Origin of the sequence: Archangium sp., assembly GCF_036277355.1 — a bacterium.
Classification (GTDB): Bacteria; Myxococcota; Myxococcia; order Myxococcales; family Myxococcaceae; genus Archangium.
Window position 1 is genome coordinate 1 of the sequence record NZ_DASUNC010000147.1, and the last position, 93,279, is coordinate 93,279.

At 69.1% G+C, this 93,279-nt stretch carries 75 protein-coding genes and 1 pseudogene; 30 read left to right on the forward strand and 46 right to left on the reverse strand.

From position 1 onward, the window contains the following. Positions 1 to 505: 505 nt before the first annotated feature. The 11 genes from VFZ09_RS36190 to sppA all read right to left on the reverse strand — a co-directional run bounded on the left by VFZ09_RS36190 (position 506) and on the right by sppA (position 12,262). Positions 506 to 2,215 (reverse strand): 30S ribosomal protein S1, encoded by a 1,710-nt coding sequence (locus VFZ09_RS36190; RefSeq protein ID WP_043390918.1) that lies wholly within the window; start codon positions 2,213 to 2,215, stop codon positions 506 to 508. Between the two features lie 362 nt (positions 2,216 to 2,577). Then, on the reverse strand, positions 2,578 to 3,723 hold the full coding sequence (locus VFZ09_RS36195; protein ID WP_329732323.1) for an acyl-CoA dehydrogenase family protein: 1,146 nt from the start codon (positions 3,721 to 3,723) through the stop codon (positions 2,578 to 2,580). A gap of 13 nt (positions 3,724 to 3,736) precedes the next feature. After that, positions 3,737 to 4,222, reverse strand: coding sequence for an AgmX/PglI C-terminal domain-containing protein (locus VFZ09_RS36200; protein WP_329732324.1), 486 nt, complete (start codon positions 4,220 to 4,222; stop codon positions 3,737 to 3,739). Positions 4,223 to 4,236: 14 nt separating this feature from the next. Continuing rightward, positions 4,237 to 5,379, reverse strand: a complete 1,143-nt coding sequence (locus VFZ09_RS36205) for an acyl-CoA dehydrogenase (RefSeq protein WP_329732325.1) — start codon at positions 5,377 to 5,379, stop codon at positions 4,237 to 4,239. Between the two features lie 158 nt (positions 5,380 to 5,537). Further along, positions 5,538 to 6,314, reverse strand: coding sequence for an enoyl-CoA hydratase/isomerase family protein (locus VFZ09_RS36210; RefSeq protein WP_329732326.1), 777 nt, complete (start codon positions 6,312 to 6,314; stop codon positions 5,538 to 5,540). A gap of 15 nt (positions 6,315 to 6,329) precedes the next feature. Beyond that, positions 6,330 to 7,178: a 3-hydroxybutyryl-CoA dehydrogenase gene (locus tag VFZ09_RS36215; protein WP_329732327.1), complete on the reverse strand. Its 849-nt coding sequence runs from the start codon at positions 7,176 to 7,178 to the stop codon at positions 6,330 to 6,332. Positions 7,179 to 7,245: 67 nt separating this feature from the next. Beyond that, positions 7,246 to 7,650, reverse strand: coding sequence for a hypothetical protein (locus VFZ09_RS36220; protein ID WP_329732328.1), 405 nt, complete (start codon positions 7,648 to 7,650; stop codon positions 7,246 to 7,248). A 4-nt stretch (positions 7,651 to 7,654) separates the two neighbouring features. Then, complete coding sequence (locus VFZ09_RS36225) at positions 7,655 to 8,134, reverse strand: hypothetical protein (RefSeq protein WP_329732329.1); 480 nt, start codon at positions 8,132 to 8,134, stop codon at positions 7,655 to 7,657. A gap of 27 nt (positions 8,135 to 8,161) precedes the next feature. Next, positions 8,162 to 9,238, reverse strand: coding sequence for an Mrp/NBP35 family ATP-binding protein (locus VFZ09_RS36230; protein ID WP_329732330.1), 1,077 nt, complete (start codon positions 9,236 to 9,238; stop codon positions 8,162 to 8,164). A 104-nt stretch (positions 9,239 to 9,342) separates the two neighbouring features. Then, positions 9,343 to 10,542: a zf-TFIIB domain-containing protein gene (locus VFZ09_RS36235; protein ID WP_329732331.1), complete on the reverse strand. Its 1,200-nt coding sequence runs from the start codon at positions 10,540 to 10,542 to the stop codon at positions 9,343 to 9,345. 13 nt (positions 10,543 to 10,555) lie between these two features. Further along, the gene (gene sppA / locus VFZ09_RS36240) at positions 10,556 to 12,262 is read right to left on the reverse strand and encodes a signal peptide peptidase SppA (protein ID WP_329732332.1); all 1,707 of its coding nucleotides are present in this window, start codon (positions 12,260 to 12,262) and stop codon (positions 10,556 to 10,558) included. A gap of 81 nt (positions 12,263 to 12,343) precedes the next feature. Here sppA and VFZ09_RS36245 point away from each other — a divergent pair, with 81 nt between their 5' ends. Then, entirely contained in the window at positions 12,344 to 12,697 is a 354-nt protein-coding gene (locus VFZ09_RS36245) for a hypothetical protein (protein ID WP_329732333.1), read from the forward strand. Between the two features lie 19 nt (positions 12,698 to 12,716). After that, positions 12,717 to 13,208: a hypothetical protein gene (locus VFZ09_RS36250; protein ID WP_329732334.1), complete on the forward strand. Its 492-nt coding sequence runs from the start codon at positions 12,717 to 12,719 to the stop codon at positions 13,206 to 13,208. Positions 13,209 to 13,420: 212 nt separating this feature from the next. Here the strand turns inward: VFZ09_RS36250 and VFZ09_RS36255 are convergent, their stop codons facing one another. Both VFZ09_RS36255 and VFZ09_RS36260 read right to left on the reverse strand, forming a co-directional pair. Then, positions 13,421 to 13,630: a hypothetical protein gene (locus VFZ09_RS36255; protein ID WP_329732335.1), complete on the reverse strand. Its 210-nt coding sequence runs from the start codon at positions 13,628 to 13,630 to the stop codon at positions 13,421 to 13,423. 277 nt (positions 13,631 to 13,907) lie between these two features. Continuing rightward, on the reverse strand, positions 13,908 to 15,674 hold the full coding sequence (locus VFZ09_RS36260) for a DUF262 domain-containing HNH endonuclease family protein (RefSeq protein WP_329732336.1): 1,767 nt from the start codon (positions 15,672 to 15,674) through the stop codon (positions 13,908 to 13,910). A gap of 77 nt (positions 15,675 to 15,751) precedes the next feature. Between VFZ09_RS36260 and VFZ09_RS36265 the strand changes: the two genes are divergently transcribed. The 6 genes from VFZ09_RS36265 (at position 15,752) to VFZ09_RS36290 (ending at position 20,239) form a co-directional block, all read left to right on the forward strand. After that, positions 15,752 to 15,892, forward strand: coding sequence for a hypothetical protein (locus VFZ09_RS36265; RefSeq protein WP_329732337.1), 141 nt, complete (start codon positions 15,752 to 15,754; stop codon positions 15,890 to 15,892). 147 nt (positions 15,893 to 16,039) lie between these two features. After that, positions 16,040 to 16,852 carry a hypothetical protein gene (locus tag VFZ09_RS36270; protein ID WP_329732338.1) on the forward strand — a complete coding sequence of 271 codons (813 nt, stop codon included), beginning with the start codon at positions 16,040 to 16,042 and terminating at the stop codon, positions 16,850 to 16,852. A 116-nt stretch (positions 16,853 to 16,968) separates the two neighbouring features. After that, positions 16,969 to 18,138: a fatty acid desaturase family protein gene (locus tag VFZ09_RS36275; protein ID WP_329732339.1), complete on the forward strand. Its 1,170-nt coding sequence runs from the start codon at positions 16,969 to 16,971 to the stop codon at positions 18,136 to 18,138. Continuing rightward, on the forward strand, positions 18,135 to 18,899 hold the full coding sequence (locus VFZ09_RS36280; protein ID WP_329732340.1) for a hypothetical protein: 765 nt from the start codon (positions 18,135 to 18,137) through the stop codon (positions 18,897 to 18,899). The genes VFZ09_RS36275 and VFZ09_RS36280 overlap by 4 nt, the downstream gene beginning before the upstream one ends. After that, complete coding sequence (locus VFZ09_RS36285) at positions 18,892 to 19,893, forward strand: type VI immunity family protein (RefSeq protein WP_329732341.1); 1,002 nt, start codon at positions 18,892 to 18,894, stop codon at positions 19,891 to 19,893. The genes VFZ09_RS36280 and VFZ09_RS36285 overlap by 8 nt, the downstream gene beginning before the upstream one ends. Positions 19,894 to 19,939: 46 nt before the next feature. Beyond that, positions 19,940 to 20,239: a hypothetical protein gene (locus VFZ09_RS36290; RefSeq protein ID WP_329732342.1), complete on the forward strand. Its 300-nt coding sequence runs from the start codon at positions 19,940 to 19,942 to the stop codon at positions 20,237 to 20,239. Positions 20,240 to 20,268: 29 nt separating this feature from the next. Here the strand turns inward: VFZ09_RS36290 and VFZ09_RS36295 are convergent, their stop codons facing one another. Genes VFZ09_RS36295 through VFZ09_RS36305 form a run of 3 tightly spaced genes read right to left on the reverse strand, consistent with a single transcriptional unit; the run spans position 20,269 to position 23,980 of the window. After that, positions 20,269 to 21,492, reverse strand: a complete 1,224-nt coding sequence (locus tag VFZ09_RS36295; RefSeq protein WP_329732343.1) for an antibiotic biosynthesis monooxygenase — start codon at positions 21,490 to 21,492, stop codon at positions 20,269 to 20,271. Further along, positions 21,489 to 23,213 carry a putative ABC exporter domain-containing protein gene (locus VFZ09_RS36300; RefSeq protein WP_329732344.1) on the reverse strand — a complete coding sequence of 575 codons (1,725 nt, stop codon included), beginning with the start codon at positions 23,211 to 23,213 and terminating at the stop codon, positions 21,489 to 21,491. The genes VFZ09_RS36295 and VFZ09_RS36300 overlap by 4 nt, the downstream gene beginning before the upstream one ends. After that, on the reverse strand, positions 23,210 to 23,980 hold the full coding sequence (locus VFZ09_RS36305; RefSeq protein WP_414640783.1) for an ABC transporter ATP-binding protein: 771 nt from the start codon (positions 23,978 to 23,980) through the stop codon (positions 23,210 to 23,212). The genes VFZ09_RS36300 and VFZ09_RS36305 overlap by 4 nt, the downstream gene beginning before the upstream one ends. A gap of 108 nt (positions 23,981 to 24,088) precedes the next feature. Here VFZ09_RS36305 and VFZ09_RS36310 point away from each other — a divergent pair, with 108 nt between their 5' ends. The 6 genes from VFZ09_RS36310 (at position 24,089) to VFZ09_RS36335 (ending at position 31,967) form a co-directional block, all read left to right on the forward strand. Next, the gene (locus VFZ09_RS36310; RefSeq protein WP_329732345.1) at positions 24,089 to 25,525 is read left to right on the forward strand and encodes a GuaB1 family IMP dehydrogenase-related protein; all 1,437 of its coding nucleotides are present in this window, start codon (positions 24,089 to 24,091) and stop codon (positions 25,523 to 25,525) included. Positions 25,526 to 25,669: 144 nt separating this feature from the next. Then, entirely contained in the window at positions 25,670 to 27,790 is a 2,121-nt protein-coding gene (locus tag VFZ09_RS36315; protein WP_329732346.1) for a hypothetical protein, read from the forward strand. A gap of 207 nt (positions 27,791 to 27,997) precedes the next feature. Further along, positions 27,998 to 28,348 carry an HU family DNA-binding protein gene (locus VFZ09_RS36320; protein WP_329732347.1) on the forward strand — a complete coding sequence of 117 codons (351 nt, stop codon included), beginning with the start codon at positions 27,998 to 28,000 and terminating at the stop codon, positions 28,346 to 28,348. A gap of 253 nt (positions 28,349 to 28,601) precedes the next feature. After that, on the forward strand, positions 28,602 to 29,201 hold the full coding sequence (locus tag VFZ09_RS36325) for an Isoquinoline 1-oxidoreductase subunit (protein ID WP_329732396.1): 600 nt from the start codon (positions 28,602 to 28,604) through the stop codon (positions 29,199 to 29,201). Continuing rightward, entirely contained in the window at positions 29,198 to 29,659 is a 462-nt protein-coding gene (locus VFZ09_RS36330; protein WP_329732348.1) for a (2Fe-2S)-binding protein, read from the forward strand. The genes VFZ09_RS36325 and VFZ09_RS36330 overlap by 4 nt, the downstream gene beginning before the upstream one ends. A 10-nt stretch (positions 29,660 to 29,669) precedes the next feature. After that, positions 29,670 to 31,967 (forward strand): xanthine dehydrogenase family protein molybdopterin-binding subunit, encoded by a 2,298-nt coding sequence (locus tag VFZ09_RS36335; RefSeq protein ID WP_329732349.1) that lies wholly within the window; start codon positions 29,670 to 29,672, stop codon positions 31,965 to 31,967. Between the two features lie 100 nt (positions 31,968 to 32,067). On the opposite strand, the gene VFZ09_RS36340 is transcribed toward VFZ09_RS36335, so the two are convergent. The 7 genes from VFZ09_RS36340 to VFZ09_RS36370 form a co-directional block, all read right to left on the reverse strand. Continuing rightward, complete coding sequence (locus VFZ09_RS36340; protein ID WP_329732350.1) at positions 32,068 to 32,862, reverse strand: Imm49 family immunity protein; 795 nt, start codon at positions 32,860 to 32,862, stop codon at positions 32,068 to 32,070. A 15-nt stretch (positions 32,863 to 32,877) separates the two neighbouring features. Further along, positions 32,878 to 33,462: an imm11 family protein gene (locus tag VFZ09_RS36345; protein WP_329732351.1), complete on the reverse strand. Its 585-nt coding sequence runs from the start codon at positions 33,460 to 33,462 to the stop codon at positions 32,878 to 32,880. A gap of 44 nt (positions 33,463 to 33,506) precedes the next feature. After that, complete coding sequence (locus tag VFZ09_RS36350; RefSeq protein ID WP_329732352.1) at positions 33,507 to 34,157, reverse strand: AHH domain-containing protein; 651 nt, start codon at positions 34,155 to 34,157, stop codon at positions 33,507 to 33,509. A gap of 35 nt (positions 34,158 to 34,192) precedes the next feature. After that, positions 34,193 to 35,503 carry a TIGR02270 family protein gene (locus tag VFZ09_RS36355; protein WP_329732353.1) on the reverse strand — a complete coding sequence of 437 codons (1,311 nt, stop codon included), beginning with the start codon at positions 35,501 to 35,503 and terminating at the stop codon, positions 34,193 to 34,195. 101 nt (positions 35,504 to 35,604) lie between these two features. Next, on the reverse strand, positions 35,605 to 36,078 hold the full coding sequence (locus VFZ09_RS36360) for a DUF4150 domain-containing protein (RefSeq protein ID WP_329732354.1): 474 nt from the start codon (positions 36,076 to 36,078) through the stop codon (positions 35,605 to 35,607). Between the two features lie 37 nt (positions 36,079 to 36,115). Beyond that, complete coding sequence (locus VFZ09_RS36365; protein ID WP_329732355.1) at positions 36,116 to 37,144, reverse strand: DUF2169 domain-containing protein; 1,029 nt, start codon at positions 37,142 to 37,144, stop codon at positions 36,116 to 36,118. 1 nt (position 37,145) lies between these two features. Continuing rightward, complete coding sequence (locus VFZ09_RS36370; RefSeq protein WP_329732356.1) at positions 37,146 to 38,204, reverse strand: hypothetical protein; 1,059 nt, start codon at positions 38,202 to 38,204, stop codon at positions 37,146 to 37,148. 331 nt (positions 38,205 to 38,535) lie between these two features. Here VFZ09_RS36370 and VFZ09_RS36375 point away from each other — a divergent pair, with 331 nt between their 5' ends. Next, entirely contained in the window at positions 38,536 to 39,615 is a 1,080-nt protein-coding gene (locus tag VFZ09_RS36375; protein ID WP_329732357.1) for an AraC family transcriptional regulator, read from the forward strand. On the opposite strand, the gene VFZ09_RS36380 is transcribed toward VFZ09_RS36375, so the two are convergent. The 3 genes from VFZ09_RS36380 to VFZ09_RS36390 all read right to left on the reverse strand — a co-directional run bounded on the left by VFZ09_RS36380 (position 39,543) and on the right by VFZ09_RS36390 (position 42,973). After that, entirely contained in the window at positions 39,543 to 40,136 is a 594-nt protein-coding gene (locus tag VFZ09_RS36380; protein ID WP_329732358.1) for a hypothetical protein, read from the reverse strand. The genes VFZ09_RS36375 and VFZ09_RS36380 overlap by 73 nt on opposite strands. Beyond that, the gene (locus VFZ09_RS36385) at positions 40,133 to 41,278 is read right to left on the reverse strand and encodes an Acg family FMN-binding oxidoreductase (protein ID WP_329732359.1); all 1,146 of its coding nucleotides are present in this window, start codon (positions 41,276 to 41,278) and stop codon (positions 40,133 to 40,135) included. The genes VFZ09_RS36380 and VFZ09_RS36385 overlap by 4 nt, the downstream gene beginning before the upstream one ends. Positions 41,279 to 41,383: 105 nt before the next feature. Continuing rightward, positions 41,384 to 42,973: a hypothetical protein gene (locus VFZ09_RS36390; protein ID WP_329732360.1), complete on the reverse strand. Its 1,590-nt coding sequence runs from the start codon at positions 42,971 to 42,973 to the stop codon at positions 41,384 to 41,386. Between the two features lie 137 nt (positions 42,974 to 43,110). Between VFZ09_RS36390 and VFZ09_RS36395 the strand changes: the two genes are divergently transcribed. Both VFZ09_RS36395 and VFZ09_RS36400 read left to right on the forward strand, forming a co-directional pair. Next, positions 43,111 to 43,767 (forward strand): hypothetical protein, encoded by a 657-nt coding sequence (locus VFZ09_RS36395; RefSeq protein ID WP_329732361.1) that lies wholly within the window; start codon positions 43,111 to 43,113, stop codon positions 43,765 to 43,767. Between the two features lie 93 nt (positions 43,768 to 43,860). After that, entirely contained in the window at positions 43,861 to 45,081 is a 1,221-nt protein-coding gene (locus VFZ09_RS36400; protein ID WP_329732362.1) for a cytochrome P450, read from the forward strand. A 15-nt stretch (positions 45,082 to 45,096) separates the two neighbouring features. Here the strand turns inward: VFZ09_RS36400 and VFZ09_RS36405 are convergent, their stop codons facing one another. The 5 genes from VFZ09_RS36405 to VFZ09_RS36425 all read right to left on the reverse strand — a co-directional run bounded on the left by VFZ09_RS36405 (position 45,097) and on the right by VFZ09_RS36425 (position 50,722). Next, a complete protein-coding gene (locus VFZ09_RS36405) occupies positions 45,097 to 45,687 on the reverse strand; it encodes a TetR family transcriptional regulator (RefSeq protein ID WP_329732363.1) in 591 nt (196 codons plus the stop codon). Between the two features lie 135 nt (positions 45,688 to 45,822). After that, the gene (locus VFZ09_RS36410) at positions 45,823 to 47,313 is read right to left on the reverse strand and encodes a DUF4340 domain-containing protein (protein ID WP_329732364.1); all 1,491 of its coding nucleotides are present in this window, start codon (positions 47,311 to 47,313) and stop codon (positions 45,823 to 45,825) included. A gap of 20 nt (positions 47,314 to 47,333) precedes the next feature. Then, positions 47,334 to 48,968, reverse strand: coding sequence for a GldG family protein (locus tag VFZ09_RS36415; RefSeq protein WP_329732365.1), 1,635 nt, complete (start codon positions 48,966 to 48,968; stop codon positions 47,334 to 47,336). Positions 48,969 to 48,976: 8 nt separating this feature from the next. Beyond that, positions 48,977 to 49,696, reverse strand: coding sequence for an ABC transporter permease subunit (locus VFZ09_RS36420; RefSeq protein WP_329732366.1), 720 nt, complete (start codon positions 49,694 to 49,696; stop codon positions 48,977 to 48,979). Between the two features lie 36 nt (positions 49,697 to 49,732). Then, positions 49,733 to 50,722, reverse strand: a complete 990-nt coding sequence (locus VFZ09_RS36425) for an ATP-binding cassette domain-containing protein (protein WP_329732367.1) — start codon at positions 50,720 to 50,722, stop codon at positions 49,733 to 49,735. Positions 50,723 to 50,886: 164 nt separating this feature from the next. Here VFZ09_RS36425 and VFZ09_RS36430 point away from each other — a divergent pair. Next, positions 50,887 to 51,093: pseudogene (locus VFZ09_RS36430) on the forward strand (pentapeptide repeat-containing protein); the annotation flags it as partial. A gap of 3 nt (positions 51,094 to 51,096) precedes the next feature. Here VFZ09_RS36430 and VFZ09_RS36435 read toward each other — a convergent pair. The 6 genes from VFZ09_RS36435 to VFZ09_RS36460 all read right to left on the reverse strand — a co-directional run bounded on the left by VFZ09_RS36435 (position 51,097) and on the right by VFZ09_RS36460 (position 58,506). Beyond that, positions 51,097 to 51,900 carry a hypothetical protein gene (locus VFZ09_RS36435; protein WP_329732368.1) on the reverse strand — a complete coding sequence of 268 codons (804 nt, stop codon included), beginning with the start codon at positions 51,898 to 51,900 and terminating at the stop codon, positions 51,097 to 51,099. Between the two features lie 27 nt (positions 51,901 to 51,927). Further along, the gene (locus tag VFZ09_RS36440; protein WP_329732369.1) at positions 51,928 to 55,029 is read right to left on the reverse strand and encodes an efflux RND transporter permease subunit; all 3,102 of its coding nucleotides are present in this window, start codon (positions 55,027 to 55,029) and stop codon (positions 51,928 to 51,930) included. Between the two features lie 12 nt (positions 55,030 to 55,041). Continuing rightward, complete coding sequence (locus tag VFZ09_RS36445) at positions 55,042 to 56,232, reverse strand: efflux RND transporter periplasmic adaptor subunit (protein ID WP_329732370.1); 1,191 nt, start codon at positions 56,230 to 56,232, stop codon at positions 55,042 to 55,044. Continuing rightward, the gene (locus VFZ09_RS36450; protein ID WP_329732371.1) at positions 56,229 to 57,458 is read right to left on the reverse strand and encodes a TolC family protein; all 1,230 of its coding nucleotides are present in this window, start codon (positions 57,456 to 57,458) and stop codon (positions 56,229 to 56,231) included. Before VFZ09_RS36450 ends, VFZ09_RS36445 begins: the two co-directional genes overlap by 4 nt. A gap of 106 nt (positions 57,459 to 57,564) precedes the next feature. Beyond that, the gene (locus tag VFZ09_RS36455) at positions 57,565 to 57,873 is read right to left on the reverse strand and encodes a hypothetical protein (RefSeq protein ID WP_329732372.1); all 309 of its coding nucleotides are present in this window, start codon (positions 57,871 to 57,873) and stop codon (positions 57,565 to 57,567) included. Positions 57,874 to 57,978: 105 nt separating this feature from the next. After that, complete coding sequence (locus VFZ09_RS36460; RefSeq protein WP_329732373.1) at positions 57,979 to 58,506, reverse strand: DUF1801 domain-containing protein; 528 nt, start codon at positions 58,504 to 58,506, stop codon at positions 57,979 to 57,981. A gap of 404 nt (positions 58,507 to 58,910) precedes the next feature. On the opposite strand from VFZ09_RS36460, the gene VFZ09_RS36465 reads away from it, so the two are divergent. After that, a complete protein-coding gene (locus VFZ09_RS36465) occupies positions 58,911 to 60,797 on the forward strand; it encodes a M4 family metallopeptidase (RefSeq protein ID WP_329732374.1) in 1,887 nt (628 codons plus the stop codon). A gap of 136 nt (positions 60,798 to 60,933) precedes the next feature. Here VFZ09_RS36465 and VFZ09_RS36470 read toward each other — a convergent pair whose 3' ends face one another. Continuing rightward, positions 60,934 to 61,656 carry a hypothetical protein gene (locus tag VFZ09_RS36470; protein WP_329732375.1) on the reverse strand — a complete coding sequence of 241 codons (723 nt, stop codon included), beginning with the start codon at positions 61,654 to 61,656 and terminating at the stop codon, positions 60,934 to 60,936. After that, positions 61,595 to 61,852 carry a hypothetical protein gene (locus VFZ09_RS36475; protein WP_329732376.1) on the reverse strand — a complete coding sequence of 86 codons (258 nt, stop codon included), beginning with the start codon at positions 61,850 to 61,852 and terminating at the stop codon, positions 61,595 to 61,597. Before VFZ09_RS36475 ends, VFZ09_RS36470 begins: the two co-directional genes overlap by 62 nt. 142 nt (positions 61,853 to 61,994) lie before the next feature. On the opposite strand from VFZ09_RS36475, the gene VFZ09_RS36480 reads away from it, so the two are divergent. Next, positions 61,995 to 63,878, forward strand: coding sequence for a sulfatase-like hydrolase/transferase (locus VFZ09_RS36480; RefSeq protein ID WP_329732377.1), 1,884 nt, complete (start codon positions 61,995 to 61,997; stop codon positions 63,876 to 63,878). Beyond that, the gene (locus VFZ09_RS36485; RefSeq protein WP_329732378.1) at positions 63,875 to 65,608 is read left to right on the forward strand and encodes a hypothetical protein; all 1,734 of its coding nucleotides are present in this window, start codon (positions 63,875 to 63,877) and stop codon (positions 65,606 to 65,608) included. The genes VFZ09_RS36480 and VFZ09_RS36485 overlap by 4 nt, the downstream gene beginning before the upstream one ends. A gap of 256 nt (positions 65,609 to 65,864) precedes the next feature. Here VFZ09_RS36485 and VFZ09_RS36490 read toward each other — a convergent pair whose 3' ends face one another. Then, the gene (locus tag VFZ09_RS36490) at positions 65,865 to 66,422 is read right to left on the reverse strand and encodes a hypothetical protein (protein ID WP_329732379.1); all 558 of its coding nucleotides are present in this window, start codon (positions 66,420 to 66,422) and stop codon (positions 65,865 to 65,867) included. A 208-nt stretch (positions 66,423 to 66,630) separates the two neighbouring features. On the opposite strand from VFZ09_RS36490, the gene VFZ09_RS36495 reads away from it, so the two are divergent. The 3 genes from VFZ09_RS36495 to VFZ09_RS36505 all read left to right on the forward strand — a co-directional run bounded on the left by VFZ09_RS36495 (position 66,631) and on the right by VFZ09_RS36505 (position 68,975). After that, complete coding sequence (locus VFZ09_RS36495) at positions 66,631 to 68,055, forward strand: MATE family efflux transporter (protein ID WP_329732380.1); 1,425 nt, start codon at positions 66,631 to 66,633, stop codon at positions 68,053 to 68,055. A 46-nt stretch (positions 68,056 to 68,101) separates the two neighbouring features. Continuing rightward, positions 68,102 to 68,566, forward strand: coding sequence for an FBP domain-containing protein (locus VFZ09_RS36500; protein WP_329732381.1), 465 nt, complete (start codon positions 68,102 to 68,104; stop codon positions 68,564 to 68,566). A 154-nt stretch (positions 68,567 to 68,720) separates the two neighbouring features. Continuing rightward, positions 68,721 to 68,975, forward strand: coding sequence for a hypothetical protein (locus VFZ09_RS36505; RefSeq protein ID WP_329732382.1), 255 nt, complete (start codon positions 68,721 to 68,723; stop codon positions 68,973 to 68,975). 10 nt (positions 68,976 to 68,985) lie between these two features. Here VFZ09_RS36505 and VFZ09_RS36510 read toward each other — a convergent pair whose 3' ends face one another. Further along, positions 68,986 to 69,612 (reverse strand): TetR/AcrR family transcriptional regulator, encoded by a 627-nt coding sequence (locus VFZ09_RS36510; protein WP_329732383.1) that lies wholly within the window; start codon positions 69,610 to 69,612, stop codon positions 68,986 to 68,988. 48 nt (positions 69,613 to 69,660) lie between these two features. On the opposite strand from VFZ09_RS36510, the gene VFZ09_RS36515 reads away from it, so the two are divergent. Further along, entirely contained in the window at positions 69,661 to 70,506 is an 846-nt protein-coding gene (locus VFZ09_RS36515) for an SDR family NAD(P)-dependent oxidoreductase (protein ID WP_329732384.1), read from the forward strand. Here the strand turns inward: VFZ09_RS36515 and VFZ09_RS36520 are convergent, their stop codons facing one another. After that, complete coding sequence (locus VFZ09_RS36520) at positions 70,507 to 71,853, reverse strand: ammonium transporter (RefSeq protein WP_329732385.1); 1,347 nt, start codon at positions 71,851 to 71,853, stop codon at positions 70,507 to 70,509. It abuts the gene before it with no gap. Between the two features lie 429 nt (positions 71,854 to 72,282). On the opposite strand from VFZ09_RS36520, the gene VFZ09_RS36525 reads away from it, so the two are divergent. Together VFZ09_RS36525 and VFZ09_RS36530 are read left to right on the forward strand one after the other, a co-directional pair. Next, the gene (locus VFZ09_RS36525; protein ID WP_329732386.1) at positions 72,283 to 73,503 is read left to right on the forward strand and encodes a pyridoxal phosphate-dependent aminotransferase; all 1,221 of its coding nucleotides are present in this window, start codon (positions 72,283 to 72,285) and stop codon (positions 73,501 to 73,503) included. Further along, positions 73,500 to 74,285, forward strand: coding sequence for a nitrilase-related carbon-nitrogen hydrolase (locus VFZ09_RS36530; RefSeq protein ID WP_329732387.1), 786 nt, complete (start codon positions 73,500 to 73,502; stop codon positions 74,283 to 74,285). The genes VFZ09_RS36525 and VFZ09_RS36530 overlap by 4 nt, the downstream gene beginning before the upstream one ends. Before the next feature lie 56 nt (positions 74,286 to 74,341). On the opposite strand, the gene VFZ09_RS36535 is transcribed toward VFZ09_RS36530, so the two are convergent. Further along, positions 74,342 to 75,331, reverse strand: a complete 990-nt coding sequence (locus VFZ09_RS36535; protein ID WP_329732388.1) for an SDR family oxidoreductase — start codon at positions 75,329 to 75,331, stop codon at positions 74,342 to 74,344. Positions 75,332 to 75,458: 127 nt separating this feature from the next. Here VFZ09_RS36535 and VFZ09_RS36540 point away from each other — a divergent pair, with 127 nt between their 5' ends. Further along, on the forward strand, positions 75,459 to 76,385 hold the full coding sequence (locus tag VFZ09_RS36540; protein ID WP_329732389.1) for a YafY family protein: 927 nt from the start codon (positions 75,459 to 75,461) through the stop codon (positions 76,383 to 76,385). Between the two features lie 221 nt (positions 76,386 to 76,606). After that, the gene (locus VFZ09_RS36545; RefSeq protein WP_329732390.1) at positions 76,607 to 77,965 is read left to right on the forward strand and encodes a glycosyltransferase; all 1,359 of its coding nucleotides are present in this window, start codon (positions 76,607 to 76,609) and stop codon (positions 77,963 to 77,965) included. A gap of 16 nt (positions 77,966 to 77,981) precedes the next feature. Here the strand turns inward: VFZ09_RS36545 and VFZ09_RS36550 are convergent, their stop codons facing one another. From VFZ09_RS36550 to VFZ09_RS36560, 3 genes are read right to left on the reverse strand one after another with little or no spacing between them, the layout of a single operon-like run. Next, the gene (locus VFZ09_RS36550; protein WP_329732391.1) at positions 77,982 to 78,560 is read right to left on the reverse strand and encodes a hypothetical protein; all 579 of its coding nucleotides are present in this window, start codon (positions 78,558 to 78,560) and stop codon (positions 77,982 to 77,984) included. Then, positions 78,557 to 79,567 carry a M28 family metallopeptidase gene (locus VFZ09_RS36555; RefSeq protein WP_329732392.1) on the reverse strand — a complete coding sequence of 337 codons (1,011 nt, stop codon included), beginning with the start codon at positions 79,565 to 79,567 and terminating at the stop codon, positions 78,557 to 78,559. Before VFZ09_RS36555 ends, VFZ09_RS36550 begins: the two co-directional genes overlap by 4 nt. Then, on the reverse strand, positions 79,564 to 79,977 hold the full coding sequence (locus VFZ09_RS36560) for a hypothetical protein (protein WP_329732393.1): 414 nt from the start codon (positions 79,975 to 79,977) through the stop codon (positions 79,564 to 79,566). Before VFZ09_RS36560 ends, VFZ09_RS36555 begins: the two co-directional genes overlap by 4 nt. A 365-nt stretch (positions 79,978 to 80,342) precedes the next feature. Here VFZ09_RS36560 and VFZ09_RS36565 point away from each other — a divergent pair. Beyond that, a partial coding sequence (locus VFZ09_RS36565) for a non-ribosomal peptide synthetase (RefSeq protein WP_329732394.1) occupies positions 80,343 to 93,279 on the forward strand: 12,937 nt, incomplete at its 3' end.

Consider the following 93,279-nt stretch of genomic DNA (forward strand, 5'->3'; position numbering starts at 1 on the left):
CACTCTCTCCGGCCGGCGAGGCGTTACCCCCGCCTTTGGATACGGCGCTCCTCATCCGAGCGCCGGAGGGACTTCAACCCTCCTGACCAGTGCGCTGCCCAGCGCACACTACGGCCTCTGCTGACTGCTCGCTCCGCCTCTCGGCGTCGCCCTTTCAGGCACGAGGCGAGCTCTCCCCGGGTAAGAACATCGACCTTCACCGCACGAGCGCCGGCTCTACGTCACCTCGCCTTGGTCACCGGAGCTTCGCGGTCTTTGGCCCGCTCGCTCCGCTCGGTGCCGCCTCACAGCCGGTTCCTGTTCGTCGCCCCGCGGCTTCGTTTCCCGCTTCCTTCACACCGGCCTCACGGTCCGATGCTCTGCGGTTCCCTTCGTTCGCGGTGACCTGCTCTCGGGAGGACTTTCACCTCCAAGTCGATGCCCATGCCGGGCGCACCAAAACAAACGGCCGGGCCCCCGAAGGAAGCCCGGCCGCCTTGTGTCCCTCGCGTGAGGGGCGAACTGCCTACTTCTTCAGCTTGCTCGCCATCACGTCGCCGAGGCGGGCCTTGGAGCCCTCGGCCTGGCGGCGGAGGTACTCGCGGTAGTCCTCGCCCTCGCCGATCAGGGCCTTCATCGACAGAGCGACCTTCCGGTCCTGGGTGTTGATGTCGATGATCTTGACCTCGACCTCCTGGCCCTCCTGCACCACGTCACGCGGGTTCTCGACGCGCTCCTCCTTCAGCTCGGAGACGTGCACGAGGCCCTCGATGCCGGGCTCGATCTCCACGAAGGCGCCGAAGTCCGTCACCTTGGTGACCTTGCCCTTCACGCGGCTGCCCACCGGGGTGCGCTCGGACAGGGTGTCCCAGGGATCCGGCTGGAGCTGCTTGATGCCCAGGCTGAAGCGCTCGTTCTCGACGTCGATGTTGAGCACCACCGCCTCGACCTCGTCGCCCTTCTTGAACATCTCGCCCGGGTGCTTGATGCGCTGGGTCCAGGAGATGTCGGACACGTGCACCAGGCCGTCCACGCCCTCCTCGACGCCGACGAACACGCCGAAGTCGGTGACGTTGCGGATCTGACCCTTGATGACGGAGCCGATCGGGTACTTGTCCTCGAGCAGCGTCCAGGGGTTCTGCTCGATCTGCTTCATGCCCAGGGCAATCCGCTTGGCCTTCGGATCGATGTCGAGAACCACGGCCTCGACCTCCTGGCCGACCTCGAGCATCTTGCTGGGGTGCTTGAGGCGCTTGGTCCAGGACATCTCGGACACGTGCACCAGACCCTCGACGCCCTGCTCGATCTCGATGAACGCGCCGTAGTCGGTGATGGAGACCGTCTTGCCGCGCACGCGGGTGCCGACCGGGTACTTCTCGTCGGCGCGGTGCCACGGATCCTCCTGGATCTGCTTGAGGCCCAGGCTGACGCGCTCCTGCGTCGGGTCGAACTTGAGGACGACGACGCGAACCTCGTCACCCACGTTGAACATCTCGCTGGGGTGACCGATGCGGCCCCAGGACATGTCGGTGATGTGGAGGAGGCCGTCGATGCCGCCGAGGTCGATGAAGGCGCCGTAGTCGGTGAGGTTCTTGACCACGCCCTTGAGGACCGCACCCTCCTTGAGGTTCTTGAGGGTCTCCTTCTTCATCTCCTCGCGCTGCTTCTCGAGCAGCACGCGGCGGGAGAGCACGATGTTGCCGCGCTTCTTGTTGAACTTGATGACCTTGAACTCGAATTCCTTCGAGATGTACTGGTCGAGGTTGCGCACCGGGCGGATATCCACCTGGCTGCCGGGGAGGAACGCCTTCACGCCGATGTCGACGGAGAGGCCACCCTTCACGCGGCCCACGATGGTGCCCTTGACGATCTCATCGCGCTCGCAGGCGGCGCTGATCTCGTCCCAGATGCGCATCTTGTCGGCCTTCTCCTTGGAGAGGACGACCATGCCGGTATCGTTCTCGCGGCTCTCCAGGAGGACCTCGACAGGGTCGCCCGCCTTGACGGAGACCTCGCCGCGAGGGCTGGTGAACTCGGAGATCGGAACCTGGCCCTCGGACTTGTAGCCGATGTCGACGATGGCGTAGTCCTTGGTCACCTGCACCACGGTGCCCTTGACGATCTCGCCCTCCTTGAGGATGCCCTCGCCGCCACGCTCCTTGAGCGAGGCCTCGAACATCGCGGCAAAATCCTCGTCGCCAACATCTCCGATCTGCTGGTTCACATTCTGCTGCATGAGATTGGGAGTCCTTCGAAACTGGTACAGCTGCCCCCGGTGGTTGACGGCAGCCACTCGCGGGGAGCTACGAGTGGCCCGCGAGCCCACTCCACAACGGAGTTGACTCGAAGGCGCGCACCCTAGACACCGGTTACACCGGCAGTCAAGCGAGCACGCGGTACTTGTTCACAGTCTTGATAATCCGGCCCGGGTGGGACGGGCACCCCCACCCCACCCGAAACCTCGTCCCGCGGGCCAGGTCGCCAGGCCTGCTGGCGCCTGTCCCCGAGGAGAAGGTGCTACCCCATGGGTAGTCGCGCCATCACCCCACGGCACGGGGTCCCCCGGCAGCGGGGGCCCTCGGCCCGGGGGGCGGGCGTTCAGTCGAGCAGCTTGAACGTCTCGCGGGCGATCACCAGGCGCTGCACCTCGCTGGTGCCCTCGTAGATGGTCTGCACGCGGGCGTCGCGGAAGTAGCGCTCCACGGGGAACTCGTCGATGTAGCCGTAGCCGCCGTGGATCTGCACCGCCTTGTCCACCGCCCGGTTGGACATCTCGCTGGCGTACAGCTTCGCCATGGAGGCCTCGCGGGTGAACGGCTGGCCCTCGTCCTTGAGGAACGCGGCCCGGTACGTCAGCAGCTCGGCCGCCTGGAGCTCCGTGGCCATGTTGGCCAGCATGAAGCGCAGGCCCTGGAACTCGCCAATGGGCTGGCCAAAGGCCTTGCGGTCCTTCGCGTAGCGGATGGAGGCCTCGAGCGCCGCCCGCGCCACGCCGCACGCCTGCGAGGCGATGCCGATGCGCCCACCATCCAGCGCGATCATCGCCAGCTTGAAACCATCCCCCTCCTTGCCCAGGAGGTTCTCCGCGGGGATCTCCATGTCCTCGAAGGTGAGGCTCACGGTGTTGGACGCACGCAGGCCCATCTTGTCCTCGTGCTTGCCGACGATGAGGCCCTTGGTCCCGCCCTCCACGATGAACGCGGAGATGCCCTTGTTCCCCTGCCCGCCCGTGAGGGCCCACACCACCATCACCCCCGCGTAGGCGCCGGAGGTGATCCACTGCTTGCTGCCGTTGATGACCCACTTGTCCCCGCGCCGCACCGCCGTGGTGCGCATGGCGCGCGGATCCGAGCCGGCGTGGGGCTCGGAGAGCGCGAACGAGCCCACCACCGCCTCGCCCGAGGTGATCCGCGTGACGTACTTCTCGCGCTGGGCCTCGGTGCCGAACTTGTGGATGAGCTCGCCACACATGTTGGTGACGGCCATGGCCACCGAGGTGGAGGCGCATGCGGCCGCCATCTCCATCATCGCCAGGGCATAGGAGGTGGTCCCCGCCTCGGCGCCGCCGTACTGGCCGGGGATGTTCACCCCCATGAGCCCCAGGGAGGCCAGCTCCTTGAAGAGCTCGACGGAGAAGAACTCCTCCCTGTCGAACTTGCGGGCCTGGGGCGCTACGCGCTCGCGGGCGAACTTGCGGGCGGTGTCGCGAATGAGCGTCTGCGTCTCGGTGAGCTCGAGGTTCACGGGAGCGGGTGTCCTACTTGATGGCCTTGAGGTTGAACGGGTACTCGATGGGGTACTCGCGCCCATCCGGCGGCGCCGGGAAGTTGATGCCGGTGAGCACACTCACCACGCACTCGTGCAGCCGCGCGTCCTTGATGGTCGTGCCGCTCCTGGCCACCTTGGCGTTGCGCACGAAGCCATCGGGCGAGATGGTGAAGGTCGTCATGATGCGGCCCTCCTCCACCTTGTTGCCCTTGGCCGCGAGCAGCTCCTCGTAGCAGTCCTGCACGTCACGCGCGTAGTACTGCATCACCTCGCGGATGGAGTCCGGGGTGAAGGGCAGCCGGCTGATGTCCGGAGGCGGAGGCCGCACCGGCTCCGCCTTCTTCTTCTCCTGTGCGGGGGCGGCCGCCTCGGGAGCGGTGTCCTTGGCGGACGCGCCCTTCTTCGCGGGCGAGCCCTGCGCGAACGCCAGGCCCGACCCGAGCACCACCACCATCAACAGGGAACGGTTCATCATGAACGGTTGGACTCCTAGTCCTTCAGCAGGTTGGCCGAGATGACGATGCGCTGGATCTCGCTCGTCCCCTCGTAGATTTCCGTGATGCGCGCGTCGCGCACGTGGCGCTCGGCGTCCATCTCCTTGGAGTAACCCATGCCGCCATGCACCTGCAGGGCCTTGTTGGCCACGCGGCTGGCCATCTCGCTGGCGTACAGCTTGGCCATGGCACTCTCGGCCGAGTGGCGCACGCCCTTGTCCTTGAGCAGCGCCGCCCGCAGCACGAGCATCCGGGCCGCGTCGATCTCCGTGGCCATGTCGGCGATCATGAACTGGATGGCCTGGTGCTCGCGGATGGCCTTGCCGAACGTCTTGCGCTCGCCCGAGTAGCGCACCGCCTCCTCGAAGGCCGCGCGGGCGATGCCCAACGCCTGCGACGCGATGCCGATGCGGCCACCGTCCAGCGTGCTCATGGCGATCTTGAAGCCGTCGCCCTCCTTGCCGAGCATGTTCCTGGCCGGCACGCGCATGTCCTCGAAGAACATGCTGCAGGAGTGCGCCGCGCTGATGCCCATCTTCTTGTCCGGCTCGGCGCGGATGAAGCCCGGGGTGTTGGTGGGCACGAGGAACGCGGTGATGCCCTTGTTGCCCGCCTCCTTGTTCGTCATCGTGAAGAGCACGATGGCGTCGGCCTTGGGGCCGTTGGTGATCCAGTTCTTCGAGCCGTTGATGACGTACTCGTCACCCTTGCGCACCGCGACGGTCTTCTGCGAGGCCGCGTCGCTGCCCGCCTCGGGCTCGGTGAGGCCGAAGCAACCCAGCTTCTCGCCCCGGGCGAACGGCGTGAGGAACTCGGCCTTCTGCTCCTCGGTGCCGTACTTCATCACCGGATCGCAGTAGAGCGAGTTGTTCACGCTCATGATGACGCCGTTGGAGGCGCAGCCACGGCTGATCTCCTCCATGGCCACCGCGTAGCAGACGTTGTCCAGGCCCGCGCCGCCGTACTGCTCCGGCACCGCCACGCCCAGCAGCGACAGCTCGGCCAGCTTCTTCACCGAGTCGGCGGGCCACTGGTGCGTCTCGTCCCACTTGCGGGCGTTGGGGATCAGCTCGCGCGCGGCGAACTCGCGGCACATCCGCTGGATCTCGCGCTGGACATCGGTCAGCTCGAAGTTCATGGCACTCCTGGTCGGGAAAGAAGGGCGCGGGGGTACATATACGGGGCCGCGCGCCTGGGAACAGCGATTGCAAGAGGGGCAGGCAAGCACGAGTTGCCGCGCCCATTAGTCTGCCCGAAGGCTCCCCAGAGCAGCCCGGGGAGCCGTCCGCTACCGGACTACTTGCCGGTGAAGCCGGCCGGACGCTTCTCCAGGAAGGCCTTCATGCCCTCCTTCTGGTCCTCCGAGCCGAAGAGCACCGCGAAGCCCTGGCGCTCCAGCTCGTTGGCCGCCCGGAGATCCTGGTCCGCGCCGAACTCGATGACGCGCTTGGCCTGGGAGATGGCCAGTGGGCCGTTCTTGAGCATCTTCCCCGCCACCGCCTTGCAGTGGGCCAGGAGCTGATCCGCCGGGAGCACGTCGAGCACCAGGCCGATCTCCTTGGCCTTGGCCGCGTCCAGGCGCTCACCCGTGAAGACGAGCTCCTTCGCGCGCATCTTGCCCACCACGCGGGTGAGCCGCTGCGTGCCGCCGAAGCCCGGGATGACGCCGAGGCTCACCTCGGGCAGGCCCAGCTTCGCCTTCTCCGAGGCGTAGATGAGATCGCACGCGAGGGCCAGCTCACACCCGCCGCCGAGCGCGAAGCCGTTCACCGCGGCGATGGTGGGGATGGGCAGCTGCTCGAGCGTCTGGAAGGCACGGTGACCCAGGGCGGCGAACTCCCGCGCCTGCGCCGCGCTGATGGACGCCATCTCCGCGATGTCCGCACCGGCCACGAAGGCCTTGTCGCCGCCACCCGTGATGATGAGCGCACGGGCCGTGGCGGGCAGGGACAGGAGCGCGGACTCGAGCTCCTGGAGCGTCTTGCTGTTGAGGGCGTTGAGCGCCTTGGGACGATCGATGGTGAGGATCGCGATCGCGTCCTCGGTCTCCAGCCGGATGTTCTCGTAGGCCATGGGGAAGTCCTCGTCCTAGTACTTGTAGAAACCGCGGCCGCTCTTCTTGCCGTACCAGCCGGCGTCCACGTACTGCCGCAGCAGCGGGCTCGGGCGGTACTTGTCGTCACCCAGGCCCTTGTGGAGCACCTCGGCGATGTAGAGCACCGTGTCCAGGCCGATGAAGTCCGCCAGCTGCAGCGGGCCCATGGGCTGGTTGGTGCCCAGCTTCATCGCCGTGTCGATGTCCTCCGCCGTCCCCAGCCCCTCCTGCAGCGCGAAGCAGGCCTCGTTCAGCATCGGAATCAGGATGCGGTTCACGATGAAGCCCGGGAAGTCCTTGGAGACCACCGTGGTCTTCCCCATCTTCTCCGCCAGCGCCTTCGTCGTCTGGTACGTCGCGTCCGACGTCGCCGCGCCCCGGATCAGCTCCACCAGCTGCATCACCGGCACCGGGTTCATGAAGTGCATGCCGATCACGTTCTCGGGGCGCTTCGTCGCCGCGGCGATCCGCGTGATGGGGATGGACGAGGTGTTCGTGGCCAGGATGCCGCCCGGCTTCACCACGCCGTCCAGCTCCAAGAAGATGCGGCGCTTGAGGTCCTCGTTCTCCGTCACCGCCTCGATGGCGAAGTCCACGTCCTTCACCTCGGTGGCGCTCGTGGCGGTGGCGAGGTTCGTGTTCGCCGCCTCGAGCCGGGCCGCGTCCAGCTTGCCCTTCTCCACCAGCTTCTTCAGGCCCGCCTTGATGCGCTCGGCACCCTTGGCGAGGCCCTCCTTCGAGACATCCACCAGGGTGACCCGCAGGCCAGCCTGCAGCGCCACCTGGGCGATGCCCGACCCCATCTGACCTGCCCCGACGACGATGATGTGCTCCGATGCCATGGCGTTCGAGACCCCTTGCTCGGTAAACGAGGAACCGGGCGCGCTATAGCCCTCGCTCCCCCACCGGTCAACGACTCACGGGGAACCGAAGTGTCCGCTCGGCGCGCTCCTCCTCGTCTCCGAGTGTCAGGCGCTCCACAAGCGGCGGCCTCGAGGGTCCGCTCTCACCTCGGGCGAACACCCACACCTCGTACGTCCCCGCGGGCAACCGCGCCTCCAGGGTGACCAGGCCCGGTGGACCGGACTGGAACGAGCGCGTCTCGCGCTTCACCAGCTCGCCGTCCGCGTTCTTCACCTGGAAGTCGAGCGCCCGGATCTCACTCCAGCCCGGGCCCTCCAACCGCCACGCCAGCTCGCGCTCGGGAGTGTCCGCGCCCTTCCACAGCCACAGGCCCAGCGCCACCAGCAACAGGAGGGGCAGCCGCCTCAGCAGCGGGTGTTGTCTCCAGTTCCGCCGCTCGCCGCCCTCCACGCGCTCACTCCTTCTTCGTCGCGGCCTTCTTGCCGCCTCGGCGCGTGTGCAGCTCGCTGACGGTCACCTTGGCCCGGCCCGGCGTGCCCGTCTCGCCCTGCTCCTGCTCCTCGTGAGGCACCAGGCGGATCTGCGCCTTCACCTCGATGGTCATCCCCGAGACCACCTTGAGCAGCTCGTCGCGCAGCTTCTCCGACTGGAGGAAGCGCCGCAGCTCCTCGGAGACGACCCGGCCCACCTCGTCCTTCGTCTTCTCCGCCTGCCCGAGGATGTAGCCGAGCACTTCCTTGGGCAGCTTCAGCTGGCCAGCCAGCGAGCGGATGCCCTCCTCCGTCATGAAGAGGGCCCCCAGTCCCGCCACCGCCACCTTGCGCACGAACTCGGGCACGAAGCCCGCGCGAGAACCCTCCCGCTCCGGCTCGTCTCCGAGCAACGGATCGAAGTCGTCGTTGTCGTCTTCGGGGGCCTTGCTGCCGGGCGCCATAGGGTCCTCGGGGTTCGCGGGGAGTGACTAGCGTATCACCGGCAGCTTCACCGCCACCCGCATGTTCTCGGTGGACACGCGGCCCGCGATGTTGCGCGCCATCGCCACGAAGGCCTGGGCCTCGGCGCTCTCCGGGTGGCTGATCACCACCGGCACGCCCGCGTCACCCGCCTCGCGGATCTTCAGCTCCAGGGGAATCTCCCCCAGGAACGGGATGCCGAACATCTCCGCCGCCTTGCGGCCGCCGCCCCGGTTGAAGATGGCCGTGGCCTTCGAGCAGTGCGGGCACACGAACTGGCTCATGTTCTCCACGATGCCCAGCACCGGGATGTGCACCTTGTCGAACATCTGCTTGGCGCGCACCACGTCCGCCAGCGCCACGTCCTGCGGCGTCGTCACCAGCACCGCGCCCGACGCCTTCACCGACTGCGACAGCGACAGCGCCACGTCACCCGTGCCCGGCGGCAAGTCCAGCACCAGGTAGTCCAGCTCGCCCCAGCGCACGTCGCGCACCAGCTGCATCAGCGCCCCGTGCAGCATGGGCCCGCGCCAGATGAGCGCCTGATCCGCCTCCACCAGGAAGCCGATCGACATGACCTTCAGGCCGTGCTTCTCCAGCGGCAGCAGCGTCTTGCCATCCGGGCTCACCGGCTTCTCCGTGATGCCCGTCATCAGCGGCACCGAGGGGCCGTAGAAGTCCGCGTCCAGCAGGCCCACCTTCGCGCCCTCGCGCGCCAGCGCCGCCGCCAGGTTCACCGACACCGTGCTCTTGCCCACGCCACCCTTGCCGGCGCCCACCAGGATCACGTTCTTCACCTGCGGGAGGATCGCCTGCCCCCCGGCGTTCGGCGCCGAGCGCACCTGCGCGCCCCACTCGATGTCGAACGTCTTCAGCCCCGGCACCTGCTTGAGCGCCGCCTCGGCGTCCGCCTGGATCTTCCCCTTCATCGGGCAGGCCGGCGTGGTCAGCTCGATCTTGAGCTTCGCCTTGTCTCCGTCCACGCGGACGTCCTTCACCATCCCGGCCTTCACGAGGTCGATGTGCAGCTCGGGATCCATCACCTTCGACATCGCCGCGAGGATGTCGCGCTCGGAAACACTCATCTGTGTACCTGAATCCTTTGAATCCGGGGGGCGCGCCGAAATAGCCAGCGGCCCCCCCGGTGTCAACCTCGTCTAATCCAGCGTCTCCCCGGCCGCACCTCTTCTCATTCGATCGCGGCCACCCGGTACTCGCCTGCCTCCCGGACCAGCCGTACGGCCCGGTCCGTCCCCAGGGGGAACTCCGCCCCCGACGCCGTCACCCGCACGTCCCCCTCCAGGGCGAGCCGCGCCCGGCGTACCCGCTCGGCCGACAGGGGCTCGCGCTTGAAGTCCTCGCGCAGGCGCTCGGGGGTGTAGCGGGCACGCAGGGGATCGCTCAGCAGCGACCAGGCCTTGTTCCAGTGGCCCGCCTCCACCGCGTCCAGGAAGCCCTTCAGGGCCGCCCGGGGCGCGTCCTCGGGTTTCTCCTCGACGACCCGCCAGCCTTCCTTCGCCTGGACCAGCGTGAGGGCCGCGGCTCGCGCCTGGAGCTCCGGGAGGGCCTCGCGCACCTCCTTCGCCCGGGCCTGACGGACCGAGGCGTCCGCGTAGTGCTCCAGGAACGCGGGCCGGGCCTCGGCGGGGGCGCTCGTCAACGCGTAGGCCTCCGCCAGCCGGTTCTCCTCCAACGCCCGGGCGTAGGACGCCGCCACCTCCGAGGGCCCCGGTGTGTGGACACAGCCCGTGGCCGCCCCGGACACGGCCAGGGACAGCGTGGACAGCGCTCCCAGGACCCTGCGCAGCGGGCCTCCCGGTGTGCCCTTCTTCATCGCCGCCCCCGAGACCGAGCCCGGTGGCCGGCACGCACCGCAATACACCTCACCCTCGTACGCATAGGCCTCCGAGACCTGGAGCCCCACCCCGCAGCGCGAGCACTCCATGGCCGCCGTCGCCGGAGCGGAGGGCCGCGCCTGGGGCACCACCCCCGTGGGCGGCGGCCGGGTCTCCGTCACGCCCGCCAGCGCCTCGAAGGCGCCCGCGTCCAACCACACCCCCTCGCACGAGGGGCACACGTCCACGGGACTGGCGCTCGTCACCACCCGCCGCAGGCGCTCGGAGCAGGCCGGGCAACGCACGGGCTCGCTCCGGCACGTGGGGCACACCGCCTCCGCCCGGCCCACCGGGTGCCCCGACCTCCGGCACCTCGAGAAGGTCTGCCCCTTCATGGCCAGGAAGCTCCGCGCCGGGGGCCGATCCGGGAAACGCTCCAGCTCGCCCCGATCGAACCACAGCCCGTGACAGCGCGGGCAGGTGTCGATTTCCACATGGGAGACGCGCAAGGGCCGCAGCGGCTGGTTCTCACAGAGGGGACAGGGGCGCGCCATGCGGGCCGGGAGGTTACTCGAAACGCTCCCCTCCCTTGAACCCCAGCAGGCTCCAGGCCGTTGGACAGAAGGCATAAACCCCCGCCCACGCGTTCCCCAGCAACAGCTTCAGCAGCGAGAAGCCCCGATCCCCTCCCCCATACGTCCGCAGCTCGAAGCGCCCCGCCGGCACCTTCGCCAGCGCCATCGCGTGACGGCACGCCTCCTCGAAGCCCCCCACCTTGTCCACCAGCCCCACCCCCAACGCCCGCGTGCCGCTGTACACCCGCCCCTCTCCCAGCGCGTGGATCTCCGCCGTCGTCCGGCCCCGCGCCTTCGCCACGTGCTCGAGGAAGGCCTGGTACGTCTCCTCCATCTCGAGCTCCATCAGGGCCCGCTCGTGCTCGGTGAAGCCCCGCGAGCTCGAGTAGATGCCCGCCGTCTCTCCCCGCGTTATCAGCGTGCGGTGCACCCCCAGCTTCTCCATCAGCTCCGAGGTGTCGAACTTCCCCGAGAACACACCGATGGAGCCCACCACCGAGTGCTGCGTGGCCCAGATCTCCCTGGCGCCCAGCGCGGCCATGTAGCCGCCGCTCGCCGCCACCTGATCCACGAAGGCGATGACCGGCTTCTTCTTGGCCACCCGCTGCACCGCCTCCAGCATGATCTCCGAGGCCACCGCCGAGCCTCCCGGGCTCGCCACGTACAGCACCACCGCCTTCACCCTCCGGTTGCGCCCCGCCGCGCGCAGCGCCTTCACCACCGTGTCCGAGCCCGCCGTCCGCCCCGGCGTTCCCTTGCCCGGGACGATCATCCCCGACACGGGCACCACCCCCAGCCGCGGCCTCGGACGCAGCGGACGCCACCGCACCGGCGGCCACGGCAGCCGCGCCCGGTACATCGGCATCGGCTCCACGCCCTCGTCGTCCTCGTCCTCCTCCTCCTGCTTCCCGCCCCCGAGCCGCGCGGGCAGATCCGCCTCGTCACACGTCCCGTCGATGAGGCCTCCCGCCATCGCGCGCTTCGCGCTGTAGGGGCCCGCGTCGATCCACGCCCTCACCTCCTCCGGCGTGCGCCGCCTCCCCCGCGCCACGCCGTCCACCAGGTCCACGTACCGCTCGTCCAGGAAGGACTCGAGCGTCTGCCGCTGGATGTCCGACACGTGCGCGTGCGTGAAGAGCTCCGGCGCCGTCTTGTACGCGCCCCGCCGCAAGAAGTGCGCCTTGATGCCAATCCGGCCCAGGCCCTCGCCCAGCGCGGTGGCCTCCGCGGCGAAGCCCACCAGATCCAACCGGCCCGCCGGGGACAGCAGCACCTCGTCCGCCGCGCACATCACCTGGTAGCCCACGTTGTCCACGCTCACCGCCCACGCCACCACCCGCTTGCCCGCCGCCCGGAAGTCCCCGAGCAGCTTCTCCAGCACCTCCCGCTTGGCCGGCGGCACCTCCAGGTCCTCCAGCACCAGGAGGATGCCCTTCACCTTCTCATCCTTCGCCAGCAGCTCCAGCGCCTCGCGGAAGGACTCCAGCGACGTCACCGTGGCGGGCTCGGGACGGCCCTGCCCTCCCAGGCCCAGGGGCAGGCGGGAACGCCGGGGCCGCTCCCGGTAGGGGGGATCCCCCGCCAGCCGGAAGCGCACATAGGCCGGCCGGCTCCGGGCCCCCAACAGGCGGAACGGGAGACCCAACAGCACCCTCAACAGCACCAGCAGGTTGATCAGGGGAATGACGAGGAAGCGCACGGGTCTGGCGCCTAATGGAGCGCCGGGGGGGAAGCAAGCCCTGTTCTACGCACCTGTCAGGTCGTGGTAGGCTGCGCCGCCATGCGCCTCCCCCTCTTCTCGCGTCTGCTGGCCGTCCTCGTGCTCGTCACTGGCGGCGCCGCCCTCGCCCAGCGGCGGCAGCTGCAGAGCTTCCAGGGCGAAGAAATGACCCAGGAGGAGCGTGACACCGCCCGCTCCCGCCCCAAGTACAACATCAACTCGTACAACCGGGACATCCAGATCAAGGAAGAGCCCATCCCCTGGAAGGCCATCGGCCTGGGCGTCATCGCGATGCTCGTGGCCGCGCCCTTCGCGTATCGCGCGTACCGGGGCACCACCAAGGAGATGTCCGAGGCCAACACGTTCGGCGTCGCCAGCTCCCGCGGCGAGGTCGCCGAAGACGAGCAGGCGTAGCCTCCCGCGAGGGCCTTCCATGAAGCGTGCCCCGTCCCCCCTGTCCCTGGTGCTCGCCGGCTGCCTGTCCCTGGGAGCCCTCCTGAGCGCCTCCGCCGCGTCCAAGCCCAAGGCGAAGGCCGCCGAGGCCAAGGGTGGCCCTGGCCTGCCCGCGCCGGACTACCTCCCCGAGGATGCCCGCGCCCTGCTGCGCAAGAAGATGGCCCGCCACGGGCAGGACGCGCGCGATCTGATGTTCAGCGTGACGCTGCTCCGCTACGACGTGGCGCGCGCCACCGCCGAGCGCATCGCCGCCGAGCCCCGGATCGATCGTCCCCAGGCAGGCTCCGAGGACGAGCCCGCCGCCTTCCTGCCCGAGCGCTTCTTCGTCCTCCAGGACGAGGTGCGCAGGCGGGCCCAGGCCGTCGCCGCCGCCGCCGGGAAGAAGGACGACGCGGCGCTCTCCGAGAGCTACGGCCTGCTCGTGCAGACGTGCGTCTCCTGTCACTCGGTGTACCTGAAGCGCGAGTAGGTACGCACTGCGCGGTACCCTATGACCAGCCCGCCGCCCCGCTGGAGAGCCCCATTCCGCCTATACTTTCCTCAACTAGCACCAAACGCGTCGAGGGCCCTTTTCTGGTGGAGATGGTGGTTCCGCTGCCCCCGAGCGGAGGTGACCTGGCCTCCCTCTGGGCGAGCGGAACTTTTCAGGTCACCCGTTTCGACCCTTTTGCGCGTTTGGTGCTAGCGCTCAACGTGCGCTTCAATGGCTCGCTCGATCTGCTCGGCAATATCTTCGCCAGTTTGAATGGCTAGTTCATGCCCTTCAGGAGTGTAGTCAAGCGGTGTCCTCACGTCCGCAAGAGGCATGAGTTTGCGAATAATGCCTTTCAGAACGCTCGCCTTACGGCCATGGGGGATGTGGTCTGGGATCGTGATCGTGATCTTCGTCATGTCTTTTACTTTGCGGCGTTCGATGGCCTGCCGAGTGGCACGCTGCTAGACATTTTAAAGTGCCTGTTCCGGTAGAGACCGTCCCTGCCCGATTGCTCCTCGGGCGAGGATGCAGGTCTGCCTACTACCGGAACAGACACTTAGCCCATATGCGCACAAACAAGGCTATGGCCAACACTCGGTGTCCTGCGTCTGCATTACATGAACCATTGGAAACGCGAGTACCCGCGAGTACCACGGTGCTATGGCCTCTCGCGATCATCGCCATGGGGACTCTTCAGTTGGTGTTTCCTGCAGATGGCTGCATTGGTGTCAGACGCCAGAGAGAGGTGAGCTTCGCGAGCAACCTCTTCTGCCGTGCCTCCACTACAGCAGGCGTCCAGGTAGATTCATGGAGAACCTCACTGGTCAACACGAATGGCGATCCACCGCTTTTCGCGGTTGCCAGATATTTGGCCTTTTTGGGCGTGAACTCCAAGTTGGATGCTTCGCTGTTCTTCCTGCGTGAGAGCAGCGCGAGATTGCCGAGCCGGTGCACAAACGCCGAACGCTGAGCGTCGTTGAACAACGTTCTCCACTGACTATTCGACGGTGGATTTCGTGGGAGCACATGCTCGACAGTGATCACCGGGTAGTCGTATGAGGCCGAGCCGTCGGACAGCGTTTGATCAAGCCGAAGGAGTACATAGAGCCGGATCCGCTGTTCTTCATACAAGTTACCATCGAGGATACTTAATATCCTGGTCTGCTCATCCGCAGTGAATTGCAGAGGAGAGGTATCGGCGTACAGATCGTCACCGCGCTCCATTGCCTCAAGCAGTTGACCATAGCGTCGGATGCGATCGTTGATGTTGTTCCGAAGGAACATCATCCCAGCGGCGAGGCGCTCAAGGTCACGTAGGAAGCGAAGTACTGCAGCAGATTCCTTGAAAGGCGACGGCTCAGCCCGGCGGTATGCGGCGAGACATCGGAGCGCCGGAGGAATCCAGTCGACGTTTTCGATACCTACTCGCTCACCATTCCCCAGCATCCAGCTCAGCAGTTGGTTGATCTCGTCAGCGTGCTCGCTGCTCGTGAAGCTGGCTGTCAACAGGTCCTCGTACGCTTCGGCCATTGGCAGCAACTCGCTGTCGATGAGCTTGGCTGGATCTGGGTACTTAGTGACAACAACCTCGCGAAATTCCTTGAGCACGGTGCCCTTGAGCTTTGTTCGTGCATGGATCATTCGGATGTGGGCAAACAGATCGTTGAACGCAGTGCGCCCCAGGCGGTTTTCGTGCGCCTCCCACTTCTTCGCGAACGTCGGCCTGTCATCGGTCGGGATGCCGCCAACAATCTCGGCTTTGAGAATGTCTGCGTGCGAAAGATCCAGCCCGCGATCGTTAAGCACCGAGAAGATCCGGTAAGCAGCATCGAGGTCTGGTGTGGACACCACGACGAGGAAGCACCGGGTCAGGAGGTAACGAGTCAGCCGCAGCCGGGCATCGTCGCTGAGCTTCTTGGCTGAATCATAGAGCGCGAGTGTGTTAGCGCGGATCCTTCGTTGCGTCTCAAGCTTGAGGACTTTTGGGTCGAGGGATGCAACTTTGTCGATACCCCCAGGGCGTTGAACATACTCCTGAAAGAAATCTCGATCATCGTCCCGTACACGAAGCCGGAAGCTCTCAGCGAGCCCGGTAAATTCATCACCAGGCTGATACAAGAAGCGATCGAGCTTTGATGCTTGGCTCTGTGGAAAAAGGGAACGAAGAACAGACAGTAGGATCGTTAGCGTGGTAAGCCGCTGCTGACCATCAACCACGTAGGACGCAGGACGCTCATCCTTGATGAGCACGATGCTACCAAGAAAGTAAGGTGCGATGTAGTCGAGTTGTTCGGTGCCCTCGCCAAGTGCAGCGCGCAGGTCTTCGAACAATGCGACCGCATGCTCAAGTTCCCAGGAATAGGGGCGCTGGTACTCTGGAATCTGAAACAGAAACTTTTCGTTGAAAACATCCTCGATGGGTAACTGGCGCCCCTCGATGGTGATCCTGAACTTCTGCATAACAGGCTCTCCCAAGAAACGAAAATTGGTCGCACTCCGTCCCGAATCTTAGCACTTGTGATGAACAGAGTCGCCTGTTGGACGTTGTAAAACGCGCCCGTCTCTTCCTGCAGCGCTTCTACGAGCGCGCCTTCCGATTCCTCGCCGGAGCCAAGGCCCTCGAGTCCACCCGGGACGCACACGAGTTGGGGCGCACCGCCCTCGGCCTGTCACCCTGAAGGCGGACCGCGCTGTCGGGTGCTCGACGCGGCCGGGCCGGAGTGTGCTCTGGAGCGCACGCACCGGCCCTTCCGGGTGGGTGTCCTCCCTGGCACCAGCTGCTGATCGTGCCGAGCCTGGGTTGGCCGCTCTCTCGTGGAGGCACCATGGGCACCCGGTCCGCGCTTCTCGCTTCATCCACTCCTGGAGCTCCTGGCACCCCGTGGACACCGCCCCTGCTGCTCGCCGGTCTCGTGAGCGCGGGGCTCGGGGTGCTGCGGAACCTGTGGTGGGCCGTGAAGTGCTTCGCGCGGGGGCTCGGCGGGCTCCTCACGGGCAGGTTCTCCACGGGCGGCCACGCGCTGCGCCGGGGCGTGTTGAAGCTGCTCGTCCAGATTCCCCTCGACGTCCTGCTGAGCCTGGGAGGCCGGGTGCTGAGCGGCATCCAGACGCTCCTCGGCCTCGAGCCCGTGGGCGGCCGGCTCGCTCCGAGGCAGATCGCCGAGCTGCGCAAGGTGTTCGGGGACAGCATCGACTACGAGCGGGTCCGCCTCAAGGTGGGCAGGCTCGGGCTGCTCTCGCTGGCCGGCCGCCCCTTCGTGCTCGGCCATACCCTCTACGTGCCTCGGGACGTGCCCCGGACGGACTCCGCCGCGCTCCAGCTCCCCATGCATCTGCTCGTCCAGGAGATGGGCCACGTCTGGCAGTACCAGGCGGGGGGCACCGACCACGTCTGCGAGACGCTCTGGAGCCAGTGGTTCGGCGAGGGCTCGGACTGGCGCACGGCCCTGGACGCGGGCCAGAGCTGGGGCGAGCTGGATCCCGAGCAGCAGGTCCGGCTCCTCAAGGTGGCCTACGCCCGCTCGGGCTACTTCGAGGCCCCCGGCCAGCGGTTCGTCGACGAGGACACGGGCGTGGACTACACCGGGCAGCTCGCGCGGGCCCTCGAGCAACTGCGGATGAGGAAGGGAGCGCCCTGACGGCTCGCCTCCCCGCCCGGACGCCGGGCGAACCCGTGAGATTGTTGCTTCGGCTCCGTACCCTGCGATGCTAGACGGCCCACCGGGCACGTCTCTCCAGGAGCCAGCAAGACCTCATGAATACGGCACTCGCCATGCGCGTGGAGGAACCTCCGCGCTCCGCCTTCCCGGGCCTCGACATCGATGAAGAGGCCTTCGCGCGGGACCTGCAGGCCCTGCGCACGGAGATGGAGTCCTCCCTCGGTCCCGAGGACCTCGCGCACTTCCGGAAGATCGAGCGCTGGGGCCGGGTGTGCTCGGCGCTCGGTTATGCGACGGCGTGGCTGGCACCCAATCCCCTCTCGGCGCTGCTGATCGCGCAGGGCAACACGGCGCGCTGGACGATGATGGCGCACCACGTGACGCACCGGGGTTACGACCGGGTGCCCGGCATGCCCGAGCACCGCACCGGGCGTGCGTTCGCCTCGGGGTGGCGCCGCTTCCTGGACTGGCCGGATTGGATCCACCCCGACGCGTGGCGGCACGAGCACAACGCGCTGCACCACGGGCGCACGGGCGAGACGGCGGATCCGGATCTGGTGGAGGAGAACACCGGGTTCCTGCGGAGCTCCTCCATGCCCCTGCTGGCGAAGTACGCGGTCGTGGCCTTCTTCGCCTGCACCTGGAAGCTGACGTACTACGCGCCCAACACCTTCCTGGAGTGGCGGCGGGCCGAGCGGCGGCGCGCGGGCGAGAAGGACGATGGGAGCACCCCGCGCCTGATCACGGCCTTCAACCCGCTCACCGCGGATGGCCGGGCGTTCTGGTGGACGTGCATCCTGCCCTACGTGGGCCTGCGCTTCGTGCTGCTGCCCGCCCTGTTCGCGCCGCTCGGGGCGTGGGCCGCGCTCAGCGTGCTGGCCAACAGCGTGCTCGCCGAGCTGCTCACGAACATCCAGAGCTTCGTGCTGATCGCGCCCAACCACGCGGGCGATGACCTCTACCGGTTCCACGATAAAGCGAAGAACAACGCGGAGTTCTGCGTCCGGCAGGTGATCGGCTCGGTGAACTACGCCACCGGGAGCGATGGGGTCGACTTCCTCCACGGCTGGCTCAACTACCAGATCGAGCACCACATCTGGCCCAGCCTGCCCATGAGCAAGTACCAGCAGGTGCAGCCCCGGGTGAAGGCGCTCTGCGAGAAGCACGGCGTGCCCTACGTGCAGGAGAGCGTCTTCCGCCGCGTGAAGAAGCTCGTGGACATCATGGTGGGACGTAACTCGATGCGCACGGTGCCCACCCGGTGACACCGGGACGGAGCCTGGGCCTCGTGGTGTGGGCCGTGCTGCTGGCCGGATGTGCCACGCAACGTTCCATGGGGCCGCCTCCGCGAGGCGCCTACGCTCAATCCGTGGACTCGGCGACACGGGGCTGCTTGAACAATCCGGCCTGCTACACCACCGCGCCGGGTGAAGAGGCCCTCATCCCGTGGCTGTCTCGCGCCCTGGAAGCGGCCCGGCTTCTCGTCACCCTCAAGGAGGTCCTCGACGAGGCCGATCTGCGCCTCATCGAGACAATCCTCGTCGAGTGCGCGAAGGAGGCGGACTTCCAGGTCAACGAGCGGGAGTATGGCGAGGGCAAATACCCGGACGACGCCGAGTGCGACAGGGTGGTCGGCCATGACGAGAAGCAGAACAAGATAACGCGGGCCATGGAGCTCGGGACGATGAAGCACGAGGTCGCCTTCGCCTGCGTACGGTTGCGGCTCCTCACCCGGTTCCCGGAAAACATCTCGATAGAACCCCGCTATGTGCCTGGCCCGTCACCAGGGCAATACGTGCTGACCGACCACGGGACGGGCTCGCTCAGACCAGACATCGTCCTGCACTTCGCGCGCAACCCCACCAGGGTTCAATGCGTCTACGACTTCAAGTTTCCCTGCACGCTCACCAGCAAGAGCAATCCCTTCTCTGGCAAGGTACGTACACAACTCGAATCGTACGATGCACTGGGCGGTAACTGCCCCTCAGCCATCGTGACGCCCCAGCTTGGACTCAACCATGAATGAGCACTATCCCCGCATCCGCCGATACGGACCCACGCGGCAGGGGGAGCGATTGCTCATCCGCGAGGTTGTTCAATTCACCTTCTACCTTCCTCACGACCACCACGACCTGGCCGTGGGGGTCGCGCGTGCCCTCGATGCCTACCAACGTGCGGTCGGCGTAGGTCCTGAGGCCATCAGCTACTGGGAGGACACTTCTAGCGAAACCTCCCATTCCATCGTGGAGAAGGGATGGCAGGCCATCCACGAATGTCTGCACCCCGGAACCCGCCGCATCTTCTTGGATGACTTCGGAGAGGAGACAGAGTTCTTCCGAAGAAATACCAAGCAAGGCTACGAGGTTTTCTTCAATCTGACCGGCGCCCCTTCGTTCGAGTACAACGGATACGGCTTCACGTATTGCGCCCGCCTGCCGTGGCGTTCTCCTCCGGAAGGCAGCGTCAGCGTGCTGCGGGCCACTCTTCCCACGGAGTACCTCGAGCAGCACGGCCCGGGACGGGTGAGGGAACTGGTCCTGGAAATGGCCTCTTCCCTGCGCTTCTCCACCGGCCATGCCGGCCTCGCTTTCGAACTCCTGGGCTCGCGCCGCCGCCTCCTGCCCGAAATCCGCACCGAGCTCTTCCGCTACCCGGGGGTGGACGCGTCCCACGTCGGAGTCCTCCTCTGCCGGCAGGGCACGCACGTGGAGGGTGTGCACTGGCTCAACTTCCTGGGCCAGCCCGTGCTCGGCGCGCTGGAGGGCGTGGCGGGCCTGCGTACCCGGCTCCACTCTCCTGGAACCACCGTGCAGGAGATGGAAGGCGAGCGCGCGCTGGTGACGCTCGGGCAGTGGCCAGAAGCCGGGGACATGGAACAGGGCCGCGACCTCCCCGCCTACCGCGAGCTCGCGCGCGTGCTGGAACCCTGGTCGGTCCCGTTCTCCCCGGGCTTCGTCAACTCCTGGAGGGGCTACACGGAAGAGGAAGTCCGGCGGTGGTGGCGCCGATTCCTCGACTGAGCCACACGGACGGGCTCCCGGCCTCGCTTCCGGTTACTGTCCCCTCATGTCCGGCCCCCGACCGAAGACGTGCGCCGCATGCGTCCGTGTTATCGTCGCCAACGAGGTGTACTACCGCTTCTCCCTCGTCCTGCAGGGTGAGCAGGACGTGCTCGGCCCCTCCGGTGGCGGCAGCTCCGAGGACGAGCTCGCCGCGCTCGTGAAGCAGCTCGAGGAGGGCCAGGAGTCCGCCCAGGAGCTGGAGGAACAGGTCCACTGGGAGCGCAGCGGCGTCGTGTGCTCGGCATGCCGCTCGGTGGTGGTGCGCACCCTGTCCGCGCCCCCCGAGGCCGCCGGGCCGCATTGAACGGCAGCCCGTGAGCCCTGGCGCTCAGCTCATCGCGGAGTGCCCTTGCGAGCCCTGGCCCTTCCCGTCTTCTGGGTGCCCTGCGGCCCCGTGCTGGAGGTGAAGGGCTCGATCAGCCCGACGATGTTTCCCTCCGGGTCCTTCATCATGGCGAAGTTGTAGCCGTCGACGGTGACGGGCTCCACGTAGGTGCTGCCGCCAAGCTTCCCGGCCTGCTCGAGCGTGGCCTTCAGGTCCTCCACGAGCAGGTAGAAGTTGCGGCCCGGCTCGAAGCCCGGCACCGACGGGTCCGCCTGCCCGATGCCTCCGAGCAGCGGCTGGGGCTCCCCGGGGAAGCGGATGTAGGCGAAGTTGCCGGTGCCGAACTGGTAGTTCCACCCGAAGAGCGAGCGGTAGAAGTCGAGCAGCGGCCCCTGCTTGTTGGCGATGATCTCGAACATCACCGAGGGGTGCTTGTTGGTGGGCGCCTGCTGGACCGCCGCCCGCGTGGGCCCGGCGGGCGGCACCTGGTTCCAGTAGCTCACCGTGAGCTGATCCGAGTCCTTCCGGCGCAGGCCCAGGCCCTCGTAGGCCTCGGGGCTGTCCGGCCGGGTCCAGGTGAGCGCGTAGCTCTCCATCCGAGGATCCGTCCCGTCCGGCAGGGGCTTGATGGTGAGCGTGCCCGTGAAGAAGGGCGGTTGCGAGATGGGCGTGCCCGGATTCCAGATGCGCACGTCGTACTGGCCGGGCAGGCCGCTCCGGTTCCTCCCCTTCTTCTCGGCGATCTCGATGCCCGTCTTGCCGTTGATGCCGTGCCCCGACACGCTCCAGCTGCCCTCGAGCCGGCCGGGCTCGATGCGATAGAGGGCCACTCCGTTCACCCGCGGCGGCTCGCGGGTGAAGCCCGCCTGGAGCTCCAGGAACTGGACCTGGATGAAGGGCTTGCCCGGGGTGTTCGATGGCCCGAGGAACAGAGCGCCGTGCTCCTTCACGAAGCGGGTGAAGCGAGGGCCATTCACGTGATCCAGGAAGGCCTGCGTGTTCGCATAGGTCTCGACGAACACCACCTCCTGGGGAACGGAGGCCGGCAGCGAGGGGGGCAGCCCCCGCTCATCCACGACGGGAGTGTGGACGCGGTACATGAGCGTCCCGGGCTCGTTCGCGCGCACCTCCTCGGCGAGTCTCTCGAGGGCACGCACGCCCTCCTTCTCGCGGCCCTTCCGGAAGATCCACTTCGAGATCAGATGCACGGGAGCGTCTTGGGACGTCTTCATGAGTTCTTCCCCTCCGTCGAGACATCGAGCCTATCGAAGGCGTATCCCAGGCCCACCACGCCAAATGCCACCTCGGCCACGAGCACCGCCGCCGCGGAGGCCCCCGCGAAGGGCAGTGCCCACACGCCCAGGTCCAGCAGCCACTCCAGACCGAAACCCACCCCGGCCGCGAGCAATGCCGCGGGCAACATTCCCACCAGCAGCACCAGCAGGGTCCCCCCCAGCGTCAGCAACCGCTGCCCGAGTGCCTCCAGGCCCCGCACCCGCTCGCCCTCGGGCGGCAGCCACGCCGGAAACAGCACCACCGTCGCGTTCTGCACGAACAGCCCCCCGAGCGACACCGCCGGCAGCACCCACAGCGCCCCCAGTCCCGCCGCCACCCACAGCGCCGTGTACGTACCTCCCTGCCACACCGCCATCGCCATCGCCAGCACGACGAGCCCCGCCTGCGCCACCCCGAGCAGCAGCGCCGGCGCGGCGAGCTCCGCCGCCACCACCTGCCTCCCCGTGAGCGGCAACGCCCGGAGCTGCTCCAGCCTCGGCAGATCCATCCGCAGATCGAACCGCAGCGCGGACGGCCCGAAGAAGCACAGCACCCCCGCCAGCCCCGCGCACAGCGGCGCCATGAACAGGCGCACGTTGTCGAGCGCCTCGGACAGGCCCCGGCCCGAGGCCACCGCCGCCACCAGGCCGCCCACCAGCCCCGCGGCGAGCAGCCGCCCCGCCCCACCCAGCCGCCGCCCGGCGATGAGGTTCTTCCAGAGGATCGCCACCTCCGGCCGGCCCGTGGGCGCGAGCTCGAAGTACGCGGGGCGCATCCGCGGGAGCGTGGCATGGCCGCCCCCCCGCGAGAGCTGCTCCCGGAGCCGGGCCCGCTCCTCGGCCCTCACCACCGCCGCCTCCTCGAAGGCCACCGCCGCCCGCATCACCCACACGTAGTGCACGGCGAACAGGCCCAGCCCGAGCGGCAGTGTCCTCAGGAAGCTCCCCACGTCCGGCGCGAGCGGCAGGGCCACCAGCAACCGTCCCGGCCCCAGGGCCGGCGAGTCCATCAACGAGGCCAGCAACGCATGGAGCTCCCGGGCGTTCTTCAGCTCGGTGGGCAACGGGTGCTCGCGCAGCGCGGACAGCGCGGCGATGAACATCAACGCGCTCGCGGCGGTGAGGGCCGCCCAGCGCAGCGCCGTCCCCGCCCCTCCATACCGGGCGAGCCGCGTCCGCACGAAGGAAGCCGCCGTCACGTGCAGGTGCACCGTGGACAGCGTCACGGTGGCGCCCAGGAAGAAGAGGACGGGGTGCCCGTTCATCACGCGGCTCACGAAGAGGGTGGCCACGAAGGCGCCCATGGCCGCGCCCACCAGGCCTCGCGCGAGCTTGTAGTGCAGCAGCCCCCGCCGCGACACGGGCGCGGGGAAGAACTGCTGCACCTCCGTCTCGTTGAAGGACAGCGAGGGCCGGTCCGGTCCCAGCGCCCAGGCGGACAGCACCGTGCTCAGCATCGCGACCGCGAGCATGAACTGGCTGAAGAGCTGCGCCCCGGGAGGCACCGGGTCCTCCTGTCCCGCGAAGCTCAACCGCCGCAGGAACACGGAGTACACGTACAGCCCGCCCACCACCGCGCCCACCAGGTACTTCGGCTGGCGCAGGCGCTGCAACTGGCGCAGCACCCGGTTGCGTGCCGAGGCCACCCACAGGAACGTCACCGCACGCGGAAAGCTCACGGCGCCTCCCGATCCGGCCGCGGCTCGGGGGACGCGCTCGTGATCCGGATGAAGAGCTCCTCCAGCGACGCCGCCGAGCCATCCGGCCCACTGAGCTGCGCGCGGATGTCCGCCAGCGTCCCGAGCGCCACCGCGCGCCCCCCGGCGATGACGAGGATGCGGTGGCACAGCTCCTCCACCAGCGGCAGCAGGTGCGAGGAGAGCACCAGCGCCGTCCCCGCCTCCGCCCGCTGGCGCAGAGACGCCTTCATGCGCCGGATGGCCAGGGGATCCAGGCCCGTGAGCGGCTCGTCGAGGATGATGAGCCGCGGCGAGTGCAGGAAGCCGCAGGCGATGGACAGCTTCTGCTTCATCCCGCGCGACAGCTCCCCGGGCAGGGCCTTCTCCTTGCCGGCCAGCTCCATCTCGTCCAGCAGCGCCCGCGCCCGCTCCTCCCAGTCCGCCACCCCGTACAGCCGGGCCACGAAGTTCAGGTGCTCCCAGACGGTGAGGTACTCGAAGAGGCGCGGCTCGTCCGGAAGGAACGCCAGGGCGTGCTTGGCCTGGACCGGCTCGCCCGCCAGGTCATGCCCCGCCACCCGCACGCGCCCGCTGGAGGGCGGCAGGATGCCCGCCAGGCAGCGCAGCGTGGTCGTCTTCCCCGCCCCGTTGGGTCCCACCAGCCCGAGCACCTCGCCCGGAGCGACCTGGAAGGTCAGCCCCTGCACGGCCCTCACGTCGCCGTAGGTCTTCTCCAGCCCTTCCACATCCAGCACCGGCGCCCTCATCCCGGCATCGCTCATGTGCGCCAAAATACGCGGCTCTCCGGGTGGATTCCAATCCATGGGGCATCCCCCGCTCACGAGCGCTAGGGTACGCCCCTCCTGGAGGGTGTGATGCGCTTCCTCGATGACCAGAAGCCTCCCTACGATCTCACGTACAACGACTGCTTCATGGTGCCGGGCCGCTCGGAGGTGGGCTCGCGGCTGGACGTGGACCTGACACCGGCCGATGGCCTGGGCACCACCCTCCCCATCGTCGTGGCCAACATGACGGCCGTCTCCGGCAAGCGCATGGCCGAGACCGTGGCCCGCCGCGGGGCCATCGCCGTGCTGCCCCAGGACATCCCGCTCGACATCGTCGAGAGCAACATCGCCTACGTGAAGTCGCGCCACACCGTCTACGAGACGCCCATCACCCTGCGGCCCGGCGACACCATCCAGCAGGCCCTCAACCTCATCCACAAGCGCGCCCACGGCGCCGTCGTCGTCGTCAACGAGAACGAGGAGCCCGTCGGCATCTTCACCGAGAACGATGCCGCCGGCTTCGACCGCTTCACCCAGCTGCAGCGCGTCATGTCCACCGACCTCGTCACCATCGACGAGGGCACGCCGCTCGAGACCATCTTCGATCGCCTCTCCAGCCGACGGCTCACCTCCGCGCCGGTGGTCCGCGGGCGCCGGCTCATCGGCGTGGTGACGCGCAAGGGCGCGCTGCGCTCGACGCTCTACAAGCCGGCGCTGGACGCCAAGGGCAAGCTGCTGATCGCCACGGCCATCGGCATCAACGGCGACGTGAAGGGCAAGGCCGAGGCCCTGTTGCGTGCCGGGACGGATCTGCTCGTCATCGACGTGGCGCACGGCCACCAGCGCCGGATGCTCGAGGCGGTGGAGATCGTCCGCTCGCTCGCTCCCTCGGTGCCCATCATGGCGGGCAACGTCGTCACGCGCGAGGGCACGCGCGACCTCATCTCGGCCGGCGCGGACCAGGTCAAGGTGGGCGTGGGGCCCGGGGCCATGTGCACCACGCGCATGATGACGGGCGTGGGCCGGCCCCAGTTCTCCGCGGTGCTCGACTGCGCCGAGGAGGCCCGGAAGCTCGGCAAGCACGCGTGCGCGGATGGCGGAGTCCGGCACCCGCGCGACGTGGCGCTGGCGCTCGCGGCGGGCGCGGCCAACGTGATGATCGGCTCCTGGTTCGCTGGCACCTACGAGAGCCCCGCGGACGTGCTGCGCGACAGCGATGGCCGCTTCTACAAGGAGAACTTCGGCATGGCCTCGCAGCGCGCCGTGAAGGCCCGCACGCGTGGCGAGTCCCTCTTCGAGCGCGCCCGCAAGGAGCTCTTCGAGGAGGGCATCAGCTCCTCGCGCATGTACCTGGACTCCGAGCACCCCGGGGTCGAGGACATCATCGATCAGATCATCGCGGGCGTGCGCAGCTCCTGCACCTACGCGGGCGCGCGGACGGTGGAGGAGTTCCACCAGCGGGCCGTGGTGGGCGTGCAGAGCCAGGCCGGCTACGAGGAGGGCCGTCCCGTCCGCACGAGCTGGTGAGCTCCCCTGCCCTCTCCCCCTCACGAAGCCGGTGGAAGCGTCAGCGGGTCGCGCTTTCCCCGGCCTCCGAGCCCGGATTGACACCCCGGACGCCCAAGACAACCTTGCGCGCCAGGGGTGGGTTGGAGCGTGGAGGGGGGAGCGATGGGTATCGGCCGATTCGTGACGGCAGTGGTGTGTTCCTCGTGGGTCATCTCGGGCACGGGAGGGTGCGGGGCCACGGAGGACTCCTGGGACACGGAGGAGAATTCCCTCGCGCGGACCGAAGCGCCGCTCGCCCAGGAGGCCCTGCAACCCGTCGTCAGCGCCGAGTACAAGCTCCCGGCCTCCGTGGATCCGGACATCCTGCCGGATCGCTTCACCGAGCTGTGGGCGCGCGTCTACCGCCCGGCCACGTTGAAGAAGGGCAAGCGCTACCCCGTCATCGTCTTCCTGCACGGCAATCACGCCACGTGCGGAACGGGCGCCAACCCGCGCGTCGACGACAACGCGGAGTACACCGAGACGGGCACGTGCCCGCCGGACTACGTGGTGGTCCCCAGCCACGCCGGCTATGGCTACATCGCCGAGCCGCTCGCGGCCCGGGGCTACATCGTCGTCTCCATCAACGCCAACCGCGGCATCAACGCGGCCCGGGGCATCCGCGGGGATCCGGGCCTGAACCTGGCCCGGGGACGCCTCATCCTCGAGCACCTCGTCCAGCTCAGCCGGTGGAACCGCGGCCTCGAGCCCACTCCCACCTCCCTGGGGGTGAGCCTGAGGGGGCAACTGGACTTCCAGCAGCTGGGGCTGATGGGGCACTCGCGCGGCGGCGAGGGCGCCCGGGCGGCCTACGCCCAGTATCGCGATCCCGGCAGCCCCTGGAAGCAGCGCATCCCCGACTCCCTGCGCTTCCACGCCATCTTCGAGATCGGCCCCGTGGACGGACAGACCTCGCGCGTGCTCGATGCGAACGGCACGCGGTGGAACGTCCTGCTGCCCATGTGTGACGGCGATGTGTTCAATCTCCAGGGCGTCCGCCCCTTCGATCGCATGCTGTTCACCGAGAACGAGCATCCGGAGCGGATGAAGTCCACCTTCACCGTGTGGGGCGCGAACCACAACTACTACAACACCGAGTGGCAGGAATCGGACTCGCCGGGGTGCACCGGCCATGAGCCCCTGTTCTCGACCGAGCCGGGTGTATCGGGCTCCGCGGCCCAGCGGGAGACGGGCCGCATCCCCATGCTCGCCTTCTTCCTCGCCAACGTGGGTCAGGCCCGGGAGCAGGTCTGGGACCGGATCTTCGATCCGCAGTTTCCCGTGCCGCCGAGCCTGGCCGCCATCACCCGCGTGGACCGCGGCATGACGCCCAGCCCGGACGACGACATCACCCTGCGGCTGGAGGACTTCCTGGGCCCGACCGGCATGGGCTCGTCCGGCGTGCCCAACGACGCGAGCCACATCTCCATCGAGCACGGACCCCTCCCCGAGCATGATCCGCGGCTCCACGGGGCACGGATCTCCTGGACGTCCGCCGGACGGAGCACCTGGTTCCAGGCGAACTTCGCCCCACCCGGCGAGGGGCTGTCCCTGGAGCACTACGCCACGCTGGACTTCCGCATCGACCGGGCCCCGAGCGGCCTCAACAGCTTCCTCGAGCCGACCCACTTCTCCGTGCAGCTCGTCGACGCGAAGGGCCACCTCTCGGAGCCGCTCGACATCGCCGACTTCGTGGACCTGCGGGGGCCCGTGGGCGGGCCCTTCGGGGACTTCCACTCCATGCTCCAGACGGCCCGGCTGCCCCTCCAGGCGTTCCGGACGGACGGCCTCGAGGAGATCCGCGGCGTGCGGTTCACCTTCGACCAGACGCCGAGCGGGGAGCTCTTCCTCGCCAATCTCCGCGCCTCGACGCAGGGCGCCACCACGCACTACCCGCTGGCCGCGCGGCCCGCTCCCGGAGGGGTGGCGGCCCTCGCCGCGCCGTTCGCCCGGAGGCAGGTGCCCGGCCGGATCGTCCGCTTCTTGATGCGCCAGGACGGGCTCCTCGAGCTGGAGCTGCGCGGTGACGAGCCCTTCGCCGTCCGCGACGAGCTGCTGACGCTGGTGGTGGGAGGGCTCACGTCCACCTCGAGCCACTACCCGGACCCGAGCGACCTGCGGCGCGTGGTGTTCACGCTCACGCCCCAGGAGCTCGCCCGGGTGAAGACGGGAGAGCCGCTCCGGGTGCGGTATGGGGCGGGCCCATCGAACCCCGAGTGGACATTCGGTCCGCTGATCCAGTAGCGCGGGGCCACTCGCCCGGGTGGTGGCCTTCCAGCACGCGAGCCTCCTGACGTAAGGTCCGCATCAGGAGCCCGGAGGCCTCATCTGGAGGCTGATCGTCGGCTCCGGAGCGGATCCGTCAGATCCTTGCGTTTGATCCGTTGCCGATTTCCCGCTGAATAGATAGAGGCAGTTGTAGCTTCCTTCCTTTCCACAAGGAGAATCACAATGGCCGCGAAGACGAAGACCGCTACCGCGAAGAAGGCTGGCTCCTCCGACAGGGGCCCGACGAAGTCCGAGCTGCTGGTGTCGATCGCCGAGGAGACCGGGCTGAGCAAGAAGCAGGTGTCCTCGGTGTTCGAGGCGCTCAGCGGCGCGATCCAGAAGAGCATGGGCAGCCGCGGTCCCGGCAAGTTCGTGGTGCCGGGCCTGATGAAGATGAAGGTCGTGAAGAAGCCGGCCACCAAGGCGCGCAAGGGCATCAACCCGTTCACCGGCCAGGAGACGACGTTCAAGGCCAAGCCGGCCCGCAAGGTCGTGAAGATCCAGGCCCTCAAGGCCCTGAAGGACATGCTCTAAGCCGCTGAATCGCTGAAGAGCCAGACGGGGGCCGGGGCCTGAGGGGCTCGGCCCCCGTCTCGTTGCGGGGTGGCGCGGTGCTGGGGCTCGCGGGCAGCTTCTAGGCCCGGCGGCCCCTCAGGGGTTCGCGGTGGCGAGGCTCTTCACACAACTCCTCCCTGGAGGGCTGACATTTGGAGTACCTTGCAAGGGCTTGAGAACGACCACGAAGCCGTACGTCCGTCTCTGTGCGTCCGCCCTCGTCCTCCTGGCGATGGGTTGTGGCCGGCGGCAGCCCTCTCCGTCGCCGTCCGAGATGCTTCCCCAGGTTGGCCCCTCCGAGCTGCGCGCCCCCGAGGCGTTCGGCGTCATCACCGACAAGGCCGATCGCTCTCGCGCGCTGTTCCTGGAGGCCAGCCGGGTGCTGCTGCACCCGCGGTGCGCGAACTGCCATCCGGATGGGAGCTCGCCCTACCAGCGGACCGGGTTGCAGCTGCACGATCCGCCCGTCCAGCGAGGCCCCGAGGATCGCGGCATCCCCGGCATGGAGTGCACGAGCTGCCACCCGGATCGCAACGCGGAGCTCGCCCGGGTGCCCGGGGCGCCGGACTGGCACCTCGCGCCCCTGTCGATGGCCTGGGTGGGCCGGACGCCCCGCCAGGTGTGCGAGCAGTTGAAGGATCCGGCGCGCAATGGCGGCAAGTCGCTGGCGCAGCTCGTCGAGCACAACGCGCACGACGAGCTGGTGGGCTGGGGCTGGAAGCCGGGCGCGGATCGCGAGCCGGCACCGGGAACGCAGGAGCGCTTCGGCGCCATCGTGGCGGCATGGGTGGAAACGGGCGCGGAGTGCCCGAGCGAGGAGGCACGGCCATGAGCATTCGAGTCCGTATCAATGGCGTCGAGAAGGAGCTCGACGTGGATCCCGAGATGCCGCTGCTCTGGGCGCTGCGTGACGTGCTCGGCCTGACCGGCACGAAGTACGGCTGCGGCCAGGCGCTGTGCGGCGCGTGCACCGTGCACCTGGACGGCCAGACGGTGCGCGCGTGCGTGACGCCCATCCGCCGCGCGGACGGACACTCGGTGACGACCATCGAGGGCCTGTCGCCAGACGGCAACCACCCGCTGCAGCGCGCCTGGGTGGACCTGGGCGTTCCGCAGTGCGGGTTCTGCCAGTCGGGACAGCTCATGTGCGCGGCGGCCCTGCTCGCGAAGAAGCCGAAGCCCACCGATGCCGAGATCGACCACTCGCTCGCGGGCAACCTGTGCCGGTGTGGCACGTACACGCGCATCCGCGCGGCCGTGAAGAAGGCCGCGGGAATGTCCGAGGAATAGGGAGGACGCGATGAGCAAGCACTCGTTGATTGCCCGGCGGACCTTCCTGGCGGGGATGAACCTGGCGGTGGGCGGACTCGCCATCGGCTTCTTCTCCAGCGACAGCCTCGCGGACGAGCCCACCGGGAAGCGCTCGGGCCCCAAGCCGCCAACGAGCTCCCAGGCCGAGGAGAACTCCGCCCCGGGGCTGAACCCGAACGTCTTCGTGCACGTGGCTCCGGATGGACTGGTGACGATCGTCTGCCACCGCTCGGAGATGGGCCAGGGCATCCGCAGCTCGCTGCCGGTGCTGATCGCCGATGAGCTGGGCGCGGACATGGCGCGGGTGAAGATCGTCCAGGCGGACGGAGATCCGGCGTACGGAGACCAGAACACGGACGGCTCCAACAGCGTGCGCGGCATCTACGAGGACATGCGCCGTGCGGGAGCCACCGCGCGCACGATGCTGGTGGCGGCCGCGGCGAAGCGCTGGAAGGTGTCTCCGGACACCTGCGAGGCCAGCAACCACGTGGTGCTCCACCGCCCGACTCAGCGCAAGCTGGGCTTCGGAGAGCTGGCGCTCGAGGCGGGCAAGCTGGCGGTGCCCAAGCCGGCGGACGTCAAGCTGCGGCCGAAGAACGAGCTGCGCAACGTGGGCAAGCCGCTGCCGCTGCTCGACGGGCCGGCCTACGTGAACGGGAGCGCGGTGTTCGGAGCGGACGTGCGGCTGCCGGGCATGCTCACGGCGGTGATCGCCCGGCCGCCGATCGTCGGGGCCAGGGTGGTGAAGTACGACGCCAGCCGAGCGCTCGCGGTGCCCGGGGTGAAGCGCGTCATCGAGCTGCCGGCGCCGAAGGCCCCGTACCTGTTCCAGACCTGGGGCGGCATCGCCGTCCTGGCGGAGAACACCTGGGCGGCGATGAAGGGCCGCGCCGCGCTGGAGATCATCTGGGACGAGGGCGAGAACGCGACGTACGACTCGGAGCAGTACCGCAAGACGCTGAGCGCGTCCGTGGCGGCGCCGGGCACGGTGGTGCGCAGCGTGGGAGACGCCGAGGCGGCCCTGGCCAAGGCGGCGAAGGTGATCGAGGCCGAGTACCACGTGCCGCACCTGTCGCACGCGCCGATGGAGCCGCCGGTCGCGGTGGCGCGGGTGGAGGGAGGCACGTGTGAGATCTGGGCCCCCACGCAGCACCCGCAGGCGGCGCGCGGGACGGCGGCGCAGGTGCTGGGACTGCCCCCCGAGAAGGTCACGGTGCACGTGACGTTCCTGGGAGGCGGCTTCGGACGGAAGTCCAAGGCGGACTTCATCTCCGAGGTGGTGCTGCTGGCGAAGGAGGCGGGCGTGCCGGTGCGCGTGCAGTGGACGCGCGAGGACGACATCCGCAACGACTACTACCACTCCGTGAGCGCGCAGCGCCTGACGGCGGGCCTGGACGAGAACGGCAAGGTGGTGGCCTGGAGGCACCGCACCGCGTTCCCGCCGATCGGATCGACGTTCGCGCCGGTCAACCGGCCCTCGGCGGGGGATCTGCAGCAGGGCGTGCTGGACTTGGGAATCGGGGTGCCCAACATCCGCGCGGAGGCGTGCGAGGCCAATGCCCACGTGCGCATCGGCTGGCTGCGATCCGTGTACAACATCTTCCACGCGTTCTCGGTCAACTCGTTCATCGACGAGATCGCCCACGCCCGGGGCGAGGATCCGCGAGACGTGTTGCTCGAGGTGCTCGGACCGCCGCGGGTGATGAAGACGGTGCAGGAGCTGGGCGTGGAGAAGCTCGCCAACTACGGCCAGCCGCTGGAGAAGCATCCGGTGAACGTGGCCCGGCTGAGGGGCGTCATCGAGCGGGTGACGGAGCTGTCACGCTGGAGCGACCGGAAGAAGGACGGCCGGGCGCTGGGCCTGGCGGCGCACCGGAGCTTCCTGTCCTACGTGGCGGTGGTCGCGTCGGTGGTGCGCAACCCGGAGGGCAAGATCGCGGTGGACGAGGCGTGGATCGTGGTGGATGCCGGCACGGTCATCAATCCGGATCGCGTGAAGTCCCAGATGGAAGGCTCGATCATCTTCGGCACGAGCATCGCGCTCTACAGTGGCATCACGATGAAGGGAGGCGCGGTCGAGCAGTCGAACTTCCGTGACTACCGGCTCACGCGCATCGGTGAGGCGCCGCGCAAGATCCACGTGGAGATCGTTGCCAGCGACGAGGCACCGGGAGGCATTGGCGAGCCGGGTGTGCCGCCGGTGGCGCCGGCCATCGCGAACGCCGTCTTCGCGCTCACGGGAACGCGCGTGCGCGAGCTGCCGATCGCCAAGGCGCTCAAGGCCTGACGCCGGGCCCCCTGCCCTTTCCCGACGGGTTCGAACCCCCGTCGGGGACACCGAAACTGGGGCCGGAAGCACGGCGAGTTTGCCTCTTTGCCAGGGACGCCTACTCGCTCCTGCCGCCCGCGCCTGGATACCCGTTTCGCGGGAAGGGTTGCTCCATCGAGATCCGCGCCAGCGCGGGGCAGAAGCGATACTCGCCCCCAGTTGGAATCGAAAACCGATCCGCAAGCTTCAGGAGCGCGAGCCCCTCGATGAAGACGGACTGCCCGGCCACCGTGGGAGCGTCCGTCATGAAGCGCCGCTGCTGCCGCGCGACTTCCTGGGCTTGGTCCTCAAGGAGTGCCTCGAAGGCGCTTTCGAAGCGAGCTGTATTCCGGGAGCACAGGGCCTGACAGAGCTCAAGCCGCGCCGGGGAATGACCATCTATCGCCTCGTACCGGGCGAGCAGGGCCTCCAGGGCATCGCTGGCACGACCATCCGCCAGGCAGAAGTCGAGCAGAAATCGGGCGTAGGCAAAGTCCTCCGGGTACTCATCCCCCTGCCGGAGCGTGGTGGGCGACAGCTCCGCGATGCGGTTCGCGCACGCGAAGTCACCTGCGGTGAGCGCATCGAGGAACGGCTCGAACCGGCTGGCGGCCCCGTGGAAGTCCGCGTACCCCTCGCTCCGACAGCGCTCCAGGTAGTACCGGCGCGTGTACGCGCTCCGGAGGAGTTCGTGGTGGAAGCCGTCGGTGTCCGCGTGCAGCAGCAGCTTGGCAATCCCCAGTGCCCGGCGCCAAGCCGTCACCTGGTCGCAGAAACGCCCCGCCAGCTGGAGCGAGCACGCGGGATGCTCCAGGTTGCGCAGCCCGTGCTCGATTTCGTCCGTGAATATGACAAAGTCCGGAAGAGGTTCCATGGGTGGACTGGCTGGCTACTTGTCGAACCTGTTCAGCTCGATGAATACCGGACCGACAAAGCCCGCTTGGGAGATCTCCGCAGCCAACTCACGGTGGACGATGAGTGGCTTGCCGAATCCCACTAGCCGGAACAGCCCCACGCCCGGGGCGATCTTCGACTCGTCGATGACGAGATCCTGCACCTGGGAGATCAGGGTCGGGTCGATCTTGTTGTAGCGCGGGTTACTCGCCTTCAGGTCGAGGCAGTCCTGTGGATGGACGGGATGCACGAGGAAGTACTCACTACTGGCCACCCGCCCCTTGTGGTCGAGGATCGACACTGGGTGGTACTCAAGGTTGGGCAACTTCCTGGCTTCGAGGAACTCCTTCAGACGCTTCGAGGCGACCAGCAGGTCGTCCAGATTTGCCAAGCAGTCGGTCAGCCCGATGTTCCTTGGATAGTCCGCGCTCATCCGGAAGAGTGCGTTGCTCGAAAACCGGCCGGCCCGGGGAACCCCCTTGAGCAGTTCGTAGGATCGGTCCAGGCCCTCGATGGGGTCAAGCATGCATGCGTTTCCGACCGCAACCGACTCCCAGCACTGATAATTCGGCACCGTCATTCTCTCTCTCCCGTGATTGAGTCTGTCCACCCGGCCGCACCGGTCTACAGCGTCGGGAGCGGGTTCGCCATGGCGACCGCATCGGCAGCCATCGAGAACGCAAGCCACCAGCCATTCGTAAGGCTCCCCTGATTGGCCCAGGCGATCAGTGTTCCTCCCGAGCGAAGGCCCCGGGAGTGCAGCTTCGCTCGGAAGGACTTCTCCAGGGACTGCAATTCCGACAGCACGTCGGCGGGCGTGAAGTGCGTATTACTGTTGGCCGCATTGTCCACCGCAGCCTTGATGGGATTCCAGATGTCCTTGATGAAGGCCTTGGTTACCTCATCCCGGTAGCCACCGATTGCCAGATTGTGGTGCACGTCGTGGCAAGGCAGGTTGAGGCCCCGTGCCGCAGGGAAGTTGCGGTAGACGGGTTTTCGCGGAAGCGCAACCATGTTCGGCGGCTGGTTGAGGCACCAATCCGTCAGCTTGTAACAGTCGTTGATTTCGTCCAGGACGTCCTTGTATTGCTGCTTCTCGCCGTACGCGTTGACGCTCTGGTAGCAGAGGATGTGGTGCGCCTCCCAGGGCTCCCAGCCGCTCGGCAGTGGGACCGTGTTGTTCCGGTATTCGCTGCATGTAGTGCCCTTGCCGCAATTTCCTACTTTCGTCGTGTGAATCTTGGTGTTGGCTTCGCTGCCGTTGAAGTGAGGCATGATTCAGTCCTTCTCGATTGATCCAGGAGAGGAACTCAGCCCGCCCGCCACGTGCGGCCCAGGAGGCTCCGGAAAGGCATCGTTCCCGATGGCGGGGGCTTGACCCGGGCCTGCTTCAGGGCGCGAACCTGCGCTCCGGTGAAGGCACGCACCGGAAGCCAGTGCTCGCCCCGGCTCCGGATGGCCAGTTCCAGCGCGAGCGAGGCGCGGCGCCGCATGGGACCGGTCTCCAGTTCGCTGATGAGCCGCTCCATCGTGAAGGGGTGGCCCCGGAGGTAGCGCAGTTGTGGATCGAACCCCGGCCGGGTCCGGCTCCACCACCGCTCGACAGCGTCGGGGTTGGGGATCGGCAGCGCGTCTTCGGGGCGAAGCTGGAGATCCGTGTCCAGGTCTTCCTCCAGAGGGGGGAGCGTATCCTGCTCCGGGCGGCGCTCGGCAACGAGGTCCTTCTCCAGGACCAGCCCGGTGATGGCCGAGAAGGCTTCTCCTGCCAGCGGGGCCAACGCCTCGTCCCGCATGAGCGGGAGACAGGCATCCGCCAGCGCGCGTCGGCCGGAGAAGGCCGCCGCCTCAAGTGCGTCCCGGCGGAGCCCGGGTCTCTGGAGCGCCTCCACCAACCACGCCTCGTTGTCCGGCTCTCCACTCATCGCGCACAGGAGGCGAGCCCGCCCGGCGGTCGGCTCATGAGCACGGGCCAGCGCCTGGCACAGGGACCACGCCTCATGGACGCCTAGCACGAGCCCCGCCTCAAGAGCCGCATCGCGCACTGTAGGGCTGGGGCTGCCCAGGCCCCTTTTCACCAGGTCGGAGCCAGACGGCACCGGGACGCGGGCTACTGCGCGCAGCACAGAGGCCTGAGCCGCAGTGTCTCCACTTGCGAACAACGGCTCCAACACGTCCCCTGGGTGCGCCCTCCGGAAGGCAAGAACCTCGACGAGGGAGGCTTGTACGGAGGGCGGGCGTGCCTTTACCAGTGCGGTCAGCCGCGCCGACAGCTCCGGTCGCTCACATACCTCGAGGGCTCGCCGCATCGCGGGGGCGAGGGTCTCCGCATCCTCGGGAATCCACGCGGACGGAGCCTCGAGTTCGGGATCGTTCTCCTCCGCGAGAAGGCAGAAGGCAGCCGATTCGGCGCACCCCAACTCATCGCTCCCGATCGCGGGCTGAAGCAGGCGGCGGGCCACCTCCGGTCCTCCGAGTACCAGCCCGTCGAGGTGGGCCAGCAGTCGCTCCTCCAGTCCTGCCACCTCCTGGAGCGAATAGTGCGGCGCCAGCAGCACCCGCTCCCACTGGGTCCAGAGGAAGCTCGCTTCGTTCAGATGATCTTCCAGGATGTCCCAACGCATGGCTCGACCTTCTTACCGGCTCTTCGTGGGATTGCGCTCGAAAGGGCCTGCCAGGACGGCTGGGATCCTGGGTACCGCTTCTGAAGCGAGACTCCCAGCCCTCAGTCAAATTCGTGTTTGCAGACAGTGCAGAGTATCGACACCGGCTCCTCGCTCTTGCCCATTGCCACCACTGGAGGTTGCATCAGAGGGGCCGGAGGCGTGTTCTTGTCGTTGTGAAGCATGAGGTCCAGGCTTCGTGGGACGTTCTTGCCCTCGAACTTCACGTCGAAGGAAAAGTTAACGAACTCTGCCTTGCCCTTGGTCTTGCTCGAAGCGACTCCGCCACCGGCGGTGCCCGCCTCGTCGCCGGTGCTGGTGCTGAAATTGGAGTCCTTCACGCAGACGGGATTGCCCTCGACCGAGACATCCTTGGTCGCGGCGGCGGTGTCCGAGGAGCGGGCGATGTTGGGGTAGGGAATGGGGACCGGGCCGCCCGGACTCGGCGTCTTGCAGACATCGGGCATGGCCACCGTGACGCCGTTGGTGTCCTTGTGCACCACCGACAGCTTGTTCACTCCTACACTGGTTCCCATCAGGCGCCTCCCCTGTGTCCTAATAGCCCGGTGGATTCTACTGGAATGCCGTCTTGACCTCCACGCTGGCCACGTCAAGGGGGCCCGTCCGCAGAGGCAGCATCGCGCGCCAGAGGAGGAACACCTTCGCCGCATCGGTGTCCACAATAACGGTGTCCAGGAAAAGGGAGCCCTGCGCGGTGCGGCGGCCCTTCAGGGCCACCTTGAAGGAAGGCGGCGGGACGCCGGGGAGTCGGAATTCGAGCCGCCCGCCCGGGCTGCAGTTGATGACGCAAACGGACTCGTCCCCCCGGAGGTAGCCCGCCGCCACCAGCCCTGGCGAGGCGGCGTTGAGGAAGCGTCGGTCGAAGTCCCTGGGGAGCAATGGCATCCTCTCGCGCGACCACGCATCGTCGTAGGTGCCCGCGTACGAGGCGCGGGGCTGCCAGTGCGGAGCCAGGAACCCGAAGCCCGCAGGAGGGGGCGCTTGGCGGAACGCCGTGATGGGATGGTTGGGGTCCTCCAGGTTGGGCAGGCGCAGCCCTTCCTCGAAAGCCCCGGAGCGCCCGCGGAAGCCCAACCCCACCGGATTGCGCGGCTCGAAAGTATGGTGCCTCGCGTCTGGGGCGCTGAGGTCCCAGCCGCCGAACGCGCGTTCGTAGCACAGCGGGATGCGCTGCACCGGGAGAGGCGAACTCATCGAGATCGAGCCGAGGCTCTTGTACCAGACGCGGTCGCCCACCACCCGCACCGTCTTGTGCAGCGGGCCCACCTGGAAGGTGACCGGGAACTCCTTCAGCCCCGCCTGCGGCGGGTGGCCATGGCCCACCAGCACGACGTCAGTGGATGGCTTGAAGAAGGCGCACTCGGGTTCGAAACGGTAGCTGGACTTCGAGGTGTTCTCGCCAGTGAACAGGCCCTCGAGCAGCAGCGGAGCCTGCTCCTCCGCGAGTGTCAGGCGCCCCGTCTCTTGGATGGTGAAGGTGGCCTTGGCCACCAGGGTCACTACCGGCTGGCCGTGCTCGTCTGCGAGGTAGAGCGGTTCCACCGTATATGGCGTGCAGTTGTCGAGCTTGGGGTGGCTCATGTCACCTCGCAAGACGCTCCAGCCTGATCACTCCCCGCTCCGGTCCATCCGAGGAGCAGAGGATCAGCGCCGCGTCAGTTGGAGCGTAGCCCCGGGCGAAAGCGCGCACTGCAGCACAGATGCCGATGGCGCCACTCACCGCCCCCGTGTTACCGAGGGATGTGGCCGGGTACCACACGGGTGCGTCGCGAAGCGCGGGGTGGGTGGCGGCAAGCCGGACCAGCAGGTTGCCCCACTCCATCGAGCGTCCGGGCTCGCCATTCAGGTCGGAGATGATCCACACGCGTTCGCCTGGCTCGTGATTCAGCGCGGATGCCACCGCGCCCCCCAGCACCACCCCGGGCGCAGACGCGTCTTGCTTCTTCTCGTGCCCGGCGACGACCACGTGGGAGATGACCCCCTGGACCTGCGCTCCCCGGCGCTGGGCCGCCTTCACGGGCTCCAGCAGCAGGAAGGAAGCGGCCTCGCCGGGCTGGAAACCATCCGGAGCGTCGTAGCTCTTCAGGCGCCGCTCCTTATGGAGCGTTTGGAGTGTCTCGCCGTCGAGATAGCTGTCGACCGCCCCGACGATGCATCGGTCGATCTGGCCGGAGGCCAGTCGCAGGGCGGCGGAGTTGATTGCCAATGCAACTGAGGCATGGCCGAAGCGGAACTCGGCCTGATACTTCGATTGGATTGTCAGGCGAACCCGTTTCAGTAGAGGCGCACAGAGGCCCGGCTCAGGCCATGGCGGCTTCGCGGACTCGCGCGGCGCGGGCAGTGCCAGGAAGAAGCCGAGTCGTTCAGGAGGTCCGGGGTCGCGCAGCTTCGCGCGGGAGCTCAGTTCCTCTAGCGCCGGGTAGGCGAGGGCGAGCAGCCGGGCCATGCCTTGGAAACCCTGGACTGTCTCGACTGGGTGGCCGATGGGGTGCTCCGGGGAGCCGTCCTCGTTGATGACCGTGCAGTGGATAAGTTCGCGTGGTCGGACCAGTCCTGCCCGAAGCGCCGCACAGGCGCCGACCGCATCATCACCCAGCGATGAACGCATGCTGATCCCGGTGATGGCGATAGCTGAGTACATGGTAGCCCGGTAGTATCCCGGACGACTCAATACAGGGCAATCGCCTTTCCGGGCACACTCCCCGAATCGGGGCAGTAGTGGATGCGAATCCGGGCAGGGACCTATTCCGGATGGAATGCCCGAGGTTCATGGCGTCTCCAAGTCCGAGGTTCAACGGTGACTTCATCGTTCGAAGGTTCGAAGCCTTCGACACCCTGGCCGCGCTGGATCTCCACTCCAACCTTCGATCTCCGTCGAAGCCCATCGCGAACCATGTTGCAATCCGGCCAGGTGTTGTCGAGATTCGACCAAGCGAGCGTAGTGCCGATGGACACCCTCGCTCCCCGCCGCCATGTCCTCCCCTCGCAAGCTGCGCACCCTCATCGGCACGAGCACGCTCATCCAGGTGGAGGCCGGCGTGGCCTTCGGCGTGAGCCTGGAGGAAGCAGCGGCCGTGGGCCTCGATGTGCAGGCCCTCCGGGTGCCCGAGGCACGCGCCTCCGCCGAGGCCGTCTACACGCACCTGGAGCTCGTCGCCTCGCGCGGCCCGATCGAGCCCTACGTGGTCGAGCAGGCCCGGCGACATGGCTCCTCGGCCAGCCTGGGGCTCATGAGCCTGCTCATCAAGACCTGCTCCACGGCGCGCCACGCCATGAACAACTTCCTGCGCTACGAGCGGCTCGCCAACGAGCTGGTCACCTCGGAGCTCACCGAGCAGGACTCCCGGGCCATCCTCACCGAGCACCGCCACGGCCCGGATCGCCCGGGGGCACAGGTGGCCTCCGAGGTGTGGGCACTCTGCTCGGTGGCCATCTGCCGCAGGATCCTGGGCGAGCAGCTGTGCCCAATCGCCCTGGAGGTACGGCGCTCGGGGGTACAGCTCGGCCCCTATCAGGACTTCCTGCGGTGCGAGGTGAGGGAGGGAGCCCCGCGCGCGCGCCTCATCTATGACTCCCACTGGCTCGATCTGCCCCTGCCGGGTGCGGACCCCGAGCTGGCCACCTACCTCGAGCAGCAGGCGCGCGCCCGGTTCGAGGCGACCGCCGCGCGGGGCACACTGGTGCTCGAGGTACGGCGCTTGCTGCGCGAGCAGCTCACGCAGGGCTCGCCCTCCATGGCCTCCGTGGCGCGCCGCCTGGCCCTGAGCACCCGCAGCCTCCAGCGCCGGCTCGGCGAGGAGGGCACCTCCTACGAGCAGGTGCTGGATGAGCTGCGTGCGGAGGTCGCCCGCGCCTACCTGACTCGGGAGGATCTCTCCGTGGCCGAGGTGGGCTTCCTCCTCGGCTTCCAGGACAGCTCCTCGTTCCATCGCGCGTGCCGGCGCTGGTTCGGCACCACGCCCACCCGGCTGCGCGCGCCTCAGGAGCCCGAGCCGCCCAGCCGCCAGCGCAGCACCAGGCGCCCGGGAGCAAGGCCTGGCGAGAGCTCCTGACGGCTCTCCCCGCCGAGCACCGCCTGCTGCCGCGCGCCTATCGGGAGCACGAAGGCCGGCACATAGAGCAGCTCGGTGACGCCGAGGCGCAGCCCCAGGGGCACGCCCACCTCGAACAGGCCGTGCCCGCTGCGAGTGCTCAGCTGCAGCGCTCCGGCGAGCCCGAGTTGCAGGCTGAACGCGGGGGACAGGTGCCACTCGGTGAGCAGTTGCTGCTCCGCTCCCAGCACCAGCTCACCGGTGGCCGGCAGCAGGCCGAGTGCCCCCTGGGTCTGCGAGCGCAGTTCCGCGGGGCCGAGCCGCCAGGGCAGGCGCATCGACAGGCCCGCCTCGAGGCCGACATCCAGGCGCTGGCGCGAGGTCTCCACGTCCAGTGGCGCGGAGCGCACCCGCAGGCGCTCCGAGCGCAGCCCCACGGCGAGCCCCACCGTGGGCGAGAGTCGCAGGGGCTCGGCCCGGGCGGGCACGGCCGCCAGCAGCGAGAGGCCGAACAGGGAGGAAACCACGGAGGTCCGCTTCATCGGGTCACCCACTCGAGAGGCCGCCGGGGGCTGAGGAGGGGCTCGTCCCAGGACACGCCCATGCGAAAGGCCATCTGTACGCCCCAGCCCGGGCCCGTGAGCTCGCCGAGGACGTGGCCGAAGTCCGAGGCGAGGCCGAGCTGCTCCTCGCGATCCTGCCGCTCCGGGAGCTGACAGAGCGGCTGCATGGAGAGGCCCACGCTGGTGGCATAGAGGTGGAGCCGCTGGTACACCCGGCCGCCGCGCATCTGCTGGATGCGGTCATTGCGCTCGCGGGTGGCGAGAATCCCGAAGGCGGAGCCCGTGAGCTGACGCGCCTCGGTGCCCTGGATCCAGTACTGCCCGGAGGTCTTCGGATCAGGGCGGGCCAGGAGCTTGCTGGCCGAGCGCGTCGTCCAGTCGAGGCCGGTGGCGTCGATCGTGGCGCCATCCCGGTTGCGCTCGAGCTCCTCCTTGAAGTAGCGCACCCAGGCATCCCCCGCGTCGTGCATCTCCGTGTCCTCCACGATGGCCCGGGTGGCACGCACGGTCTCCGTGCGGAAGCGCTCCATGTCACCGCTGGAGGTGAGCAGGAAGAGACGCACGTCCGGCTCGTCCACGAGCACCTGGAGCTGCTGCTCGACGCCCGCGGGGAGAGGCCCGTTCACATAGACGCCGCGATGGGTGTGCCGCCGGGCAAGGGCGTCATACAGCGGATCCTGCCGCGGCGCGGCGGGCTGGAGCGTGACGCGGGCCACATGGGTGGCGTCCGCTGGCTCGGGCATCCAGGCCACGGTGGCCTCACGGCCGTTGGCGCGAGCGGCGCGCACCAGGTTCTCCACCGCGCAGCCCAGACCGATGTGCAGCTCCCGCCGCAGCGAGTCCATGGGCCCGAGGTTGCGCTCGAGGGCGGCGAAGACATCCACCGCCTGGGGGGAGACGGAGAACAGCCAGGGCTGGGTGTTATGGGGGCTGGCGGCGAGGAGGGCGGCCCGCACCGCGAGCCACTCGGGCCGCGTCTCTCCGTCGGGGAACTTCCACGGAGCATACGCCTCGCCAGAACCCTCGGCGTAGTAGCCACAACCGTCGACCATGAGCAGGAGGGCCGCGCCACCCCCGGCGCGCAGCAGGGCCCTCCGGCTGAGAGGAGCTGTCGTTTTCATGGCCTCGTTCATGCCGTACCGCGGGCCTCTGGCACAGTGGCGCCAGGCGCCAATCCCATGGCCCTGCGCGCCGGCTCCGCCCGGTGGCTCGACACCTGCTCCAGCTCAGTACGTGGACGGGCACGCGGTGGACAGCGCCGTCCCCTTCTGCCAGCACTTGTTGGTGCTCGAAGTGCAGGCGTACCAGGCGCACGAGGCGCTGTGCGCGTTGCAGGTGGTCACGTCCGTGTAGCTGCGGCAGGGATCACACGCGATCGTGGTCGAGGTGCCCTTGGGCCAGCAGGTGTTCGTGCAGAGGTACCAGCCGCAGGACGTGCCGTACTGCTCGCACGAGGACTGCGAGGTCTGCAGCGCGCACGGCCCGCAGGCCACGCCCAGCGGCGTGCCCGGAGACCAGCAGGAGTTGGAGCAGGCGTACCAGGCGCACCCGGCCGCGTCGCAGGCCGACACGCTGGTGTTCTGGCCACACCAGGAGTCGCCCGGGCACGCCACCTTGATGTCCGTGCCCCGGGGCCAGCAGGAGCTGGAGCAGGCGTACCAGGCGCACCCGGCCGCGTCGCAGGCCGTCACGGTGGAGTTGGCGCCGCAGGTGCTCGGCAGCGCGGGGGCCACGGTGTCATCCAGGTGCACCAGGTGCCGCCACCAGTTGGGCCCGTTCTTCTGGCCATAGGGCATGTGGTGGAACCACCACTTCATGAACCCCTCGTGCGAGCAGCCCCACTCGCCGCAGTTCATGCTGCGGCGGGCCACCGAGTCCGGGTTCACCAGGGGGTTGCGCAGGAAGGTGTCCGCGCTCGAGGGCACGTACGTGGTGTTGCCGTAGTCGTAGTCCGAGCCCACCGCCGCGTTGGGAGGATGGTGCACCCAGCCCACTCCGGCCAGGTTCGGCTTCTCCCGGTGGATGTCGTTGAACTTGTCCCAGAGGTTGCCGGTGGCCTGCCCGCGGTACGCCCGGTCGAGGATGGACTCGGCGCGGTGTCCGTACGAGTGCAGGGCCTCGGCGACGCCGCGCTCGTAGTTGTAGCCCATCACCACGAAGTTGCGCCAGGAGGCCACCCGCGTCTCGGCGGGCGCGTTGCACCAGTAGGCGTTGGTGCCCAGCATGCGGGACTCGTACATCTGCGTCCACGGCGGCGCCATCACCCAGACCTCGTCCAGCTCGTTGCTCTCCATCCGGGCCTTGAGGTTGAACTCATTGGCGAACGCCACGTAATCGAAGCGCGGGCAGGTGCTCTCCACGCCGGGCGTGGTGCACTTGCGCAGCACGTCGCGCTGATAGGCATTGGGCTCGTTGATGATGTTCAGCAGCTCGGTGGGCGTGTAACGCCAGCCACCTTCGAACAACGGCAGCCGATCCGAGATCACCCGCACGTCCGTGATCTGATAGTCCACCGTCGAGTGCGAGCCGTACTGCAGCCCCGCGCGCAGCTGGTTCGTCAGCGCCTTGGGCTCGTTCCACCCCTTGAGGGTGTGCAGCGGCGTGCCCGAGTAGAGCGGATTGTAGATGACCAGCATCACCCGGGGCCGGAAGATGTACGTGCCGGCGTACGAGTAGTTCAGTCCGCTCTCCTGCTCCTCCACTTCCGCGATGGGCGTGGACGAGACGGTCTCGTCCTCCTCGCTCATGGGCGCGCAGCCCACACCGCACAGCACCGCGAGCAGCAGCGCTCGCATCCGATATGACACGTTGTTCATGATTTACGGTCCTTTCCCCGAGCGGAAGTTAGGAGCAATCCATGAGCCTCCTCAAGTGACGGTCACGTCACGTGGGCCGGTGTGACCCGGGGCGCGAGGCTCGACGCCAACCCCAGACGTTGGGTACGATCGAGCCCGTGGAGGAAACGCACCGCGAGAGCGCCGAGTGGATCCGCTCCCTGCTCTCGAACGCGCAGGTCACCCCGGCCGTGTTCCGCACGGCCCTGACGAGCGTGCCTCCCTCCGAGCGGGATGCCTGGCTCGATCAGGTGCTGGGGCTCGACTCGCTCGCCGAAGATGGCCCCGAGCTTCCGACTGGCTGCGTTCCCTACCTCCCCTGCCCGGTCGATGTGCTCCTTCGCATCGTGGAGTGCGCGGGGGTGCAGGCGTCCGACGTGTTCGTCGACGTGGGCTCGGGCGTGGGGCGCGCCGCCGCGCTGGTGCACCTGTTGACCGGGGCCTCGGCCATTGGCATCGAGATCCAACCCGCGCTCGTCCACACCTCGCGTGAGCTCGCGGCGCGCTGGAGCGCGTTGCGCTTCTCGCCGATCCAGGGCGATGCGGCGGTGCTCACCGGCCACATCACCCTCGGGTCCATCTTCTTCCTGTATTGCCCATTCAGTGGCGAGCGATTGGAGACAGTGCTGGACGGCCTCGAGGCCATCGCACGCACGAGACCGATTCGCGTCTGCTGCGTCGATCTGCCCCTGCCGCCCCGCCCGTGGCTCACGTTCGTGTCGCCCCCCTCCGGGGACCTCACGGTCTACCGCAGCACCCTGCTCGACCCGGGGTAGCCCCGCCTGATCGCCCTGCGAGGGAGCAGGGGTCTCGTCACAAGCGGAACGCGCGCCTTCCACAAGGACACCGACCCTTTGTGAGGAGGACCCATGCCGTCAACCGCGCAGCCCACGCTCCTGAGTCCCGAAACCCTGAGCCATCCCTGGCCCGTGTACCGGCAACTGCAGGAGGAGGATCCGGTCCACTGGTCGGAGTCGCTCCAGGCGTGGGTCGTCACCCGCCACGAGGATGTCACCGGCTGTTTCCGCGACCCGCGCCTGAGCGCCAACCGCACCCAGCTCTTCGCCGAGCACCAACTCGGGGGACTCGGGCCGGAGCTGGTGAAGGACTACCTGCACGTGGCTCGGGGAATGATGCTCATGAAGGACGGCGCCGAGCACACCCGCCTGCGCCGGCAGGCCAACACGGGCTTCACCTCGCAGGTGCTCGACGGGTGGCGTCCCACCATCCAGCGCATCATCGATTCGCTGCTCGACCGCGTCCAGGCGCGGCGGCGGATGGACGTGGCCGTGGAGCTCTCCGAGCCCCTGCCCGCGCTCGTGATGACCGAGCTGTTCGACATTCCCGCCGAGGACCACGAGCGCTTCCAGCGGTGGTCCAACGACACCGCCACCTTCTTTGGCGCCGCGGCGGGGGACGTGAGGAGCATCGCGATCCGGGCCAACGAGGGCTCGGCCCAGCTCTCGCGCTACCTGACGGCGGCCATCGAGGCGCGCCGCGAGCGCCCTGGCGATGACCTGCTCAGCCTGCTGCTCCGCTACGCGGAGCAGGGCCGGATGAGTACCCAGGAGCTGGTCTCCAACGCCGTCCTCATCCTCTCCGCCGGGCACGTCACCACCATCGACCAGCTCAGCAATGGCGTATACGAGCTGCTGACGCACCCCGAGCAGTTCGAGCAGCTGAAGCGGCAGCCGGAGCTGTGCAAGGAGGCCGTCGAGGAGCTGCTGCGCTACACCCCCGCGGTGCCCTTCATGCACCGCGTGGTGGCGGAGGACCTCGAGCTGCGCGGGCGCACCCTGCGCAAGGGCCAGCTGGTGTTCCTCGGCCTCGCCGCCGCCAACCGGGACCCGGACGTGTTCGCCGACCCGGATCGCTTCGACATCACCCGGCGGAACAACAAGGGCGTGTCCTTCGCCTTCGGGCCGCACCTGTGCCTCGGAGCCGGGCTCGCCCGCCGCGAGCTGGAGCTGGCCCTGCGGACCCTGGTGCACCGCATGCCGGACCTCCGGCTCGACGAGCAGCGGCCGCCGCGCCTCAAGTGCAACAGCCTGCTGTTCCGCGGGTTCGACTCGCTGCCCGTCCGCTGGTGAGGGCCCCAGGCCCGCTCAGCTGGCCGAGCCCTCGTCGACGATGGCCTGGGTCGCGTCCTCCATCCAGCGGCGGATGGAGGCGAGGCGCGCCCCGGTGAGCGGCTGGAGGGGCAACAGCTTCCAACTGATGAGGAAGCCGTTCCAGAGGATGCTGAGCCGCACCGCGCGCCCCTTGCCATCCGGAGCTCCCAGCCACCGGGCCAGCGGCGTGAGCACCTTCGTCTCGAGAAACTCCATGCTCACGGCGTGCGCCGCGGGATCCGTCGCCGAGAGGATCATCATCGCCAGCGGGCTCGAGGCGTCCGGGCTGTCGCAGAGGGCCGCCATCATGTCCGCGCCGAAGCGGCGCCGATCCCCTTGCAGCAGGGGAGAGATGCCGCTCACCCGCTCCATCGCCGCCCGGAACAGCCCCTCCTTCGAGCCGAAGTAACGGCCGACGAGCGCGGAGTTCACCCCGGCGAGATCCGCCACGTCCCGCACGCCGGTATTGGAGAACCCTCGCGTCGAGAACAGCGTCTGCGCCGCGTCGAGGATCGCGGTGCGGGTGCGCTCCGAGTCGCGCTGGCGCATCGCCTTCTTGGAGTCTGGAGAATCCGATCTGTCCACGGCGGTTGACCTAGGACAGCGGCCGGATGATGTCCAGCAGCGTGCCGCTCACGCCCGGTGTGCACGTACATTGCTGGGGAAGTCATCCATTGCAAAGACACCGCCGAAGTTTCGGAACCACAGCAGTGGCGCGACTCAGGGGTGTCCGGTGTTCGCGCGCAGCTGGGCCTCCAGCTGCCGCCTCACTTCGGGCGGGAGCGACTCGAGCCCCTGCATCTGCCCGCCCCCGGCGAAGCCCGGCTGCGGGTGGCGCTTGAAGAGCTCCACCCCCTGGGCCAGCCGGTTGCGCACGCCCTCCCCCACCGCGTAGGTGAGCGAGTCGAGCGTCGTCCGGGCGTACAGCTCCTTCGCGCCATTCGCCGCGCCCGGCGCCTCCTTGCCCAGCCGCAGCGTCTGGACAGCCCCGCCCTCCACGGTCACCTCCACGAGCACGGCCGGCGAGGCAACCCCCGCCTGCGCCTCCGTGACCTGGCCCTCGATGAGGCGGTTTCCGCGCAGGCTCCGCAACCAGGTGAGCTGCGTGTCCACCTGCGAGGGATCGAACTCGAAGCCGTCCGGGAGCTTCGCGGGCTCGGTGAGCTTCCAACTCGCGCCCTCCTTCACGGCCACGGCCGTCTTGCCACCCGCCTGGACCTTCAGCTTCGTCACCTTCAGGGGCTCGAAACCGAAGAGGCTCGTGTCCCGGAAGTCCACGAGGCGCTTGCGCAGCTGAGACGCAGTGTACCGCGGCAACTGGTACACCTGCGCGTCTCCCTCGACGCGGGCCGCCACGGTGGCCGCGCCCTCCTTCGACTCGGGCTGCCGGCCCAGGTGCACCACCACCTTCTTGCCGTCCTCCCGTTGCGCCTCCACGCTGTCGTGCGCCTCACCGAGCCCCGTGGCCGAGTCCGCCGCGGCCTCTCCCTCGAGGAAGTCCTGCGCGGTCAGGCTCGCCAGCTGCTGGGCGAGCTGCTGAGCCGCCTGCGAGCTGAACCGGAAGCCCGCGGGCGTCTGCGTCCCCTCCGCGAGGCTCCACTCGCCCGAGGCCTTCTTCAGGGTCAGGCTCTCCCCCTCCTTCGAACGGAGGATGAGCTGGGAGATCTTCTCCGCCTCGAGCGTCACGAGCTGACGCCTGCGCCAGTCCTCGAGCTCCTTGCGCACGGTCCAGTCCAGCCGGCCCCGGTGCGCGAAGACGTCGTCGCTGCCCGCCTTGCGCAGGTACACGCCGCCATTCCGGGCGCTCTTGCCGAGCACCAGCTCCACGGCCGTACCGCCGCCCTGGGTGACCTTGAGCTTCAACCCCTTCGCGTCATCCAGCTCGAACTCCGCCTGCTTCCCGGCGCGGTCGGTGACGAAGTCCGGGTTCTTCACCTCTCCGAGTGCCTCGATGACACTCGTCACCAGGCGCTCGTCCGCCGGGTACTTCGTGTCCGGCTTGCCCGGGTCCACCACAGTCCAGCCCTCGCCCTCCTTGCGGAGGGTGACATTGCGGGCCCCCGTGAGCTCGAGCGCCGTGACCTGGGCCTTGTCCAGCTTCGGCAGCTCCAGCTTGCGGACTCCCACGCTGACCTGCCGCTCGCGGGTGGCGAGCACCAGCACGAGCAGTACGACGAACGCGCCAAGGGCGATGAGGGTTCCTTTCTTCATGGCTCTTCCTCAGCTCCGCTTCAAACGGTGACAGTGGCCCGACGCGACTCCCGCATCCGCCAGCGGACGAGCCCGAAGGCGGCGAGCGCGAGGGGGATCCCGAAGGCATTGCCAAACTTCGCGGTGTTGCGCGTGGTGGCGCTCAGCTCCGGCTGGAGGGGCGCCTCGGCCATGCCGCGGGTGCGCATGGCCAGGAGCGCGGGATCCAGCAGCAGCCAGTCCGCGACGTTCAGGAGCAGCGCCTGGTTGGGCCGGCCCATGAAGTCGTCCCACAGCGCCGCCGAGCCGCCCGCCACGATGACCCGCGGCTCCCCCTTGCTCTCGGCGAGCACGGGCGTCCCGCTGGAGGAGCTCGTTTGCGCCTCCGCCGCGAAGTGGCTCTTGAGCTTCCCGCTCACCTGCACCATGAGCGGGTGCGGACCGTCCGGCGTGAGGGTCTCGTTGCGCCAGTCGCGCCGGGGATCCACGTTGTAGGGCTTGTTCTCCAGCCAGCTCTTGCGCGAGGACTTCGCGAGCACCGTGGCCTGGGCGCCCTCGGGCGCGGTGGCGGTGACGGCCGTGCTGAACGGCAGCGACACGCCCGCGAGCCCCTGGGTGACGGGGCTGTCCCCCTCGAAGCGCTCGAGCAGCGGGATGAACGGGTACGGCACCGGCATGGAGACGACCATGAAACCGCGGCGCTCCTGGACGCTCAGCTGAGCGGACTCGACATCCGCCACCAGCTTGTCTCCGACCTTGATGCCCCACGTCTCCAGCAGGGGCCCGAGCCCATGCGTGGCCTCGCTCGGCGCGAAGGTCTTCAGGTCCACCTGGAGGGCGTCGAGGAAGAACGCCACGCTCTTGCCCTCCATCACGAACTGATCGATCGCCTTCAGCTCGTTGTTCTGGAACGCCGTCTTCGGGCCGATGACGAGCAGCGCGTCCACGTCCGCGTCCACGCGCTCCTTGCCGGACAGGTCCACCGGGCGGACCTCGTACATCTGGCTGAGCAGCGCCTGCAGCCGCGTGAGCTTCTCGTGCAGCGAGGGCGCGTCGTGCCCCTGCACCACTCCGAGCACCGGCGTCTTCGGGCGCGTCAGCTTGCGCACCAGCGTGGTGAGATCGTACTCGAGCGTCCGGACGTCCTGGACGACGGGGATGACCTCCTTCTTCTCCTGATGCTTGATGACGATGCCCATGTAGGCGCGCTTCGTCTGCATCTGGTCATCCTCGATGACGCGGATCTCCACGGGCTGGACGCCCTCCTGCGCCAGCTCGCGCTCCACGGAGGTCGGCTCGCGGAAGACGCGGCCGAAGATGTCGCGCTTCGTCTCGCGCTTGGCTTCCTGGTCCTCGGCCGTCTCCTGGCTCATGGGGTCCAGGAACTCGAAGGAGAGCCGACCCTTGGAGGCGGCGCGGAACTCCTCGAGCAGATCGCGCACGTAGCGCGCGTTGCCCGAGTACGGAGGCGGCAGGTCCTCGGTGAAGTACGCCGTGACGGTGACGGGATCCTCGAGCCCCGCCAGGGTGTCCTGGGAGGCCTGGGACAGGGTGTAGAGCCCGTCGCGGGTCGCATCGAAGCGGCCGAACGTGCGCACGGCCAGGATGTTGAGGAGCACCAGGCAGCCGACGATCGCCGCCAGGAAGATGTTCGCGTTGGAGGAACCGGGTTTCATCGTCAACCTCACTGACGGACGTTGCCCAGGGTGCGCGTGGTCAGCGCCAGCCCCACGCCCGTGAGCGACAGGTAGAAGAGGAGATCGCGCGTATCCAGCACGCCCCGCGCGATGTTGGCGAAGTGGTAGTCGGCCGAGAGGTACTGGAGCAGCTCACCGATCGACTCCGGCAGCACCATCGCGAACTTGTCGATGAAGTAGAAGGCGAAGCACAGCAGCAGCCCGATGATGAAGCCGACGATCTGGTTGCGGCTGAGGGCGCTCGCCCAGAGCCCCAGCGCCAGGAAGCTGGAGGCCATGAGCAGCAGCCCCAGGTAGCCCATCACCACGGGGCCCCAGTCGAACCGGGCGCCCTCGGCGGTGAGGCCCGCCACGGTGAGCGGATAGGGCAGCGTCCACAGCAGGCCCACCGCCACCATGCCCAGCGCCGCGACGAACTTGCCCGCCACCAGCTCCCAGTCCCGCATGGGCATGCTGAGGAGCAGCTCCAGCGTGCCGCTCTTGCGCTCCTCGGCCAGCAGCCGCATCGTCACCGCCGGAGCGAAGACGACGAACAGCACCGGGGCGATGCCGAAGAACGCCCGCAGCGAGGCCTGCCCGGCGACGAAGACGGTACTGAAATACAACCATCCCGCCACCACCAGGAACACGCCGATGACGATGTACGCGACGGGAGAGTTGAAGAAACTCCTGAACTCACGCCTGGCGACGGCCAGTGTCGTTCCCATTCTCTACCTCGTGATGTCTGATGTCTGGGATGGGGCTCAGGCCGCCAGCGGCGGCACGTGAGGCTCCTGAGGGCCCCGCGGACCCTCGCCACCCGTGAGCTTGCGGAACGTCTCTTCCAGACTGACGTGCTGCCGCTTCACCTCGAGCAGGCAGAGGTCATGGCGCACGGCGGCCTCGAAGAGCGAGCGGCGGATGTCCTCGGCGCCGTACCGCAGCCGGAAGCCCAGGGTTCCGCTCCCCTCCCCCTCGGCCAGCTCCACGCCCGTGACTCCGGCCACGCCCGCCAGCATCGTGCGGATGGCCTCCGGGTGCAGCGAGGCCCCGGACCGGGACGCGAGCACGACGGTGACCGTGCCCCCCTCGCGCTCCCCCAGCCGCTCCGGCGCGTCGTCCGCGACCAGCCGCCCATCGTTGATGATGAGGACCCGGCTGCACGTGCTCTGCACCTCGCTGAGGATGTGCGTGCTGAGGATGACTGTCTTTTCCTTCCCCAGCTCCTTGATGAGGCTCCGGATCTCCACGATCTGGTTGGGATCCAGGCCCGTGGTCGGCTCGTCCAGGATGAGCAGATCCGGATCGTGCACGATGGCCTGTGCGAGGCCCACGCGCTGCCGGTAGCCCTTGGAGAGCTGGTGGATGTCCTTGCCCAGCACCGCGCGAAGGCCACAGCGCTCCACGGCACTGCGGATCTTCTCGGCGCGCTTGGACCTGGGGATGCCCCGTACCTCGGCGACGAAGTCCAGGAAGTCCCGGACCATCATCTCCTCGTAGAGGGGGTTGTTCTCCGGCAGGTACCCGATCAATCGCCGGGACGCGACCGGGTCGACAGTGACGTCGATGCCATTGACACTCGCCGTGCCGGAGGTCGGCGTGACGAAACCGGCGAGTATCTTCATCGTGGTGGACTTGCCGGCCCCATTGGGCCCGAGGAATCCCACCACCTGTCCTCGGGGGACGTCGAAGCTGACCCCGCGCAGCGCCTGCGTGGCTCCGTAGCTCTTGGTCAGTCCTTCGATCCGGATCATTGGTTGAGTCACGACCTCACCCCATGAAACGAACGGTTTGTTCCAGATGCCGTCTGCACTTAAGGCAGCGAGCGGCACTGTCAACCCGACCCGCGCGGATTTATTTCCGCCCCCCCGGTGACCGTGGATTTCACCAGAGGTGAAACGAGGCCTCATGGGCAAGGCTCAAGTCCTGCATCCTCCAGGAGGCCCAGCTGGACGAGGCCGCGCTGGATGGAGCCCGGGTGCGCGGGGCGGACCTGCGCGGCGCTCAGGGCTTGCCGCCCCTCAAGGTGGCGTGGCTCGACCTCGGCAGCCGCGAGGCGCCAATCCGGCCCGAGGGTGAGGCGCTGAAGCAATGGCTGGTGGAGGCCGCGAGCGAGGCCCCCTGAGGGCTACGGATGGAGTGACTGCGGCTGGCGAGGCTTCCTTGATCGCGCCGAGATCGGCAGGTAGCACTTGCCCTCGTACTCCGCCTGATTCTTGGAGCAGGGCGGACGTCTGGCCAGTTCCACCCAACAACCACCATTGATTTGTACCTCGTCGTCCTCACACGGTGCCTTCGCCTGATCGCTGAACGGCTTGCCCGGCAGGGGATAGGCGATGATTGATGCGCCTTCATCGATCGTGTCTGCCAGCGTGGGCGCCCGGTTCTCCACCACTGCCTGCACCGCCACCCCGGCGGCCACGGGCTGCGTCCCCTTCGGCGCTCCCGTTTTCGCCCTCCAGGAATCTACTCCTACGAAGAGCACCAGCGTCGCGATGCCAACCGCGAGCCCATAGGCCACCACCGGCCACCCCCTCCTCCGTGCTGCCGCCTTCCGCTTCGGCGGCCTCGCCCCGCTCGTCAGGTGGCGCTGCACCGGCGCCATGTACTTCATCCGCAAGGAAGCCAGGGTGAGCAGGTCCAGTAACTTGCTCAGGTCCTTCAGTTGGCTCCGTGAGGGCCCTTGTTCCACCTCCAGCGCCACGTAGGACGAGGAAGCGCTGCAGGTGGCTCGCACCGTCCAGTCCTCCGTGGGTTTCCAGCCGACGTGCGGCCCGGGTACCAACACCACCGCCGCCGCCCCCGTGCGCTCGTTGCGCGCCTCGTAGATCGGACCCAGCCTCGTGAACTCCAACACATCAACGTTCTCGTGCACCCTGCCGAGCCGAAAGGGCCCCAGCCTCCGCACCTTCCCGCGCTTCGTATCCGCCATGGAACCGCCCTCCTTTCCTCCCCTCTTCTACACCACTCTCCGAGCCGCGATGCGCTGGCCCACCCTCTCCTGCACTCCGTGGACGAGCGCGTAGAAGGTGGGCAGAGCCAGCAGCGTGAACAGTGTCGAGGTCAACAGGCCTCCCACCATCACCACGGCCAGCGGACGCTCGATCTCCGTCCCATGGAGCGGCAGCACCAGCAGGGGCAGCAGGCCGAGGATCGCCGTTCCCGCCGTCATCAACTTGGGCCGCACGCGGCCGATGCTGGCCTCTCGTACGGCCTCGGCGAAGGGTTTGCCCTCCGCCATGAGCCCCTTCGTCTGCGCCACCAGCACCAGGCCATTCTGCACCGCGATGCCGAACAGGCCGATGAGCCCCACGAGGCTCGACACGTTCCACGTCTCCCCGGCCAGCAGCAGCGCGAGGATTCCTCCCACGAAAGCGTCCGGCAGCGTGGCGAGGATGACGAGCGCCTCGGCCAATGAGCCCAGCGCCAGGTACAGCAACAGGAAGACGGCGAGCAGCGCCACCGAGATGGCCACCAGCAGGGACTGCTGCGCCCGCTCCTGGCTCTCCACCCGGCCTCCCACGTCGAGGAAGTAACCCGTGGGCAGCTTCAGCTCGGACGCCAGCCGCTCGCGGATCTCCGCCGCCGTGCTCCCCAGGTCTCGTCCCGCCACGCTCGCCTCCACGGCGATGCGGCGGCTCCCCGCCTCGCGGCGCACGCTCCCCGCCCCCGTCGTCTCCTCGATGCTCGCCAGCTGGCTGAGCGGAATCCGCGAGCCGTCATGTCCGTCCACCAACAGCTCGCGGATGGCGTTGATGTCCCCCCGATGGTGATCCGCCAGGCGCAGCACCAGCTCGAACCGGCGCTGGCCCTGCCAGATCTGCGACTCCTCCTCGCCCACGAGGCCCACGCGCACCGCCCGGATGACGTCGCCCGGCGTGAGCCCCACCCGGGCCACCGCGGCGCGGTTCACGTCGATGCGCAGCTGCGGCAGCCCACTGAGCTTCTCCACCCGCAGGTCCTCCACCCCCTTCACCCGTGCCATGACGGCACGCGCCCGCTCCCCGAGCTCCGCGAGCCGCTCCAGATCCGGGCCGAAGATGCGCACCGACACATCCGCGGGGCTGCCTCCCAGGCCCTCGTCGATGCGCATGCCCAGGGGCGTGGTGAAGAGCACGGACACGCCCGGTACCTTGGCCACCGCCCGGCGCATGTCCGCCTCCAGTGCCTCGGGACCACGTCCCCGCTCCTTCTTCAACACCACCAGCACGTCCGAGACGGTGTGCGGCATGGGATCCTCCGTCCGCTCGGCGCGTCCCGTGCGGCGCACCACGTCCTCCACCTCGGGGAACTGGCGCAGCACGTCCTCCACCCGGTGGTTGAGCCGATCCACCTCTTCCAGCGACGCCTCGGGCGGCAGCATCGTCTGGAGGAGCAGCGCGCCCTCGTCGAGCTTGGGCATGAAGTCGCTGCCCACCGCGAAGGCGAGCCCCAGGGCGGGAATCGTGATGGCCAGCGCCACCACGCGCACCAGGCCCGCCCTCCGCATGCAGGCATCCAGCAGCGGGGCATACACGGCCTTCACCCGGCGGATGAGTCCCACGTCTTCCGCCTGCCCCTCCTTGTGGGGCCGCAGGAAGAGCGCCGAGGCCACCGGCACCAGCGTCAGGGCGAGCAGCAACGAGGCCGCCAGACACGCCACCACCGCCGCCGCGAGCGGCCGGTACATGCGCCCCTCGATGCCCGACATGGCGAAGAGTGGAATGAAGACGGAGACGACGATGAGCGTCGCGAAGGTGATGGGCCGGCCCACCTCGCGCGCCGCCGCCAGCGCCTGGGCCTTCCGGGCGGCCTTGTCGCTCCCGGCCCGGAGCCGGTGGACGATGTTCTCGGTGACGATGATGGCCGCGTCCACCAGCAGGCCCACGGCGATGGCCAACCCACCGAGCGTCATGGTGTTGATGCCCACGCCGGCCACCTTCAGCAGCAGGCCCGCCAGCGCGAGCGAGAGCGGCAGCGTGAGCGTGACGATGGCCGCCGCGCGAATGTCCCCCAGCAGCCCGAAGAGGACGAGCACCACCAGGAAGGCACCAATCAGGATGGCCCGGCTCACCCCGCCCAGCGACGAGGACACCAGCTCCGATTGATCGTACACGACGCGCAGGCTGACTCCCGGCGGGAGGCTCGCCCGGACGTCGGCGAGGGCCCGGCGCACGCCCTCCGCCACCTTCATCGTGTCCGCGCCGAACTGCTTGCTGATGCGGCAGCTCACCACCTCGCCATCGAGCCGGTGGGCCATGCCGCGGCGGATGGCCGGCGCCTCCCGCACGTCGGCCACGTCCCCGAGCAGCACCGGTATCCCCCCGCGCAGCGCCACCACCGTGCCGCGCAGATCCTCCAGCGTCTCGGCCCGCCCCACCGCCCGCACCGTCCACTCCAGCGGCCCCTGCACCACGAAGCCTCCCGAGGCGTTGAGGTTGGCGCCCTCCAGGGCGTGGGACACCTCGTCCAGGGTGATGCCCCGGGCCACCATCTGCTCCGTGTCGAGCTGCACCTGGAACTGGCGCAGATAGCCACCCAGCCGCTCCACGCCCGCCACTCCTGGCACGGCGAGCAGCCGGTTCTTCACCTCGAACTCGGCCAGATCCCTCAGCGCCATCAGGTCCACCGTCCCCGGCTCGGCCTCCAGGGTGAACTCGAACACCTCGTTGAGCCGCCCGGTGAGGCTGGAGACGAGCGGCGCATCCGTGCCGGGAGGCAGCTCGCTGGTGGCCGCCGCCACGCGCTCGGCGACGAACTGGCGGCTGCGGTAGTAGTCCGCGTCCGGCTCGAACTCCACCGTCACCTGGGTGACGCCCAGCTGCGAGGTGGAGCGGATGCGGCGCACCTCCGGCAGGCCCGCGAGCGCCACCTCCATGGGAATGGCCACGGCCGTCTCGAGCTCCTCCGCGCCCATGGCCGGGTTCTGCACGATGACGTTGAAGATGGGCGCCGACAGGTCCGGGAACACATCCCGGCGCAGGCCCTGGAAGGCCACCACGCCGAACGCCGAGAGCGCCAGGGCCAGCACCACCGTGAGGCCCGGACGCGAGAAGGACGCCTCGAGGATTCGCGCGATCATGCCCGGCTCCGCTCAGTGCTCATGGTGCTCGCCTCCGCCCCGGGACTTCTCCACCTCGGCCCGGAGGAGGAAGGCTCCGTCCACCACCACCTGCTCGCCGGGCGCGAGTCCCGAGAGCACCTCCACGTCTCCCCCGAGCGTGCGGCCACGCCCCACCTGGCGCCGCTCGAAGATGCCCTGCTCCTTGGGGATGAAGGCGAACCAGCCATTCTCCAGCCGCTGGAGCGCCGCCGCCGGCACGGTGGTGACGGTGGCGCCCCGCTCGCCCAACGGAATGAAGGCCGAGGCGGACATGCCCGGCCTCAGCACGCCGTCCGGGTTGTCCAGCTCCAGCCGCACGGGGATGGTGCGCGAGGCCGGATCCACCCGCTGGCCCACGAAGCCCACCTTCGCGGTGAAGTCCTTGCCGGGAATCGCGGCGAAGGTGATGCGCGCCGGGGCCCCGGGTTGGATGCGCACCGCGTCCCGCTCGAAGGCATGCACGGTGAGCCACAGGCGCGACAGGTCTCCCACGTGGAAGAGGCTCTGGGAGGGCTCGGCCATCTGCCCCATCACCGCGTGGCGCTCGATGACCGTGCCCTCCACGGGCGAGCGCAGGGTGAAGCCCGACGTCCCTCGCGCACCGCCCGCATCCTGCGCATCCACTCCGAGCGCCTGGAGCTCCGAGCGTGCCGCCGCCAGATCGGCCTCGGCCGTGGCTGCTTCGGCTTCGGCGGCCTGCACGTCCTTCTGGGCCACGATGCGCTCGGCCCCCAGGGTGCGCTTGCGCTCCGCCGCCTGTCGAGCCGCGTCGGCCCGGGCCTGCGCTGACTGGAGGGACGCGCGGGCCTTGCCCAGCTCGGGGCTCTGCAGCTCCACCAGCGGCTGGCCCTTCTTCACCTGCTGGCCCGGTGTGGCCCGGAGGGTGAGCACCCGCGCCGGAACGGGCGAGGCCACTTCCGCATAGGCGTCCTCGTTCACGCCCAGCTCGCCCAGGGCCGTCACCCCTTCGCCACCGGGGCGCTGCTGCACCGGGGCCGTGGTGACGCGCAGGTCTCGCAGCATCTCCGGATCGATGTGGACGAAGGTCTCGTCCTCGTCCTCACCGTGGGCGTGCTTGCCGGCTTCCTGTTCGCGGGCATGGTCCTCCTCGTGCGGAGGCGCCTCCCGCTTGCAGGCGCCAAGTCCGAGGAGGAAGGCCAGGAGGAGGTGTTGGGGCTTCATCGAAGGACTCCGGACTGCACGGTGAGTTGGACCCGGGAGAGGGCCGCCTGCAGGAGACGGGTGAGGTAATCCGCGCGGCCGTCGAGCACGTCCCGGCGCACGAGGAGGAACGCGGCGAGGCCCATCTCCCCGGCCTCGTAGGACTTGCGGGCCAGCAGCTCGTTGTCCGCGAGCAACGGGAGGGCCTCGCGCTCCAGCAGCTCCACCGCCTCGCGGTCCTTGCGGTACTGGACGAGGGCGGCCTGTAACTGGACGGCCTGGGCCCGGCGAGCGGCCTCCAGTGCCACCTGCAGACGCCGAACCCGGGCCTCGCCCGTTACCCGGGCGGACTGGCCCCGCGAGAAGAGTGGCAGCGACACGCCCAGGGCTCCGACGAGGGCACGCTCATCGCCCTCGTTCTCATAACGGATCCCCACGTTGAGATCGGGCCACGCGGAGCCCTCGCCCAGGCGCTGCTCGGCCCGGGCCTCCTCGAGTTCCGACACCAGGGCGGTGACGTCCGGGCGCTCGGGTGGCGTGGCCGGAAGCTCCACGGGCCGCGCGGCCAGGGCACTCAAGTCGCCCAGGGGCGAGAGCTGCGCGTCCGCCGGCAGGCCGAGCCATTCGCGAAGCGCCCCGAGCTGGACCGCCTCCGCCCCCTCGGCGCTCGCCACGTCGGCCCGGGCGCGCGCCAGGGCCACGCGCGCCACGTTGACGTCCACCACGGGCACGTCCCCGGCCTCGAATCGCCGCTGGGTGGAGTGAGCGAAGTCCCGGGCGGCCTCCTCCGCCGCTCGCGCCAGGCGCAGCCGCTCCCGGGCATGCAACGCCCGCAGGAAGGTGGCCGCCACCTCGCCGAGCACCCGGCGCTCCGTGTCCCGCTGGAGGGCCGTCTCACGGGCGAGGCCGGCGCGGGCCGCATCGAGGCGGGAGCCCCGCTTGCCACCCAGCTCGACGGGTTGGGAGAGCCCCACGACGACATTCGGTGCCTGCTCTCCGGTGGCCAGGGTGCGCGGGCCCGCTTCGAGCGACAGCGTGGGGTTGTTGTGCAACAGCGGAGAGGCACCCGCCACGGGCCCCCGTGCTTCGGCCACACGGCCCGCGGCCTCGAGCAAGGCCGGGGCACGCTGGCGGGCCAGGGACAGGGCCTCTTCCAGGGTGAGCTCGGAGGGTTGGGCCGCACCCGGGCGCGGCCAGAGCAGCACGGTGACGAGCCCGAAGGCCGCCACCGTCAGACGGTGGAACACGAGACACCTCGCGGAGGTGAACGGGCGTCAGGAGCGAGGCGCTCCCCGGGCAGCCGGGGCACACCCCTCCCGATGACGCTCGAGAGACGATGGAACGAACAGGGTCCTACGCGAGGGGCACTATTGGGACGTGCAGGATGTCCCCCACGTCGGCCGAGGCGGGCTCGTCCTCTTCGTACCCGGCGACCGGAGGAGGCCTCGGGGCCAGGAGGACCGTCGAGGGGGCGGGGACCGCGACCACCAGGCGCACGTGGGCGCAGCAGACGCAGTCGGTGCAGTCCGGGGCACACTGCCCATGCTCGTCATCATCCGGGCAGCTCTGCATGCACACGTCACCCGAGCTGGCAGTCGACACCAGGCCACTGCCGGCCGGGGTGAACAGCAACAGGCTGAGCAGGAAGAAGATGCGAAGCACCGGAGGCAGTCCTAACACATCGGCGAAGGGGTTGTCCGGGGTCGTTGTCCAGCGAGTGTTGAGCAGGTGGTCCAACACTCTCGGACTCCGAGAAGGGCGACAGGCCTACGCGCGCTTCCTGGCCACCGTCTTCTTCGCCGCGGGCTTGCTCTTCTTGGCGGCCGGCGCCTTCTTCTTGTCCGGGGGCCGGATCACGGACTCGTACTGTTGGATGTATGCCTTGGCGGGCACGCGGCGGATGGCCTCGCCGAGCACATCGAGCGCGACGTCCTCGAGCTTCTTGAAGCGCACGCACGACTTGCCCATGTCCAGCTTCCTGCCCGTCTTCGTCCACGCGTCGCGGAACCACTTCTCCAGCTGGGGCTGGCCGTAGACGCCCATCAGGTAGACGGCCATGTGGTTCTTCTGCGAGGCCAGCGCGGCGAAGGGCAGCGGCTGCTTCGGATCGACGTGGTAGCCCGCGGGGAACACCTCGTGCGGGACGTAGTAGCCGAGCATCCCGTACTGGATGCCCTCCTCGTAGTCCTCGTCGAGGTTCTCGAGGATGACCTCACGCACGGCGGAGACGGCCGCGCGGCGGTCCTCCGGAAGCGAGGCGAGGTACTGCTCGACAGTGGTGGCTTTGCTCTGCATGCCCACGACTGTAGCGCGTCCCGAACTTGACGGTTCCAGGACGCGCGGGAAGCCTTGCGGTGCGGCCATTCGCCCGTCACATTCCTTGATGCTTTTGGCCCAAACGCTTGCGGCGCCAAGCGAGAAACCCTTGGGGCAATTCATCCAGGCACCCGAGGGCATGGGGCAAAAAGGGCCTCCTCCCGCCGTGAGGCGAATCCGGCGGAGATCAACCGGTTGCATGGAGCGGATGTAAAGCCGCGCTACGTTCGGGGCCGCGCTCGCTGTGACATGCATGCTCCACCGGGTTGTCGAGGGCTGTGCGGTCTCACGGGGATTCCATCGGGTCCATGAGTTGGCCCGATATCTGCTCCAGGGATTCCACGTCCGGCGACATCTCGTCGCAGACCGAAGGAGTGCCCCCCTTGCGTACGCGTTTCCTTGCTGTTGCGCTGCTCGCCCTTCCCCTCGCCGCGTGCGAGGTCGACAACACCCAGCTGCCCGAGGGTGCCCAGAAGTTCGACCAGGCCGCTGACTCGCTCGGCGATGTCCAGGCGGCGCTGGCCGCGCTGCCGTCCGCCAGGGTCGCGGGCGCGGACGAGAGCAACTTCCCCTACATGCTCACCGGCAACCTGGGCTCGGCCAGCTCGAGCCTCACCGGTGACATGCACAGCCGCGTGAGCCCGGCGCTGCCCGCCATCGCCGCCGCGTTCCGCCTGAATGCCTCGGATCTGGTGCACACGCGCAGCCGCGTGGACGAGCAGGGCGTCACCCACCTGCGCTATGCCCAGACGAAGAACGGCCTGCCGGTGGTGAACGAGGAGCTCGTGCTCCACGTGGCCGCCGACGGCACCATCACCGCCGTCAACGGCACCGCACGCGACGGTGAGATCGTCTCCTCCAAGGCGACCATCTCCCCCGAGGCCGCCCGGATCGCCGCGCTGGACTCCACCTCCGGCCGCCACCTGGCCTCCGAGGGCACCCGGCTGGTGTACGTGCGCTCCACCCAGGACGGCAAGCTGAAGCTGGCCTACGAGGTCCTGGTGTCCGGCGAGGGCGTGGACATGCCCATCCGCGATCTCGTCTACGTGAGCGCCAAGGATGGCTCGCTGGTGCAGCGCAACTCGAAGATCCACTCCGCGCTCAACCGCAAGGTATACAGCGCCAACAACGGCTCCAGCACCCCGGGCACGCTCAAGCGCACCGAGGGCCAGGCGGCCACGGGTGACGCCCACGTCGACGGCAACTACGACAAGCTGGGTGGCACGTACAACTGCTACAAGAACAACTTCGGCCGTGACTCGTTCGACAACCTGGGTGGCGCGCTCATCAGCACGGTGCACTACAGCACCAACTACGTGAACGCCTACTGGAACGGCACCCAGATGGTGTACGGCGATGGTGACGGCGTGAACTCGGGCATGCTGGGCCTGTCCGCGGACGTGACCACGCACGAGCTCACCCACGCGGTGACCGAGCGCGAGTCCAACCTCACCTACTCGGGTGAGTCCGGCGGCCTCAACGAGGCGATGAGCGACATCTTCGGCGCCTACTGCGAGAGCTACGCCTCGGGCACCTGGGCCACCACCAACGCGGTGTTCATGGTCGGCGACGACATCTGGACGCCCGCCACCCCCGGTGACGCGCTCCGCTACATGTACGATCCGGCCAAGGACGGCGTCTCGCTCGACTACTGGACGAGCAGCGCCGGCAGCGTGGACGTGCACTACAGCTCGGGCATCGCGAACCTGGCCTTCACCCTGCTGTCCAAGGGTGGCACGCACCCGCGCGGCAAGAGCACCGTCACGGTGACGGGCGTGGGCGTGCAGCAGGCCGGCGCCATCTTCTACAAGGCCAACGTGGACTACATGACGGCCTCCACCACCTTCGCCCAGGCGAAGACGTACACGGAGCAGGCCGCGACGGCGCTCGGCTACTCGGCGACGTCCGTGACGCAGGCCTGGAACGCGGTGGGCGTGGGCGTGACGACGCCTCCCCCGGCCGCCACGGCGCTGAGCAACGGCGTGGCCGTCACCGGCATCTCGGGCGCCACGGGCTCGTCGAAGTACTACTACCTGGATGTGCTGGCCGGCCGCGCCTCGTCCTTCGTGATGAGCGGTGGCACGGGTGACGCGGACATGTACGTGAAGATCGGCTCCGCGCCGACCACCTCCTCGTACAACTGCCGTCCGTACCTGACGGGCAACAACGAGACGTGCAACATCGCCGCGCAGAGCACCAACCAGCGCATCTACGTGATGCTGTACGGCTACAGCTCGTACTCCAGCACCTCGCTCAAGGGCACGTACTGAGCCCGGGTTCGCTGAAGTCAGCTTGAGATGAACGGCCCCTGGGAGGCATGCCTCCCGGGGGCTTCGTCTTTGGGCTCATGGACCGGGCACGCCGAGCGCCGTGCGGGTTTCGACGGCCGAGTGGTTGGTGCACGGCTCAAGGAGGCGCGTCGAGATCGATGCGAATCTCCTGGGTCTGATCCTTCTGGTCCCGGCAACCGAGCACGAGTTGCTGGCCCTTCCAACCGAGGTCATCCACCACCCAGAAGGTGCCGTCACTCGCGGCCCTTCGTGCCACCTTCTGTCCGGTGGACAGGTCGTAGACCTCGATGACGGGCGGCGCCGCGAAGAGGGTCGGGAAGGTGGCGAGGTACCGCATCGAGGGCGACAGCTCCATCGCCGGGCCCGACACCTGGAGCAAGGTCTTCCCATCCGTGCCGTAGACGATGCCGCTGGCGGCGTCGCTCCCGGCGGTCCAGGTCAGCAGGATGTGGTTGCCCGTGGTCCACCGGACCCGGGCGTTCGTCGAGCGCACCACGGTGGACTTGTCGAGGGTGATGCGCGTGAGCCGCCGCGAATCGGACGCATCGTGGACATCGATGTGACGAATCCGCTCCCCTTCGGGCACGAGCAGGGCGAAGCGCTTGTCGGGTGAAAGAACGGATCCGGGGAGACCGGGAGCCTCGGTGGGGCCCGGGTCCGGGTCGGGCACCGGGGCGGGAACGGAGGCGGCGCCCGCGTCGGAGGTGACCGCGGCCACCGGCGGGCTGCTCTCGATACGCGGTGGCGTCCGAGGGGCCTCGGGAGGCTTGCGCTCCTCACACCCTCCCATCAGCACCAACACCACGAGCCCGGTGCGCCACAAGCAGGTGTTTCCCATGGGTGTGCCCTACGGTGAGGATGGAGGAGTGGATCGCGCTGATCTCATCGATCCGGCGGTTGAAGTCGCTCACCGCCTTTTCGCTCCAGGCCCACTTCTTCTTCAGGTACTCGCCCTTCCGCTTCTCGATCGCCTCCTGGAAGAGCCGCACCTGGGCGTCGAGCCACTCCATGATGAGTGCCTGGATGTTCTTCACCGCAGCCTCCCCTTGGAGCACGGTAGGCCGCCGGGCAACCACCGTCAAACCCGCCTGCCCGCCCCTCACTCTCGGTGGAGAAGAGGGCATGCGACTTTGCTAGGCTCCGCGCCGCGATTCCCGGCTGAACGAAGAGGAGGAGATGGTGCGCGGTGCGGCTGTGGCGGTGTGGCAGGTCATCTCGGCCTGTTACGTGTTCGTCTTGCTGGAGTGGCTCTTCCTCGTCACCCAGCAGGGCTTCATGGTCTCGTTGCCGCACTCGGTGTGGTTCAGTGCCCTCGCGTGCATCCCCCTGGCGCTCGTGGTCCCGGCGCTCGCCGCGCTCCCGCCACTGCTCGGAGTCGAAGCGCTGCTCGCGCGCCTTCCCGAGGGCTCCCGGGCCCGGACGCTGGCCGTCGCCTCCGCCGTCCCGGCGCTGGTGCTGACGGGCCTGTGCTTCCTGCTGATCGACAACTTCACCTACACCGTCTTCGGCTTCGGGGTGGTGAGCATCCCGAAGTCCCTGCTGTTCCTGTACGTGCTGCTGTGGATCGCGCTCTTCGCCGTCATCGTGAGGCAGGTCGCCCTCGCGCGCCAGGAGGCACTGGCCGGGGACGGGTGGCGCTGGCGGCTCGTGGTGGCCGGGGGGCTCGTCGCCGTCTCGCTCGGGGTCCTGGCCTTCCGGCTCGGGAGCGCGCGCGGGACGGAGCCCCAGGAGGCCCCCATCGCCAGGGCCGCGGCCGGGTCCCCCCACGTCATCTTCGTCGCCACGGACGGGCTGGAAGCGCGGCGGATGTCCGCCTACGGCTACGAGCGCCCGAACACGCCGTTCCTGGAGCGCTTCAAGGAGCGCACCCTCTTCTTCGAGAACGCCTTCTCCAATGCCGGGCGCACCACGGGCTCGACCACGTCGATGCTCACCTCGCGGCTGCCCACGAGCACGAAGGTCATCTTCCCGCCGCACATCCTCTCCGGCGAGGCGTCGTTCCTGCACCTGCCAGGGCTGCTGCGGCGCGCCGGCTACGAGACGCACCAGTTCACCGTCCGCTACTACGCGGACGGGCCCGACCTGAACATGCTGGGAGGCTTCGAGCACGCCAACGGCCGGAACGTGTCCGTGGAGGTGCCCACGGGGCCCTGGCGGGCCCTCATGCAGGAGCGCTACGTGGCCGAGCGCATGGCCGAGCGCCTCACCGAGCGTGTGCTCTACGTGCTCGGCATCCGGCCGATGGTGAATCACTTCAAGCTCGTGCAGTTGCCCACGCGCATCGCGGGCTGGGACACGGATGAGGATCGCATCCAGGGAGCGCTCACCGCGGCCGAGAAGGCCCAGCGGCCCTTCTTCATGCACATCCACCTGATGGGCACGCACTGCTGCAGCTACCCGGAGAGCCCCCACCCGGTCTTCACGCGCGGCTCCAAGTCGCGGGACAACCAGCTCGACGACGCCATCCTCGACTCGGATCGCCTCCTCGAGCGCTTCATCACCCGGCTCGAGGAGCGTGGGTTGCTGGAGAACACGATGGTGGTCATCAGCTCGGACCACAATCACGAGTGGAACACGCTCGATCGGGTGCCGCTGATGATCCACTTCCCCAGCGGCCGGCACCGGGGCGTGGTGAAGGAGAACGCCCAGCTGCTCGACGTGGCGCCCACGGTGCTCGAGACCGTGGGGCTGCCCATCCCGGGCTGGATGGAGGGCCGCTCGATGCTCTCGGCCCGGCGCTCTCCCACGGAGCCCATCCTGGGCACGGGCGAGGTCAACGCGAGACTCGCCCATGCGGATTGGGAGTACATCTCCCAGCTGCGCAACGCGGGGCCGCCGCTCTATGGCATGAGCACCGTCTCCGCGATCGTCTGCGACCGGTGGTGGACCTTCCAACTCAAGACCGGGGAGCTCCAGACGGGCCGGGTGTCCGGGCACACGGCGCCGTGCGCGGAGGGGTCGCTTCCCAAGGCCGAGGACCTCCGGCATCAGTTCCTCTCGCACCTGCGGGAGCGGGGCTTCGAGCTCGCCCACTTGCAGGAACAGAAGCAAGGACGATGATGGACTCCTCTCCCTCCCTGCTCCCCACCTCGCGTGCAACCGGCCTCCTGCGCTGGGGAGTCCTGCTCCTGCTCGCCGTGGCGGCCTATGTGGGCTGGCGCGAGTTCTGGTTCCTGACCGACGACGCGTTCATCACCTTCCGCTACATCAGCAACAGCCTGCGCGGGTACGGGCACACGTGGAATCCGCCGCCCTTCCAGCCGGTGGAGGGCTACTCCAACTTCCTGTGGATGGTGTTGCTGGAGGGGGTGTGGCGGGTGTCCGGCGTGGAGCCTCCGGAGGCGGCCAACGCGGTGTCGCTCGCCTTCAGCTACGGCACGCTCGCGCTCGGCTTCTTCTGGGTATGGCGCATGGCGCTGCCGGCGGGGCTGGCCCGCTATCGCTTCGCGCTCGCCGTGGCGGTGCTGGCCGGAGTCCTCTCCAACCGCACCTTCCTCGCCTGGATGAGCTCCGGGCTGGAGACGGCGCTCTTCATCTTCTGCACCACGCTGTGGTGCGTGGCCATGGTGGAGCAGGACCGCGAGCACAGCCCGAGGGCGGTCACGGTGGCGTGCACGGCCGCGGCGCTCTCGGCGCTCACCCGGCCGGATGGGATGCTGCTGGTGGCCGCGTGTGGGGTGCTCCTCCTCATGAAGCTCGTGCAGGCGCCACCGCGTGGGAGATGGGTGCTCGCGGCGCTGCCCCTGCTGGCCGTGCCGCTGCACATCGGCTGGCGGCGGCTGTACTACGGGGAGTGGCTCCCCAACACGTACTACGCCAAGCACGTGCAGTCCTGGCCCGAGAGTGGCCTGCGCTATGCCCTGTGCTTCCTCATCGAGTACGGGCTGTGGGTGTGGCTCGCGGTGGGGATTGCCGCCGCCGTGCGGTTGCTCCGGGGCATGGGGTGGCGCGAGGTGGCGGAGCGGTTGTGGAAGCAGCCGGGGCACGTGGCGGTGGTGGGGGTGCTGCTCGCCCACTTCGCCTACTACACGCTGATCATCGGCGGAGACCACTTCGAGTACCGCGTCTACGCGCACCTGATGCTGCCGCTGATGGTGGCCTTCGTCGCCTTCCTCGGGTGGCTGCGCGTGGAGCGCACCGGCGCGCTCGCGCTGATGGGGACCTTCCTGCTGCTGAGCCTGCCGGTGCAGTGGGTGCACTACGCGAAGACGCGGGAGCTCACCACGCGCAAGCAGACGTACCGCCTCCGCCAGCCCATCGCCGACGCCTTCCCGGCGCCGGTGCGCCCGGTGGTGGAGCTGTTCGACGCCCAGCAGGACTGGCTCATCTCGCACTTCGTGGGGATGCGTCACCAGGAGCACAAGGTCTTCTTCGAGACCTGGAGCCACGAGTACCCCACGCGCGAGGAGGGGCAGAAGCTGGCCCTGCCGGAGCGGCCCTTGCTGGTGACGCGGTCGGTGGGCGTCCCGGGGTGGGTGCTGCCGGACGTGATCATCATCGACTACCACGGCCTCAACGATCGGGTGGTGGCCCGCACGCCGGTGAAGGAGCAGAAGCTGAAGGAGCGCATCATGGCCCATGACCGGACGCCTCCTCCCGGCTACCTCGAGTGCTTCGAGCCCAACCTGCAGATCAAGCGCCGGCAGATGCGGACGGGCACGCGGAAGACGCCGTTGACGGACGAGCGCATCCGCGAGTGCGAGGCCCGCTTCGATCCCAGCAAGTCCCCTGCCCCCACGGATGCTCCCGCCCCGGACGCACCAGGGCTCACGGGAGCGGGCGAGGAGTAGGCCGCAGGAGGTCACGAAGCGCGACGCCACGCCTCATCGAACCCTCATTGCCCGGGCCCCGGTGTTGGGGTCAAGGTGCGCTCCTCGGAGGAGACGATGGACAGGACAACACGGCCGTACATCATCTGCCACATGGTGCCCTCGAAAGTACAAGGCACCCTCCGGTCGCGCGGCAAGCCAACTGGTCCGACCATCGGACCAGTTGCTCCCCATCGCGACCGGAACCTCCCCCCAGACAGGACTTCCTCCTCCTGGCTTAGTTCTTGATGATGTTCAAACGGGCGTAGTCGCCGTAGTCACCAGCGTAGCCCTCGACGATGATCAACAACTTCACGCCCTTGACGAGGCCCGAGAGGGTGACCTTCGACTGGAGGCCGCTTCCGTAATCGTCGTTGCAGCCCATGATCGACGAGGTGTTGCTGAGGTGGCGGATCTGGAGGACGGTATCGAAGTTCGAGCCGCCGGTGCCGAAGCTGTACGAGCCCGTTTCAGGCACCGTCCACACCCAGGAGATGTCCCGCGACGACCCGCCGTTGCAGCTGACCGACCACTGGTTGGAGGCCGTGCTGATGGCGGCGTAGGTGTCGACAGGGGAGCCGATTCGAGTGCCCAGGTCCCCCACGAGGGTCTGCGCATGCACCGTCCCGGCCGCGAGTTCGGACGCGGCCAGATCGACAGAGTCAGACGTGGTGGGCTTCGCGACGGCGGGCGCCGCGCCTTCGAGCGGCTCACCTTCCTCGATGGCAGGGCCACACGCACCCAGGAGAGAAGCACAAGCAGCCGCACAGACGACAGACGTGACAAGATTCTTCATGTTTCAATTTGTGAGATTGGTATTGGTCAGCCGCGAAATGCGGCGTGAGCCCGCTCTCGTTCAAAAAGAGACCCCTCGCGGCCGAGCTATGCATTTTCGTTATTTCCTTCATCACCGCCGGAGCCATGAACGTCTCCTCGAAAAGCGAGGGAGCGAGCACCCGCGCGGTTAAGCTCGGGCCGGGGCGGAACCCGCCACCCAGGAACGCATGAAACCCAACTTCGGACGCGACCTCACGACCGGCAGCATCCCCAAGCACATGGTCGCCTTCTCCATCCCGATGCTGATGGGGAGCTTCCTGCAGACGGCCTACAGCTTCATCAACGCCATCTGGGTCGGAAAGTTCCTGGGCCACGAGGCGCTCGCGGCCGTGACGGTGAGCTTCCCCGTCATCTTCGTGCTCTTCGCCATCGGCATGGGGCTCACCCTCGCGACGAACATCCTCGTGTCGCGGAACTACGGCGCCCGGAACATGGAGGAGCTGCGCAAGGTCGTCGACAGCTCCACCGTGCTGACGTACGCGCTGGGACTCGCGCTCACCGTCCTGGGCGAGCTCTTCGCGCCCGCCATCCTCCGCGCCATGGACACCCCGCCGCAGGTCTTCGCCGCGTCCGTCAGCTACCTGCGCATCTTCCTGCTCTCGCTGCCCTTCAGCTTCGGCCTCTTCCTGATCCGGAGCATGCTGCAGGGGGTGGGCGACTCCAAGACGCCGCTCTACTTCCAGTTCGGCTCGGTGCTCTTCACCACGGCCCTGGATCCCCTCCTCATCTTCGGGTGGATGGGGCTGCCGAAGCTCGGGCTGAATGGCACCGCCTGGGCCACCTTGATCTCCCAGGCGGTGGCCCTCACCGCGCTGATCAGCTTCCTCCGCTGGAAGAAGGTCCCCGTCGCGCCCTCCTGGCCGCGCCTGAGCCACCTGGGGCCCGTCACCCGGCAGACGCTGCGCATCGGACTGCCCTCGGCCGTCCAGCAGTCGCTCGTCTCCATCGGCATGGTGCTGGTGACGGGCATCGTCAACGGCTTCGGGGAGATCGCCACGGCCGCCTTCGGCGCCGCCTCCCGCATCGATCAGCTCGCCTTCATGCCGGCCATGACCTTTGGCATGGCCATCTCGACGCTCACCGCGCAGAACCTCGGGGCGGGCCACCACCACCGCGTGCGCGAGGTCTTCTTCTGGGGCTGTCTGTTCAGCGGAGGGATCACCCTGGTCATCTCCGCCCTGGCCGTGGCGTTCCCGGAGGCGCTCCTGCGCATCTTCATCTCGGATCCCGCCGTCATCGCGCCCGGCATCTCCTACCTGCACATCGTGGGAAGCACCTACGTCCTCTTCGCCCTCATCTTCGTCAGCAACGGCATCATCAACGGGGCGGGACACACCTTGACGACGACGGTGTTCACGCTGGTCAGCCTCTGGGTGGTGCGCGTCCCCGTGGCCTGGTGGCTGTCGCGGCGCATGGAGAGCGTGACGGGCGTGTGGTACGCCATCTCCCTGAGCTTCGTCGTTTCGCTCGTCGTGAGCATGACGTATTACGCCTCGGGCCGTTGGGCGCGCTCGCTCGTCAAGAAGCCCGCCGAGGGGCCAGCGGCGCCGAACCCGGGGGAGATCTTCGGCCACGAAACGGGGGAAGCGTAGTCAGTCACCGGCGCCATCGCGCGTCACGGTGGTGGGGGAGGAGTCCATGTTCCGTATCGAGACAGAGAAAGAGCTGCTGAGCGCGTTCCGTTCACGGGATCGCAAGTACGTGGAGTTGCCCAAGGGCACCCAGTTGCCCCTCTTCGTCCGTGACTACCTGGCGTGGGTGGATCCGTACGGGGTGCGCGTGTTCCTGGTGTTCACCGCGCCGGGCGGCAAGCGGCCCACGGGTATCGCCTTCCGCCGGGATCAGCAGGGAGACAAGGCCCTGGCGGTCCGGGTGTGTGATTGGTGCCGGACGGCTGGCTCGGCGGATCAGATCGGCCTGCTCACCACGGACGTCGATTCCAAGCGCCGCGTGGGTGTGAATCTCTGCCTGGATCTGCGCTGCAACGAGCGGCTGGAGGCGGAGATGAACAGGGCCGGCCGCAGCGTCGTGGACGAGAACAAGCACCTCATCGAACGCATGTCCCGCTTCGCGAGCGAGGCGCTGGGCATCGAGTTCAGCTGACGGGCCCCCAGGGGTACACCGCTGACATCGAGCGCTTCACGCCGTGAAGCCCCACCGCCGGCGCGGGCGGACAGGCGAGCGGCTGAAGGCCCGGGCGAGGACCAGCGGCTGACGCGGGACGTGAGCGGACCCACACTCCTCGCAGGAGGCTTCCATGGCCAAGTGCGAGGTTTGTGGCAACGATTACTACCTGGCCTTCCAGGTCATCACCGCGGGCGTCACCCACACCTTCGACAGCTTCGAGTGCGCCATCCACAAGCTGGCGCCCGTCTGCGATCACTGCAGCTGCAAGGTGCTGGGCCACGGCATCGAGGCGAACGGCACCTTCTACTGCTGCGCCCATTGCGCCCGCGCCGCCGGAGCGCGCTCCATCGTCGACAACGCGGATCACGCCTCCGTCCAGCAATAGGCCCGGCCGCCTACGTCTCCGGCGCCACGAGCACCGCGCGCACCAGCTCCACCGCCGTGTCCGCCAGTTCGCGGAGCTGGCCCGCGCGTCCCTTCTCGGCCGCGACGAGCACCAGCTCGTTGATGCCTCCGACGAGCGCCGTCGCCATCGCGGGTGAGAGCGCGCGCAGCTCCGGGTTCTCCTCGCGCGCCCTCCGCACCAGGCCCCTCAGCTGCTCGGCGAAGCGCTGGTGCACCTCGCGCCGCAGCTGGAGCGCGCGCGGGCCGGCGGCGTGGATCTCCAACAGATACGTCCGCGTCAGCGCGGGCCTCGCCTCGAGCGCGTCCAGGTACGCGCGCGTCGCCGCCTGGAGCCGCTCCTTCCACGAGAGGCCCGGGGCCGCGGAGGCGGTGTCGATCGCCCGCAGCGTCTCCTCGCTGGCCGCCACGTACGAGGCGAGGAAGCACGCGTCCTTGTCCGCGAAGTGCTCGTAGAAGGTGCGCTTGGACACCCGGGCGTGCCGGACGATGTCCGCGATGGTGGTGGCGGCGTAGCCCTTCTCGGTGATGGCGGCCGCCAGCCCCTGGAGCAGCCGATCCCGGCTCGGGGTTCCATCACTTCCGGGGCGGAGGCCGCCTGACTCGGGGGGCGCTTGCATCTGGTACCGGACCGTACCACAGTCCCGCCACCCCACCGGGAGTCGGAAATGAAGACAGTGCAGGGCAAGGTCGCGGCGATCACTGGCGCGGGCTCGGGCATCGGCCGGGCCACGGCGAGGCTGCTGGCGCGCAAGGGCTGCCATGTCGCCATCTCGGATGTGAACGAGACGGGGCTGGCCGAGACGGAGGCCATGTGCCGCCAGGCGGGCGTCAAGGTGCTCGCCGCCCGGGTGGACGTGGCTCGACGCGAGGAGGTCGAGGCCTGGGCGGCCCAGGCCGCGCGCGAGCTCGGCGGCGTCCACATCATCATCAACAACGCCGGGGTGGCCCTGGGCGCCACCATCGAGGACATGCGCTACGAGGACTTCGAGTGGCTCATGAACATCAACTTCTGGGGCGTGGTGCACGGCACCAAGGCCTTCCTGCCGCACCTCAAGGCCGCCGGGGACGGGCACATCGTCAACATCTCCAGCGTCTTCGGGCTGATCGGCGTGCCCACGCAGGGTGCCTACAACGCCGCGAAGTTCGCGGTGAAGGGCTTCACCGAGGCGCTGCGCCAGGAGATCGAGGTGGAAGGGCTCCCCATCGGCGTGACGAGCGTGCACCCCGGTGGCATCAAGACCAACATCGCCCGCAGCGCCCGCTTCACCGCGAGGAAGGGCTGGGTGGAGGAGGCGTCCAACAGCGACTTCGAGAAGGCCTTCGCCACCACCCCGGAGGTGGCGGCCGAGAACATCCTCCAGGCCATCCTCAAGAACCGCCGGCGCCAGCTCATCGGCGCCGACGCGGTGTTGATCGATCTGGTGCAGCGCGCGCTGCCGACGCTCTACCAGACGCTGCTGGTGGCGGGCGCGAAGCGGCGCCGGCAGAAGCTGCTGAACAAGGCCGGGTGATCAACCCTCCATCACGGGGCCGGCGCCCAGCGGCGCCTTCTCCGGATCGCGGGCCTTCGGAGCCGAGGCCTCGCGCGGCGTCATGCCGTGGCCGCCCAGGGAGATGCCGGTGTGGTAGGCGCGCTCGCCGTGGACGTGGGGATCCAGGCCCTCGTACTCGGCCTCGGCGTCCACGCGCAGCCCCACCACCGCCTGCACCACCTTGAGGAGCACGAAGGTGAGCAGCGCGGAGAAGGCGGCCACCGCCAGGATGCTGAGCGCCTGCTTGCCCAGCAGGGCCCAGTTGCCCCCGGCGATCACCCCGTCGGCACCGGCCGGATTGACGGACACCGTGGCGAACACGCCCGTGAGCAGGGCGCCGAGCGCTCCGCCAACGCCATGCACGCCCACGACGTCCAGGGCGTCGTCGTAGCGGAGGTGCTCCTTGAGGAGGACGCCGCCGTAGCAGACCCCGCCGGCCAGGAAGCCGATGGCCAGCGCGCCCATGGGCGAGACGAAGCCGGCGGCCGGGGTGATGCCCACCAGGCCGGCCACGAGCCCGCTGGCGGCGCCCAGGGCCGTCACCTTCTTCAGACGCACCAGGTCCACGAGGCCCCACGCCACCGCGCCGGCCGCGGCCGCCAGGTGGGTGTTGGCCGCGGCGACGGCGGCCAGCTCGTTGGCGGCGAGCGCACTGCCCGCGTTGAAGCCGAACCAGCCGAACCAGAGCAGCCCCGCGCCGAGCAGGGTGAAGGTGAGGTTATGCGGGGGCTGCCGCGCGCCCCGGCGGCGGCCCACCACGAGCGCCACCACGAGCGCCGACACCCCACTGGTGAGGTGCACCACGGCGCCCCCGGCGAAGTCGAGCGCGCCCAGCTTCAGCAGCCACCCGTCCGGCGCCCACACCCAGTGCGCCACGGGCGCGTACACGAACGTGGCCCACAGCACGGTGAAGAGCAGGAAGGCGGAGAACTTGAGCCGCTCGGCGTACGCCCCGCTGATGAGCGCGGGGGTGATGGCGGCGAAGGTGCCCTGGAAGAGGAAGAAGAGGATGTGCGGCAGCGTGCCCTTGGCCTCCTGCCCCACCCCTCTCATGAACAGGTGGGTGGCCCCGCCGATGAGCCCTCCGTGGCTCTCTCCGAAGGCGAGCGAGTAACCCCACAGCGCCCACACCACCGTCACCACCGCCAGGGCGCCGAAGCTGTGCATGAGGGTGGAGAGCACGTTCTTGCCCTGCACCATGCCCCCGTAGAAGAGCGCCAACCCTGGCACCATCAACATCACCAGGGCGCTCGCTACGAGCACCCATGCCACGTCCGCTCCGACGATTCCGCCCGGCATCATCACCTCGCACGGTTGGGGCCGCATGGGCCCGCCTGGCTCGAAGCCAGTGCAACCGGAGGGCCAGACCGGGGGGGCAGCCCATCCCCTCGAAATCAGGGGCGGGAGACGCCTGCCTGGCGAAAGTTTTCGCCCACCCGGTCCCTACAAAATTGTCGGACGCGGCCCGGGAAACGACAAATTCGTAGGAAGCCTCCCGAGCACCCGGGAGGACGTCCGCCGCGCCCTCCCCGCTCCTGGAAAGGAGGCGCCGGGCGCTTCTTCCTACGTTTTTGTCGCTCCCCCGGTGGATTCCTACAAATTCGTAGGAATGTATTGATGGTTGACGGCGGCGTTGCCGCACCGCATTATGACGCTGGATTCAGTTTCCAAGCCCGCCAGCCCCCCGCTGGTGGGCTTTTTTATTTCCCCCCACCTGTTTCCCCCCGCCACCCGCAGTCCGAGGAGCACAAGACGATGTCAACGGCCGTGACCGAGAAGCTTCCCGCCCACACCCTGGACGCCATCTCCTTCGGGAAGATCGTGCAGATCCGCGAGGGGCTGCTCCGTGCCCAGGCAACCGGCAAGCGGGTCATCCGCTTCGAGTCGGGTGATCCCAGCTTCTCCATTGCCCCGCACGTGGCGGAGGCGATCGCCGCGGCGATGCGGGCGGGCAAGACGCACTACGTGCCCAACGACGGCATCCCGGAGCTGCGCGCGGCCCTGGCCGACAAGCTGCGCCAGAAGAACGGCATCCAGGGCGCCACGGCCGAGCAGGTGTTCCTCACCAACGGCGCCATGCACGCGCTGTACGTGACCTTCGGCGCGCTGCTCGCGCCCGGGGACGAGGTCATCCTCCCGGATCCGATGTGGACCGAGGTGGCGGAGAACGTGAAGCTCGCCGGTGGCAAGCCGGTGGGCGTGCCGGTGCGCGCCGAGGAGGGTTACGCCTACCGCCCCGACGCCATCCAGGCGGCCATCACCCCGCGCACGCGGGCCATCTTCCTCAACACGCCCCACAATCCGACCGGCGCCGTCATGCCTCGCGAGACGCTGGAGGCCATTGTCGCCCTGGCGCGCAAGCATGACCTGTGGATCGTCTCGGACGAGGCCTACGAGGACGTCATCTATGAGCCGCACGTGCACCACTCCATCGCCTCGCTGGCCGGGGACTGGGCCGAGCGCGTCATCAGCGTCTATTCCTTCTCCAAGAGCCACGCGATGAGCGGTCTGCGCACGGGCTATCTGCACACCCCGTGGCCGCTGCTGCAAAGGCGCGTGCAGAAGCTGCTGCGCTGCACCATCAACGGCGTGAACAGCCTGGCGCAGTGGGGCGCGCTGGCCGCGGTGACGGGGCCGCAGGAGCCCCTGCGGGCGATGCGCGCCGAGTACCGCCAGCGCCGCGACGTGCTGGTGAAGGCGCTGGAGGGAATCCCGGGCGTGCGCCCCTTCACCCCGCGCGGTGCGTTCTACGTGTGGGCGGAGCTGGAGCCGTCCCTGTACTCGCGGCTGGACGTGGCCAACGCGGACGCGCTGTCGGCCCGGCTGGCGGCGCAGGGCATTGGCAGCGCGCCGGGGGATGCCTTCGGCCACTCGTGCGAGAACGCCATCCGCTTCGCCTTCAGCTGCGACACGAAGATGGTGAACGAGGGCGCGGAGCTGCTTCGCGCCGCGCTGCTCGGTGGAGCTTCGCGATGAGCCACCGCCTGAACGTGGCCCTGGGCCAGTACGACATCGGCTGGCACTCGCCGGAGGCCTCGCTGGCCGCCGCGGAGACGTTGATCACCCGCGCGAAGGCGGGCGGGGCCCGGCTCGTCGTGCTGCCGGAGATGGCCACCACGGGCTTCACCATGGACAAGTCGCAGGCCACCCCGCTGCAGGGGCCCGTGGTGTCCCGCCTGGGTGAGCTGGCGGCGCGCTCCGGCGTCTGGCTCGTGGCCGGCGTGGCCGTGCGCGAGGACGAGGGCTCGGACACGGCCGCTCCCCGCACGGTGAACACGGCGATCGCCTTCGATCCGGAGGGACGGGTGGCGGCGGTGCACCGCAAGCAGCGGCTCTTCGCCTACGGCGGCGAGCACGAGCACTACCGCGCGGGCACCAGGCCCACCTGTCTGCTCATCGACGGGGTGCGGACCGCGCTCTTCATCTGCTACGAGCTGCGCTTCCCCGAGCTCTTCGGCGCGGTGGCCCGGGACGTGGACGCGATGGTCCTCATCGCCAACTGGCCGGCGGCGCGCCACGCGCACTGGGATGCGCTGCTGCGCGCCCGGGCGATCGAGAACCAGTGCTACTTCATCGGGGTGAACCGCATCGGGAGCGGCGGCGGACTCACGTATGACGGCGGCTCGGCGGCCTTCACCCCCTGGGGCGAGGACATGGCGCCCGAGACGGCGTCCGGCGTGCCCATCGTCACGCTCGACACGCGCACCGTGGCCGAGGTGCGCGAGCGCTATCCATTCCTGCGCGACCGCGTGGTGTAGGCCTCTCCCACGGCCGCTGGATGCGGGGCTGAGCGCCCTCCGTCCCGGACTTCGTCTCAGTCCTTGATGAAGTCCGGGAACGCGATGTCGATGGGACCGTCGAACCACGAGGCGTACGCGCGCTCATCCGCCACCGGATAGACGCGCCCGTACTTCTCGCGGAAGTGGGTTGCCCAGTCCGGCTTCCGCCCGTCCACGTCGGTGAAGCCGTACTCCTTGGCGAGATCCCACGAGCTGAAGACGCGGCCCGCCTTGCGCCGGACTTCTGGATCCGCCGCGAGCGCCGCGACCCCGCGTGCCACGTAGTACGGCGTCTCCGAGGCGATGAAGTCGGGCTCCTTCGCCGCGCCATCCCGCCACGTCGCCTCGGTGACGCCGAAGTGCTCGAGCATCGCCTCCGAGCGGAGGAAGCCCGGTGTCACGGCGAGCGCCGTCATCCCGGGCTTCTTCCGGAGCTCGTTGGCCATCGCGAAGGCGAGGCGGATGACCGACATCTTGGCCAGGTCGTAGAAGAGGTTGCCGCGATAGCCGAAGTGGTCGCCATCGGTCACCTCGATGATCAGCCCGCGCTCTCCCTCGAGCATGAGGGGCACCGCATGGCGGCTCGTCACGATGTGCGTCCAGATGGCCCGCTCGAGCAGCACGCGTCCCTTCTCGAGGGAGAGCTTCCAGAAGGGCGCTCCGAACTCGGTCAGCTCGTCCCCACCCCAGATGTCGTTCACGAGCACGTCCAGCCGGCCCTGCTCGGCGCGGATGCGCGCACAGAGGGCCTCGACCTCGGACTCCACCGTGTGGTCCGCACGAATGGCGATCCCCCTGCCCCCTCGCGCGGTGACCCACTCGGCCGTCTCCTCGATCGTCTCGGGACGCCGATCCAGCTCGAGCAGCGGGCCCGGGCCCTTTCCCCGCTCCGTCTGCGCGCGCGTGCTGCGGCCCGTGCAGTAGACGGTCGCCCCGGCCTCGCCCAGCGTGCAGGCGATCGCGCGCCCCGCCCCCCGTGTGGCTCCCGCGACCAGGCAGATTCTTCCTTCCAGCGTCTTCTTCATGGCGTCTCCCTCCAGCGTCCACGTCTTCAAGATGAGGGCGGCGACCCTAAAGGGCGATTGTTGACACCTCCTGTCAGGAATGGGCGTTACGCTGTTTTTCATGCGCGCGGACCGGTTGGTGAGTCTGATGCTCCTGCTCCAGGACGAACGGCGGCACACGGCCGAGGAGCTCTCGCGGCGCCTCGAGGTGTCGCCACGCACCATCTACCGGGACCTGGATGCGCTCTCGTCCGCGGGAGTCCCCGTGTATGCCCAGCCCGGCTCCACCGGCGGCATCGGGCTGCTCCCGGGCTGGCGCACCCAGCTCACGGGACTCACCGGGCCGGAGATCCAGGCGCTCGCGAGCGCCCATCCCATCGATGCCCTGGATGACCTCGGGCTGGCGGGCCCGTTGCGGTCGGCGCTCGTGAAGCTCGCCGCGGCGCTCCCCAGCGTGCAGCGGACGGCCGCCGAGCACGCCCGGCAACGGCTCCACATCGACGGGTCCTCGTGGTTCGGCGAGAAGGATCCGGTACCGCACCTGACCGTGCTCCGGGAGGCAGTGTTCCAGGATCGGAAGGTCCGGCTGGCCTACCGCGACTTCGAGGGCGCGCGGAGCACCCGCGTGGTGGACCCCTACGGCCTGGTCATCAAGGGAGACCACTGGTACCTCGTCGCCGACGACCAGGGCGTGACGAAGGTCTTCCGCGGTGCACGGGTGGAGGGGGCGCGCATGCTCACGGATACGTTCGCGCGGCCCGCGGAGTTCGAGCTCCGGGCCTTCTGGAAGGACTGGTGCAAGCGGTTCGCGACCCAGCGGGCCCGCTACGAGGTGACCTTGCGGCTCACCGCCGAGGGAGCCGAGGCGCTCGCGGCGATGCGCCCGGGCTCGGAGCGGGAGCGCATCCGCGTGGGCACAGTGACGATCGACTTCGAGCGCCTCTCGATTGCGCTCTCTCAGCTCGTCCTGCTCGGCCGTGGGGCCGAGGTCCTGGAGCCACCGGAGTTGCGCGCCCGGCTCGGAGCACTCGCGAACGACCTGAGCGCTCTCTACGGAACGCGACCCCGATCCTGAGGCCTGACGGGTATGGCGGCACGCCTCCCCCGCCTCCGTAAGGCCCGGCCACAGCGCCTTCTCCCCTCACATTGTGACTGGCGGTAGCACCGACTGCCTGTGATAGGTTATCGGGGAAATCCGCTTTGGAAGATGGCCCTGCGCGTCGCCGATGTCATCGCCCGCGCGAGCCTTCCGGCCCCCGCCGCGAGCACCTCTGCCTGAGCCCCCTTGGAGATAGCATGGCCACCATCGTCATCACCCCCATTCCCGAGAGCGGACACCTCAACCCCACGCTGAAGCTCGCGAGAGATCTCCGGGCCCGCGGCCACCACGTCATCTACTGCGGCATCCGGGACCTGGAGGAGCGCGTACGGGCCCAGGGCTTCGAGTTCCACGTGGTGCTCGAGGAGGTCTGCCCCAAGGGCTACTTCGAGAACGCCGTCACCCTGGCCAGCACGCTGAAGGGAAAGGCGCTCAAGGCGTTCGCCCGCGAGGCCGCGCGGCGCGAGACGAAGGTGCTCCAGGCCATGCACGACGGAGCGCTGGATCAGGTCATCACCGGGCTGAAGCCGGACATCCTCATCTGCGACATCCTGTTCCCGCAGCCCGCGACGATCGCGCACGGCCTCGGCGTGCCCACCGTGCTGCTCAACACCAGCCTCCCCATGCGCCTGGATTACTCCAAGCCGCCCATGTTCTCCTTCATCCTCCCGGATGGCCGCCTGTTCACGAAGGTGGGCATCCGCTACGCGTGGCTGCGGTGGATGAACTCGATGCTGAAGCAGCGGATAAGGGTCGCGCTGGGGTACAACTCGCCGCAGCGCCTCATGCTCGCCCGGATCGCTCGCAGGTACGGCGTCCCGGACAGCCAGATGGATCTGCGCAGCATGAGCCCGGGCCCGCTCCTGCCGGAGATCATCCTGTGCCCTCGCGAGTTCGTCGACTTCGGCGAGCCCTGGAAGGGTGATTTCCAGTACCTGGAGCCCTCCGTCGACGTGCACCGGCAGGAGCCGGACTTCCCCTGGGAGCTCGTCCCCGAGGGCAAGCCGCTCGTCTATTTCTCCATGGGGAGCATGGCGTACAGCGAGGCCCGGGAGCGCAGCTTCCAGGAGGCCGCGCTCCAGGTGGCGGCCAGACGGCCGGACTGGACATGCGTGCTGAACGTGGGCCGCAAGACGGATCCGGCCACGCTGCACCAGAAGCACCCCAACGTCATCGCCGTCAGATCGGCGCCCCAGCTCAAGCTGCTCCAGCGGGCCTGCGCCATGGTGAACCACGGCGGCTTCAACACCGTGAAGGAGTGCATCTACTTCGGCGTGCCCATGGTGGTGATCCCCCAGAAGGTGGACCAGCCGGGCATCTCCGCGCGCGTGGTGTTCCACGGCATTGGAACCCGCATGCACCACTTCCAGCTCAACGGAGACACGCTGCGGGCCGCCCTGGAGGAGATCACCTCCAAGCCGGGCTACCAGCAGAACATCCAGCGGATGCAGGCCGTCTTCCGCGAGGCCGAGAAGAAGGCGAACGTCGTCGACTTCGTCGAGCGCCTCATCCGGTCCCCCCGGCCCCAGGCCACCTACCGCGCGCTGGCGGGGTGAGTCATTCCCGGGGGAGTCACTCCAGGGGGATGCTCACCTCGAGCACCCCCAGCCGGTAGGCGAACCCCACGCCGGGGAACTCCAGGCCCGCGCCGATTCCCACCTCCGCCAGCGACACCTGCATGCCCTCGTAGGTGAAGCGCAGCGGAGCGAGTTGGAGGCCCAACGCGTACGGCGGCACCACCGGCACGCTGGGATGAGCCGGCGTGAGGAACGTCAGCCGGTCTCCCACGAAGGTGGAGAGCGTCACGAGCACGGCCGGGGTGTACACGCCCCGACGCTGGATCCCCGCTCCCGCCCGCAGCACCACCGAGTTGCCCACCAGCATGTGGTAGGTGGCGTCCACCTGGAGGATGAAGCGCTCCTGGAAGGTGTCCCGCAGCCCCACGCCTCCGCCAATACCACCGGCGGTGCGCGTGTCGGAGAGGTACACCTGCGCTCCCGCCGGCAGATACACGGAGAACCGATGGCCCGCGAGCCAGGCCGGCGCGTTCGCGGCGGGCACGTCCCCACTCAGGGCCCCGGGCTCCTGGGCCCGTCCCTCGGCTCCAGCGAGCACCCCGAGCGCGAGGACAAGCGTACGGGCGCGGCTCATCGGGGACCTCCCGCCCAGAGCGCCACCGCCGCCAGCGAGACCTGGACCGCCTTGCGGAACATCTCCGGGTGCAGCGTGTCCACCGTGTCGGTGGGCCGGTGGTAGTGGGGGTTGCGGAAGTTGGCGGTGTCGGTGAGGAACATGGCGGGGTGACCCACCGCCCAGAGCGAGCTGTGATCGCTGCGCTGCAGGGCGCCGCCCATGGTGAACGTGCCATCCCGCGGCACCAGGATGGGGACCACCTTCATCAGCCCCAACCGCTCGTTGAGCGTGAAGAGCTCGGCGGCACGCGGGTGGGAGAGCTCGTCGGCGATGACCGTCAGGAAGTCGCCGGCCTCCGGGGTGGGCAGCCCGGGCATGGAGCGCTGGGAGCCGGGCGTGAAGTCGTAATACCCGATGCCGTCGAAGACGATGGAGCTGTAGATGCGCTCGCCCTTGATCGTGTCCGCGTACCGCAGGCTGCCGATCAGCCCGAGCTCCTCCAGGTCGAACCCGACGAAGCGGATGGTGCGGTCGAACTTGTACTGGGACAGGATGCGGGCCATCTCCACCATCGCCGCCGTGCCGGAGGTGTTGTCGTCCGCCCCCTGGTACACCGCGTCATAGTGCGCGCCCACGAGGATGATCTCCTCGGGATGCGTGACGCCGGGCAGCTCGGCGATGATGTTGGACGTCGTCAACGGCTCCGTCCCACCCGTCTGGTGTGAGATCCGCAGCCCCGCCGACTCGAAGCGCCGCTGGAGGATCTCCCCACTCAGCTTGCGCGTGAGCGAGCAGAGCGACGAGTTGGGAGACCGGCCCAGCAGGGCACAGTCCAACGGCTGCTCTTCCTTGCTCTTGCGGACGTTCGTCACCTCCACCACGAAGTCCATCAACCGCTGCTGCTCCACCTGCTCCACCAGCGGCCGGATCGCCTCCACCTGGGCGTTGTCGATCAGGGACTTGGAGCAGGACACGCTCCAGAGCGCACCCAGCAGGACGGGGACGAACACGAACAGCCGATTCATAGCGCGACTCCCAACCGCAGCAGACCCAGGTACAGGCGCGTCGTCACGCCCAGCGGCGGTGTGCTGGTACCCACCTGGAGCTCCATCGCGTTCACGAGGAACATGCCGAAACGGAAGCGCAGCGGCGAGGCATTCAGGGCCACGTACAACGGGCCCACGTCCGCGTCCTCCTGCTGGTAGAGCTGCACCGAGGGGAACGGGAGCCGCCGATCCAGCCTCGCGAAGCCGGTGAGCCCCAGCTCCGGCCCCACCGAGGGCTCCCAGAAACCGAAGCGCGCCGTCAGTTGCGCCTGGACGAAGAGCTCCCCCGGAAACCGGGCCTCGCTGACCGGCAGGCCCGTGCGCAACCCCCCGCCCAGACGCACCGCGCGCCAGAACCCCGAGCTCCCCACGCGCCGGTGATAGCTCACGTCCAACGTCCGGAAATCCACCGACTTCCGCAGGTATGAGCTGTAATTGAAGGTGGAGACTCCCAGTGAAATCTCGTTCCGGCCCGATTGGGCATGGGCCGTCCCCGCCGCCAGTAACAAAATCGTTACAACGTGCGTCCTCATCCAAGCGGGGGGCATGGTCGTGGCACGGCTCCTTGTGCGTCGTCAGGGGCCTGCTCGTATCACACTCGCAGTCACAGTGTCACCCGAGTCTCACTGGAATTTCACGGCTACGCAGGAAAACAGTGTTGTGCTAAGGATTGCGGCCCCACTGATCCCATCCGCAGCCGCCGCCCACCCACGGGGTGCGAGCGAAGGCTCAGCATGTGAGTCCAAGAGGCATCATGCGCATCCTCGCCGATACAACCGATCTCCAGGGTCGGTCCGGAACCCTTGTCGACATCCTCCAGGCCCGCGCCTCGGAGCATGCGGACCAGCGGCTCTACACCTTCCTCGGGGACGACGAGGGCGAGGAGCTCACGCTCACGTACGCGGAGATGGATCAGCGGGCGCGCCGGATCGCCGCGCACCTGCGACAGCACTCCAGCGCGGGCGAGCGCGCCATGCTGCTGTATCCGCCGGGGCTCGAGTACATCGCCGGCTTCTTCGGCTGCCTCTACGCGGGGCTGCCCGCGGTGCCGGCGTACCCGCCGGATCCCTCGCGCCTGGAGCGCACCCTGCCGCGGCTGCGGGCCATCATCCGGGACGCGGAGGCCTCGGTGGTGCTCACCACGGGCTTCATCGTGTCCATGGTGGAGGCGCTCTTCGAGCAGGCCCCCGAGCTGAAGGCATTGCAGTGGGTGGCCACCGACGAGCTGCCCGAGGGGCTCGAGGCGGGCTGGCGCCGGCCCGGGTTCGACGCGGGCTCGCTGGCCTTCCTCCAGTACACCTCCGGCTCCACCGGCACGCCCAAGGGCGTGATGCTGAGCCACGAGAACCTGCTCCACAACCTGAAGCACATCTCGCACGCCTTCCAGGTGGAGCGAGACAGCCAGGGCGTCATCTGGCTGCCGCCGTACCACGACATGGGCCTCATCGGCGGCATCCTGCAGCCGCTGTACGCGGGCTTCCCCGTGGCGCTCCTGTCGCCGCTCACGTTCCTGCGGCGGCCCGCCCGGTGGCTCCAGGCGGTGTCCCGCTTCGGCGCCACCATCTCCGGAGGCCCGAACTTCGCCTTCGAGCTGTGCGTCCGGAAGATGTCTCCCGAGGAGCGGGAGGGGCTGGAGCTGTCGCGCTGGAAGGTGGCCTTCTGCGGCGCGGAGCCCATCCGCCCGGAGACGCTGGATCGCTTCACCGAGGCGTTCGCGCCCCACGGTTTCCGCCCCGAGTCCGTCTACCCCTGCTACGGCCTGGCCGAGAGCACCCTCATCGTCTCGGGTGGCGCCGCCTCCACGCTGCCCATCCGCAAGGCGCTGGACGCGGCGGAGCTGGAGCGCAGCCGCGCGGTGACGGTCCGCGAGGGCCAGCCCGGCGCGCGCACCCTGGTCGGCTGCGGCCGGGTACTGCCGGACGGGGAGATCCTCATCGTGTCCCCCTCCACGCTCGAGCGCTGCCCCGATGGCGCCGTGGGCGAGCTCTGGCTCTCCAGCCCGAGCGTGGCGAAGGGCTACTGGCGCCGGCCGGAGGAGACGGAGCAGGCCTTCCACGCGCGCACCGCGGACGGCGCGGGCCCCTACCTGCGCACCGGTGACCTGGGCACGCTCATCGACGGCGAGCTCTTCGTCACCGGGCGGCTCAAGGATCTGATCATCCTCCGCGGCCGCAACCACTACCCGCAGGACCTCGAGCTCACGGTGGAGCGCAGCCACCGCGCGCTGCGGCCGGGCTGCGGCGCGGCGTTCGCCATCGAGGGCAGCGGCGGTGAGCGGCTCGTCATCGTGCAGGAGGTGGATCCGCGCAAGCTGCCGGAGAAGCTGGAGGAGGTGCTGGGGGCCGTGCGTCAGGCGCTCGCCGAGGCGCATGAGGTGCAGCTCCACGCGCTCGTGCTGCTCGAGCCCGGCAGCATCCCCAAGACGTCCAGCGGGAAGATCCAGCGCCGTGCCTGCCGCGAGGGCTTCCTGCAGCAGGCGCTCCGGCCGGTGTGGAGCTGGCACGAGGAGGCCGGGGAGTCCGGAGAAGCTCCCGCCGCCAGGTTGCCGCTGCCCGCGCCAGGCGCCTCGCCCGGTGAGCTCATGGCCTGGCTGCGCGCCATCGCCGCCGCGCGCCTGCGGGTCCGGCTGGAGGAGCTGGAGCCGGCCGAGCCGCTGACGCGCCAGGGTCTCGATTCGCTCGCGGCCGTGGAGCTGGCGCACGAGATCGAGCGGGCGCTCGGCGTGGTGCTGCCCATGGAGGCGCTGCTGCGCGGCCCGACCCTCGAGGAGCTGGTGCAACAGCTCGCGGGAAAGGGAGCCGCTTCGGAGGCCACCGTTGGCCAGCCCCTCGCGCGGGTGGAGCGCGAGAGGCCGCTGCCGCTCTCGTTCTCGCAGCAGCGGCTGTGGCTGCTGGATCAACTCGAGCCCGGGAGCCCGCTCTACAACATCGCCGCCGCCGTGGAGCTGGAGGGACGGCTCGAGCTGTCCGCGCTGGAGTGGGCCTTCGCGGAGACCGTCCGGCGCCATGAGGCGCTGCGCACGGTGTTCCCCGCCGACACCGGACAGCCCCGTCAGGCGATCTCCCCCGCCGCGCCCCTCCCCATCGCCCAGGTGGATCTGCGCGGCGTGCCCGAGGACGCCCGGGAGGCCGAGGCGAAGCGGCGCGCCGCCGAGGAGGCCCGAGCGCCGTTCGATCTGGCCCGTGGGCCCCTGCTGCGCGTCACGCTCCTGCGGACGGGCGAGCACCGGCACGTGCTGCTGCTGGTGATGCACCACATCGTCACGGATGGCTGGTCCATGTCCATCCTCGCGCGGGAGGTCGCCGCGCTCCATGGCGCCGCCGTGGCCGGCCGGCCCTCTCCCCTGCCGGAGCTGTCCCTCCAGTACGCGGACCACGCGGCCTGGCAGCGGGCGCGGCTCCAGGGCGATGCGCTCGAGTCCCGCCTGGCGTACTGGCGCGGCCAGCTCGCCGGGGCCCCGCCGCTGCTGGAGCTGCCCACGGATCACCCCAGGCCCCCGGTCCAGACGTACCGCGGCCAGACGCTCGGGTTCCTCCTGCCCGCGGCCCAGGTGGACGCGCTGAAGAAGGTGGGCCAGGAAGAAGGCGCCACGCTGTTCATGACGCTGCTCGCGGCGTTCCAGGTGCTGCTCCAGGGCTACTCCGGCCAGGACGACATCAGCGTGGGCACCCCCATCGCCGGCCGCAACCGCGCCGAGGTGGAAGGGCTCATCGGCTTCTTCGTCAACACGCTCGTCCTCCGCACCCGGTTGGGCGCCGGGCTCACCTTCCGCGAGCTGCTCGCCCGCGTGCGCCAGACGACGCTCGAGGCCTACGCCCACCAGGACGTCCCCTTCGAGAAGCTGGTGGAGGAGCTGCGGCCGGAGCGGCACCTCGGCAGGTCTCCGCTCTTCCAGGTGATGCTCGTCCTGCAGGGCGCGCCGGTGGCGGAGCTGGAGCTGCCGGGCGCCACCTCGCGCGTGCTCGAGCTGGACAGCGGCACCTCGAAGTTCGACCTCGCGCTCGCCTTCACCGAGACGCCGCGGGGACTCGAGGGCCGGCTGGAGTACAGCACCGATCTGTTCGAGCCGGACACCCTCACCCGGCTGATCGGCCACCTGCGCACCGTGATCGACGGCGTGGTGACCGATCCCGGCCAGCGGCTGGGAGCCTTGCCGCTGCTCACCGTCGAGGAGCGGCACCAGCTCCTGGAAGCACTGAACGACACCGGCCGCGAGCTCACCCGGGAGACCGGCGCCCACCGCCTCTTCGAGCGGCAGGTGGAGCGCACCCCGGACGCACCGGCCGTCTCGTCGGGAGCGCTGACGCTCACCTACCGGGAGCTCGATCAGCGCGCGAACCGGCTCGCGCGGGTCCTGCGCGCGCGCGGCGTGGGCCCGGAGACGGTGGCCGGCCTGTGCCTGAACAACTCCGTCGAGCTCGTGGTGGGCATCCTCGCCACCCTCAAGGCCGGCGGCGCCTGGGTCCCCCTGGATCCCTCGCTCCCCACGGAGCGGCTCGCCTTCATGCTCGAGGACACCGGGGCGCCCCTGGTGCTCACCGAGCGCCCGCTGGTGGAGCGGCTCGGTGACAGTCCCCGCGTGGTGCTGCTGGAGGCCCTGCGTGACGAGGAGGCCGCGCAGCCCGCCGGCCCGCTCGACGTGGACGTGGACGGCGACACCCTGGCCTACGTCATCTACACCTCCGGCTCCACCGGCAGGCCCAAGGGCACGCTGCTCACGCACCGGGGCCTGTGCAACACGGCCCTGGCCGCGGCCGGGGCCCACGGCGTGAAGCCGCACAGCCGGGTGCTCCAGTTCGCCGCCCCCGGCTTCGATGCCTCCGTCTGCGAGATCTTCTCCACGCTGCTCGGTGGCGCGCGGCTGTGCCTGGCCACCCGCGACGAGATGATGCCGGGAGAGCCCCTGCGCACGGTGTTGGAGCGCCAGGCCATCACCCACGTGACGCTGACGCCTTCCGTGCTCGCCCAGCTGGCTCCGGAGGGGATGCCGGCGCTGGAGACGATCATCTCCGCCGGAGAGGCCTGCACGCCGGAGCTCGTCTCCCGGTGGAAGCGCCCGGGCCGCACGTTGCTCAACGCCTACGGCCCCACCGAGGTCACCGTCTGCGCCACCCTGCGGCCGGACGTCTCCGCGCAGCGGCCCACCATCGGTTTCCCCTGGCCGAACGTGCAGGTGTATGTCCTGAGGGATCTGCGGCCCGTTCCCCCGGGCGTTCCCGGTGAGCTGTTCGTCGGTGGCGTGGGTCTGGCCCGCGGCTACCTGGGCCGCCCGGAGCTCACCGCCGAGCGTTTCGTCCCCCACCCCTTCAGTGATGAGCCCGGCGCCCGCCTGTACCGCACCGGGGACCTCGTCCGCTTCCTCCCCAACGGGGACCTGGAGTACCTCGGCCGCGCCGACAACCAGGTGAAGCTGCGCGGCTTCCGCATCGAGCTGGGAGAGATCGAGGCGGTGCTCGGGCGCAGGCCGGAGCTTCAGGACGTGGTGGTGGACGTCCGCGAGGAGACGCCGGGCGACAAGCGGCTGGCCGCCTACGTCGTCGCGAGGCCCGGACACGAGGTCCACGTGGGAGAGCTGCGCGCCTTCGTGAAGGCGTCGCTCCCCGACTACATGATCCCCTCGGCCTTCGTGACGCTGGAGGCGCTGCCGCTGACACCCAGCGGAAAGGTGGATCGCCGGGCACTGCCGGCCGTGGCCTGGTCCGGAACGGGCGAGCCCCCGGCCACGCCGCGCACGCCCATCGAGGAGGCCGTCGCGGGGCTCTGGTCGCAGGTGCTGCGCCAGGAGCAGGTGGGGCTCCACACGTCCTTCTTCGAGCAGGGAGGCCACTCGCTGCTCGCGGCGCAGGTCATCTCCCGGGTCCGCACGGCCTTCCAGGTCGAGCTGCCGCTGCGCGCCCTCTTCGAGGCTCCCACGGTCGCGGGCCTGGCCCGGACGATCGAGGCCGCGGTGCGCGCGCGCCAGGGCCTGCGGGTGCCGCCGCCCCAGCGGATGGCACGGCGGGAAGCCTCGCCGCTCTCGTTCGCGCAGCAGCGGCTGTGGCTCGTCGAGCAGCGCATGCCGGGCCATACCCTCTACAACATGCCCGGCCTGGCCCGGCTGGAGGGGCCGCTCGATGTGGCGGCGCTCGAGCGGAGCCTCGGGGAGCTCCTCCGCCGGCATGAGATCCTCCGGACGCGGTTCTCCGCGAGCGCGGAAGGGCCCGTCCAGACGGCCGCCCCGGCGGAGCCGCTGAAGCTGGCGCTCGTCGATCTGAGCGGGCTGCCGGAGGCGGAGCGCGAAGCGGAGGTGCTGAAGCGGGCCGATGCGGAGGCGCAGCGGCCCTTTGAGCTCTCCCAGGGGCCCCTGCTCCGGACGGCGCTGCTGAAGCTGGGCGAGCGCGAGCACGTGCTGCTGGTGACGATGCACCACATCGCCTCGGACGGGTGGTCCATCGGCCTGCTGCTGCGCGAGGTGGCGGCGCTCTACGAGGCCTTCTCCCGCGGGCAACCCACGCCACTGCCGGAGCTGCCGCTCCAGTACGCGGACTACGCGGTCTGGCAGCGCGGCTGGCTCCAGGGCGAGGCGCTGGAGACGCTGCTGGCGTACTGGCGTCAGCAGCTCGCGGGCGCACCGCGCGCCCTGGAGCTCCCCACGGATCACCCCCGTCCGGTGGTGCAGGGCTTCCGGGGCGCGAGCGTCCCGCTGCACCTGGGCGAGCCGCTGTCCCGTGCGCTCCGGGAGCTGAGCCGCCGCGAGGGCGTCACACCGTTCATGACGCTGCTGTCCGCCTTCCAGGTGCTGCTCTCCCGGTACTCGGGGCAGAGCGACCTCACCGTCGGCTCGCCCATCGCGGGCCGCAACCAGACCGAGCTGGAAGGGCTCATCGGCTTCTTCCTGAATACCCTCGTGCTCCGCGCGCGGACCTCGGAGGGCATGACCTTCCGCGAGCTGCTCGCCCAGGCGCGCCAGGTGACGCTGGAGGCCTATGCCCACCAGGATCTCCCCTTCGAGAAGCTGGTGGAAGAGCTGCAGCCCGAGCGCGATCCCAGCCGCTCGCCGCTGTTCCAGGTGTGGTTCGTGCTCAACGAGGAGCTGCCCGCGCTGGAGCTGCCCGGACTGACGCTCCGGCCCGTGGAGACGGAGATCCGGACCTCGCAGTTCGACCTCATCCTGTCGCTCTCCGAGGAGGCCCGGGGCTTCTCCGGAAGCCTGCGGTACAACTCCGGCCTGTTCGAGCCCTCGACGGCGGCCCGGATGGTGGAGCACCTCCGGACGCTGCTGGAGGGCATCGCCGCGAATCCCGGCCAGCGGCTGTCCCTGCTGCCGCTGCTGCCCGAGCACGAGCGCCGCGAGCTGCTGGTGGACTGGAACCGGACCGGCGTGGACGTCCCGCGCGGCGTCTGCGCCCACCACCTGTTCGAGCGCCAGGCCGAGCGCACTCCGGACGCCATCGCCGTGTCGTTCGAGGGACGTTCCCTGACGTACCGCGAGCTCAACCACTCCGCCAATCAACTCGCCCGCGCCCTGCGGCGCCGCGGCGTGGGCCCCGAGGTCGTCGTGGGCCTGCTGATGGATCGCTCGCTGGAGATGGTCATCGGGCTGCTCGGCATCCTGAAGGCCGGTGGCGCATACCTACCGATGGATCCCACCCTGCCCGCGGAGCGCCTGGAGTTCATGGCCGAGGACGCCTGGCTGGCGGTGATGGTGACGCGGCGCGAGCTGGTGGAGCCGCTCAACCTGCGCGTGGCCTACGTCCTGTGCCTGGATGAGGAGTGGGAGCGCATCGAGCGGGAGCCGGGCGGCAACGTGGAGAGCGGCGTGGGAGAGGACAACCTCGCCTACGTCATCTACACCTCCGGCTCCACCGGCAAGCCCAAGGGCACCCTGCTCCACCACCGGGGCCTGTGCAACACCGCCCTGGCGGCCATCGACGCGCACGGCGTGCGGCCGGACAGCCGGGTGCTCCAGTTCGCCGCGTCCGGCTTCGACGCCTCCGTGTGCGAGGTGTTCTCCACGCTCCTCGCTGGCGCCCGGCTCTGCTTGGCCCCGCGCGAGGCGCTCATGCCCGGAGCCCCCCTGCTGGCGACGCTGCGGGAGCAGCACATCACCGCCGTCACCCTCACCCCCTCGGTGCTGGCGCAGCTGGAGCCCGAGGGACTGCCCGCGCTGGAGACGGTGATCTCCGCGGGTGAGGCCTGCTCGCCGGAACTGGTGCGGCGGTGGAAGCCCGGCCGGCGCTTCCTCAACGCCTACGGCCCCACGGAGGTGACGGTCTGCGCCACCATCACCGCGGAGGTTGATCCGAAGCGGTTGAGCATCGGCCGCCCGTTCCCGAACGTGCGGCTCTACGTGCTGGGCCCGGCGCTGGAGCCGGTGCCGGTGGGCGTGGTGGGAGAGCTGTACGTGGGCGGCGTGGGCCTGGCGCGCGGCTACCTGGGACGGCCGGAGCTGACCGCCGAGCGCTTCATCCCCGATCCCTTCGGCACGGCGCCCGGCGAGCGGCTGTACTCGACGGGAGACCTCGTGCGCTACCTGCCGGACGGGAGCCTCGAGTTCCTCGGGCGCCGGGACGGCCAGGTGAAGATCCGCGGCCACCGCATCGAGCTGGGTGAGGTGGAGGAGGCGCTGCGCCGCCACCCCGGCGTCCGCGAGGCCGCCGCGGCGGTGCATGAGCTCGCGGGCGAGAAGTCGCTCGTCGCGTACGCCGTCGTCTCCGGCGAGGAGGCGCCGACCATCGAGTCGGTGCGCAAGCGGCTGGGAGATGCGCTGCCCGCGTACATGGTGCCCGCCGCGCTGGTCGTGCTGGACGCGCTGCCGCTGACATCCAGTGGAAAGCTCGATCGCCGCGCGCTGCCCGCGCCGGGTGGGGAGCGGCCGCGTCTGGAGAAGGCGTTCACCGCGCCCCGCACGCGCGTGGAGGAGTTGCTGGCCTCCGCCATCGCCGAGGTGCTGGGCTTGGAGAGCGTGGGCATCGACGATGACTTCTTCCACCTGGGCGGAGACTCCATCCGCAGCATCCAGGTGGTCGCGCGGTGCCGCGAGCGGGGCCTGGAGATCACGATCGCGGATCTGCTCCAGCGTCAGAACGTCCGCGGCCTGGCGGAAGTGGCCCGGAGCCTCGACGCGGAGGTGCTGGAGCCCGGAGGAGATCAGCCCTTCGGCCTCATCTCCGAGGCGGATCGCTCGCGGTTGCCCGCGGACGCGGAGGATGCCTACCCGCTGGCGGTGCTCCAGGCGGGCATGCTCTTCCACAGCGAGCTCAACCGGGAGCTGGCGCTGTACCACGACACGGTGAGCCTCCACCTGGAGCTGCCCCTGGACGTCCCCGCGCTCCAGCAGGAGCTCGCCCGGATGGGCCGGCGCCACACGGTGCTGAGGACCACGTTCGACCTGAGCCGCTACGGCGAGCCGCTCCAGGTGGTGCACCGGGAGCTGGAGATTCCCCTCCAGGTGGAGGATCTGCGCCACCTGTTCCCGTCCGACCAGGACGCGTTCCTGGACACGTGGCTCGAGCCGGAGCGCGCCCGTCCCTTCGACTGGGAGCGCTCGCCGATGCTGCGGTGCACCGTCCACCGGCGCTCGGACACCACCCTCCAGTTCACCCTCACCTCGCACCACGCCATCCTGGATGGCTGGAGCAGCGCCGTGCTGCTCAGCGAGCTGCTCGGGGGCTACGTGGCCCGCCTGAAGGGTGAGACGCTGGAGCCCGCTCCGCTGGCCGCGTCCTTCCAGCAGTTCATCGCGCTGGAGCGCAAGGCACTCCGCTCCAAGCCCGGCGAGCGGTTCTGGAAGGAGCTGCTGCGCGACCGCGCCGCCGCTTCCTCCTGGAGTGGCAAGCGCCGCCAGGAGCTGGAGGCGTTCCGGCTCCACCCGCTCCGCATCCCCACCTCGCTCCAGGAAGCGCTCTCGCGCGTGGCCCGGACGGCCGGGGTCCCCATCAAGAACGTGCTGCTCGCCGCGCACCTGCGCGTCATGAGTCTGCTGGAAGGCAGCACCGACGTCGTCACCGGCCTCACCACCAACGGCCGCCCCGAGGTCCGCGACGCGGAGCGCACCCTCGGCCTGTTCCTCAACAGCCTCCCCTTCCGCCTGCGGCTCGAGGGCGGCACGTGGATCGAGCTCATCCAGGCCGTGGCCGCGCGGGAGCAGGAGATGCTCCCCCACCGCCGCTACCCGATGGCCACCCTGCAGCGGCAGCTCGGCGGGCAGTCCCTGTTCGAAACGATGTTCACGTTCGTCCACTTCCACGTCGCCAGTGGGCTGACGCGGCTCGAGGGCATCCGCCTGGTGGACGAGATGCGGACCATCGCGTGGGTGGAGATGCCGCTGGGCGTCACCTTCAGCATGGATCCGGAGTCCTCCGAGCTCCTCCTCGGCCTGCGCAGCAACGGAGAGCCCCGGGAGGGACTGACGCTGGAGCGGCTCGCGGGCTACTACCTGCGCACGCTGGAGACCCTGGCGCTCACGCCGCACGCTTCCTACGCCTCGGCGCCGTTGCTCGACGAGACGGAGCGGCACCAGGTGCTGCGGGAGTGGAACGGAGAGCGGAGTGGAAGGCCGTCCGCGCAGGCGTGCTTCCACGAGCTGTTCGAGGCCCGGGTGGACGCCCACCCGGAAGCGCTCGCCGTGGTGGCCGAGGAGTCCCGGTTGAGCTACGGGGAGCTGGATCGCCGCGCCAACCAGCTCGCGCGCTTCCTGCGGACGCGGGGCGTGGGTCCCGAAACGCCGGTGGGCCTGTTGCTGGAGCGCTCGGTGGAGGCGCTGGTGGGGATGCTCGGCATCCTCAAGGCCGGAGGGGCCTACGTGCCGCTGGATCCGGCCCATCCCGCCGAGCGGCTCCGTGGAATCCTCGAGGACTCCGGAGCCCGCGTGGTGGTGACGTCGCGTGCGCTCACCGCCACGCTGGAGGGCTATGACGGGCGGCTCGTCCGGCTGGACGAGGAGGCGGAGGCGCTCGCGCGGGAGAGCGGCGCCCGCCCGGGCCGCACCGCCTCGCCGGACAACCTCGCCTACGTCATCTTCACGTCGGGCTCGACCGGCCGGCCCAAGGGCGTGGCCATCGAGCACCGGCAGCTCCTGCACTACGTGGAGGGCGTCACCGGCCGGCTGGAGCTGCCAGCGGGCGCGAGCTTCGCCTCGGTGTCCACGCTCGCGGCGGATCTCGGCCACACGGCCATCTTCCCCACGCTGCTGAACGGCGGGGCGCTGCACCTGGTCTCCCAGGAGCGGGCCATGGATCCCGCGCGCCTGGCCGAGTACTTCGAGCGCCACGCGGTGGACTGCCTGAAGATCGTCCCCTCACACCTGGGAGCGCTGCTCTCGGCGCCCACGCCCGAGCGCCTGCTGCCGCGCCAGCGTCTGGTGCTGGGCGGTGACGCGTCGAGCTGGGAGCTGGTGGATCGGGTCCACGCGCTCGCGCCCCGGTGCGAGGTCTTCAATCACTACGGCCCCACCGAGACGACGGTGGGTGTCGTCACGCACCGGGTCCCCTGGAGCCAGGACGAGCGGCTGTCCGCGGGCGTGCCGCTGGGACGGCCGCTGCCGGACACGGAGCTCTACGTCCTCGATGCCCACCTCCAGCCGGTTCCGGTGGGCGTGCCGGGCGAGCTGTACATCGGAGGCCGCGGCGTGGGCCGTGGCTACCTCGGACGGCCGGAGCTGACGGCCGAGCGGTTCATTCCGGATCCGTTCAGCGCGGTGCCCGGCGCCCGGCTGTACCGGACGGGAGATCGGGCGCGCCACCTGAAGGACGGCACCCTCGAGTTCCTCGGGCGCGTGGACTTCCAGCTGAAGATCCGCGGCTTCCGCATCGAGCTGGGTGAGATTGAAGCCGTGCTGCGGCGGCACCCGGCCGTGCGGGAGGCCCTGGTGGTGGCCCGCGAGGATGCACCGGGAGACAGGCGCCTGGTGGCGTACGTGGTGCCGGGAGCGGGCGGAACGTTGGACGCCAGTGCGCTGCGCCACCACCTCGCGGAGCGGCTGCCCGAGTACATGGTGCCCTCCGCGCTGGTGCCGCTGGAGGCGCTGCCGCTGACCCCGAATGGCAAGGTGGATCGGCAGGCGCTGCCCGTGCCGGACGCGACGCCCGGGCACGAGCGCGCCTTCGTCGCGCCCCGGACGCCCACCGAGGAGCTGCTCGCCGGCATCTGGCGCGAGCTGCTGGGGAGCGAGCGGATCAGCCTCCACGACAACTTCTTCGAGCTGGGAGGCCACTCGCTGCTCGCCACCCAGGCCACCTCGCGCATCCGCGGCGCCTTCCAGGTGGAGCTGCCCGTGCGGGCGATCTTCGACGCGCCCACGCTGGCCGGGCTCGCGTCGCGCGTGGACGCCGCCGTGCAGCTCGGAGCGGGACTGAGGGCTCCGCCCTTGGCGCGCCTGCCTCGCGGCGGGCCGATGCCCGTGTCCTTCGCGCAGCAGCGGCTGTGGTTCCTGGAGCAGCTCCAGCCGGGCGGCGCGCTCTACAACACGCCCGCGACCGTGCGGATCGAGGGCGAGCTGGATGTCGCCGTGCTGGAGCGCGCCATCAACGCGCTCGTCCAGCGGCATGAAGCGCTGCGGACGAGCTTCGCCGACGCGGCGGGTGAGCCGCGGCAGCAGGTCCTCCCGGAGCAGACGATCCAGCTCCGCCGGGTGGATCTGCGCGCCATTGTCCCGGCCACTCGGGACGAGGAGATCCTGCGCCACGTCCGCGAGGAGGTGCAGCGGCCCTTCGATCTCCGGAGCGGCCCGATGCTGCGGATCTCCCTGCTGGAGCTGGAGCCGCGCGTCCACGTGATGGTGATGGTGATGCACCACATCATCTCGGATGGTTGGTCCACGTCGATCTTCATCCGCGAGGTGGCGGCGAGCTACTCCGCGTTCTCACGTGGCGAGGCGCCCGTCCTGCCGGAGCTGCCCATCCAATACGCCGATTACGCGGCCTGGCAGCGCGGTTGGTTGCAGGGAGAGGCACTCGAGGCCCAGTTGTCGTACTGGCGCCAGCAACTCGCCGGCATCCCCGCCGCGCTCGAGCTGCCCACCGACCATCCGCGTCCGGCGGTGCCTGGTGCTCGCGGCGCACGCCTCTACCGTGTGCTCCCGCGTGAGCTGCTGGAGCGGCTCGGCGGCTTCGCCCAGCGCGAGGGTGTCACGCCCTTCATGGTGCTGCTGGCCGCCTTCCAGGCCCTGCTCTCGCGCTACTCAGGCCAGCTCGACATTCCCGTCGGCACCGACATCGCCAACCGCAACCGCTCCGAGACCGAGGGCCTCATCGGCTTCTTCGTCAACCAGCTCGTGCTCCGCTCGAAACTGGAGGGCAATCCGTCCGTCCGTGACTTCCTCGCCCGCGTCCGCGAGACCACCCTGGGCGCCTACGCCCACCAGGACCTGCCCTTCGAGGAGCTCGTCAAGGCGCTCAACCCCGAGCGCAGCACCAGCCGCTCTCCCCTCTTCCAGGTCAAGCTGACGCTGCAGAACGAGCCGCTGCCGTCGCTGGACATGTCCGGTCTGACGATCCGTGCACTGCCGCTCGACGCGGGCGTGGCGCGGCACGACCTGACGCTCTTCTGCCGCGAGGGCGACGAAGGCCTGCACTGCAATTGGGAGTACAGCACGGACCTGTTCGAGGGCCCCACGGTGGAGCGCATGGCGGGCCACTTCCAGCGCCTGCTGGAGGAGATGCTGGCCCATCCGCAGCGGCCCGTGTCCACCCTCTCCCTGCTCTCCCAGCACG

What these genes read in the sequence shown, in the direction of transcription:
- VFZ09_RS36520 (WP_329732385.1), bottom strand. Translation starts at nt 71,853, where the DNA reads ATGCGGCCCCAACCGTGCGAGGTGATGATGCCGGGCGGAATCGTCGGA.
- VFZ09_RS36550 (WP_329732391.1), bottom strand. Translation starts at nt 78,560, where the DNA reads ATGAGCCGCGCCCGTACGCTTGTCCTCGCGCTCGGGGTGCTCGCTGGA.
- VFZ09_RS36210 (WP_329732326.1), bottom strand. Translation starts at nt 6,314, where the DNA reads ATGGCCTACGAGAACATCCGGCTGGAGACCGAGGACGCGATCGCGATC.
- VFZ09_RS36440 (WP_329732369.1), bottom strand. Translation starts at nt 55,029, where the DNA reads ATGATCGCGCGAATCCTCGAGGCGTCCTTCTCGCGTCCGGGCCTCACG.
- VFZ09_RS36500 (WP_329732381.1), top strand. Translation starts at nt 68,102, where the DNA reads ATGTTCCGTATCGAGACAGAGAAAGAGCTGCTGAGCGCGTTCCGTTCA.
- VFZ09_RS36505 (WP_329732382.1), top strand. Translation starts at nt 68,721, where the DNA reads ATGGCCAAGTGCGAGGTTTGTGGCAACGATTACTACCTGGCCTTCCAG.
- VFZ09_RS36290 (WP_329732342.1), top strand. Translation starts at nt 19,940, where the DNA reads ATGTCCGGCCCCCGACCGAAGACGTGCGCCGCATGCGTCCGTGTTATC.
- VFZ09_RS36415 (WP_329732365.1), bottom strand. Translation starts at nt 48,968, where the DNA reads ATGAAACCCGGTTCCTCCAACGCGAACATCTTCCTGGCGGCGATCGTC.
- VFZ09_RS36295 (WP_329732343.1), bottom strand. Translation starts at nt 21,492, where the DNA reads ATGAAGACGTCCCAAGACGCTCCCGTGCATCTGATCTCGAAGTGGATC.
- VFZ09_RS36350 (WP_329732352.1), bottom strand. Translation starts at nt 34,157, where the DNA reads ATGCCTCACTTCAACGGCAGCGAAGCCAACACCAAGATTCACACGACG.
- VFZ09_RS36510 (WP_329732383.1), bottom strand. Translation starts at nt 69,612, where the DNA reads ATGCAAGCGCCCCCCGAGTCAGGCGGCCTCCGCCCCGGAAGTGATGGA.
- VFZ09_RS36330 (WP_329732348.1), top strand. Translation starts at nt 29,198, where the DNA reads ATGAGCATTCGAGTCCGTATCAATGGCGTCGAGAAGGAGCTCGACGTG.
- VFZ09_RS36310 (WP_329732345.1), top strand. Translation starts at nt 24,089, where the DNA reads ATGCGCTTCCTCGATGACCAGAAGCCTCCCTACGATCTCACGTACAAC.
- VFZ09_RS36340 (WP_329732350.1), bottom strand. Translation starts at nt 32,862, where the DNA reads ATGGAACCTCTTCCGGACTTTGTCATATTCACGGACGAAATCGAGCAC.
- VFZ09_RS36380 (WP_329732358.1), bottom strand. Translation starts at nt 40,136, where the DNA reads ATGAAGCGGACCTCCGTGGTTTCCTCCCTGTTCGGCCTCTCGCTGCTG.
- VFZ09_RS36525 (WP_329732386.1), top strand. Translation starts at nt 72,283, where the DNA reads ATGTCAACGGCCGTGACCGAGAAGCTTCCCGCCCACACCCTGGACGCC.
- VFZ09_RS36490 (WP_329732379.1), bottom strand. Translation starts at nt 66,422, where the DNA reads ATGAAGAATCTTGTCACGTCTGTCGTCTGTGCGGCTGCTTGTGCTTCT.
- VFZ09_RS36345 (WP_329732351.1), bottom strand. Translation starts at nt 33,462, where the DNA reads ATGACGGTGCCGAATTATCAGTGCTGGGAGTCGGTTGCGGTCGGAAAC.
- VFZ09_RS36535 (WP_329732388.1), bottom strand. Translation starts at nt 75,331, where the DNA reads ATGAAGAAGACGCTGGAAGGAAGAATCTGCCTGGTCGCGGGAGCCACA.
- VFZ09_RS36215 (WP_329732327.1), bottom strand. Translation starts at nt 7,178, where the DNA reads ATGGCATCGGAGCACATCATCGTCGTCGGGGCAGGTCAGATGGGGTCG.
- VFZ09_RS36460 (WP_329732373.1), bottom strand. Translation starts at nt 58,506, where the DNA reads ATGCAGAGCAAAGCCACCACTGTCGAGCAGTACCTCGCCTCGCTTCCG.
- VFZ09_RS36370 (WP_329732356.1), bottom strand. Translation starts at nt 38,204, where the DNA reads ATGTACTCAGCTATCGCCATCACCGGGATCAGCATGCGTTCATCGCTG.
- VFZ09_RS36375 (WP_329732357.1), top strand. Translation starts at nt 38,536, where the DNA reads ATGTCCTCCCCTCGCAAGCTGCGCACCCTCATCGGCACGAGCACGCTC.
- VFZ09_RS36270 (WP_329732338.1), top strand. Translation starts at nt 16,040, where the DNA reads ATGGGCACCCGGTCCGCGCTTCTCGCTTCATCCACTCCTGGAGCTCCT.
- VFZ09_RS36245 (WP_329732333.1), top strand. Translation starts at nt 12,344, where the DNA reads ATGCGCCTCCCCCTCTTCTCGCGTCTGCTGGCCGTCCTCGTGCTCGTC.
- VFZ09_RS36285 (WP_329732341.1), top strand. Translation starts at nt 18,892, where the DNA reads ATGAATGAGCACTATCCCCGCATCCGCCGATACGGACCCACGCGGCAG.
- VFZ09_RS36365 (WP_329732355.1), bottom strand. Translation starts at nt 37,144, where the DNA reads ATGAGCCACCCCAAGCTCGACAACTGCACGCCATATACGGTGGAACCG.
- VFZ09_RS36360 (WP_329732354.1), bottom strand. Translation starts at nt 36,078, where the DNA reads ATGGGAACCAGTGTAGGAGTGAACAAGCTGTCGGTGGTGCACAAGGAC.
- VFZ09_RS36410 (WP_329732364.1), bottom strand. Translation starts at nt 47,313, where the DNA reads ATGAAGAAAGGAACCCTCATCGCCCTTGGCGCGTTCGTCGTACTGCTC.
- VFZ09_RS36555 (WP_329732392.1), bottom strand. Translation starts at nt 79,567, where the DNA reads ATGAATCGGCTGTTCGTGTTCGTCCCCGTCCTGCTGGGTGCGCTCTGG.
- VFZ09_RS36355 (WP_329732353.1), bottom strand. Translation starts at nt 35,503, where the DNA reads ATGCGTTGGGACATCCTGGAAGATCATCTGAACGAAGCGAGCTTCCTC.
- VFZ09_RS36420 (WP_329732366.1), bottom strand. Translation starts at nt 49,696, where the DNA reads ATGGGAACGACACTGGCCGTCGCCAGGCGTGAGTTCAGGAGTTTCTTC.
- VFZ09_RS36435 (WP_329732368.1), bottom strand. Translation starts at nt 51,900, where the DNA reads ATGGCGGATACGAAGCGCGGGAAGGTGCGGAGGCTGGGGCCCTTTCGG.
- VFZ09_RS36445 (WP_329732370.1), bottom strand. Translation starts at nt 56,232, where the DNA reads ATGAAGCCCCAACACCTCCTCCTGGCCTTCCTCCTCGGACTTGGCGCC.
- VFZ09_RS36305 (WP_414640783.1), bottom strand. Translation starts at nt 23,980, where the DNA reads ATGAGGGCGCCGGTGCTGGATGTGGAAGGGCTGGAGAAGACCTACGGC.
- VFZ09_RS36335 (WP_329732349.1), top strand. Translation starts at nt 29,670, where the DNA reads ATGAGCAAGCACTCGTTGATTGCCCGGCGGACCTTCCTGGCGGGGATG.
- VFZ09_RS36275 (WP_329732339.1), top strand. Translation starts at nt 16,969, where the DNA reads ATGAATACGGCACTCGCCATGCGCGTGGAGGAACCTCCGCGCTCCGCC.
- VFZ09_RS36385 (WP_329732359.1), bottom strand. Translation starts at nt 41,278, where the DNA reads ATGAAAACGACAGCTCCTCTCAGCCGGAGGGCCCTGCTGCGCGCCGGG.
- VFZ09_RS36205 (WP_329732325.1), bottom strand. Translation starts at nt 5,379, where the DNA reads ATGAACTTCGAGCTGACCGATGTCCAGCGCGAGATCCAGCGGATGTGC.
- VFZ09_RS36320 (WP_329732347.1), top strand. Translation starts at nt 27,998, where the DNA reads ATGGCCGCGAAGACGAAGACCGCTACCGCGAAGAAGGCTGGCTCCTCC.
- VFZ09_RS36390 (WP_329732360.1), bottom strand. Translation starts at nt 42,973, where the DNA reads ATGAACAACGTGTCATATCGGATGCGAGCGCTGCTGCTCGCGGTGCTG.
- VFZ09_RS36530 (WP_329732387.1), top strand. Translation starts at nt 73,500, where the DNA reads ATGAGCCACCGCCTGAACGTGGCCCTGGGCCAGTACGACATCGGCTGG.
- VFZ09_RS36425 (WP_329732367.1), bottom strand. Translation starts at nt 50,722, where the DNA reads ATGATCCGGATCGAAGGACTGACCAAGAGCTACGGAGCCACGCAGGCG.
- VFZ09_RS36255 (WP_329732335.1), bottom strand. Translation starts at nt 13,630, where the DNA reads ATGACGAAGATCACGATCACGATCCCAGACCACATCCCCCATGGCCGT.
- VFZ09_RS36400 (WP_329732362.1), top strand. Translation starts at nt 43,861, where the DNA reads ATGCCGTCAACCGCGCAGCCCACGCTCCTGAGTCCCGAAACCCTGAGC.
- VFZ09_RS36315 (WP_329732346.1), top strand. Translation starts at nt 25,670, where the DNA reads ATGGGTATCGGCCGATTCGTGACGGCAGTGGTGTGTTCCTCGTGGGTC.
- VFZ09_RS36250 (WP_329732334.1), top strand. Translation starts at nt 12,717, where the DNA reads ATGAAGCGTGCCCCGTCCCCCCTGTCCCTGGTGCTCGCCGGCTGCCTG.
- VFZ09_RS36230 (WP_329732330.1), bottom strand. Translation starts at nt 9,238, where the DNA reads ATGAGTGTTTCCGAGCGCGACATCCTCGCGGCGATGTCGAAGGTGATG.
- VFZ09_RS36480 (WP_329732377.1), top strand. Translation starts at nt 61,995, where the DNA reads ATGGTGCGCGGTGCGGCTGTGGCGGTGTGGCAGGTCATCTCGGCCTGT.
- VFZ09_RS36235 (WP_329732331.1), bottom strand. Translation starts at nt 10,542, where the DNA reads ATGGCGCGCCCCTGTCCCCTCTGTGAGAACCAGCCGCTGCGGCCCTTG.
- VFZ09_RS36470 (WP_329732375.1), bottom strand. Translation starts at nt 61,656, where the DNA reads ATGGGAAACACCTGCTTGTGGCGCACCGGGCTCGTGGTGTTGGTGCTG.
- VFZ09_RS36485 (WP_329732378.1), top strand. Translation starts at nt 63,875, where the DNA reads ATGATGGACTCCTCTCCCTCCCTGCTCCCCACCTCGCGTGCAACCGGC.
- VFZ09_RS36515 (WP_329732384.1), top strand. Translation starts at nt 69,661, where the DNA reads ATGAAGACAGTGCAGGGCAAGGTCGCGGCGATCACTGGCGCGGGCTCG.
- VFZ09_RS36495 (WP_329732380.1), top strand. Translation starts at nt 66,631, where the DNA reads ATGAAACCCAACTTCGGACGCGACCTCACGACCGGCAGCATCCCCAAG.
- VFZ09_RS36190 (WP_043390918.1), bottom strand. Translation starts at nt 2,215, where the DNA reads ATGCAGCAGAATGTGAACCAGCAGATCGGAGATGTTGGCGACGAGGAT.
- VFZ09_RS36225 (WP_329732329.1), bottom strand. Translation starts at nt 8,134, where the DNA reads ATGGCGCCCGGCAGCAAGGCCCCCGAAGACGACAACGACGACTTCGAT.
- VFZ09_RS36540 (WP_329732389.1), top strand. Translation starts at nt 75,459, where the DNA reads ATGCTCCTGCTCCAGGACGAACGGCGGCACACGGCCGAGGAGCTCTCG.
- VFZ09_RS36200 (WP_329732324.1), bottom strand. Translation starts at nt 4,222, where the DNA reads ATGATGAACCGTTCCCTGTTGATGGTGGTGGTGCTCGGGTCGGGCCTG.
- VFZ09_RS36260 (WP_329732336.1), bottom strand. Translation starts at nt 15,674, where the DNA reads ATGCAGAAGTTCAGGATCACCATCGAGGGGCGCCAGTTACCCATCGAG.
- VFZ09_RS36325 (WP_329732396.1), top strand. Translation starts at nt 28,602, where the DNA reads ATGGGTTGTGGCCGGCGGCAGCCCTCTCCGTCGCCGTCCGAGATGCTT.
- VFZ09_RS36545 (WP_329732390.1), top strand. Translation starts at nt 76,607, where the DNA reads ATGGCCACCATCGTCATCACCCCCATTCCCGAGAGCGGACACCTCAAC.